General features: G+C 62.3%; 99 protein-coding genes and 2 riboswitches (2 of these 101 cut by a window edge). Of the genes, 55 read left to right on the forward strand and 44 right to left on the reverse strand.

Translation table 11 applies throughout. The features are described from left to right. The 7 genes from cysD to ACFSM5_RS13245 all read left to right on the forward strand — a co-directional run. On the forward strand, window positions 1-574 hold the 3' portion of the coding sequence (gene cysD, locus ACFSM5_RS13215; protein WP_379876899.1) for a sulfate adenylyltransferase subunit CysD. 380 nt of this gene lie to the left of the window's left edge; 574 of the gene's 954 nt are visible here — the last part of the coding sequence; its start codon lies beyond the left edge, outside the window; the stop codon is at window positions 572-574. After that, window positions 574-2394 (forward strand): adenylyl-sulfate kinase, encoded by a 1821-nt coding sequence (gene cysC / locus ACFSM5_RS13220; RefSeq protein WP_379876900.1) that lies wholly within the window; start codon window positions 574-576, stop codon window positions 2392-2394. The genes cysD and cysC overlap by 1 nt, the downstream gene beginning before the upstream one ends. Before the next feature lie 113 nt (window positions 2395-2507). After that, complete coding sequence (locus ACFSM5_RS13225; RefSeq protein ID WP_379876901.1) at window positions 2508-3665, forward strand: DegT/DnrJ/EryC1/StrS family aminotransferase; 1158 nt, start codon at window positions 2508-2510, stop codon at window positions 3663-3665. Then, entirely contained in the window at window positions 3662-4624 is a 963-nt protein-coding gene (locus ACFSM5_RS13230; RefSeq protein ID WP_379876902.1) for a Gfo/Idh/MocA family oxidoreductase, read from the forward strand. The genes ACFSM5_RS13225 and ACFSM5_RS13230 overlap by 4 nt, the downstream gene beginning before the upstream one ends. A 3-nt stretch (window positions 4625-4627) precedes the next feature. Further along, a complete protein-coding gene (locus tag ACFSM5_RS13235; RefSeq protein WP_379876903.1) occupies window positions 4628-4969 on the forward strand; it encodes a tRNA-binding protein in 342 nt (113 codons plus the stop codon). A 99-nt stretch (window positions 4970-5068) separates the two neighbouring features. Beyond that, window positions 5069-5965, forward strand: coding sequence for an aromatic amino acid exporter YddG (gene yddG, locus ACFSM5_RS13240; RefSeq protein ID WP_379876904.1), 897 nt, complete (start codon window positions 5069-5071; stop codon window positions 5963-5965). Between the two features lie 332 nt (window positions 5966-6297). After that, window positions 6298-7008, forward strand: coding sequence for a substrate-binding periplasmic protein (locus tag ACFSM5_RS13245; RefSeq protein ID WP_379876905.1), 711 nt, complete (start codon window positions 6298-6300; stop codon window positions 7006-7008). 106 nt (window positions 7009-7114) lie between these two features. Here the strand turns inward: ACFSM5_RS13245 and ACFSM5_RS13250 are convergent, their stop codons facing one another. Genes ACFSM5_RS13250 through ACFSM5_RS13260 form a run of 3 tightly spaced genes read right to left on the reverse strand, consistent with a single transcriptional unit; the run spans window position 7115 to window position 10102 of the window. Beyond that, complete coding sequence (locus ACFSM5_RS13250; RefSeq protein WP_379876906.1) at window positions 7115-8518, reverse strand: NAD(P)(+) transhydrogenase (Re/Si-specific) subunit beta; 1404 nt, start codon at window positions 8516-8518, stop codon at window positions 7115-7117. A 10-nt stretch (window positions 8519-8528) separates the two neighbouring features. Beyond that, window positions 8529-8942, reverse strand: coding sequence for an NAD(P) transhydrogenase subunit alpha part 2 (locus ACFSM5_RS13255; RefSeq protein WP_379876907.1), 414 nt, complete (start codon window positions 8940-8942; stop codon window positions 8529-8531). A gap of 11 nt (window positions 8943-8953) precedes the next feature. Then, window positions 8954-10102 (reverse strand): Re/Si-specific NAD(P)(+) transhydrogenase subunit alpha, encoded by a 1149-nt coding sequence (locus ACFSM5_RS13260; RefSeq protein ID WP_379876908.1) that lies wholly within the window; start codon window positions 10100-10102, stop codon window positions 8954-8956. A gap of 335 nt (window positions 10103-10437) precedes the next feature. Between ACFSM5_RS13260 and ACFSM5_RS13265 the strand changes: the two genes are divergently transcribed. Next, entirely contained in the window at window positions 10438-10839 is a 402-nt protein-coding gene (locus ACFSM5_RS13265) for a hypothetical protein (RefSeq protein ID WP_379876909.1), read from the forward strand. A 127-nt stretch (window positions 10840-10966) separates the two neighbouring features. Here ACFSM5_RS13265 and ACFSM5_RS13270 read toward each other — a convergent pair whose 3' ends face one another. Beyond that, window positions 10967-12583: a fumarate hydratase gene (locus ACFSM5_RS13270; protein WP_379876910.1), complete on the reverse strand. Its 1617-nt coding sequence runs from the start codon at window positions 12581-12583 to the stop codon at window positions 10967-10969. 115 nt (window positions 12584-12698) lie between these two features. Between ACFSM5_RS13270 and ACFSM5_RS13275 the strand changes: the two genes are divergently transcribed. The 3 genes from ACFSM5_RS13275 to ACFSM5_RS13285 all read left to right on the forward strand — a co-directional run bounded on the left by ACFSM5_RS13275 (window position 12699) and on the right by ACFSM5_RS13285 (window position 16125). Continuing rightward, window positions 12699-13619 carry an exopolyphosphatase gene (locus ACFSM5_RS13275; RefSeq protein WP_379876911.1) on the forward strand — a complete coding sequence of 307 codons (921 nt, stop codon included), beginning with the start codon at window positions 12699-12701 and terminating at the stop codon, window positions 13617-13619. 120 nt (window positions 13620-13739) lie between these two features. Further along, a complete protein-coding gene (locus ACFSM5_RS13280) occupies window positions 13740-14492 on the forward strand; it encodes a substrate-binding periplasmic protein (protein WP_379876912.1) in 753 nt (250 codons plus the stop codon). 364 nt (window positions 14493-14856) lie between these two features. Next, a complete protein-coding gene (locus ACFSM5_RS13285; protein WP_379876913.1) occupies window positions 14857-16125 on the forward strand; it encodes a hypothetical protein in 1269 nt (422 codons plus the stop codon). Window positions 16126-16129: 4 nt separating this feature from the next. Here the strand turns inward: ACFSM5_RS13285 and ACFSM5_RS13290 are convergent, their stop codons facing one another. Both ACFSM5_RS13290 and ACFSM5_RS13295 read right to left on the reverse strand, forming a co-directional pair. Then, window positions 16130-16936: a phosphate/phosphite/phosphonate ABC transporter substrate-binding protein gene (locus ACFSM5_RS13290; RefSeq protein ID WP_379876914.1), complete on the reverse strand. Its 807-nt coding sequence runs from the start codon at window positions 16934-16936 to the stop codon at window positions 16130-16132. Between the two features lie 8 nt (window positions 16937-16944). After that, the gene (locus ACFSM5_RS13295) at window positions 16945-17802 is read right to left on the reverse strand and encodes a helix-turn-helix domain-containing protein (RefSeq protein ID WP_379876915.1); all 858 of its coding nucleotides are present in this window, start codon (window positions 17800-17802) and stop codon (window positions 16945-16947) included. A gap of 161 nt (window positions 17803-17963) precedes the next feature. Here ACFSM5_RS13295 and ACFSM5_RS13300 point away from each other — a divergent pair, with 161 nt between their 5' ends. The 5 genes from ACFSM5_RS13300 (at window position 17964) to ACFSM5_RS13320 (ending at window position 23168) form a co-directional block, all read left to right on the forward strand. Next, entirely contained in the window at window positions 17964-18932 is a 969-nt protein-coding gene (locus ACFSM5_RS13300) for a fatty acid desaturase (RefSeq protein ID WP_379876916.1), read from the forward strand. After that, window positions 18929-20404 carry an aromatic amino acid lyase gene (locus ACFSM5_RS13305; RefSeq protein ID WP_379876917.1) on the forward strand — a complete coding sequence of 492 codons (1476 nt, stop codon included), beginning with the start codon at window positions 18929-18931 and terminating at the stop codon, window positions 20402-20404. The genes ACFSM5_RS13300 and ACFSM5_RS13305 overlap by 4 nt, the downstream gene beginning before the upstream one ends. A 100-nt stretch (window positions 20405-20504) precedes the next feature. Further along, on the forward strand, window positions 20505-21374 hold the full coding sequence (locus ACFSM5_RS13310; protein WP_379876918.1) for an FkbM family methyltransferase: 870 nt from the start codon (window positions 20505-20507) through the stop codon (window positions 21372-21374). A 17-nt stretch (window positions 21375-21391) separates the two neighbouring features. Next, complete coding sequence (locus tag ACFSM5_RS13315) at window positions 21392-22273, forward strand: FkbM family methyltransferase (RefSeq protein WP_379876919.1); 882 nt, start codon at window positions 21392-21394, stop codon at window positions 22271-22273. A 10-nt stretch (window positions 22274-22283) separates the two neighbouring features. After that, on the forward strand, window positions 22284-23168 hold the full coding sequence (locus tag ACFSM5_RS13320) for an FkbM family methyltransferase (protein ID WP_379876920.1): 885 nt from the start codon (window positions 22284-22286) through the stop codon (window positions 23166-23168). Between the two features lie 8 nt (window positions 23169-23176). Here ACFSM5_RS13320 and ACFSM5_RS13325 read toward each other — a convergent pair whose 3' ends face one another. Next, window positions 23177-23758, reverse strand: coding sequence for a HutD/Ves family protein (locus tag ACFSM5_RS13325; RefSeq protein ID WP_379876921.1), 582 nt, complete (start codon window positions 23756-23758; stop codon window positions 23177-23179). Window positions 23759-23863: 105 nt separating this feature from the next. On the opposite strand from ACFSM5_RS13325, the gene hutC reads away from it, so the two are divergent. From hutC to ACFSM5_RS13360, 7 genes are all read left to right on the forward strand, one after another. Continuing rightward, window positions 23864-24616, forward strand: a complete 753-nt coding sequence (gene hutC / locus ACFSM5_RS13330; RefSeq protein WP_379876922.1) for a histidine utilization repressor — start codon at window positions 23864-23866, stop codon at window positions 24614-24616. Between the two features lie 247 nt (window positions 24617-24863). After that, on the forward strand, window positions 24864-26417 hold the full coding sequence (locus ACFSM5_RS13335; RefSeq protein ID WP_379876923.1) for an ABC transporter substrate-binding protein: 1554 nt from the start codon (window positions 24864-24866) through the stop codon (window positions 26415-26417). Window positions 26418-26523: 106 nt separating this feature from the next. Continuing rightward, window positions 26524-27501, forward strand: coding sequence for an ABC transporter permease (locus ACFSM5_RS13340; RefSeq protein ID WP_379876924.1), 978 nt, complete (start codon window positions 26524-26526; stop codon window positions 27499-27501). Then, on the forward strand, window positions 27501-28337 hold the full coding sequence (locus tag ACFSM5_RS13345; RefSeq protein WP_379876925.1) for an ABC transporter permease: 837 nt from the start codon (window positions 27501-27503) through the stop codon (window positions 28335-28337). The genes ACFSM5_RS13340 and ACFSM5_RS13345 overlap by 1 nt, the downstream gene beginning before the upstream one ends. After that, window positions 28337-29308, forward strand: a complete 972-nt coding sequence (locus tag ACFSM5_RS13350; RefSeq protein WP_379876926.1) for an ABC transporter ATP-binding protein — start codon at window positions 28337-28339, stop codon at window positions 29306-29308. The genes ACFSM5_RS13345 and ACFSM5_RS13350 overlap by 1 nt, the downstream gene beginning before the upstream one ends. Further along, window positions 29305-30237, forward strand: a complete 933-nt coding sequence (locus tag ACFSM5_RS13355) for an ABC transporter ATP-binding protein (RefSeq protein WP_379876927.1) — start codon at window positions 29305-29307, stop codon at window positions 30235-30237. Before ACFSM5_RS13350 ends, ACFSM5_RS13355 begins: the two co-directional genes overlap by 4 nt. Continuing rightward, complete coding sequence (locus ACFSM5_RS13360; protein ID WP_379876928.1) at window positions 30234-31712, forward strand: aromatic amino acid lyase; 1479 nt, start codon at window positions 30234-30236, stop codon at window positions 31710-31712. The genes ACFSM5_RS13355 and ACFSM5_RS13360 overlap by 4 nt, the downstream gene beginning before the upstream one ends. Window positions 31713-31769: 57 nt before the next feature. Here ACFSM5_RS13360 and ACFSM5_RS13365 read toward each other — a convergent pair whose 3' ends face one another. The 4 genes from ACFSM5_RS13365 to ACFSM5_RS13380 all read right to left on the reverse strand — a co-directional run bounded on the left by ACFSM5_RS13365 (window position 31770) and on the right by ACFSM5_RS13380 (window position 36117). After that, window positions 31770-32489 (reverse strand): hypothetical protein, encoded by a 720-nt coding sequence (locus ACFSM5_RS13365; protein ID WP_379876929.1) that lies wholly within the window; start codon window positions 32487-32489, stop codon window positions 31770-31772. Window positions 32490-32560: 71 nt separating this feature from the next. Further along, the gene (locus tag ACFSM5_RS13370; RefSeq protein WP_379876930.1) at window positions 32561-33037 is read right to left on the reverse strand and encodes a hypothetical protein; all 477 of its coding nucleotides are present in this window, start codon (window positions 33035-33037) and stop codon (window positions 32561-32563) included. Between the two features lie 398 nt (window positions 33038-33435). Further along, entirely contained in the window at window positions 33436-34200 is a 765-nt protein-coding gene (locus ACFSM5_RS13375) for an SDR family NAD(P)-dependent oxidoreductase (RefSeq protein WP_379876931.1), read from the reverse strand. An 18-nt stretch (window positions 34201-34218) separates the two neighbouring features. Further along, a complete protein-coding gene (locus tag ACFSM5_RS13380; RefSeq protein ID WP_379876932.1) occupies window positions 34219-36117 on the reverse strand; it encodes a propionyl-CoA synthetase in 1899 nt (632 codons plus the stop codon). Between the two features lie 188 nt (window positions 36118-36305). Between ACFSM5_RS13380 and ACFSM5_RS13385 the strand changes: the two genes are divergently transcribed. Further along, window positions 36306-37034 (forward strand): substrate-binding periplasmic protein, encoded by a 729-nt coding sequence (locus ACFSM5_RS13385; RefSeq protein ID WP_379876933.1) that lies wholly within the window; start codon window positions 36306-36308, stop codon window positions 37032-37034. Here the strand turns inward: ACFSM5_RS13385 and ACFSM5_RS13390 are convergent. Next, window positions 37031-38389: a leucyl aminopeptidase family protein gene (locus ACFSM5_RS13390; RefSeq protein ID WP_379876934.1), complete on the reverse strand. Its 1359-nt coding sequence runs from the start codon at window positions 38387-38389 to the stop codon at window positions 37031-37033. The two genes, ACFSM5_RS13385 and ACFSM5_RS13390, sit on opposite strands and share 4 nt — an antisense overlap. A 180-nt stretch (window positions 38390-38569) precedes the next feature. Here ACFSM5_RS13390 and ACFSM5_RS13395 point away from each other — a divergent pair, with 180 nt between their 5' ends. Then, entirely contained in the window at window positions 38570-39217 is a 648-nt protein-coding gene (locus tag ACFSM5_RS13395; RefSeq protein ID WP_379876935.1) for a glutathione S-transferase family protein, read from the forward strand. A 10-nt stretch (window positions 39218-39227) separates the two neighbouring features. On the opposite strand, the gene ACFSM5_RS13400 is transcribed toward ACFSM5_RS13395, so the two are convergent. Next, complete coding sequence (locus ACFSM5_RS13400) at window positions 39228-40244, reverse strand: TAXI family TRAP transporter solute-binding subunit (RefSeq protein WP_379876936.1); 1017 nt, start codon at window positions 40242-40244, stop codon at window positions 39228-39230. Window positions 40245-40535: 291 nt separating this feature from the next. On the opposite strand from ACFSM5_RS13400, the gene irrA reads away from it, so the two are divergent. The 4 genes from irrA to leuA all read left to right on the forward strand — a co-directional run bounded on the left by irrA (window position 40536) and on the right by leuA (window position 45499). Beyond that, window positions 40536-40973, forward strand: a complete 438-nt coding sequence (gene irrA / locus ACFSM5_RS13405; protein ID WP_379876937.1) for an iron response transcriptional regulator IrrA — start codon at window positions 40536-40538, stop codon at window positions 40971-40973. A gap of 111 nt (window positions 40974-41084) precedes the next feature. Next, window positions 41085-41504, forward strand: a complete 420-nt coding sequence (locus ACFSM5_RS13410; RefSeq protein WP_379876938.1) for a rubrerythrin family protein — start codon at window positions 41085-41087, stop codon at window positions 41502-41504. 240 nt (window positions 41505-41744) lie between these two features. Next, the gene (locus ACFSM5_RS13415; protein ID WP_379876939.1) at window positions 41745-43496 is read left to right on the forward strand and encodes a putative bifunctional diguanylate cyclase/phosphodiesterase; all 1752 of its coding nucleotides are present in this window, start codon (window positions 41745-41747) and stop codon (window positions 43494-43496) included. A 323-nt stretch (window positions 43497-43819) separates the two neighbouring features. Beyond that, window positions 43820-45499 (forward strand): 2-isopropylmalate synthase, encoded by a 1680-nt coding sequence (gene leuA, locus ACFSM5_RS13420; protein WP_379876940.1) that lies wholly within the window; start codon window positions 43820-43822, stop codon window positions 45497-45499. A gap of 59 nt (window positions 45500-45558) precedes the next feature. Here leuA and ACFSM5_RS13425 read toward each other — a convergent pair whose 3' ends face one another. Continuing rightward, window positions 45559-46299, reverse strand: coding sequence for a DUF3750 domain-containing protein (locus tag ACFSM5_RS13425; protein WP_379876941.1), 741 nt, complete (start codon window positions 46297-46299; stop codon window positions 45559-45561). Window positions 46300-46455: 156 nt separating this feature from the next. On the opposite strand from ACFSM5_RS13425, the gene ACFSM5_RS13430 reads away from it, so the two are divergent. Beyond that, window positions 46456-46998, forward strand: a complete 543-nt coding sequence (locus tag ACFSM5_RS13430) for a sigma-70 family RNA polymerase sigma factor (protein WP_379876942.1) — start codon at window positions 46456-46458, stop codon at window positions 46996-46998. On the opposite strand, the gene ACFSM5_RS13435 is transcribed toward ACFSM5_RS13430, so the two are convergent. Then, window positions 46982-47140, reverse strand: coding sequence for a YqaE/Pmp3 family membrane protein (locus tag ACFSM5_RS13435; protein WP_379876943.1), 159 nt, complete (start codon window positions 47138-47140; stop codon window positions 46982-46984). The genes ACFSM5_RS13430 and ACFSM5_RS13435 overlap by 17 nt on opposite strands. 151 nt (window positions 47141-47291) lie before the next feature. On the opposite strand from ACFSM5_RS13435, the gene ACFSM5_RS13440 reads away from it, so the two are divergent. Beyond that, entirely contained in the window at window positions 47292-47708 is a 417-nt protein-coding gene (locus ACFSM5_RS13440) for a PRC-barrel domain-containing protein (RefSeq protein WP_379876944.1), read from the forward strand. Window positions 47709-47807: 99 nt separating this feature from the next. Here ACFSM5_RS13440 and ACFSM5_RS13445 read toward each other — a convergent pair whose 3' ends face one another. Genes ACFSM5_RS13445 through cbiE form a run of 7 tightly spaced genes read right to left on the reverse strand, consistent with a single transcriptional unit; the run spans window position 47808 to window position 54218 of the window. Next, a complete protein-coding gene (locus tag ACFSM5_RS13445) occupies window positions 47808-48695 on the reverse strand; it encodes a dienelactone hydrolase family protein (protein WP_379876945.1) in 888 nt (295 codons plus the stop codon). After that, window positions 48692-49723, reverse strand: a complete 1032-nt coding sequence (locus ACFSM5_RS13450; protein ID WP_379876946.1) for an isopenicillin N synthase family dioxygenase — start codon at window positions 49721-49723, stop codon at window positions 48692-48694. The genes ACFSM5_RS13445 and ACFSM5_RS13450 overlap by 4 nt, the downstream gene beginning before the upstream one ends. Before the next feature lie 38 nt (window positions 49724-49761). Then, window positions 49762-51066 carry a cobyrinate a,c-diamide synthase gene (locus ACFSM5_RS13455; protein ID WP_379876947.1) on the reverse strand — a complete coding sequence of 435 codons (1305 nt, stop codon included), beginning with the start codon at window positions 51064-51066 and terminating at the stop codon, window positions 49762-49764. Continuing rightward, window positions 51063-51848, reverse strand: coding sequence for a uroporphyrinogen-III C-methyltransferase (gene cobA / locus ACFSM5_RS13460; RefSeq protein WP_379876948.1), 786 nt, complete (start codon window positions 51846-51848; stop codon window positions 51063-51065). Before cobA ends, ACFSM5_RS13455 begins: the two co-directional genes overlap by 4 nt. Beyond that, window positions 51845-52603, reverse strand: a complete 759-nt coding sequence (gene cobM, locus ACFSM5_RS13465) for a precorrin-4 C(11)-methyltransferase (protein ID WP_379876949.1) — start codon at window positions 52601-52603, stop codon at window positions 51845-51847. Before cobM ends, cobA begins: the two co-directional genes overlap by 4 nt. Next, window positions 52600-52983, reverse strand: a complete 384-nt coding sequence (locus tag ACFSM5_RS13470; protein ID WP_379876950.1) for a cobalamin biosynthesis protein — start codon at window positions 52981-52983, stop codon at window positions 52600-52602. The genes cobM and ACFSM5_RS13470 overlap by 4 nt, the downstream gene beginning before the upstream one ends. Beyond that, on the reverse strand, window positions 52980-54218 hold the full coding sequence (gene cbiE / locus ACFSM5_RS13475; RefSeq protein WP_379876951.1) for a precorrin-6y C5,15-methyltransferase (decarboxylating) subunit CbiE: 1239 nt from the start codon (window positions 54216-54218) through the stop codon (window positions 52980-52982). Before cbiE ends, ACFSM5_RS13470 begins: the two co-directional genes overlap by 4 nt. On the opposite strand from cbiE, the gene ACFSM5_RS13480 reads away from it, so the two are divergent. After that, window positions 54199-54972 carry a cobalt-precorrin-6A reductase gene (locus ACFSM5_RS13480; protein ID WP_379876952.1) on the forward strand — a complete coding sequence of 258 codons (774 nt, stop codon included), beginning with the start codon at window positions 54199-54201 and terminating at the stop codon, window positions 54970-54972. The two genes, cbiE and ACFSM5_RS13480, sit on opposite strands and share 20 nt — an antisense overlap. Here ACFSM5_RS13480 and ACFSM5_RS13485 read toward each other — a convergent pair. The 6 genes from ACFSM5_RS13485 to ACFSM5_RS13515 are packed head-to-tail and all read right to left on the reverse strand — an operon-like array spanning window position 54939 to window position 62993. Further along, window positions 54939-55700, reverse strand: a complete 762-nt coding sequence (locus ACFSM5_RS13485; RefSeq protein ID WP_379876953.1) for a precorrin-3B C(17)-methyltransferase — start codon at window positions 55698-55700, stop codon at window positions 54939-54941. The genes ACFSM5_RS13480 and ACFSM5_RS13485 overlap by 34 nt on opposite strands. Beyond that, window positions 55697-56422 (reverse strand): precorrin-2 C(20)-methyltransferase, encoded by a 726-nt coding sequence (locus ACFSM5_RS13490; protein ID WP_379876954.1) that lies wholly within the window; start codon window positions 56420-56422, stop codon window positions 55697-55699. Before ACFSM5_RS13490 ends, ACFSM5_RS13485 begins: the two co-directional genes overlap by 4 nt. Further along, window positions 56419-58398, reverse strand: a complete 1980-nt coding sequence (locus ACFSM5_RS22225; protein ID WP_465261249.1) for a precorrin-8X methylmutase — start codon at window positions 58396-58398, stop codon at window positions 56419-56421. The genes ACFSM5_RS13490 and ACFSM5_RS22225 overlap by 4 nt, the downstream gene beginning before the upstream one ends. Beyond that, window positions 58395-61532 carry a cobaltochelatase subunit CobN gene (gene cobN / locus ACFSM5_RS13505; RefSeq protein WP_379876955.1) on the reverse strand — a complete coding sequence of 1046 codons (3138 nt, stop codon included), beginning with the start codon at window positions 61530-61532 and terminating at the stop codon, window positions 58395-58397. The genes ACFSM5_RS22225 and cobN overlap by 4 nt, the downstream gene beginning before the upstream one ends. A 1-nt stretch (window position 61533) precedes the next feature. After that, window positions 61534-62571 (reverse strand): cobalamin biosynthesis protein CobW, encoded by a 1038-nt coding sequence (gene cobW, locus ACFSM5_RS13510; RefSeq protein WP_379876956.1) that lies wholly within the window; start codon window positions 62569-62571, stop codon window positions 61534-61536. A gap of 11 nt (window positions 62572-62582) precedes the next feature. Then, complete coding sequence (locus ACFSM5_RS13515; protein WP_379876957.1) at window positions 62583-62993, reverse strand: DUF1636 family protein; 411 nt, start codon at window positions 62991-62993, stop codon at window positions 62583-62585. Window positions 62994-63083: 90 nt separating this feature from the next. After that, a riboswitch (cobalamin riboswitch) is annotated at window positions 63084-63274 on the reverse strand. Between the two features lie 46 nt (window positions 63275-63320). Between ACFSM5_RS13515 and cobO the strand changes: the two genes are divergently transcribed. Both cobO and ACFSM5_RS13525 read left to right on the forward strand, forming a co-directional pair. Further along, window positions 63321-63938 carry a cob(I)yrinic acid a,c-diamide adenosyltransferase gene (cobO, locus tag ACFSM5_RS13520; RefSeq protein WP_379876958.1) on the forward strand — a complete coding sequence of 206 codons (618 nt, stop codon included), beginning with the start codon at window positions 63321-63323 and terminating at the stop codon, window positions 63936-63938. A 3-nt stretch (window positions 63939-63941) separates the two neighbouring features. After that, window positions 63942-65396: a cobyric acid synthase gene (locus ACFSM5_RS13525; RefSeq protein WP_379876959.1), complete on the forward strand. Its 1455-nt coding sequence runs from the start codon at window positions 63942-63944 to the stop codon at window positions 65394-65396. On the opposite strand, the gene cbiB is transcribed toward ACFSM5_RS13525, so the two are convergent. After that, on the reverse strand, window positions 65380-66309 hold the full coding sequence (gene cbiB / locus ACFSM5_RS13530; protein WP_379876960.1) for an adenosylcobinamide-phosphate synthase CbiB: 930 nt from the start codon (window positions 66307-66309) through the stop codon (window positions 65380-65382). The genes ACFSM5_RS13525 and cbiB overlap by 17 nt on opposite strands. Here cbiB and cobD point away from each other — a divergent pair. Beyond that, window positions 66308-67324 carry a threonine-phosphate decarboxylase CobD gene (gene cobD, locus ACFSM5_RS13535; RefSeq protein WP_379876961.1) on the forward strand — a complete coding sequence of 339 codons (1017 nt, stop codon included), beginning with the start codon at window positions 66308-66310 and terminating at the stop codon, window positions 67322-67324. The two genes, cbiB and cobD, sit on opposite strands and share 2 nt — an antisense overlap. Here cobD and ACFSM5_RS13540 read toward each other — a convergent pair. Next, window positions 67311-67769, reverse strand: a complete 459-nt coding sequence (locus ACFSM5_RS13540; RefSeq protein ID WP_379876962.1) for an OsmC family protein — start codon at window positions 67767-67769, stop codon at window positions 67311-67313. The two genes, cobD and ACFSM5_RS13540, sit on opposite strands and share 14 nt — an antisense overlap. After that, complete coding sequence (locus tag ACFSM5_RS13545; RefSeq protein WP_379876963.1) at window positions 67762-68349, reverse strand: GntR family transcriptional regulator; 588 nt, start codon at window positions 68347-68349, stop codon at window positions 67762-67764. The genes ACFSM5_RS13540 and ACFSM5_RS13545 overlap by 8 nt, the downstream gene beginning before the upstream one ends. A 176-nt stretch (window positions 68350-68525) precedes the next feature. On the opposite strand from ACFSM5_RS13545, the gene ACFSM5_RS13550 reads away from it, so the two are divergent. Further along, window positions 68526-68708 (forward strand): hypothetical protein, encoded by a 183-nt coding sequence (locus ACFSM5_RS13550; RefSeq protein WP_379876964.1) that lies wholly within the window; start codon window positions 68526-68528, stop codon window positions 68706-68708. 268 nt (window positions 68709-68976) lie between these two features. Then, window positions 68977-69633: a response regulator gene (locus ACFSM5_RS13555; protein WP_379876965.1), complete on the forward strand. Its 657-nt coding sequence runs from the start codon at window positions 68977-68979 to the stop codon at window positions 69631-69633. A gap of 110 nt (window positions 69634-69743) precedes the next feature. On the opposite strand, the gene ACFSM5_RS13560 is transcribed toward ACFSM5_RS13555, so the two are convergent. Further along, entirely contained in the window at window positions 69744-71471 is a 1728-nt protein-coding gene (locus ACFSM5_RS13560) for a CHASE3 domain-containing protein (protein ID WP_379876966.1), read from the reverse strand. A 118-nt stretch (window positions 71472-71589) separates the two neighbouring features. Next, window positions 71590-71961, reverse strand: coding sequence for a hypothetical protein (locus tag ACFSM5_RS13565; RefSeq protein WP_379876967.1), 372 nt, complete (start codon window positions 71959-71961; stop codon window positions 71590-71592). Between the two features lie 362 nt (window positions 71962-72323). Between ACFSM5_RS13565 and ACFSM5_RS13570 the strand changes: the two genes are divergently transcribed. Beyond that, entirely contained in the window at window positions 72324-72515 is a 192-nt protein-coding gene (locus tag ACFSM5_RS13570) for a hypothetical protein (RefSeq protein ID WP_379876968.1), read from the forward strand. Between the two features lie 5 nt (window positions 72516-72520). On the opposite strand, the gene ACFSM5_RS13575 is transcribed toward ACFSM5_RS13570, so the two are convergent. Beyond that, complete coding sequence (locus ACFSM5_RS13575; protein ID WP_379876969.1) at window positions 72521-72847, reverse strand: hypothetical protein; 327 nt, start codon at window positions 72845-72847, stop codon at window positions 72521-72523. A gap of 112 nt (window positions 72848-72959) precedes the next feature. Between ACFSM5_RS13575 and ACFSM5_RS13580 the strand changes: the two genes are divergently transcribed. From ACFSM5_RS13580 to araD, 8 genes are all read left to right on the forward strand, one after another. After that, window positions 72960-73310 (forward strand): spore coat protein U domain-containing protein, encoded by a 351-nt coding sequence (locus ACFSM5_RS13580; RefSeq protein WP_379876970.1) that lies wholly within the window; start codon window positions 72960-72962, stop codon window positions 73308-73310. Beyond that, window positions 73264-73515, forward strand: a complete 252-nt coding sequence (locus tag ACFSM5_RS13585; RefSeq protein ID WP_379876971.1) for a spore coat protein U domain-containing protein — start codon at window positions 73264-73266, stop codon at window positions 73513-73515. Before ACFSM5_RS13580 ends, ACFSM5_RS13585 begins: the two co-directional genes overlap by 47 nt. A 29-nt stretch (window positions 73516-73544) precedes the next feature. Next, window positions 73545-74303 carry a fimbrial biogenesis chaperone gene (locus tag ACFSM5_RS13590; protein WP_379876972.1) on the forward strand — a complete coding sequence of 253 codons (759 nt, stop codon included), beginning with the start codon at window positions 73545-73547 and terminating at the stop codon, window positions 74301-74303. Between the two features lie 28 nt (window positions 74304-74331). Further along, window positions 74332-76665 (forward strand): fimbria/pilus outer membrane usher protein, encoded by a 2334-nt coding sequence (locus ACFSM5_RS13595; RefSeq protein WP_379876973.1) that lies wholly within the window; start codon window positions 74332-74334, stop codon window positions 76663-76665. Further along, window positions 76662-77141, forward strand: coding sequence for a Csu type fimbrial protein (locus tag ACFSM5_RS13600; protein ID WP_379876974.1), 480 nt, complete (start codon window positions 76662-76664; stop codon window positions 77139-77141). Before ACFSM5_RS13595 ends, ACFSM5_RS13600 begins: the two co-directional genes overlap by 4 nt. 96 nt (window positions 77142-77237) lie before the next feature. Next, window positions 77238-77987 carry a hypothetical protein gene (locus tag ACFSM5_RS13605; RefSeq protein ID WP_379876975.1) on the forward strand — a complete coding sequence of 250 codons (750 nt, stop codon included), beginning with the start codon at window positions 77238-77240 and terminating at the stop codon, window positions 77985-77987. Between the two features lie 4 nt (window positions 77988-77991). Next, on the forward strand, window positions 77992-78594 hold the full coding sequence (locus ACFSM5_RS13610; protein WP_379876976.1) for a hypothetical protein: 603 nt from the start codon (window positions 77992-77994) through the stop codon (window positions 78592-78594). A gap of 127 nt (window positions 78595-78721) precedes the next feature. Beyond that, window positions 78722-80452, forward strand: a complete 1731-nt coding sequence (gene araD, locus ACFSM5_RS13615) for an L-arabinonate dehydratase (RefSeq protein WP_379876977.1) — start codon at window positions 78722-78724, stop codon at window positions 80450-80452. Window positions 80453-80643: 191 nt separating this feature from the next. Here araD and ACFSM5_RS13620 read toward each other — a convergent pair whose 3' ends face one another. Further along, on the reverse strand, window positions 80644-81579 hold the full coding sequence (locus ACFSM5_RS13620) for a LysR family transcriptional regulator (protein ID WP_379876978.1): 936 nt from the start codon (window positions 81577-81579) through the stop codon (window positions 80644-80646). A 371-nt stretch (window positions 81580-81950) separates the two neighbouring features. On the opposite strand from ACFSM5_RS13620, the gene araD1 reads away from it, so the two are divergent. From araD1 to ACFSM5_RS13660, 8 genes are all read left to right on the forward strand, one after another. Next, on the forward strand, window positions 81951-82940 hold the full coding sequence (gene araD1, locus ACFSM5_RS13625) for an AraD1 family protein (protein WP_379876979.1): 990 nt from the start codon (window positions 81951-81953) through the stop codon (window positions 82938-82940). 140 nt (window positions 82941-83080) lie between these two features. Continuing rightward, the gene (locus ACFSM5_RS13630) at window positions 83081-84019 is read left to right on the forward strand and encodes an ABC transporter substrate-binding protein (RefSeq protein WP_379876980.1); all 939 of its coding nucleotides are present in this window, start codon (window positions 83081-83083) and stop codon (window positions 84017-84019) included. A 61-nt stretch (window positions 84020-84080) separates the two neighbouring features. Next, window positions 84081-85574: a sugar ABC transporter ATP-binding protein gene (locus tag ACFSM5_RS13635; protein WP_379876981.1), complete on the forward strand. Its 1494-nt coding sequence runs from the start codon at window positions 84081-84083 to the stop codon at window positions 85572-85574. Then, window positions 85571-86548 (forward strand): ABC transporter permease, encoded by a 978-nt coding sequence (locus ACFSM5_RS13640; RefSeq protein WP_379876982.1) that lies wholly within the window; start codon window positions 85571-85573, stop codon window positions 86546-86548. The genes ACFSM5_RS13635 and ACFSM5_RS13640 overlap by 4 nt, the downstream gene beginning before the upstream one ends. A gap of 10 nt (window positions 86549-86558) precedes the next feature. Then, on the forward strand, window positions 86559-87530 hold the full coding sequence (gene yjfF, locus ACFSM5_RS13645; RefSeq protein WP_379876983.1) for a galactofuranose ABC transporter, permease protein YjfF: 972 nt from the start codon (window positions 86559-86561) through the stop codon (window positions 87528-87530). A 19-nt stretch (window positions 87531-87549) separates the two neighbouring features. Further along, window positions 87550-88560, forward strand: a complete 1011-nt coding sequence (locus ACFSM5_RS13650) for an aldose epimerase family protein (RefSeq protein WP_379876984.1) — start codon at window positions 87550-87552, stop codon at window positions 88558-88560. 83 nt (window positions 88561-88643) lie between these two features. Beyond that, a complete protein-coding gene (locus ACFSM5_RS13655) occupies window positions 88644-89315 on the forward strand; it encodes a hypothetical protein (protein WP_379876985.1) in 672 nt (223 codons plus the stop codon). A 182-nt stretch (window positions 89316-89497) separates the two neighbouring features. Continuing rightward, entirely contained in the window at window positions 89498-90511 is a 1014-nt protein-coding gene (locus ACFSM5_RS13660) for an LLM class flavin-dependent oxidoreductase (protein WP_379876986.1), read from the forward strand. Window positions 90512-90661: 150 nt separating this feature from the next. Here the strand turns inward: ACFSM5_RS13660 and ACFSM5_RS13665 are convergent, their stop codons facing one another. The 3 genes from ACFSM5_RS13665 to ACFSM5_RS13675 all read right to left on the reverse strand — a co-directional run bounded on the left by ACFSM5_RS13665 (window position 90662) and on the right by ACFSM5_RS13675 (window position 92319). Further along, a complete protein-coding gene (locus ACFSM5_RS13665; RefSeq protein WP_379876987.1) occupies window positions 90662-91372 on the reverse strand; it encodes a CbtA family protein in 711 nt (236 codons plus the stop codon). A gap of 191 nt (window positions 91373-91563) precedes the next feature. Continuing rightward, window positions 91564-91758 carry a CbtB domain-containing protein gene (locus tag ACFSM5_RS13670; RefSeq protein ID WP_379876988.1) on the reverse strand — a complete coding sequence of 65 codons (195 nt, stop codon included), beginning with the start codon at window positions 91756-91758 and terminating at the stop codon, window positions 91564-91566. Window positions 91759-91840: 82 nt separating this feature from the next. Next, window positions 91841-92039, reverse strand: a riboswitch (cobalamin riboswitch). Between the two features lie 19 nt (window positions 92040-92058). Further along, a complete protein-coding gene (locus ACFSM5_RS13675) occupies window positions 92059-92319 on the reverse strand; it encodes a hypothetical protein (protein ID WP_379876989.1) in 261 nt (86 codons plus the stop codon). Window positions 92320-92399: 80 nt separating this feature from the next. On the opposite strand from ACFSM5_RS13675, the gene ACFSM5_RS13680 reads away from it, so the two are divergent. Then, on the forward strand, window positions 92400-93902 hold the full coding sequence (locus ACFSM5_RS13680) for a helicase HerA domain-containing protein (RefSeq protein ID WP_379876990.1): 1503 nt from the start codon (window positions 92400-92402) through the stop codon (window positions 93900-93902). On the opposite strand, the gene ACFSM5_RS13685 is transcribed toward ACFSM5_RS13680, so the two are convergent. The 6 genes from ACFSM5_RS13685 to ACFSM5_RS13710 all read right to left on the reverse strand — a co-directional run. After that, window positions 93899-94366, reverse strand: coding sequence for a DUF1203 domain-containing protein (locus tag ACFSM5_RS13685; protein ID WP_379876991.1), 468 nt, complete (start codon window positions 94364-94366; stop codon window positions 93899-93901). The two genes, ACFSM5_RS13680 and ACFSM5_RS13685, sit on opposite strands and share 4 nt — an antisense overlap. Window positions 94367-94653: 287 nt before the next feature. Continuing rightward, window positions 94654-96738, reverse strand: coding sequence for a methyl-accepting chemotaxis protein (locus ACFSM5_RS13690; RefSeq protein WP_379876992.1), 2085 nt, complete (start codon window positions 96736-96738; stop codon window positions 94654-94656). 185 nt (window positions 96739-96923) lie between these two features. Further along, the gene (locus tag ACFSM5_RS13695; RefSeq protein ID WP_379876993.1) at window positions 96924-97241 is read right to left on the reverse strand and encodes an AzlD family protein; all 318 of its coding nucleotides are present in this window, start codon (window positions 97239-97241) and stop codon (window positions 96924-96926) included. Further along, window positions 97228-97974, reverse strand: coding sequence for an AzlC family ABC transporter permease (locus ACFSM5_RS13700; RefSeq protein WP_379876994.1), 747 nt, complete (start codon window positions 97972-97974; stop codon window positions 97228-97230). Before ACFSM5_RS13700 ends, ACFSM5_RS13695 begins: the two co-directional genes overlap by 14 nt. 91 nt (window positions 97975-98065) lie before the next feature. Next, the gene (locus ACFSM5_RS13705) at window positions 98066-114433 is read right to left on the reverse strand and encodes a FecR domain-containing protein (RefSeq protein WP_379876995.1); all 16368 of its coding nucleotides are present in this window, start codon (window positions 114431-114433) and stop codon (window positions 98066-98068) included. Window positions 114434-115118: 685 nt separating this feature from the next. Further along, a protein-coding gene (locus ACFSM5_RS13710) for a hypothetical protein (RefSeq protein ID WP_379876996.1) crosses the window boundary here: on the reverse strand, window positions 115119-115343 show its 3' portion. It continues 15 nt past the right edge of the window; only the last 225 of its 240 coding nucleotides appear in the window; the start codon falls outside the window, past its right edge — the gene reads right to left on this strand; its stop codon occupies window positions 115119-115121.

Here is a 115343-nt window from a genome sequence, read left to right on the forward strand (position 1 = left end):
CATGATGAAGACCCGGGCGCTGCGGCAGGCGCTCGACATGTTAAAGACCGACGCCGCTATCGGCGGGGCGCGGCGGGACGAGGAGCGGTCGCGTGCCAAGGAACGCATCTTCTCTGTCCGCTCCAGAGGGCATCGCTGGGACCCCAAGGCCCAGCGCCCCGAACCCTGGGGTGTCGCCAATACCCGCCTGTCGCCGGGTGAAACCATGCGCGTCTTCCCGCTGTCGAATTGGACCGAGCGCGACGTCTGGGCCTATATCCAGCATGAGCGCATTCCGGTGGTGCCGCTCTATTTCGCCGCCCCGCGTCCGGTCGTGCAGCGGGCAGGCACCTGGATCATGGCCGATGACGAGCGTCTTGTCCTGCAACCCGGCGAGCAGATCGAAACCCGCACCGTGCGCTTCCGCACCCTGGGCTGCTATCCGCTGACCGGCGCTATCGAAAGTACGGCAACCGATCTAGACGCCGTCATTCACGAGCTTGAAACCACCCGCTGGTCCGAACGCCAGGGCCGCCTGATCGATGGCGAGCGTGCGGACTCGATGGAGCGCAAGAAGTCCGAGGGGTATTTCTGATGGCCGAGTTTCTGCGTCCGCCCTTGCGGCTGCTCACCTGCGGATCGGTCGATGACGGAAAATCGACCCTGATCGGCCGCCTGCTCCATGACACCCGCAATATCGCCGAGGATCAGCGGGCCGGGCTGATCGGCGCCGATGGCGTGGTCGATTACTCCCGCCTTGTCGATGGGCTGGAAGCCGAGCGCGAACAGGGCATCACCATCGATGTCGCCTATCGCGCCATGCAGACGCCGACGCGGCGCTTCATCATCGCCGATACGCCGGGACACGAGCAGTTCACCCGCAATATGGCGACCGCCGCCGCCGACGCGGACCTCGCCATCCTGCTGGTGGATGCTCGCAAGGGGTTGCGCGATCAGACCCGACGCCACGCCGGGATCGCGGCCATCATGGGCGTCCGCCACGTGGTGCTGGCCATCAATAAGATGGATCTGGTCGATTATTCGGCCGAGGTTTTCCGTGCCATCGTCGATGATTTCGCGGGGCATGCTCAGCGGTTGGGGTTCGCGGAAGTCCAGGCGATCCCATTGGCCGCCAAGCCCGGCGCTACCATCGCGACCCGTGCGCCCGAGTTGGATTGGTATCAAGGGCCGACGCTGCTGGACTATCTCAACGATGTCGACGTCACCCGCCACGCCCCGACCTCCTTCCGGCTGCCGGTCCAGCGTGTGACCCGTGTCGGCGACTTCCGGGGTTTTGCCGGAACCGTGCGCGGCGGCATGCTGGCGGTTGGCGACACCGTGGCCGTGCTCCCCGGCGGCAAGACAACCACGGTCGAGCGTATCGTGACTTTCGACGGCGACCTGCCCGAAGCAGGTCCCGAGGAAGCCGTCACCCTGGTCTTTTCCGACGAGATCGAAGCGGCGCGCGGTAGCATCATTGCCGACCCTGCCCGCCTGCCGGTCCTGGCCGAACGCACCACCGCCCGCCTGGTCTGGTTCGGGGAACATAAGGCCGCCCTGGGCCGCCCCCTGCTGCTGCGCACCCCCACCGATCTGGTGCCTGCGCGCCTGTCGAAAATCCTGGGCCGCCTCGATCTCGCCAACCTGATCGAAGGCACGGCGGACACTCTGTCGGTCAATGATCTCGGCACCGTCGAGGTGCGGTTGGAGCGCCCGGTGCCGCTCGATGCCTATGGCGAAAATCGCGCGACCGGCGCTTTCCTGCTGATCGATCGCGCCACCAACGAAACCCTGGCCGCAGGCATGGCGCTTGCCCCCGAAGGACAGGCGGAGGTAACTCCGGCCAGCTTCGTGCTGGATCGACAGCATCGCGCGCGCCTCAAGGGGCAAAGCCCAGCTATCGTCTGGCTGACCGGGCTTTCGGGGTCAGGCAAATCGACGCTCGCCGGTCTGGCTGAAGCCGCCATCGCCTTGCGCGGCCAGCATTGCTATGTGCTGGATGGCGATAATGTACGCACGGGCCTGAACCGCGATCTCGGGTTTTCAACCGATGATCGGGCGGAGAACGTCCGGCGCCTGGGCGAGGTTGCCAAACTGATGGCCGATGCGGGCTTGATCGTCTTTGTCGCCGCCATCTCTCCCCGTCAAAGTGATCGGGACGAGGCGCGCCGCATCGCAGGTGACGTGCCTTTCTTCGAGGTCTTCATCGACACGCCGCTGGATATCTGCGAGGCACGCGACCCCAAGGGGCTTTATGCCAAGGCCCGTTCCGGTTCGATCCGCAACTTCACCGGAATCAGCGCCGGTTACGAGCGCCCCGAAGCCGCCGACCTGGTGCTGACAGCCGGAGCGGAGGCACCGGAGGTGCTCGTCGAACGGTTGGTGGCGAAACTAGCCGAGGCGGGGGTGGTATAAGGACTTCGTCACCTTTCGATAACAATCCGTAACAATGAGTTACTGGCGTCGAGCGCAGAGGGCGTTTAGACAACAGCATCTCAATGCTTACGTTCTCGTTTTCGAGGTGTCAGATGACCAGCCTACCCGCCCGCCCTGCCGAACCCATTGCCTTCGTCGACCTGAAGGCGCAGCGCCGCCGTCTGGGCAGCGCGGTGGATCAAGCCATCCTGGCGGTCGTCGATCACGGCGGTTACATCTCGGGTCCGGAAGTCACGCAGCTCGAGTCCGAACTGGCCCGCTGGGGCGACAGCAAACACGTCATCTCCTGCGCGTCGGGCACCGATGCCCTGATCATGGTGCTGATGGCTAAGGGCGTTAAGGCGGGCGATGCCGTCTTCTGCCCGTCCTTCACCTTCGCCGCCACCACCGAGGCGATTGCCCTGGTCGGCGCGACCCCGGTTTATTGCGAAGTGTCGGCCGACGATTTCAACATGACGGTCGAAAGCCTGAAGGCCGCCATCCCGGTCGCCAAGGCAGCGGGCCTTAATCCGGTCGGCATCATCCCGGTCGATCTTTTTGGTCAGGCCGCAGACTATCCCGCGATCAATGCGATTGCCGCCGAAAACGGCATGTGGGTCATGGCCGATGCCGCCCAGAGCTTCGGCGCCCGCCTCGACAACCGTCCCATCGGCGCCCTGGCCGATGTCACCACCACCTCCTTCTTCCCGGCAAAGCCCCTGGGGTGTTATGGCGATGGCGGCGCGATCTTCTGCGACGACGACGAATTGGCCCTGCTGCTGAAGTCGATCCGCGTGCATGGCCAGAGCCCGGCCGACAAGTACGAGAATGTCCGCCTGGGCCTGACCGCCCGTCTCGACACCATGCAGGCTGCCGTTCTGATCGAAAAGCTGCGGATCTTCGAAAGCGAGATCGAAGCCCGCGACGCGGTGGCCGAACGCTATCACGCCGCCCTTGCCGACCTGACCCAGGTGCCGCGCCTCGTCCAGGGCCGCACTTCGGTCTGGGCGCAGTACACGATCCAGGTCAAAAACCGCGACGCCGTGCAGGCCGCCCTGAAGGATGTGGGCGTGCCGACCATGGTCTATTACTCCCGCCCGCAGCACACCCAGCCGCCCTATCAGTACGGGCTTGTCTCCACGACCGGTCTGGCCGTGACCGAGCGGCTGTCCAAGGAATGCCTCTCGCTGCCGATGCATCCCTATCTGGCAACCGACGTTCAGGACTACATCATCGCGGCAACCCGTCAGGCGATCCTGGCCAACCGATGAGCGCGGCGCTTTCCGTCGCGGTTGTCGGCGCGGGCGCCATGGGCGCCAACCATGCCCGCACACTGGCGGGCATGGAGGGGGTCGAGCTCGGCTATATCGTCGATGCCGACCTAACCCGCGCAAAGACTCTGGCGGAAACCTACGGCGCCCAGGCGTTGGGCAGCATTGGTGAGTTACCGAGCGGTGTCGATGGGGCTGTCATCGCCACGACGTCGGTTACGCACGCGGTACTGGGGCAGGCTCTCCTGTCCCGTGGGATACCGTGCCTGATTGAAAAGCCGCTGGCCGTCACGCGTGAGGAATGCGTGCTGCTGATCGAAGCCGCCGACAAGGCCGGCGTGCCGGTCGCCGTCGGTCATGTCGAGCGCTTCAACCCGGCGATCCGCAAGGCCGCCGAGCTGCTGAAGGATCAAACGATCCTGATGATGGAGGCGCGACGCCTCAACCCCGGTTCCGCGCGGATTCTCGATACTGACGTCATCATCGATCTGATGGTCCATGATCTCGATGTGATCCAATTTCTCGCCGTAGCCGATCCCACTGCGCTCTCGGCCCATGGCATCGCACGCAACAAGCCTGGGGTCGCCGACCACGCAAGTGCGCTCTTGGATTTCGACGGTAAGGTCATGGCAACGGTCACCGCCAGCCGAATGACCCAGACCCGAATCCGGGAGCTGCTGATCCAGACCGCAAGCGGTCTGCTGGCCGTGAATTATCTGACCCAGGAAGTACGGGCTAGCCGAGCCCTAATTGACGGATCGGACGCCAATGGATCGGATCTTGCTCTGGAGCCGGTGATGGTCGTGCAGGGGCAATCGCTGGCGACCGAGCTTGCAGTCTTCTGCGCCGCCATACGCAAGGGCCGGGCCGAGGCTGCCGGGGTTACCCCGCGCGAAGCCTTGCGGTCTTTGCGCAGCGTATGGGAAATTCAGCGTCAGCTAGCAGAAACCTGGGCCTAACCCATGAGCGATACGATCACCTATTCCGATTTCGAGCGCGTCGATATCCGCGTCGGCACCATCACGCAAGCGATGGATTTTCCGGAGGCGCGCAAACCCGCCTATCGCCTGATCGTGGATTTCGGACCCGAGATCGGCCTCAAGAAGACCTCCGCCCAGATCACGGTGCACTACAAGCTCGACGAACTGGTGGGCCGTCAGGTGGCCGGTGTCGTCAATTTCCCCGCCAAGCAGATCGGCAAATGGATGTCCGAGGTGCTGGTCCTGGGCTTTCCGGACGAAAAGGGCGCCGTCGTGCTTGTCCAGCCGTCAACGGGCGTCCCGAATGGTGGAAAGCTTTTCTAGCCCGGCTGTCGCTGCACAAAGATCGGCATAGACTGCACAAACCTTGCACTTGATCCGACCTGCAAACTCGGGCAAGCACGAGCCTCGACTTTGCAAAGGATGAAAGCTGTGACGGATAAGGCAGTGGCGGCCTCCAACAAGGCTACCTTGATCGGCGGTCTCGCCCTGGTCATCTGGCCCGCGCTGGCCTTGCTGGCCACACTCGCCGGCCCTATCCCGCCGTTTTTGCTGACCGGTCTCGCCTTTGCAGTCTCTGCGATCATCGGCATCATCTGGTGGCTGGCGAAGGGCAATGGCCTCGGCCGGTTGCTGAACCGCCCCTTCAAGGATTGGGCAATCGGCATCGCCGGGCTATTCGGCTATCACCTGCTACTGTTCATCGCCCTGCAGAATGCGCCGCCGGTCGAAGCCAATCTGCTGAATTACCTCTGGCCGCTGCTGATCGTGCTCTTCTCTTCCTTCCTGCCGGGGGAGCGGCCCTATTGGTATCATTGGGCCGGTGCTGCCCTGGGGCTGGCCGGGACCGCAATGCTGGTGGCTGGGCCGGGCCTTGCCCCGAAGCTTGAATATCTGCCGGGGTATCTGGCCGGCATCGGCTGCGCGGTCTGCTGGGCAGGCTATTCGGTGGCCTCCCGCCGCTGGTGCGCCGCGGTTCCGACAGAGTTCGTGATCGCCCTGTGCGGCGGCACAGCTGCCCTGGCCCTGCTGATGCATCTCGCGTTCGAGCCTGCCTATACAATTTCCTTGCGCGAAGGGCTGGTTCTGCTGGCCATTGGCCTTGGCCCGCTGGGGGCTGCCTTCTTCTTCTGGGACGTGGGGATCAAGCGCGGAAACATCCGCGCATTAGGAGCCGTGAGCTACACCACCCCGCTGTTCTCCACCCTGCTGCTGATCCTGTTCGGCAAGGGTGAAGCAACGGCCGCCGCCGGCCTGGCCGCTATCCTTATCGTCGGCGGCGCCATCCTGGCGACACGCGAACTCTGGTCGCGCCGCTAAAGGCCTTAAGATAACTGTCACTCGCCCGTTCGGACCCTAGGGGTGGGTGGGATGGCGCCATCGAACAGATGCGCGCCTCCCACGGCGCAGACTTCTAAAAGCCTTTAGGAAGGATCATATCTCCATATTCGAAGGGAAAAACGAACTATAACCGACTAGAAGAACTATTTGCGGCTAACACAGCGACGTCGAAAGACGCAATTCCTTGGCCGATTCACGGCAGGCACCGGTTTCACTTGTATCGACCGCAGCTGAATGCGCTATCATCCCGCATGGGTTGCGTTAAACTCCTTTTATTGCTTACCACAAGCCTTTTGGTAGGCAATCAGGCTTTGGCGGCGGACGATAAGCGTCCGGTCCGTATTTTTGGCTCGGATCAGACGCCACCCAAATATTATCTCGAAGATGGCAAGGCCCGAGGCTATGCCTTCGATATCGCGCTGGAAGCTTTACGCCGGATCGGGCGACAGGGCTCTCCCGAGGCAATACCCTGGGCGCGCGCCTTACAGAATTCTCGGGACGGGCTAGGGATCATCGTCGGCTTTTCCCGCACCGCCCAGCGAGAGGTGGATTACCTCTATACCAACTATCCGATGTTCATCGATCCGGTGCTGCTGGTCTATCGCAGCGGGGATCCGCAGTTCGCGAACTGGTTTCCGACCCTGCCTAAACAACGGGTCGCCGTCAGCCGGGGCGCGCGATATTGCCCGACCTATAATCGCGATATCGCCGAAGCATCCACAGTGCTCGAAACGCCCGACGGCGCACACCGCCTTAATCTTCTGGTCCGCCAGCGGGTCGATATAGCGGTCTTCTCCGGGGGCAAGACTACTGTCGAAACTGCTGCCGCCAGGGCTGGCATCGCTCTTCAGGAAATTACGATATCGCCCCAACCGATCTGCCTGGATCCCAACTACATCGGCATCGGCCGCAGCATGCCCGGCGGCGAAGCCTTGCGCGACGCCCTGGATATCGCGCTGGAAGAGATGGAGCGGGACGGCAGCATCGACAAAATAAAAGCCCCCTACCTGGATGACAGGTAAGGGGCGGGGTCTTTGCGTTGGCCTACTTGAGGCCAGCAGGAACATCTCCTCGCCTCAAGTAGCGCAAAGCGCGATAGGCCACGCACAAGAGCATTGATCCGAAGGATCAATGCTCCATCGCCTTGACGATGTCTTCAGTCACTTTCTTGGCATCGCCGAACAGCATCATGGTGTTGTCGCGGAAGAACAGCTCGTTATCGACACCCGCATAGCCGGTGGCCATCGAGCGTTTGATGAACAGCACGGTCTTGGCCTTTTCGACGTCCAGGATCGGCATGCCGTAGATGGGCGATGCCGGATCGGTCTTGGCCGCCGGATTGGTCACGTCGTTGGCGCCGATCACATAGGCGACATCGGCGGTGCCGAAATCACGGTTGATCTCTTCCAGCTCCAGCACCTCGTCATAAGGCACATTGGCTTCGGCCAGCAGCACGTTCATGTGACCCGGCATACGCCCCGCCACCGGATGGATGGCATAGCGCACCGAGACGCCTTCCTTTTTGAGGATATCGGCCATTTCGCGCAGGGCATGCTGGGCCTGAGCCACCGCCATGCCGTAACCCGGCACGATGATGACGGAGGATGCATTCTTCATGATGAAAGCCGCGTCGTCAGCCGAACCCGGCTTCACGGACTTGTCGCCCGAGCTGCCGCCCGCCACCGCTGCCGCGCCGCCATCGGTGCCGAAGCCGCCGAGGATGACGTTGAAGATCGAACGGTTCATGCCCTTGCACATGATGTAGGACAGGATCGCGCCCGAGGAGCCGACCAGCGCGCCGGTCACGATCAGCAGGTTGTTCTGCAGGGTGAAACCGATGCCCGAGGCCGCCCAGCCGGAATAGCTGTTCAGCATCGAGATGACGACCGGCATATCGGCACCGCCGATGGGCAGGATCAGCAGGAAGCCGAGCGCCAGCGCCAGGATGGTGACCAGCAGGAAGGCCGTCCAGCTGGGGTTGATGGTGAACCAGACGATGCCCAGAACGATGCCGACACCCAGCGCCAGATTGAAGAAATGCTGGCCGGGGAACATCAGCGGCTTGCCCGAGATCAGGGCCTGCAGCTTACCAAACGCGATGATGGAGCCAGTGAAGGTGATGGCACCAATGGCGATGCCGAGGCTCATCTCGATGCGGCTTGCGACCTTCAGAACGCCATTGGCATTCAGCAGATGGAAGGAGGCCGGATCGGAAAAGGCGCCCAGGGCAACAAAGACCGCCGCCAGACCGACAAGGCTGTGAAAGGCCGCGACCAGCTGCGGCAGGGCCGTCATCTGGATCTTGCGGGCGATCACCGTGCCGATGGCACCGCCGATGACGATACCGGCAAGAATGACCGGATAGCCCATGACACCGGGCATGGCGAGCGTCGTGACGATCGCGATACCCATGCCGAGCATGCCGTAGAAGTTACCCTTGCGCGCGGTTTCCGGGCTGGAGAGCCCCCGCAGCGACAGGATGAAGAGGATGGACGCCGCGAGGTAGGCGAGCGCCGAAAGATTGGCTGACATGCGGCGCTCCCTACTTCGTCTTTTTCTTGAACATCGACAGCATACGCTGGGTCACGATGAAACCGCCGAAGATATTGACCGAAGCCAAGACGATGGCGAGGAACCCCATGACCTGGGCCAGACCGAAATCGGCAGGCCCGGCGGCGATGATCGCACCGACGATGATGACGGACGAAATCGCGTTGGTGACACCCATCAGCGGCGAATGCAGCGCGGGCGTCACTTTCCAGACGACGTAATAGCCAACGAAGCAGGCGAGCGCGAAAACGGTCAGCCCCCCGATGGAAGGGTCGACCCCGGCATCGGCAGCGGCCTGACTGGCGAGCGTCTGCGCATTGAGGGCCAGCGCCTGGATCTCGTCACCCAGGCGATGGGCATTGTCGGCCAGCGACTGGGCCGATTGGCGGAATTCTTCAGGAGACATTCTGTTCCTCCTCAGCCCTTGGGCAGCAGATTCGGGTGAACGACCGCGCCGCCCTTGGCGATCAGGGACGCTTTGACGATCTCGTCGGCCTCGTCGATCTTCAGGGACTTGGTCTCCTTGTCGATCAGCGGGGTCAGGAACGCCAGGAGGTTACGGGCATAAAGCGCGGAAGCATCGGCCGAAACCTTGCTCGGCAGATTGAGCGTACCGATGATGGTGACGCCGTGCTTCTCGATCACCTTGCCGGGCTTGGTCAGCTCGCAATTACCGCCCTGCTCGGCCGCCAGATCGACGATGATCGAGCCGGGACGCATGCTCTGCACCATCGCCGCCGTCACCAGGGTCGGGGCCTTGCGACCGGGGATCAGCGCCGTGGTGATGACGATGTCCTGCTTGGCGATATGCTCGGCGACCAGCGCCGCCTGTTTGGCCTTATAGCCGTCCGACATTTCCTTGGCATAGCCGCCCGAGGTCTGGGCCTGGGCAAATTCCTCGTCCTTCACGGCGATGAATTTGGCGCCAAGGCTTGCCACCTGTTCTTCGGTCGCCGGACGCACGTCGGTCGCGGAGACCACACCGCCCAGGCGACGGGCGGTCGCGATGGCCTGCAGCCCCGCGACACCGACACCCATAATGAAGGTCTTGGCAGGCGCTACCGTACCTGCCGCCGTCATCATCATCGGGAAGACGCGGGCATAGGCGGCAGCCGCCTCGATCACCGCGCGATACCCGGCAAGGTTCGCTTGGCTGGACAGCACATCCATGACTTGCGCACGGGTGATGCGCGGCACGAATTCCATGGCAAAGGCCGTGACGCCGCTGGCGGCAAGGGCAGGCACATGGTCGCCGAAGGGCGCCAGGGCGCCGATCACGACCTGTCCTGATTTCAGCAGGGCCAGTTCGTCCACCGCGCCCTCGCCCGCACCCAGCGGACGCTGAACCTTGAGGATGATATCGGCGCCATCGACAGTCGCAGCGGCGTCCTTGGCGATGGTGGCGCCAGCGGCGGTGAAGGCATCGTCGGTCACGCTGGCCGATACACCGGCCCCGGCTTCGACAGTAACGTCGGCCCCCAGTGCGATCAGCTTTTTGACGGTTTCCGGCGAGGCCGCGACACGCGCTTCATTGGGTGCGCGCTCTTTCAACACGGCGATTTTCATTGGGTCTCCCTAAACTTCGGGCACAGCAGAAGATGTGAGCCTTCGGACTGGCAAACCTTGCCGCATGGATCTGTCTTTGTGAAGCACGAACCGGCAGTTTTCTTACCCAATCGTCGCGGTTTTTCGAACAGAATGCCGGAAAACATCTGCCTCGACGCAGATCGAAATACCGCGATATCAAAATCAAATGAATGCTTACGACCTGTTACAATTCACGCTCTGATTAACGATAATTTGCAATTGAGTAAGGATCGCTGACACAATAGAGCGAGTAACCCAAGAAGCATGGGAGAGATCCCACACCTCTACAACTTATAAGATCGAGCGATACATTCATGCCGAGTCTGATTTTAAGCCGCGAGACAGCATATCAGGCTGGCGAGGACAGTCTCTCGACGGCCAAGCTCCTGGCTTTCGCCTTGTCACGGGCGGATATTCTGGTGGAGATCGACCAGGAGGTGACTATCGTATCGCTCCACGGATCACTGCGTCAGATCCTGGGCGAGGAGGTGGAGAATTTCATCGGCCAACCCCTGCGCGCGATCCTGCGCCCCGGTTCGGATGCGGATTGTGCCGAGATCGCCATTGCCTGCAAAGGCGGGCGGCGACTATCGGAGCGTCTGATCACCCTGCAATCCGGTCGCCCCGCCACCTGGGCAGGAACCTGCATTCCGGAGGCACCGGGCCGGATGTATCTGAGCATGGCCCTGGTCGAACGGCGGAAACACCCGCGGTAGAGCGGGTGCCGCGTTCCAAAAAGAGGACCGTCACCCCGCACTTGATGCAGGGCCTATCCGAGGCGGAACAGCCCGGACGAGATCCCGCATCAAGTGCGGGATGACGGTCCTAGTGTGAAAATAACAACTACCCGGTCATGCCCGCGAAGAAGTCATTGCCCTTGTCGTCGGTGACGATGAAGGCCGGGAAATTCTCCACTTCGATCTTCCAGACCGCTTCCATGCCAAGTTCGGGATACTCGTGCACCTCGACCTTTTTGATGCAGTCCTGGGCCAGACGGGCAGCCGGACCGCCGATGGAGCCGAGGTAGAAGCCGCCGTATTTCTTGCAGGCATCCAGCACCGCCTTGGAGCGGTTGCCCTTGGCAAGGCTGACGAAGCTGCCGCCCGCCGCCATGAAGGCATCGATATAGCTATCCATGCGGCCTGCCGTGGTCGGGCCGAAGGAACCGGACGGCATGCCTTCGGGGGTCTTGGCCGGACCGGCGTAATAGATAACGCGATCCTTGACGTAATCCGGCAGACCCTCGCCACGATCCAGACGTTCCTTGATCTTGGCATGGGCGATATCGCGGGCAACGATCACCGGACCCGACAGCGACAGGCGAGTCTTGATCGGATAACGCGACAGGATCTCGCGGATTTCCGACATCGGCTTGTTGAGGTCGATCTGCACCACATCGCCACCCAGGCTGGCTTCGTCCACTTCGGGCAGATATTTCGCCGGATTGGCTTCCAGCTGCTCCAGGAAGATGCCGTCCTTGGTGATTTTCCCGGCGATCTGGCGGTCGGCCGAACAGGAGACGCCAAGGCCGATCGGGCAGCTTGCGCCGTGGCGCGGCAGACGGATCACACGCACGTCATGGCAGAAATACTTGCCGCCGAACTGGGCGCCGATGCCCATCTGGCGGGTAAGTTCCAGCACCTGCTTTTCCAGCTCGATGTCACGGAAAGCCTGGCCGAACTTATTCCCCTCGGTCGGCAAATTGTCGAGATACCGGGCAGAGGCCAGCTTGGTCGTCTTCAGCGTCATTTCGGCCGAGGTGCCGCCGATGACAATCGCCAGATGGTAGGGCGGGCAGGCCGAAGTGCCGAGCGTGCGGATCTGAGTGTCCAGGAACTTCATGAGGTTCGTCGGATTCAGCACCGCGCGGGTCTGCTGATACAGGAACGTCTTGTTCGCCGAACCGCCACCTTTGGCCATGAACAGGAACTTATAGGCATCGCCCTCGGTCGCGTAGAGGTCGATCTGGGCCGGCAGATTATCGCCCGTATTGACCTCGTCATACATATTCAGCGGGGCGACCTGGCTGTAGCGCAGGTTCGTCTCGGTATAGGTCCGGCGCACCCCTTCGGACAGGGCAGCTTCGTCATCATAGCCGGTCCAGACCTTCTGGCCCTTCTTGCCCATGATGATCGCGGTGCCGGTATCCTGGCACATCGGCAACACGCCGCCCGCCGCGATATTGGCGTTCTTCAAGAGGTCATAGGCGACGTAATGGTCGTTCGGGCTGGCCTCTTTGTCGTCGAGGATCGCGCGCAGCTGGGCCAGATGTCCTGGGCGCAGCAGATGGCTCATGTCGCGGAAAGCAGCGGCGGTCAGCAGGGCTAACGCCTCGCGCTCCACCTTGAGCACTTCCTGCCCATCGATACTAATCGTGGATACAAAGTCGCCGCTTAGCTTACGATAAGGTGTAGTGTCCTCCAGATGCGGTATCATCGGGTGGAAATCGAAGGTGCTCATGGTCGGACCCTTCCGTTGCCCGTCGTTGCGGGACATTTGTTGTTCTAGCGTTGCGTTTTAAGATCGTCCGGCCGCGGGAGCAACCCGAGAGGCTCACCTGGGGAGGGAAAAGGACATGGTCGGTACGTATCGGTTGCTGACGCGTGGAGATATCGACGGTTTGGCTTCGGCCGCGCTTTTGACCGAGCTTGGGCTGATCAACGAGGTGAAGTTCATCCATGCCGATGACCTGCTGACCAACCGGATCGCCGTCACCGCCCGCGACATTTTGACCGACCTTCCCTACGCCGACGGATGCCATCTGGCGTTCGATCACCATGGCGCGGAGATCGAGCGGGCTCCGGTTGTCTCCAATCTGGTCCTCGATGCAGAATCGCCGTCGAGCGCCCGGCTGGTCTTTCAGCATTTTGGCGGCCCGTGGGTTTTTCCTGCTCGCCTCGACCCCATGCTGGCCGCAGCCGACCGTGCGGCCCAGGCGGGCTGGACGGCCGCCGATGTGCTGGAGCCGCGCGGCTGGGCGCTGCTCGCCTTCCTGTTGGATCCCCGCACGGGCGTCGAGCGGCGCGGCGGCTTCAAGGCGGCAGAAACCATGGGTTTCCTGGAAGGGCTCATCGAGCCGATGCGCCATGACAGCATCGAAAGCATCCTGGCCCGGCCAGAGGTTGCGGCTCGATCCGAGATCTATCGCCAGGAAGCCCCGCGCTTTGAAGAACAGATCGGTTCGACGGCCCGCATGGAGGGCGAGGTGGTGATGATCGACTTCCGCCATGCCGAGCATATACCGGCAGGCAACCGCTTCATCGCCTATGCGCTATTTCCGGCGGCCCGCCTGTCGATCCGCGTCGGACCAACGCCCGATGGCCGCGTGATGATCGCCTGTGGCCGCTCCATCTTCGACCGCACGGCGACCATCGATATCGGCGCGGCCATGGTGCATTTCGGCGGTACAGGCCATGGGCGTTCCGGGTCCTGCATCGTCGCAGCCGATGACGCCGACAGGATTGTCGCCGAACTGCTGAACCACTTCAGAGCTTGAACCTTTCGTCAGCACCACCCCTGTAAGCTTTACCGTCACCTGTCTTACTTCGTCGCGCGCCCCCATGCACCATGGTAAGATTTTGCAGCTTATTGCCGCAATCGGTTGGGGGAACACGAGATGCGGAAACTCGGCTTGCCGAGGGTGTTCTGTTTGGTCGGTCTGGCTCTTTTCTGGGCTGGAAACGCGGTTGCCGCGAAACTGTCTGTTGCCGCCCTGGTCGATTACCCGCCGTTTTCCGATGTCGCCAGCCCGCAGCAGGGCTTTGCCAACGAGCTGCTGACTGCCGCCTTGCGCCGTGCGGGCCATGAGGTCGAGGTAGAAATGCTGCCCTGGAGCCGCGCGCTGGCCGGGGTGCAGGACGGAACCTATGACATCCTGACCTGCGTCTGGAGAACGCCAGATCGTGAAAAGACTATGCTGTTCACTGAGCCGTTTGCCGTGAATCGCCTCGTCTTCGCCAAACGAACCAACGAGCCGTTTGCCTATCGGGATCTGCGCGACCTGAACGGCAAGACCATCGGCACGATCCCCGGCTATGCCTATGATGAGGACTTTCTGAAAGCCGCCAGCTTCAAGCGCGAGGAAGCCGCCAGCGTCGTCACCAATTTGCGCAAGCTATCCGCCGGGCGAATCGATCTGACGGTCGAGGATGAACTGATCCTGCGGTACGTCCTCAATACCCAGTTATCCGACCTGAGGATGATGCTGGAACTGGCACCGGGCGCTCTTAGCGAAAACCCGCTGCATTACGCGATTTCGCGCGAGCATCCCGAGGCCGAGGCAATCGCCCGCGATTTCAATAAGGCCCTAGCCGAAATGAAAGGCGATGGGTCATACGATCACCTGCTTGAAAAGCACGGGATGCGCTGACAGGAAACCTGCCTGGACAACTCAACCGTGCGCATACGATATTTCTCCCGCACACGACCAACTGGTTCAGGGAGAAGCCGGTGTCTGAAGACCTGATTTCCAAAAAGCCGCAGAAAAAAGCACCGTCCCGCTTACAGATCAAACCCCTTAAACCCATGCCCGTCGAAATGAACGGGAAGGACGACATTAAGCTCCGCCTTACCTCCTTCTTCCGGAATAGCGGTAACGGAGGCATCTCTTCCTCCGATCTCCTCGATTACGTCAATTTCCTCGACTTACTGAACGACCGGGAAAAGTCCCCATCGCCCTCGAACTCCTCTCGAAAGCGATCTGGCTGGCCTATAACGAAGACGATCTCATTGAGATGCCGAATCGCTATACCCGTGCCATATCGCGTGTCGGATTTAGTCTTGGGTTCGAAAATATCGACCTGATCGTCCTGACCGCAGGCGCCCAGCCCGCAGATTTTGGACAACTTCTCGGCGATCGGCGTCTTTGGAAGGATTCATTCGCCTTAGGTCATGGGGAGTTTCCACACTCTTACCAATGGCTGGCAGCCGGCCTTTTTCTGAAGTGGGGCAAGCAGACGGCTACGCTTTACAAGAATACCAAGGGCCGCTTTTCCCATATGCCTTTCTGGGTGAAGGGCGACAAACCGGGTCTTGAACTACGCCCGGCGCTTCTTTGGGAGTATATGGTCGACTGCACGCTCTATCGAGACGCATTTCAGCCGAAGGTGGAAATCGCCCGTAAATGGGTGGACGATTCGTTCGTTACGATCTGCAACGGCCCGGCAAAGGGATTCGAGACCGGTCATTTCTGGTTCCTGAATTTCTTAACCGGCAAGATCGGCTTTGAACCTCTTATGATGAAGCCTGATGAACATATTCCACCGGAGGAAATCGAGGAGATCCGTAAACAACCCCCTCTCCGCGAAGAGCTCATATTGAAATATGACAAGGCCCTTCAGATAGTCTCCGAGAAGATCGTGGCCTTTTTCCCCCTGTGCAATGCCTTGGCGGCCAAGGGAGTGCCCTATCGGAACGCCAATAATGTGACGGATCTCGCGCGTTCGCAGGGCAAATGGTTCATCTGCGCCTATGAGACTCGGCGCACCGGGAAGCTGCTGAAAGGTCAAAACGACCTCTATATCGACGGTATAAAAAAATACCTGATGGGGTCGAATTTCAGCCATCTATCGACCGTGGTCTACACGATAAAAGACCTAAATGGGAGCGACCTGGAACTTAAGTTCTCCGGCAAAGCCGTCCTTAATTTCTGGCTAAAATTAGAAGCGAAGTATGGCAAAAGCTTATCTCAAGATGGCACGACGAGGGGCCTTCTGGACGATTTTTGGGAGTTCATGCTGAGCGGTGGGCAGAACTTGAATACTAAACAGCTCAAGGACCTACCCGGCAAAAACCCTCGGCTGTTCCCGTCTCCGATGGATGCCTTGAGCTCCAGCCGCAACAGCAACTACACCAATAATACCAAAAAACTGGCGGGCTGGGATGTCCGTGCGCAGGGTATCTTCAAGATCGACATCAAGGGAATAAAAGCCACCAAGAAACAGATCAAGATTACCTTCCACGATGAACCCGGCCTGATAAACGAGTTCACCCCCCTCGACTGAAGGGTCAGACCAGAACAGGATAGCCAGCCGCCTCCGCCCCCTGTTCCAGGGCGACGACACGCTTATAGGCTTCAACCGGCAGTACCTCGAACTTATCGATGAACAGCGCCTCGCGCAGGACCGCCAGTTCAGGATCTGCGGCAGCAGCCATCAAGGCGGCGCGCAGGGCATCGACCGTGCCGTGGGGCGTCCGCGCGGCGGTTACCAGGGGCAGTGCTGGCGTCGACGGCGTTTCCGCCAGCACCCGCACGCGCGCCGCCTTTTCCGGCCGATAGCGCTGCATCATCGCAAAAGTCACGCAGTCGAGAGAGGCGACATCGGCCCGCCCCTCACCCACATCCTCCATGCTCTTGGCATGGCCACCGCTTTCGATCACGGCGCCGAAGAAAGGCCGTCCCTCCGCATAGGGGGCTATAGAGGCCCGCAGCAGGTTCATGCCGGTATTGCTGCCACGTTCATTGATCACCGCCGTCTTGCCGCGCAGATCGGCAAGGGATTTCACCGGCGAATCGGCTGCCACCACGATGACGCTGCAATGCCAGGCCCCGACACACCCCGGTGCGGTATAGTGAGGGGTCGCGACCACCTGGACCGCATCAGTCAGGTGGCGGGTCAGGGGATAACCGCAGGTCTGCCCCAGCAGCAGATCGGGCGAGCGCCAGAAGCCCATCAGATCAGCCGGGCGCGTCAAGTTTGCCGGGGCCTCTATCCCGGCGGCCTTCAGATGAGCCTGAATGGCACTCCACAGCCCGTCAGTCAGTAGGCGCACCTCGGGGAAGTCATACATCGGAAGGCCGGCGATCAGGCTCATGGGACGCTCTATCGGATATGGGAGCGGAGACGCTCGAGATAGCGGGGGATATCTGTCGGCTGCACGACGGCGGCGCGGATCAGACTATCGAAATGCTGCGCCAGAGTGCGGATGTGATCGGTAGAATGGAAGACAAAATACATCTGCCCGATATAAATGACCGCCCGCTGCGGTCCGAAGATCGTGATCGGCACGGAAAAAACCTGCCGGACATCGAACAGGAACCAGCGGAACGACGGGTAGAGTTCGTTGCAGAGATCGATGATGTGATCGATCTGCTCCCGCCGATCCTTTGGCGATAACTCCGACCAGCCGTTCTCCCCACGCGCGAAGCCTTCGATAGCCTGCAAAGACGTACAGACCTCCATGTCGGTTTCGGGCTGGCGCAGATAGGCGAGACGCGCCTGGGTCGTCTCGATCCGCTGCTTGGGCGAGCGGGCGAAATAGTCGGAATATTCGACATTGATGACCGCTTCGGTCTTCAGCACATCCGGGAAAGAGGTCGGCACATGGCGGATCTTGTAGCCCGCCGCCTCCGCATGCCAGCGCAACAGCCGTTCGTCCAACGGCGAAGGGGCATTCCGCTCCACCTGGAACGTCTCCGGCACCACGTCCGCGCCCAGACTATCCTGTTGCGTGAGGCCGAACAGCCAGTCGAGCGAAACCTGGGCGTAATGGGCAACGCCGATGATCGAGTCGATGCGCGGCAAACGCTCGTTGGTCGGTGACAGAAGCTGGGAGAGGGTCGAGCGGTCGATCCCAACGGCCTCGGCAAAGGCCGTCTGGCTGAGGCCCGTCCGGCGGATCACCTCCAGCAGACGCTCCCGGAAAATACGGACCGTATCGTGGCGCTCACCGCTGCGCATCTGATGATATCCAGCATCTATTGATGATGATTCGCATCAATCTACTCGATTTCGCCGCATCAACAATCTTTTGTGCGCAGATACCTTATATTGTGCGCATTCCCGCGTTGTCACAAAACGGCCCCATGCGGTTTCCTGACCCAAGAAAGGAGACCGCAACTATGGCTCGCCAACGGAAAAATCGAGGGATCGTCCGCCAGTGGGAATTGCCCACCTGGGGGTTGATCGTCGCGATCTATGGCGGCTGGGGTCTTCTCACCTTCTTTTGGAACCAGTTGCCCTGGCCGGTGCTGCTGGCGGCGGGCGCTTGGCTCGTCGCCTGGCATATGTCGCTTCAGCACGAGGTACTGCACGGCCATCCGACCAAAAACCAATGGATCAACGATGCCATCGGCTATCCGCCTTTGAGCTTCTGGCTGCCCTATCGCCTCTATCGCGACAGCCACCTCGCCCACCACAATGACACGCGACTGACCGATCCACTCGACGATCCGGAAAGCCAATATGTGACGGCGGAAGCTTATGAGCGCCTTGGCCCGCTGGGCCGTATCCTGCGCGACGTCTACAACACGCTGCCGGGACGTCTTCTCATCGGTCCGGGTTGGAGCATTGGCCGCTTCCTGATCGCCGAAGCCCGGCTGGTGCTGGCGGGCTGGACCGGGCGGCGCGGCATCTGGCTGCGGCACATGCTGGGCGTGATCGCCGTCGGCGCCTGGCTGGTTCTGGTCTGCGACGTCCCGCTTTGGCAGTATCTGATGCTGGCGGTTTATCCCGGCTATGCGCTGGCGCTGATCCGCTCCTTTGCCGAACATCGCGCCGCCGACGAGCCTGACCATCGCACCGCCATTGTGGAGAACACCCCTGTCTTCGGGCTGCTATTCCTGCACAATAACCTGCATGTGGTTCACCACGACCGGCCATGCCTGCCCTGGTACGCTATCCCCGCCGCCTATCGCGAAAGCCGTGAAGCGGTGCTGATCAAGAACCAGGGTCTGGTCTATGATGGCTATACAGATGTGGCGCGGCGCTATTTCCTGACCCGTCATCATCATCCGTTGCACCCGGCCTACCGCCCGCTGCCCCAGCACGGCGGAGCCTCTGAAGCCGAAGCCTTGAGGACCAGCCTATGACCACCGCTGCCGCCGTCGTTCTGGATGGCGAGAGTCTGACCCTTGCGACCCTGGCCCGCATTGCAGGCGGCGGCGTCACAGTTTCCCTCGCCCCCACCGCCCAGGCCCGTATTCAGGCAGGCCGCGCCGTGGTCGAGGACATGGTTGCCCGCAAGGTCCCGGCCTATGGCATCACCACCGGCTTCGGATCCCAAAAGGATTATGCGCTGGCAGAACATGAACTGATCGAGTTCAACCGCCGCGTCATCGTCGGTCATTCGACCTTCGCCCCCGGCGATGCCGTCACGCCCGAGGCGGTGCGCGCCGCCCTTGCCATCCAGCTCAATCTCTTTGCCACCGGCCGCTCGGGCGTGCGCCCTGAACTGGTGGAGGTTCTGCTGCTGCGCCTCAATGCCGGGCTTACCCCCGATGTGCAGTCGGGCAGCTCGGTCGGCGCCTCGGACATCGTATCCCTCTCGCAGATGGCCCTGCCGCTGCTAGGCCTGCCGGGCCCGGGCGGGGAGAGCGACGGGCCGACGGTCGCGGGAGGCCTCGCCGCCAAGGAAGCCATGTCGCTGATGAACAGCAACACGCTGACCCTGGCCGAGGCTGCGGTTGCCGTGCATGACGCCCGCCGGCTGCTGAAGGCGCTGGACCGGGCAGCGGCACTGTCACTGGAAGGCTTCCGCGGCAACCCTCACGCCTGGGGCGAAGCGGTCGAACGTGCTCATCCGCAGCCCGGGCAGATCGAGGCTGGCAGCCATCTGCGCGCCCTCCTTTCCGGCAGCCGCCTCTGGACTGGTGGGGAGCAGCGCTTCCTGCAGGATCCCTTGAGCTTCCGCTGCACCCCGCAGATCCATGGCGCCGCCTATGCAACCCTGGCCTGGACGCAGGGCATTCTGGAGACCGAACTCAACGCTTCGGTCGACAACCCCACCGTCGATATCGCAGCGGGTGTTACCGTGTCCCACGGCAATATGGAAAACACCCTGCTGGCGGTTGCGCTCGATGCTTTGCGCCTCGCTCTCGCCAAGGCCCTGCAGGCCTGCGGGGAGCGGATCCACAAGCTGCAATGGCCAAGCTTCAGCAGCTTGCCGACCGGGCTGGCCGCCACGCCGGGCGCCATCGGCGGGGTGCAGTTCCTGAATCTCGGTCATATTGCCGCCGCCAAGGTCGCGTCGGCCACCCACCATGCGGCCCCGGCCAGCCTGCTCTATCACGGTCAGGTCTGCGATGGGGTGGAGGATGTGGGCGGGCTGGCGCCGCAATCGGTCCATGCCACCCGTCGCCTGTTGGAGGATGCCTGGGTGCTGGTGACGCTGGAAAGCGCCATCGCCGCCTGGGCCATCGATCTGCGCGGCATCGCTACCGACGTGCTGGGTGAAGGGTTGCGGGGGATTCAAACCGGACTACGCCCACAACTGCCGATCGGTGTCGAGGGTATCACACCCTTCGATCTGAGGCCGCTGGTCGATTACATCCGATCCTTTTGACCAATATCTTCACCCGTCATACCATTGAATCTCTGGTAGATTCCGCTTGTCCATTCTATGGGTAGAAGGAGATTCCATGAATTGACAGTCGGAGATGGCGATGAAGGAAGCAGATCTTTTTCTTGTGAGAGAACTGCTCTTCAATATCGACGCTTACGATAACAAGCATGTCGACAAAGCGGCCGCTTGGCTAAAAGAGCGCTTAGACGACCCTTCCCATAAGGGCGCGGCCCGATCCTATCTGGCGCTCCTGATGCGAGAAATGGGTCTGCGCCCCGGCAAGAACATGTTCGACATTGTCCGGGGCAATTATTACCACGTGCCCTACAACAGTCAGATAGCGAACTACGCCGAAATTTGTGAACAGCTATTCAGCTGCAAGAACAACGGCATTTTCTTTGAGACAGGCGCCTTTGATGGCGAAAGTTTCAGCAACACCTGCTTCCTTGCCGATATCGGCTGGCGCGGCGTTTATCTGGAACCAATCCAGGAGTTTTATGACCTTTGCCGTATCCGGCACAGGGTCAACCCCAATGTGTCTGTGCTGCAAGGAGCGGCGGGCGCGGACTTTGGCTCGATAGATATCCAGCTCGCCATGATGTCCTCTACAGCCAACCCGGCCATGTTCGCCGAAGTGGAAAAGATGGAATATGCTCGCCCTTACTTAAGCAATTCTGTTCGCAAGGCCTGGACATTCCCGCTGAATTTCATCTTCGAACAGGCCAAGCTGCCACAGCGGTTTGACCTTATGGTTCTTGATGTCGAAGGGTTTGAATATGAGGCCCTTGCCGGGCTGGACCTCAATTATTGGCAGCCCGACGTCGTTATTATCGAGCTTCTGGACCAGGAAGAAGGTTTCAGCGGTAACCCGGTCTTGCAGGAAAGCTGCGACCGGTGCCGAGAGAAACTGAACCCCTTCTACGAGGAATATATCTCCGACAAAGGCAACACCATCTACGTGCGCCGCTGATTTGGAAAGTTGAGGAAATGGGCAAAGGCTCGAACCAAAGCGATCTGTTCCTGCAGGAGGTCATTAACCTCATCGGCCTTTCGAAAGGCGATCTCAGGAACATCGCGGAATATTGGCTGACAGCTGCTATCGAGAAATTCCCAGAGGCGCTGGAAAAGCAGCCCGCGACCACTCTGCTTGCCCGCGAGCTGGGCCTTTGGGACACCAAGCATCTCGCCCCGACCATCGGCGATGGTTTCTATCAGCCACCCGCCAGTTGCCAGATCCCACCGCTGCCAGCGTTGCTGGAAAAGCATTTCGGCCGCAAGACCGATGGCATCTTCTTCGAAACGGGCGCCTTCGATGGTGAAACTTTTAGCAACACGTCCTTTCTGGCCGATCTGGGATGGCGAGGCGTCTATCTGGAGCCGATCCGCACCTATTTCGATTTCTGCCGCCTGCGCCATGCGGTCAACCCGAACGTCACCGTCCTACAAGGGGCTGCAGCCGCCGATTTCGGCACCCTGACGCTCGATATGGCCGCCATGTCGACAACGGCCGTGCCGGAGTTCCTGGCCGAGGCGCGCGACATGGACTACGTCAGCGACTATGTATCAGGTGAAAAACAGCAGGCTTGGTGCTTTCCGCTGAATTTTGTGCTCGAACAGCAGAAATTTCCCCAGGCTTTCGATCTGATGGTGCTCGACGTTGAAGGCTTTGAGTATGAAGCCTTAAAGGGCCTCGACCTCGACCATTGGCAACCGAAGATGATCATCATCGAGTTGTGCGATCGCCATCCGGAGTTCTCCAAGAACGCCACCCTGATGGAAACCGCCATGCGTTGCCGCGAGATCCTGTCGAAACATTACGTCGTGGACCATATCGACGAATCGAACACTGTTTACATCCGACGCACGTAAGATCACGCCGATGCTGGAGCTTTCAGCCGACAATTATAGCCTTACCCATATTCGCCGGTTGATCGCCGTCATGAAGCTGCGGGACGGAGGGGATCTCAAAAGCGCCCGCGAGGCAATGGATAGGCTGGTAACCGAAACGCCGGACCTTTTTAACGGGCTGCGTGCCGCGCGGGATCTGGCGCGTGAGTTGGGCTGGGTGATTGAGGAGCATTATCAGCCGGCAACAGAAGGGCGCTTCTATCGGCCGCCCTATAACTGTCAAATCCCCAATCTGTCGGTGATCTACGAACATCTCTTCGGTCAGAAGCGGGACGGCATCTTCTTTGAAACCGGGGCCTATGACGGCGATAGTTTCTCCAACACCAGCTTCCTGGCCGATCTGGGCTGGAGAGGTGTCTATCTGGAGCCGGTGCGGGAGTTCTTCGAGCTATGCCGCAACCGCCATCGGCATAACGCTGGCGTCACGGTGCTCCAGGGTGCAGCAGGCAAGGACTTCGGGCAACTGACCCTTGACCTGGCCATGATGTCGACAACCTCGGTGCCAGAGCTGCTGGAAGAAATTCGCATGCTCTATTACGCCCAGTCCCTCTTCGCAAACGAACGCCAGAGCGCCTGGCAGTTTCCGCTGAACTTTGTGCTGGAGCAGCAAAAATTCCCGCAGGTTTTCGACCTCCTCGTCCTTGATGTGGAGGGTAGCGAATATGACGCTTTGCTCGGTCTCGACCTCGACCGCTGGCAGCCCGGCGTCATTGTGATCGAGCTGCTGGACCGCCATCCCGACTTCGCCCGCAACGCCGCCCTGGTGGAGGTCGGCGTCAAGTGTCGCGAGTTGCTGGAGCAGCGCTATACCGAGATCTATTTCGATCCCGGCAATTCAATCTTCGTCCGAAGCTGAGACCGGCTCTAAACCAGCTCCTCGCGGATGATCTCGATCAGCGCAACGATACCGGCAGTGACCGAGAGCGCTGCCCCAGCGGACTGCACGGTATCGAGCATGGCAAGATCGTAAGCCCGGCCTGAGGCTGCAACCACTGTCCCATCCACAAGCGCCACGGCAAGATAGGTTGCATCGGCGGCCGGTGCGGCGTCGCCCGCCCGCAGCAGCCGCATCTCATGACGGGTCAGCCGCCGGTCGCAGATGATGTTGAGATCCTCGACCGGCCCAGCCATCGGACGCCCCTGGGTCGGCACGTCTCCGGGAAATGCCAAGGCTTCGTGAAGCGCCAGCACGGTCGGCACGCCCGCGACCGTCAGCTCCAGCCCCTCCCCCGACAGGACCAGCAGCGTGCGGTCGCTATGGGGAAATTCCGAGAAAGCCCCCGGCTCAGAGACAGTCGCTTGGCTGAGGCGCCAGGCGTATCCCAGCGCCCCGCGTTCGTCCGGTGCCAGGGCGATTTCCCGCGTCACGCCACCGCCATTGCGCCAAGGAACCAGCTTATGGTCATCGCGGCGGATCACACGGATATCGGCAGACGGGGCGCTCATGTTTTGTATCCTCTGATCGGGCTGCGGCATCGCGTGGCTGTAAAGACATGCCTAATCGGTTATAGAATGTCGGGGACGGTATCACCAGACAGCAGGTAGATGGGCGTGCAGGCATCCGAACGGACGAAGCCCCTGATCCTCGCGGAGGGCTCCTCGCCGATCTACAAGCGGCTGAAGGACGTCATCCAGGAGAATATCCGCAGCGGTCGCTGGGTTGCGGACGAGCAGATCCCGTCGGAAAACACCCTGGTCCGTGACCTCGGCATCAGCCGCATGACCATTCATCGCGCCCTGCGGGAACTGACTCAGGAAGGCGTACTGGTGCGCGTCCATGGCGTCGGCACCTTTGTTGCGGGCGCCAAGCGTCAGGCACCGATGATGGAAGTCCGCTCGATTGCCGAGGAGATTGGCGAGCGCGGCCATCGCCACTCTTGCGAAGTGATTCTTCATACCGAGGAAACCGCCAGCGAGGAGGTCGCCCTGCATTTCGGCGAACCGCTGGCGACCGTCTTCCACACCATCCTCGCCCATAGCGAAAACGGCGTGCCGGTGCAGATCGAGGATCGCTACGTCAATCCCAAGATCCTGCCCAATTATCTTGAGATCAACTTCAACCGCGAAACACCGCACCATTACCTGATGCGGCAGGCCCCCCTGTCCGAAGGCGAGCATATCGTCGAGGCGGTGCTGGCCAATACAGCGGAACGCAAACTACTGGATATAGAGCGGGGAGAACCCTGCCTGCGCGTCAACCGCCGCACCTGGTCGAACGGCAAAGTCGTCAGCACCGCGCGCCTGCTCTACCCAGGGTCGCGGTATCAGATCGGCGGCCGCTTCCTGCAGGGCGGCGGGGTCTAAGGTCGCCTATTTCCGCGTCCCATGCGGGAACATAAGAGTAACTTTATTACCCAAAATGACGATGGGTTTTATCGTCGTTGCGTAGCTTGTCTAAGCATGTATAGTTGGAACCACAAGAGGCTGGCGTTAAGCCACCCAGATGAATTCGGGCCCTTTCCGGCATCCTGATGCGCAGAAAAGAGCCCGTGGGGAATCAGGCGTTTATCGGCTTTAACATCGGCCCTGGGGGCCGAATGGGGGATTTCCAATGGCATTTCCGGTTACCCGTCGCGCGTTCCTGAAGACCAGCGGCCTATTGGCTGGTGCGGCTGCCCTGCCGTTCGGGGCAATGAATCCCGCCTTTGCTGCCCGCGAACGCATCACCCTGCGCATCGCCCGCGATTTCCAGAGCCTCGACCCGGCCAATCGCGTCAGCTACATCGAAGAAACCATCATCCGCGCCTGCACCCAGAAGCTGATCTCCTTCAAGAAGGGTCAGTTCGAATGGGAGCTTGATGCCGCAAAATCGATCGAGAAGGTTTCGCCGACCGAAATCACCTTCGAACTGAAGCCCGGCCAGAACTTCACCGGCGGCTATGGCGAAATGACCGCCGAAGACGTGAAATTCTCGTTCGAGCGTTTCCAGACCGCAGGCCCCAACGGCACCAAGTCCGAATATGCCTCCGACTGGGCTGCCCTGGATAAGGTCGAGGTTACCGGCAAATATACCGGCAAGATCCTGCTGAAGAACCCGGCCCCGTCGCTGTGGCTGACCACGCTGCCGGACGGTTCGGGCACCATCATCTCCAAGAAGGCTTTCGAGGCCCTGGGCGACAAGGTGAAGACCACCTTGATCGGCTCCGGTCCCTATCAGATCGCCGAATGGGTGCCGAACCAGAAGGTCGTGCTGCGCCTCAATCCGGAGTGGAAGGGTGCGAAGCCCAGCTTCAATGAAGTCGTGCTGCGTCCCATCGCCGACCCGAAGACCGCCGAACTGGCCTTCCGCTCGAACGAACTGGACTTCACGGTCATCGAACCGGCGTCGGCCAAGGAATTCGAGAAGATCCCCGGCACCAAGGTGATCAACCTCGATTCGATCAACTTCGTCTGGATCGGCCTCAACGTCGAAAAAGCCCCGCTGAACGACATCAAGGTCCGCGAGGCTATCCGCAAGGCCATCGATGTGGACGAGGTTGTGCTGGCCGCCTTCAACGGCGCGGTCAAGCCTGCCCGCTCCATCATTGCACCGGGCCTGCTGGGCTACTGGAAGGACGCGCCGGTCTATAAGCGCGACGTTGCCGGCGCCAAGAAGCTGCTGGCCGAAGCAGGCGTGAAGCCCGGCACCAAACTGAAGCTGACCTTGCTGAACCGTCCGGCCTATCAGACTGCCGGTGTCGTCATCCAGGCGATGCTGCAGGAAGTCGGCATCGATCTGCAGCTCGAAGTTCTGGACGGCGGCGCCTTCTGGTCCGTCGGCAAGGGCGAGAGCGGCAAGAACCTGGAACTCTCGCTCCAGCGTTTCGGCGGTAAGGCCGATCCGGCGTTCCACACCCAGTGGTTCGTCAAGGAACAGATCGGCGTCTGGAACTGGCAGCGCTGGGACAGCCCGACCTTCGACAAGATCTACACCGAAGCGGCCTCGACCGACGATACGGCAAAGCGCAACCAGCTCTACATCGACCTGCAGAAGGAAATGGACAAGTCGGCAGCCTATATCTGGCTGACCCACGAAGCCAACGTCTTCGCAACCAAGCAGTGGCTGGATCCGGCCATACTGCCAAACGGCGACGATCTGCAGTACGCACTCTACAAAGAAGTCTGATCCAAAGACGGTGGCCCGGCCTTCAAAGGCCGGGTCTAGAACACCGCAAGGGCTCCCCCGCGATTCATTGACATAATCGCGGGGGCTGGTCCGATCAGGAGGGTTCATGTCCGGTTTCTCGCCGGTGCTCCGACAATTCGTTGTTCGCCTAGGTGGCGGCGCGATGGTCGTGGCCGCCGCTATCGTTCTGCTATTTGCGCTGACCTTGCTGGTGCCGGGCAATCCTGCCGAGGTGCTGCTGGGGCCGCGTGCCTCTGCCGAAACGATTGCCGCTTTTTCTCAGCGCCTTGGCCTGGATCTGCCGCTGCATGAGCGCCTGCTGCGCTTCTTCGGTCAGATCCTGCGGGGCGACCTTGGCACCGATATCATCAGTGGCCGCCCGATCCTGGGCATGGTGCTGGATGTGCTGCCCTATACCATCGTCTTGACCTTCAGCTCGATGGGCGTTGCCATTCTGATTGGCCTGCCGCTCGGTTGTTACGCCGCGACCCATCCGGGCAGCCTGGGCGACAAGATCGGCGCCGTGGTGTCAGTCAGCTTCATCGCGATGCCGAATTTCGTCATTGCGATCTATCTGCTGCTGATCTTCTCCATCTGGCTCGACTGGCTGCCGGTGCTTGGCATCGGTAACAATCCCACCATCGGCGATCAGCTGCTGCGCCTCATCCTGCCGACGCTTTCGCTGGCCCTGACCTGGGTCGGCTATATCGCGCGTCTCGTGCGCTCCTCCCTGCTGGAAGTGCTCGGCGAGCCCTATATCCGGACCGCCCGCGCCTATGGCCAGCCAAGCCGCCGGATCATCTATAAATACGCCCTGAAGAACGCCGCGATCCCCACCGTGTCGATCCTCGGCATGGGCATCGGCCGGTTGCTGGGTGGCGCCATCTTCGCCGAGATCATCTTCGCGCGCCCCGGCCTCGGCACCCTGGTCTATGACGCGATCCAGTCGCGCAATTACCCCATCGTGCAGGCGGGCGTGCTGGTCGTGGTCGCGTTGTTCGTTCTGACGAATATCCTGGTCGATATGTCCTATGCCTGGATCGATCCCCGTATGCGCGGCGCCAAAAAGTCGGGCGGTGCATAATGGGAGAAATTCTAAAGAACGTCTGGCACCATCCCACCGGCCGTATCGGCCTGATCCTGGTGGTCCTGATCCTGATCATGGGGATCGCGCCGCAGTGGTTGGCGCCCTATTCCCCGACCAAACTGAGCGTCATGGAGCGCTTCGCCGCCCCGAGCTGGACCCATATCATGGGAACCGATCAGCTGGGCCGCGATCTCTTCTCACGCCTGCTCTATGGCACCCAGATCGCGCTCGTCGTCGCCCTGTCCACCATCGGCATCGCCCTCATCGCGGGTATCCTGCTGGGGGTGGCCGCCGCCTATGCGCCAGCCTGGATCGCCAAGATCATCCTGATGGCGTTCGATATCATCAACTCCTTCCCCAGCCTGATCTTCGCCCTCGCCATCGTCGCGCTGCTGGGGCCGGGGCTGGAGAAGGTGGTGCTGATCGTCGCCATCACCCTGATTCCCCATTTCGGCCGGGTGGCGCGGGCACAGACGTTATCCTTGAAGAATGCACCGTTCCTGGAAGCCGAGCGGGTGCTGGGGGCCGGGCGGATCCGTATCCTCTTCCATCACATCATCCCCAATATCATGGGGCCTCTGGTGGTGCTGGCGAGCATGGATATCCCGGTCGTCATCACCATCGAAGCCGGTCTGTCCTTCCTGGGTGTGGGCGTCCCACCGCCTGCCGCCAGTTGGGGAACTCTACTCAACGATGGCTATGTGAACCTCAGCCAGTCGGTCTGGCCGGTCGTGTTCTCCGGCCTGTTCCTCACCATCGCGACCCTGGCTTTCACCCTGTTCGGTGAAGCCTTGCGCGATGCCATCGACCCCAAGCTCAAAGGTCGTCACTGATGAGCGAAGCACCCCTTCTGTCCATCCGGTCGCTCGACGTCGATTTCCACACCCGCAGCGGCATCGCCCAGGTGTTGCGCGGGGTCGACCTCGATATTCCGCGCGGCGCCATCATGGGTGTCGTCGGCGAAAGCGGCAGCGGCAAGTCGACCCTGGCCTCCGCCATCATGCGTCTGCTGCCCGGTAACCTTGCGGCTTTGCGCGGCGAGATCCGCCTGGGCGACACCGATCTTCTGAAGCTGTCGGATGCCGAGATGGCGCGGGTGCGCGGGCAGCGGATCGCAATGATCTTCCAGGACCCGATGACCGCGCTCAATCCGGTCTTCACCATCGGGACCCAGCTTGCCGACGCCCAGCGCGGCCGCTGGCCAAAAGCCTCCAAGCGGGAACTGCTGGAGCGTGCGGTCGACATGATGGCCAAGGTCGGCATCCCCGACCCCAAGCGACGCCTGACGCAATATCCGCACGAGTTTTCGGGCGGCATGCGTCAGCGCATCATGATCGCGATGGCCTTGCTGACCGAACCCGAATTGCTGATCGCGGACGAGCCCACCACGGCCCTGGACGTCACCATCGAAGCCCAGATCGTGAAGCTGTTCGAGGAAGTGCGGGAGATCTTCTCCGGCTCCATGCTCTTCATCTCCCATTCGCTGGCCGTCGTCTCATCCCTTTGCGACAGCGTTGCCGTCATGTACGCGGGCCGCCCGGCGGAGGTTGCGCCGAGCACGCGCCTGTTCGAGCATCCAGCCCATCCCTATACCGCCGCCCTGCTGGCCTGCGAGGTTGGGTCCGAGGCCGAACGCCACGCCCCCCTGCGCTCGATCCCCGGACAGGTGCCGAGCGTGATCAACGTTCCCAACGCCTGCATCTATGCCGACCGCTGCGAGCGGGCCATCGAGACCTGCCGGTCTGGCGTGCCACTGTTCCGTGAAATCGAACCCGGCCATCGTGCCGCCTGTGTGCTGGCATGAGCGCGCTGATCGAGATCCGCGATCTCGACGTTACCTTTGGCTCGGTCCGGGCCGTCGAAGGGGTCAGCTTCAATGTCCGTGCCGGGACTACCTTGGGCCTTGTGGGCGAAAGCGGGTCCGGCAAGACCACGATCAGCAAGGTCGTGCTGGGCCTGCAGGAACCCAGCGCCGGGTCCGTCCTCTATGACGGACGCGATGTGCAGAAGCTGCAACGCGCCGACAAGGGCTGGTTCCGCCGTCAGACCCAGATGATTTTCCAGGACCCCGCCTCCTCCCTGTCGCCGCGCATGACGATCCGCAAGGCGCTGGAGGAACCGCTGAAGATCCATGACCTGCCGCTGAAGCAACATTGGCCCAGGGTCGAGGAACTGATGCGCGCCATCGGCCTGCGTCCCGATCATCTGGAGAAATATCCCCACCAGCTCTCAGGCGGTCAGGCCCGGCGTGTCGGCATCGCCCGCGCCCTGATCCTGGAGCCCAAACTGGTGGTGGCGGACGAGCCGACTGCGGGTCTCGACGTCTCGATCCAGGGTGATCTGCTGAACCTGATGGACGAGTTGCAGACACGCCTGTCGCTCACCTATCTGATGGTCAGCCATAATCTCAATGTCGTGCGCACCGTGACAGACGATGTGGCGGTGCTGTACCTTGGCCGTCTTGTCGAAACGGGTTCGACAAAATCGATCTTCGCGGCCCCGGCCCATCCCTATACGCGGGCTTTGCTGGCCGCCAATCCGGAGATCGATCCGCACCGGACCCGCAAACATGAAGTTCTGGAAGGCGACGTGCCCAGCCCCTACAACCGCCCCTCCGGCTGCCAGTTCCGCACCCGCTGCCCGATGGTGCAGGAGCGCTGCAAGACCGATAATCCGGCGCTCGCCGCTTTAAGCGATGGGCGCACGGTCGCCTGCCATTTCCCGCTGGCATGAGCGTTACCCTCCATGGCCCAGAAAGCCTGACGCCGGAAGTCTATGAGGCGGTCGTCTATGGCGGCGCCCAGGTCGAGATCACCGAAGATGCCCTCGCTCGCGTCACCCTGCACCGGGTGCGCTTCATGTCGCATCTGGCGACCGGCGTCGTCTGTTATGGCGTGAATACGGGTCTTGGCGCCCTCTCCAAGACCGATCTGTCGGACGAAGATATAGCCGCCCTGCCCCGCCAGATCCTGCTGGGGCGCGCGGTCGCCTTCGGGCCACCGATGCCGGGGGAAGTCGCACGCGGCGCGATGCTGATCAAGCTCTCCCAGTTCCTGTCCGGTGCCACCGCCGTCACCCCCGCGCTCTGCGGGCGGCTGGTGTTGGCTCTCAACGACGGCATGACCCCTTATATCCCGGCCGAAGGGCATGGCATGGCGGGCGAGATCGTGCCGCTGACCCATCTGGCCCAGACGCTGCTGGGTGAAGGCCGCATTTTAGAGGGTGGAGTTGCAGTCTCCGCCGCCAGCTGGCTGCGCGCCAAGGGCCATCCCCTCTATGATCCGCGCCCCAAAGAAGGCATCGCGCTGATCAATGGGATCGCGGTCGCCCCTGCCCTCGCCTACCACCATCTGCGCGGCCTACGCCGTCTGTGGGACCGCCTGACTCTGGTGGCCAGCGCCGCTATCGAAGGGCTTGCCGCGCCGCTGGAGCCCTATGATCCCGCCGTCGCCCTGCTGCGCCCCGAGCCCGGCATGGAGGAGGTGGCAGCCGCCATTCTTGCCGCCGTCAAAGGCTCTGCCATCACGCGGCAGAAGCGGCAGGCGCCGGTCTCCTTCCGCGTCATCCCTCAGATCCATGGCAGCCTGCTTCTGGCACTCGATACGCTGGAAGCGGCGATCCTGACCGAGATGCAGGCGGTGGGTGATAATCCGGCGTTTGTGCTGGGGCGCATCCCGTCCGAGGATCGCTTGCTCCACTGCGGGAACTTCCATGGCGCCGCCATGACCGCCGCTATCGAAGCCACAGCTTTGGCTCTGGCCCAGGCGGCCCTGCTGTCGGAACGGCGGCTGCAACGGCTGCTCGATGCCCGCTATACAGGGCTTTCGCCGCAACTGGCCCTGAAGCCGGGGCTGGATGCCGGGATGGTCGCGATCCATAAGGCCGCCCTCGCCTTCGCCGCCCAGGTCAAGGCGCAGAGCGTGCCGCCCAGCCTGATGCATGCCGATAGTTCGTTCGGGCAGGAAGATGCCATGACGATGGCCATCCCGGCCCTGGACCGGCTGGTGTCGCTGATGGGCCTGACCGACAGGCTGCTGGCCTGCGAGCTCTATACCGCCCTCGCCGCCATCGACCAGCGGGGGGAGACGCCGGGCGCCCAGGTCGAGGCTTTACGGGCAGAGGTGCGGAAGTTCATCCCGGCCTATGCGGGTGATCGCAGCTATGGCACCGAGATCGAAGCGCTGATGGAGTTTCTGGGGCGGGCGTGACTCTAACTGCCGTCATCCTCGGACTTGATCCGAGGATGACAAGTTTTATGGGACCCCCTACCCCCCTCCCGCCGCCAGATTAGTCTCAACCGTCACCACAATGGTCGGCGCCAGATCGCGCAGATCGGCAGGCAGGCGCACCTGCACCTGGATGAGGTTCATATTCTCGTTCGGCAGCAGCACCGCCGCACCCAGGATCGGATCGGCGGATTTGACAATGCGCCCGGCGGTGCCCTGGCCGACCTCATTTCCCGGCGTGATGAATTCGACAATCGTATCGCTGCGCCGGTTCAGCCTGTCCTTGGGATAGGGGCCGGTCGGCAGCGTCACCTTCAGACCCTCGGCCTCCGAGGCTGCCGCCGCCGACTTCACAAAATCTGCCGCCACCGGAAAAAGCCGCGCCGCGACCTCGGCCACATCGATCCGCCCGGCGGCGGTGCCAGGAGTGCGCGACACCTGCACCACCGGCCCAGACACTTGCGTGCCGAAAGGATCTTTGATGGGCGTCGGCGTCACCAGCAGGATCGCCCCGTTCGACCCATTCAGTCCAAAGCAGGACCAGCCACGCGGCGCCAGCACCCCGACGTTGGTGGTGGCGTAATAAGCGAGCTTCTCCACCATCTCGGCCGGGACGTCAGGCAGGTTTGCCATGGCCGATGGCCCATCGATGGGTCCCGTCTGCCCATCGGCCGGGCATCCGACGAAGGGGAGTTTGGACTGTGCTGCAGCCGGCAGGGCCAGCAAGGCAGAGGCGAGGATAAGGGGAGGCAGTTTCATGACACCGGTTCCTGCGTTTCCTACCCTTCAGAGGATTCCGCATCACTGCGGCAGCTATAAGACGATACTGCCTAGTCCACGCCACCGGCAGCGAGATTATTCTCAACCCCAGCGAGGATTGCACCGGCAAGGTCTCTCAATTTTGCTGGCAGGCGCATATGCACCATCAGCAAATCCATATCTTGATCGGGAAGGATGATCGCGACGCCCTGGATAGGGTCGGCATTCATCTGCAACGGGCTTGCACCAGTTGTCCCCATGCCCTGGACGTTAGGAGGGGTTATAAATTCAACCACCGTCTCGCTTCGCCTGATGGTCTTATCTTTTGGAAAAGGCGCCGAAGGAAAATCCTCCTTTGGATAGATCCCTTCATCGATGACCTCCTCGACGTAACCTTCCGCCAGCGGAAAATACCTCGCGGCAATCTTTGCAATCTCGAACCGGCTAGGCGCTCCAAAGGACCGGCGCACTTGGATTGCAGCCCCTGTGATTGGCTTATCTGTGGTCCAATCGGCAGGCAAGGCTTCCGGAGTGACGACAACCCTCACACCCGTTATTCCGTGAACACCCCTACAAAACCATCCGACCGGGGCCAACACACCGATTTCTGTCGACCCGTAGTAAGCCAAGCGACCCGCGATATTTCCGGATACGTGGGGCAGATCCGTCGCCCGGATCGGGGGCGCCAGAGTCTCCCGCCCATCTGACTCACACCCGACAAACGGCACCTTCGACTGCGCGAAAGCCGGGGATGCGAGCAGGCAAAGGGCAAGGGCTATGGACAGGTGTCTCATTCGATCATCCCAAAAAACTCGTCACCCCGGACTTGGATCCAAAGTCTCGCGTAGCCGGATCAAGTCGAAACACCTCTACGGAGCCCGGCCACACAAGATCCCGCATCAAGTGCGGGATGACAGTGCTTTTTTGAGGCGACTTAGGTTGCTGCCTACTCCGAAACCGGCACCGTATAGTTCAGCGCCATCCGGCCACCATCGGCATAGATGATCTGACCGGTGACATAGCTCGATGCCGCTGCTGCCAGGAACACCGCGATGGAGGCGATTTCCTCCACCTCGCCGCAGCGGCCCAGCGGGGTGCGGCCCAGGATGCGCTGGCGCACTTCTTCGGAATCCATCACCACCTTCAGCAGGTCGGTCATGATCGAGCCGGGGCCGATGGCATTCACGCGGATATTATGGGGGGCCAGGGCCAGCGCCATATTGCGGGTCAGCTGGTTGATCGCGCCTTTGGAGACATTGTAGGGCGTCTGATTGGGGATCGCCATGAGGCCGTTGACCGAGCTCATGTTGATGATATTGCCGCCCTCACCCTGTTTCACCATCTGGCGGGCGGCGGCCTGCCCCATCAGGAACGAACCCTTGGTGTTCACCCGCAGCACCCGGTCGAAATCCTCTTCCTTGAGGTCGAGGAAGTCGGCGGTATGGATGATGGCGGCATTATTCACAAGGATATCGACCCGACCAAAGGCTTCGACCGCCGCTTCCACAAGGGCAGTACAATCGGCAGCAGCGCCGACATCGGCCTTCACGAACAGGGCGTTTTCGCCAAGCGCGGCGGCGGTATCGGCCCCCTTGGGATCGATATCGGCCAGTACGACCTGCGCACCTTCCTTCAGGAAAGCTTCGGCGATGGCGCGACCGATACCCTGCGCGGCCCCCGTGACGATGGCGACGTTACCCTGCAACTGCATGTCTTCTTCTCTCCGGCTTTAAGTCCGGTTGGCATAACCGATCATGCGCAGGCTGTCAGTGATTTCCTCCAGGATCGCCGGATCGTCGATGGTGGCGGGCATCTTCCAGTCCTGCGCATCCGCGATCTTCTGCATGGTGCCGCGCAGGATCTTGCCCGACCGCGTCTTGGGCAGGCGCTTCACCACGATGGCCGTCTTGAAGGCCGCAACCGGGCCGATCTTCTCGCGGATCAGCGCCACCGCTTCCCTGGCAATCTCCGCCGGATCGCGCGACACCCCGGCCTTCAGCACCATCAACCCCAGGGGCACCTGCCCCTTGATAGTATCGGCAACCCCCATGACCGCGCATTCGGCGACATCGGGATGGCCCGCCAGCACCTCCTCCATCTGTCCTGTCGACAGGCGATGACCGGCGACATTGATCAGATCGTCGGTGCGGCTCATCACGAAGACATAGCCATCTTCGTCGATAAACCCGGCGTCACCCGTCTTGTAGTAACCGGGATAGTCGGCAAGGTAGGAGCGCTGATAGCCCTCGTCGTTCTGCCAGAGGGTCGGCAAGGCGCCGGGCGGCAGCGGCAGCTTGATCACCAGCGCGCCGATCTCGCCCGGTTTGGCGGGTTGCCGGTTCTCGTCCAGCACCTGCACATCCCAGCCCGGCACCGCCGTGGTCGGCGATCCCGGCTTGACGGGCAGCGGATCGAGGCCGACGCAGTTGGCACAGATCGGCCAGCCGGTTTCGGTCTGCCACCAATGGTCGACCACCGGCACCTTCAGCAGCTTTTCCGCCCAATGGAGCGTATCGGGGTCGCAGCGCTCTCCCGCCAGGAACAGCGTCTTGAAGTGGGAAAGATCGTAGTTCTTTAGCAGCGATCCTGTCGGATCTTCCTTCTTGATCGCACGGAAGGCGGTCGGCGCGGTGAAGAGGGCTTTCACCTTATGCTGCTGGATCGCCCGCCAGAAAGCCCCCGCATCGGGTGTCCCCACCGGCTTGCCCTCGTAGAGGACCGAGGTGCAACCCGCCAGCAGCGGGGCATAGACGATATAGGAATGGCCCACGACCCAGCCGACGTCGGAGGCGGTGAACATCACCTCCCCCGCCTCAATGCCATAGATGTTCTTCATGCTCCAGACCAGCGCGACCATATAGCCGCCCGCATCGCGCACCACGCCCTTGGGGATGCCGGTGGTGCCGGAGGTATAGAGGATATAGAGCGGGTCGGTCGCCTTGACCGGCACGCAAGCAGCTGGCGAAGCGCCAGCAACCAGCTTTGCCCAGTCGTGATCTTTTGGTCCGAGGTCGGCCAAGGCTTCGGGGCGCTGGAGGATCAGGCAGGCATCGGGCTTGTGGGTCGCCATCGCCAGCGCGGCATCGAGCAATGGCTTGTAGGGGACAATCCGTCCCGGCTCCAACCCGCAGGAGGCGGCCAGGATGACCTTGGGTTTGGCAGCCTCGATCCGCGTCTTCAGCTCGGTCGCGGCGAACCCGCCAAAGACGACAGAGTGCACTGCACCCAAACGCGCGCAGGCCAGCATCGCCATCGCCGCTTCGGCTACCATCGGCATATAGATCAGCACCCGGTCGCCCTTTTCGACCCCCAGCTGCGCGAGGGCTCCGGCAAGTCGGGCAACCGCATCGGTCAGTTCGGCATAGGTGTAGCTGCGGACCTTGCCGGTCATGGCGCTATCGTAGATCAGGGCCGCCTGATCGCCCCGACCCGCCGCCACATGGCGGTCGAGGGCATTGTGGCAGACATTGGTTTCGGCACCCACAAACCAGCGGTAGAAGGGCGGATTGCTTGTATCGAGGATTTCCTCAGCGGGCTTGAACCAGTCGATGGCGCGCGCCGCTTCCCCCCAATAGCCCTTCGGATCGCTCAAGGCACGCTCACGCGCTCCCGCCAGACGCTCGGCCATATCTCTCTCCCTTGGTATGGGCTCTAACGGCCCTTTGAAAGGAGTGTGCGGGATTTGGTGATGCAAAAAAACCCCATGCGGCAGCTGGTCGCGCGCCATGTCGTTTTTGCAGGTGCGAAATAAAACGTTTTTCTGTAAAGAAAGCGTAAATTTTGAAACCTTCAGCCTGACCGAACAATCAAGCCGCAATGACCATGTTTGGAAAATTCCTGCGCATCGCCATTCTGGCGCCGGTTTTCTTGATCGGCTCCGGCAGCTCGACCCAGGCCCTACAGTTTTTGACTGAAGAGTTTCCGCCCTATAATTACACGAAGAACGGCATAGTCATTGGATCAGCCACTGCGGTGGTCCGTGCCCTGGCCGCTAGTCTGGGCGAGACTGTATCGATTGAGGTGCTGCCCTGGCACCGCGCACTGGAGGAAACCGCCGCAGGTCCGGACACGATGTTATTTGTCGGCGCCCGGACGGCGGACCGCGAACATCGCTTCAAATGGATCGGCCCGATCCTGAAGACCAAGCTGGTCCTGCTGGGCCGCAAGGGGCCCGAGGCGTCCTGGTCGGAAATCCTGGATCACGCCAATATTTTGGTGCAGGCCAAGGGTCCCTGCCACGAGCTGCTGACAGGCCTGCAGGCCCACAATCTCGAAACCGCGATGGACGAACTGACGAACGCCCGCAAGTTCGTCGGTGGGCGCTCCCCGCTCTGGTGCAGCAGCCCGGATGTCCTGAGTGCCATGCTGGCACGTACCGGCAATCGCTTCGATGCGTTCGAGGTCAAGCATGTCGTCGGGTCGATCGACGGCTATATTCTCGCCTCGCCCGATATTCCCGATGCGGAGATCCAGCGTTGGCAGGATGCCTTGGATAAGATGGCCGCCAACGGAACGCTGGCGACCATCTCTAATATAGGGCGTTAGGCGACTTCGCCTTCGATCATTGCGAGCAGCGCACGCACCACCATCACCTCGCCGCCTTCCGGGCGGCCAGGACGGGTGCGGGCATTCCAGCCATACATGTCGATATGCGCCCAACGGGTCGTGGGCTCGACAAATTCGGCCAGATAGATCGCCGCGTTGATCGCACCGCCGAAGGCACCTTCACCGGTCGAGGATAGATCCGCGACCTTGCTGTCCATCTGGCGGCGATAACCGGGCCAGAGCGGCAGACGCCATAGCGGGTCGGCAACCTTGGTCCCGGCGGCCAGGATCTTTTCCGCCAGATCGTCATGGCGGGTGAAGAGAGCCGGCAGCTCAGTTCCCAGGGCGACGCGGGCAGCGCCGGTCAGGGTCGCACAATTGATCATCAGATCGGGCTTTTCCGAATCGCCCTCGGCCAAAGCGTCGCACAGGATCAGGCGGCCTTCGGCATCGGTATTGCCAACCTCGACCGTCAGGCCTTTGCGGGTCTGCAGCACGTCCCAGGGACGGAAGGCATTACCGGAGATCGCATTCTCGACCGCAGGAACCAGAACACGCAGGCGCACCGGCAGGCCCAGGGCCATGATGATCTGACCGAGCGTCAGGACGGCGGCCCCACCCCCCATGTCCTTCTTCATGTTGATCATGCCGGAGGCCGGCTTGATATCCAGACCGCCGCTATCGAAGCAGACGCCCTTGCCGACCAGCGTGATCTTCTTGTGGTCGGGATTGCCCCAGCGGATATCGATCAGGCGCGGCGCATTGGCAGCAGCCCGGCCCACGGCATGGACGGCGGGATAGCCACGGTCCAGCAACTCGTCGCCGACGATCACCGAAAACTCGGCGCCGAATCGGGCAGCGATGCCGCGGGCGACTTCCGCCAGTTCCTTCGGACCCAGATCGCCCGCCGGGGTGTTGATGAGGTCCCGACCCTGGTGGATCGCCTCGGCAATCGCGGTGACACGCTTCTGATCGGCCTTGGCAGGCCAGAGCAGACGGGCGGCTTCTTTCTTGCGCTTCTTGTAACGGGTGAAGCCATAGGCACCCAGTGCCCAGGACAGCGCATAGGCGGATGCGGCATCGCTATCCGGTTCGACCGCCAGGCGATAGTCACCGGCAGGCAGGGCATCGGGCAGACCGCCAAGGGCAAAGACCAGCGCCTCGCTGGTGTCGCCTTCCGCAACCCCGGCCAGGAAGCCACCACCGGGCAAGGCCAGGACCGTACCGGCATCGCCGGTGAAGCCCGCCAGATCGGCATGGGCTTTCCAAGCCGGATCAAGGGAAGAAAGGCCGGATTTGGTGACGAGATGCAGCTGGGCAGCCTTATCGGCGGCCGTCAGAAGCGCAAGTTCCATGATGCTGTCAAACCTGTTTGCTGACCGATGAACAAGACACGCCAGTTGCAGGCGCGGTCCAGAACCGTAGAATGGCGCAACCCGACCCGGTCGCCAAGACCGGCCGTATGCTTAAATGCCTCAAGCAGGGCTCTTCTGCCCTGATCAGCCAATCCTAACCTTGAAGGAGCGATCCACTCCGTGACCGCCCTAACGCTCTTCATCGGCAATAAAAATTATTCGTCCTGGTCGCTACGCCCCTGGCTGGCGCTGAAGGTCGCAGGCATCGCGTTCGAGGAAGTCCTCATTCCCCTGCGCGAACCGACGACCAAGCAGGACATCCTGCGCCACACCCCGTCGGGCAAGCTGCCCGGCCTGAAGATCGGCGACACCGCGATCTGGGACAGTCTGGCGATCTGCGAATGGGTGGCCGAGCAGGCGCCTGACGCCGGTCTGTGGCCGACCGACCCGCTGACGCGCGCCGTCGCCCGCTCGCTCGCGGCCGAGATGCATTCGGGTTTTGTCGCCCTGCGCCAGAATATGCCCATGGATGTGCGCGAGCGTTACGCTGGCCAGGGGCTGACCACCGAGGTCCAGGCCGATATCAACCGCATCACGGCCGCCTGGCGCGATGCCCGCGGCCGGTTCGGGGAAGCGGGTCCGTTCCTCTTCGGCAAATTCACGATCGCCGATGCGATGTTCGCTCCGGTCGCCTTCCGCTTCCAGACCTATCAGCCGGATCTACCCGACGACGCCCAGGCCTATGTTGCGGCCATGGTCGAACATCCGGCGATGAAGGAGTGGGCAGACGCCGCCAAGCGCGAGCCCTGGTTCTTCGAAAACAAATAGAGGCAACGCCTCAGTTCGCGATCAGGCCTTTTTCGCGATAGTAACGTTCAGCCCCTGGGTGCAGGGGCTGAACGATGGCCTGCAAGGCCGTTTCCGGCAGAATATCGGCATAGGGCAGCCCAGCCCCGGCCATCGCCTTCACCGTCTGGGGATGCCAGAGCGCACCGGTCAGGGCATAGACGAAATCATCCGACAGATCGGCCCGCACCACCAGTTGACGTGGCACCACCAGGACACTCGCTTCGCCGACGCCGGAATAGGTGCCGCCGGGGATCAGATGTAGGTCGCTTACGGATTTAAGATCGGGCGGAATATCCTGCTCCGTCATCGAAATCATCGAGAGCGGCAGGCTTTTCGCGCGTTCAGCCAACAACGGCGCCGGGGGCGTCAGCATCGCAAAAAATGCGTCGATCTCGCCTTCCGCCAGCGCCTCCAGCCCATAGCGGATCTGCATGACATCAGCCCGTTGGCCGGCGCCCAGCAGCTTGGCATGGCGAATGATCGACCGGGGAACCTGGGTTTCGATATCCGCACCGATGCCAATCGCGATCCGGCTGCGGCGCAGGTCGACGATGGAATCGATCTCCGCATCCTGTCGGACGAGGATGTGCATATCGCGGCTATGCAGGCTGGCGACAGTTCGTACGGACTTCGCCTGCGCGCCGGTCAGATAGAAGGCTGAGATCACGGCGGCTTCAGCCTGACCGCTCATGACCATGGAAAGAACTTCATTGGCACTTTCGGCCGCCAGCGCCACTGCGATCAGGCCTTGGACGCCACAACTGCCGCCCCGTTCACACGGGCGACCGCCAGGAGGACTGGAGAGAAGATTGCCGAGCATACCAGCGACGCCATAGGCCGCGCTGTCAAAGGGACCCGCGCAGATCCGAAAGAAATTCGGCATCGCCGACTGCGCCACTCCGGCCCGAGGAAGCCCTACTGCTCCCAAAGCACCACCCCCAGCCACCCCCCCGACCAGGGCCAGCATCTTGCGCCGGGAAATAGTAGAGGACCTGGCCGCGCTCACGCAGCAATACTCCATCTCGTCACCGAAGTTCAGACCAACAGGCCCGTTTTCGGATTATTGAAAAAACCTCAAACCACCGAACTCCCATTAACAATAGCGCTCAAGGAAAGCCCTTGCCAGCATTGAGAGCCATCGGCGCCCGATTTTCAGTCACAATAAAAGAGGAACTCCAGGCGTTTTTATGGCCGGATTTGTCATGACATGATAATTTGCAGTCATCCATTGCGTGCAGTTCATAACGGTTCTAATTGCGCATTGGTCGCAATAAGGTATTATGGCCCTATGGATCAGATGAACGAGACTACCGAAGAACTGCTCGAAGACGGCTTTGGCGCCGTGATGGATCGCCTCAAGAACGTTGGCCTGCGCCCCACGCGCCAGCGCCTGGCTCTGGGCGAGCTGCTGTTCAACGGTTGCGACCGCCATGTGACCGCCGAGCAATTGCACGGCGAAGCTCTTGGCGCGAACATCCGCGTCTCGCTGGCCACGGTCTATAACACGCTTCATCAGTTCACCGGTGTCGGCCTGCTGCGCGAAGTCGTGGTGGAGGCTGGACGGTCGTATTTCGACACCAATACCGCCGATCACCACCATTTCTTCGTCGAAGATGGCGGCCAGCTGATGGATATCGCCGGTCACGAGGTTGCGCTCGCGGGCCTGCCCACGCCGCCGGAAGGTGTCGAGATCGACCGTGTCGATATCATTATCCGCCTGAAGCGCACCCACTAAAAAAGTCAGATTTGCCAGCTATATCCATTAGACCCGGCGTGATAACGCATGGCGGGTCTAATGGTGTCTGGATTCACCGGGCATCATCCTCGCCGTCAAGGAGAGCGATGCATGAGCGATCTGAAGGGCTCTAAGACAGAAGCCAATCTCAAGGCAGCCTTCGCCAACGAAGCGCAAGCCAATCGTCGCTACGTCTATTTCGCCCAGAAGGCCGATATCGAAGGCTACAACGATGTCGCAGCCGTCTTCCGCTCCACCGCGGAAGGGGAAAGTGGCCACGCCAACGGACATCTGGAATTTCTCGAGGCCATCGGAGACCCGGCATCGGGCCTGCCGATCGGGACGACCGAAGAGAATCTGAAAGCCGCCATCGCGGGTGAAATTCGCGAATATTCCGAAATGTACCCGACCATGGCCAAGATCGCCCGGGATGAGGGATTCACTGAAATCGCCGACTGGTTCGAGACTCTCGCCAAGGCCGAGAAATCCCACGCCGGTCGCTTTCAGAAAGCCCTGGAAACTATGTCCTGACCCATACCGCCGCCACTTAACAAGCAGATATGTGCAATTTTAAATAAATTTGCAGCGACTGCGGCGATGCACAACAATAGAACTCTGTATGACAACCTTTAGACTAATAATACAAAACAGTTAGCCGCCTTATTTTCACTGAGATTAAAAAGCAAGAAAAAAAGATTTAGCTGCGCCGCAGCAAAATATAATCGCGTTAACGAGTGGGTCACTTATTCATGATCAAATGAGGATATGGCAGTGACCGAGTTCAAGCGCCCCCTGGGCCAGTCATCCTCCGAACCGCAGCATACGTTGCGGGAGGTGATTTCAGTTGTGCTCGATTCGCTCACCGATGCGGTTCTGCTGGTCAACGATCAGGGCGTCATCGAAGCCGCCAATCAATCCGCCGACAAGACTCTCTCCGGTGGCGATGGGCAGCTGAAGGGCAAGCGCATCAATCCCTATCTGGGCGGGTTGTGCGCCATCGATGCCATCGATCCCCTGCGATCGCTGATGTCGATCCTGCCGGAGAGCACCATCGGCACCGGCCGTGCCACAGCGCTGGCCCGGGGCGACGGCTTTGCTTTCCCGGCCGAATTATCTGTCGGCGAAATTCTGGACAATGGTCAGGCCCTGTATCTGCTGACCATCCGCGATATCACCGACCGCCGACGGATCGAGAATCGGCTGGAGCGCATGGCGCTCTACGACACGCTGACGGGCTTGCCCAATCGCCTGAAGATGCAGACCCACCTGGAGCTGAGCATCCAGGAGGCCAAGGCGGCCGGGAAGTCGGTCGTCGTTGCCGGGATCGACGTCGATAATTTCAAGAATGTGAATGATTTCTTCGGCCATCAGCTGGGCGACCGCCTGTTGCAGGCCGCCGCCGGACGTCTGCGGGCGGATCTGGAGCCCGGCGATATTCTGGGTCGCGTTGGCGGCGATGATTTTCTGATCTGTGTGCCGACGGAAAATGTCGAAGCCACCATGGAGCGCCTGCGCGCCCGCGTTCAGGAGGCCTTCGACCGCACGTTCATCATCGATGATTTCGAGCTGTACGCCACCGCCTCTGTCGGCTTCACCAGCTTCCCCGAGCATGGCAGCGACGTCAGCACCCTGCTGAAGAATGCCGAAGCTGCCACCTATTTTGCCAAAGAAGCGGGCCGCAATACCTACGCGATCTATTCGGCGCGCGTCACCGACCGCCGCAGCCATCGCGTCTCGTTGGAGACGGACCTGCGCCGCGGGTTGGAGCGCAACGAATTCCTCGTCCATTACCAGCCGCGCCTGGAAGCATCGACCGGCCGCCTGCGCGGCATGGAAGCGCTGATCCGCTGGGAGCATCCGGAAAGCGGTCTGGTGCCGCCGAGCCAGTTTATTCCGATTGCCGAGGAAAGCGGACTGATCGTCCCCATCGGCCTCTGGGTTCTGGAAGCCGCCTGCCGTCAGACGCGCCGCTGGCTCGACGCCGGGTTCGGCGATCTGAAGTTGGCCGTCAACCTGTCCGTCCGGCAGTTCAAGGACGCGGGTCTGGTGCAGAAGATCCAGAATGTGCTGATCCGCACCGGCCTGCCCGCCGATCATCTGGAGCTGGAGATCACCGAAAGCGGCCTGATGAACGATATCGAGCGCGGCATGGAAGTGCTGGCCGAGCTGAAAAACCTTGGCTGCACCATGGCCATCGACGATTTCGGCACCGGCTATTCCTCGCTCTCCTATCTGAAGCGTCTGCCCATCGACGTGCTGAAGATCGACCGCAGCTTCGTCATGGGATTACCGCAGGAGCGCTCCGATCTTTCTATCGTCAATGCCGTGGTCGGCATGGCGCGCAGCCTGGGACTCGTAACCGTGGCCGAGGGCGTCGAAAGCAACGATCAGCTGTCGACCCTGGTCAGTATCGGCTGCGACGAAGTGCAGGGGTATCTGCTGAGCCGTCCGCTCACGGTACCGGAGTTCCATAGCTATCTGACCGGCATGAAAGAGCGCGACCTGATTTCCGGCGCGCATTAAGGGCGCCGACGTCTTTTTTGCCGAGCTTCGTATCACGCCCTTTTTCGTTGACGGCGCAATCCGCGCCCGCCTATCGTTTGGCCCACGCGATTTGGCGCGCAACTTTAGCTAGGGACTGGCTGGTACATCACTGATGTCTTCGCTGACTGCCAGCACCCGTTTTGCGCTCCCCCTCCTTCTTAGCATTCGACTTATCAGCGGCTGCCGGGCCTAACGCACGTCTGCGGCCACCGGTAGCTGTATAAGCGCCGCCTCCCCCCCGATAAGTCGCCCCTAAAAGAAGCATCCTGCCGCACAGCGCGGAGGGTGAAGAGGACACTGCCATGACCACCAAAATCGATCCGACCGTTAAATATCGTGCCTTCCCGCGCATCGACCTGCCGGACCGCACCTGGCCGTCGAAGATCATCGACAAGGCGCCGATCTGGTGCTCGGTCGATCTGCGCGACGGCAACCAGGCGCTGATCGAGCCGATGGGGCCGGAGCGCAAGCGCCGCATGTTCGATACCCTGGTCAAGATGGGCTACAAGGAAATCGAGATCGGTTTCCCCGCCGCCAGCCAGACCGATTTCGATTTCTGCCGCGAGCTGATCGACCAGAATCTGATCCCCGACGACGTCACCATCCAGGTCTTGACCCAGAGCCGCGAACCGCTGATCCAGCGCACGTTCGAGGCGATTGCCGGTGCCCGCCGCGCCATCGTCCATCTCTATAACTCGACCTCGACCCTGCAGCGCCGAGTGGTGTTCAACCAGGATCGCGCGGGCATCATCGATATCGCCGTCACCGGCACCAAGATCGTCAAGGATCTGGTGAAGACCGTGCCGCAGACCGAGGTTGTCTTCCAATATTCCCCGGAAAGCTTTACCGGCACCGAGCTGGATTTCGCGGTCGAGATCTGCGACGCCGTGCTGGATGTCTGGCAGCCGACCCCGGAGAAAAAGGCGATCATCAATCTGCCTGCCACCGTCGAAATGGCGACCCCGAACATCTATGCCGACCAGATCGAATGGTATGGCCGCAACACCCGTTGGCGCGAGAGCACCGTCCTGTCGGTCCATCCGCATAATGACCGCGGCACCGGCGTTGCCGCCGCCGAACTGGCTGTGATGGCGGGCGCAGATCGTGTGGAAGGTACCTTGTTCGGCAATGGCGAGCGCACCGGCAACGTCGATCTGGTGACCCTGGGCGTCAATCTCTTCACGCAAGGCGTCGACCCGGAGATCGATTTCTCCGACATCAACGAACTGGTCCGGGTCGCTGAATATTGCAATCAGCTGCCCGTCCACCCGCGCCATCCTTACGCGGGCGATCTGGTTTTCACCGCCTTCTCCGGCTCGCATCAGGATGCGATCAAGAAGGGCTTCGATGCCTTGAAGGCCTCCAACTCCGGCCTGTGGGAAGTCCCCTATCTGCCCATCGATCCGTCGGACCTGGGCCGCTCGTACGAAGGCATCATCCGCGTCAATTCGCAGTCGGGTAAGGGCGGCATCGCCTATCTTCTCGAAAGCGACTATGGCGTGATCCTGCCGCGCCGCCTGCAGATCGAATTCAGCCAGGTCGTCCAGCGCGTCACCGACGCCACGGGCAAGGAACTGGGCTCGAAGAACATCTGGGACGTGCTGGAGGGCGAATATCTCAAGGCAACCTCGCCGGTCGAATTCGTCTCGCACACCACCCTGCCCGACACCCATGCCAGCGAGATGCGCAATCTCAAGGCCAAGGTGATCCGCGATGGCGTCGAGAAAATCCTGGAAGCCAGCGGCAATGGCCCCATCGATGCCTATTGCAACGCGCTGCAGGCTGAACTGGGCGTCACCGTCGACGTGCTCTCCTACTCCGAACAATCGACAGGTCGCGGCCATGACGCCAAGGCCATGGCCTATGTCGAGGTCAAGACCGCCGAAGGCTCGCTGCATGGTATCGGCACCGATACCAACATCGTGGCCGCCGCCCTTAAAGCCGTGACCAGCGCGGTCAACCGGCTGGTGAAGGCGTCGTAATCGTCTGAGTTCATGGCATCGCCGGGCGATTCTGTCCGGCGATGCCCAGGCTCCTGCTCCTATACCCCGATCCGGCCGATCCCCGGCAGCTTGATGCCGGGGTTACGGATATCGAGTCCGATCACACCGCCGAACAGGTTCAGTTCGATCCCCTCGACCCACCCCAGCGTAATTCCGACATATCCACCCAGCGTCGCATAGACGCCGGTGCGCGACCCCGTCAGCCCAACCCATTTTCCATTCGCCGGAAAATCCTTGCCGATAGCGACCGGCGGTAGAGTCGCCTGTATCTCCGGTACCGCCGCCATCACTGACGCCACGAAGGTATTGGAATTCGGCCCCGGCCAGACCTGATAATCCCCGGCATTGCGATAGGCATAACCGGCAATGGCGCGCTTGATCTGTGGGATCAGCCGCTCTGCCTCGGCCCCATCGGCAGCGAAGACCACCTCCGGGTCATGGCCGAACCAGCGCCCATCGGGGACATAGCCGTTGCGGCGGATCGGCTCGCCACCCCAGCCTACTTTGTCGAAGCGCTCATAGCTCGTGCCGCCCTTCTCCTTGACGACGATCCAACTATGAACCGCGAAGATCGACCGCCAGCGCACGGTCCGGGCGGCATAGATGCGCACGATGGCGTCGCTTTCCGGGGTGATCGCAGGCAGGAACCCCATGGAGGAGCGGTCGGCGCTGTACCAGTTGCCCTCGCTTTCCGCGTACCAATAGCGCGCGGCCTGTAGCCCCAAAGGCGCCGCCAACAACAGACCGATCAGGCAAAAACCCCACAAGACCACGCGCATCCCTGCAACTCCGCCGCAACAACCCTGGAACAGTGTGCCTGCAACTGTGACCAGACTGTGAGCAAAGGCACCAGAAGCCTGTTTCGTGTCTTACACGTCCTTATCTCTTGGGGAGCGGCACCTTATCCCGTGCCGTGGTTAGACCAGGAGTTTTCCATGGCGACCATGAAGCCGACCCGCGCCGATATCGAGGTGCGCCAGACCATCGTCGATCAGATGCCCCGCCTGCGGGCTATCGCCTATCGGCTGACCCGCAATCATGCCCAGGCCGAGGATGTTCTCCATAACGCCTTCGTGCTGGCAATGGCCCGATCCCACCAGTTCGCGCCCGGCACCAACTGCCGCGCCTGGGTGAGCCGCATCCTGGTCAACAGCTTCTATAATGACGTGCGCCGCTCCAAGCTGCATGGCGAGATCCTGTCGCAGATGCCCCAGGATCAGACAGCAGATGCCAATCAGATGGCCCATGTGGAATTCAACGAATGTCGCTCGGCCATCCGGGAATTGCCCGCCCCCCAGCGCCAGATGCTGCAGATGGCGATCCTGGAAGGCAACCGATACGAAAAGGTCGCCCAACGCAGCGGCATCGCCATCGGCACCGTGAAAAGCCGCCTGTTCCGCGCCCGCGCCAAGCTGCGCGATCTGCTCGCCGACCCACGCCGGAACATGCGCGCACCGCTGCTTAGCGGCGCGCGATAATCCAGACGGCGTGGATGATGCCCGGCAGATAGCCGAACAGCGTCAGCAGGATGTTCAGCCAGAAATGCCCACCAAAACCGACCTGGAGAAACACACCCAGCGGCGGCAAGAGAATAGCTGCGATAAGCCTGATGAGATCCATGTCAAACCGTCTCCCTATAAGATGACGCGGGAAGAACGCTCTAGCTTAACCTTATGTTCCCTAACAAAAATTTCATCCATCGACGCGGAACTCATGGGAAGGCTATAGCGTTGTCTCGGCACAGGCATGGTCAATACAGAGGAGATATTCCATGTATAAGAATCTGATGATTGCTGCCACCGGCGTCACCCTGATGTTGGCGCCTGCCCTGGCGACGGCCCAGACGGCTCCGGCCCCGTCGACCACTCCGGCTCCGGCAACCCCGGGCACCACCGTGACCCCGGCTCCGGCGCCCAGCATGTCGGCCCCGAGCGCAGCCACCCCGGCTGATCCGCTTGAAGGCAAGGACGTCGTCAATGCCGCCGGTGAAAAGATCGGTGAAGTCGAAAAGAGCTCGACGGCCACTCTGATCGTGTCGGTCGGCGGCTTCCTGGGCATCGGCGACCGTCAGGTCGAGGTTCCCCGTGATCGCGTGTCGATCAGCGGGACTGGCGACGACACCAAGGTCATGACCTCCATGACCGAGGACGAGCTGAAGGCTCTGCCGGAATACAAGAACCCGAGCTAAAGCTCGAACCCCCACGGCTTACTACCGTTCATTCCCGCCCATGGAACTTGGGGGCCGCAGTCCCGTACTGCGGCCCTTCTTTTTATGCCGACCTCGTCGCTACTTAAGGCGGGTTAGAAACTCGATCACCCGCTCCCGCATCACCTCGGTTTCCCGATGGCCGACGCCCTCTTCCCCATGGAAAACCAACGCTTGCGAGGTGCCGTAAGCATCGCCGGTTTCCCTCAAGGCCTTCTCCACCGCCCCGCGCGGTGTCAGCGGATCGTCGTAGCCGATGCAGATCAATTGCGGACGCGGCGCGACCAGCCCCGCGATAGCACCTGTAGAGGTCAAAGCCAGCAATCCCGGCACCGTCATATAATGCCCGTGGAGATCATGGGCGCCCGTCGCGACCAGACTAGCCAGATCGGTATAACAGCAAAGATGAGCGGCCGCCGCGATCCGCTCGTCCAGCGCTGCCAGCCAAAAAGCCTGGGTCGCCCCCATGGACAGGCCGAAGGTCGCAATGCGGGCCGCATCCACATCTGGCCGGGCGACCAGATAATCGACCCCGCCCGCCAGTTCCCGCAACATCAGCCCGAACAGCGTCTCGCCGCGCCATAGCAGCGCCTTCGACAACGGCCCCTCGGCCGGTTCCTGACGTGCACCGAAGGTCGGCATTTCGACGCAGAGGCTCACGAACCCCATTTCGGCCAACAACGGCCCATAGGGCGACAGCAGGCTTGGGCGCCCTTCCAGCAACTCGCGCAGACCGATGGCGTAACGGGCACCATGGGCGTGGCAATAAAGGACCGCGGGATGGGGGCCTGGTGTCGTCGGGCGCGTCAGGACCGCCGGGACAGGTTCACCTGTGCCGAGGTCCAGCAGCAGGTGTTCCACCGCCATCGCGCCGCGTGTCTCTTCACGCCGGGACAGGACTCGCGGCGCGGGCCGCTCGTCCGACCAGGATCGCAGCAGGGACTTCAGTGCCGCCCGCAGTTCACTCACAGCACTTCCTTCGACAGATCCGGGAAAACCTTGGAGACCTTGCCCAGCAGATAGTCGCCGTAGGTGCCGCTGAAACTATGGACGCTCGCCTTGTCCCAGCGCTCGCGCCGGTCCTGGTCAATCAGCGTCGCATCGATGCGCGAGGTCGGCAGCGGCAGGATGCGGGCATCGAAATCGGGATCGAAGAACAGCGGGAAGGAGAGACGGTCTTTGCCGCTGACATTCATGACCCGATGCGGGGTGGAGCGGTACCAGCCGCCCGTCATCCGATCCAGCATATCGCCGATATTGCAGACCAGCGTGCCGGGAATGGGCGGCGCCTCGATCCAGCCTGCCTTGCTTTTCACCTGCAGGCCGCCATTGTCGTCCTGGGCCAGCAGGGTCAGCAGGCCGTAGTCCGTATGCTCCCCAACGCCCCAGGCCTCCTGCCATTCCGGGCCCTGCGGCTTGCTTGCGGGATAGTGGAAAATGCGGAACAGCACCGTAGGATCGGCGGTATAGTTCGCCGCGAAATAGCTACCGTCGAGCCCCAGGCTCAGGGCGATACCCCGCATCAGGGCATGGCCAGCGCGGGTGGTTGCCGCCATATAGTCGCTGACGATCTGCCGCAGATCGCTCGGCGCCTCGGGCCAGAGGTTCGCGCCATGCAGCGGCACCCCTGCCTTTACACGCGGATGATCGGCAGCAAGCTCGGTGCCGAGGTACAGCCCTTCCTTGATGTCGGGACGGCCGGAGGTCAATTCACCGCCGACCGGGAAGAAGCCACGCCAGGCGGGACCGCCGCGCGTCATATCGATGCGCATCTTCTGTTCGTGCGGCAGGGCGAAGAACGCCCGGCTCACCCGGTCGAGATCTTTCAGCAGATCCGGCGCGATACCATGGCCCGCGATATAGAAAAAGCCGGTGTCGCGGCAGGCTGTTTCGATGGCACGGGCAACGGGCGCGCAGGTGGAATCCGTCTCACTGAACAACGGCGTGATATCGATAACCGGTAGTGTCTCCATCACCTTCCCTCGCGTTTTGCTCATCCTGCGCTCAAGGCTGGGGGACTGTCGAGAGGCGGCGCTCAGGCCCTGGCTATCGCGTGGAAGAAAGTCCCGGACACCGACCCGCGTCGGCTGCCCGCCAGCCCCAGATCTTTGCCCGCCGCGTCCGACAGACGGCAGAAAGCCTCGTCCCCGCCCCGGCTTTCAACGGTCGCATAGTGAAACTCATGACCGGTGATGCGGGAGCCGGAGGCGCCAAACGGGCTATCGACTAGCACTTCAGCCAATCGATACCCTAAATTCAGTTTACGCGTCTTGAAGCTGGTTTTATGCCCCAGCAAGCCCAGCATCGGGTGCCACGTCCCATCCGCATCCTGCAAGGCCTCACCCAGGGCCATATAGCCCCCGCATTCGCCATGAACCGGCTTGGTCTGAGCGAACTTCAGCAAGCCATCGCGGAATTTATCCGCCGCCGCCAAGCGACCGGCATGGAGTTCCGGATAACCACCCGGCAGCCAGCAAACATCGGCGGAGGGATCGGGAGCCTGATCGGCAAGGGGCGAGAAGGGCAGAATCTCCGCGCCCGACTGCCGCCACGTCAGATCGTGATGGGCATAAAAAAAGCTGAAGGCGGTATCGAGCGCCACCGCAATCCGCTGCCCTGGCGGCGGCAGGAAACTCGTATCGGCGCCATTGGTGTCCGGGATCCCCGCCAACGCCTGCACTGCGTCGAGATCCACCCCGGCTTCGATATGATCGGCCAACCGATCTAATAGTCCCGGCAGATCGCCTTGTTCCTGGGCCTGGACCAGCCCGAGGTGGCGTTCCGGGACCGTGATCTCATTGTTTCGGCGCACGGCACCCACGACCGGCATGCCGATACGAGCCATGGCTTCGCTCACTTGTGCCAAGTGCCGATCACTGGCAACTCGATTCAAGATAACACCCGCGACGCGAACTGCCGGATCGAACTTCGCCAAGCCAAGCGCCACCGCCGCCGCCGTCGTCGACTGGCCAGAGACATCCAGGACCAGCAGTACCGGCAGCCCCAGGATCTTCGCCAGATCTGCCCCCGATCCGCTGCGCCCGTCTGGCGAGGTCACCCCATCGAACAATCCCATGGAGGCTTCGATCAGGAGGATGTCGGTCTTGTCCACACTCTCCCGCGCCAGACTCTTCAGCAGACCGGGCGCCATGGCCCAGCAGTCGAGGTTCAAACTTGGAAGGCCGGTTGCTGCCTGATGAAACGCGGGATCGATATAGTCCGGCCCTGACTTTGCGCCGCGCACCTTGAAGCCGCGCCGCATCAAAGCCGCCATCAGCCCCAGGGTGACGATGGTCTTGCCTGAGCCTGAGCGTGGCGCCGCGATCAGCAGGGCACTCACGGCAGCAACTTATCCCGCAGGGCGACGATCCCGCCGATGACAGCGATGGCCGGGGCCTGCAAACCTTCCCGCTTGGCCGTTGCCGCGATATCAGCCAGCGATGCCGTCACCGTGCGTTCATCCACCGAGGCTGTCGAAGCAATAACAGCGGCAGGCGTATCGGCAGGTAACCCACCGGCGATCAGGGCATCGGCAATCGCCTCCAGCCCCTTCATCGCCATATAGATCACCAGCGGCTGTCCCAGCTTGGCGAGCGCCGCCCAATCGGGGGCCTCCTCCCCATCCGCGCCATGGCCGGTCGCCAGGATCAGGATCTGATTGATGCCGCGCATGGTGGCCGGAATGCGCGCCGCCGCCATGGCCGCGAGGCCCGAAGTGACGCCGGGTATGATACGGAACGGAATGGCTTTACCGGCCAGAGCCAGCACTTCCTCGCCTCCGCGTCCGAAAATGAAAGGATCGCCGCCCTTGAGGCGCAGCACCCGCAGGCCTTGCCCGGCCAGCTCGATCAGCCGCGCGGTGATATCGGCCTGGAGGGCAGAGGGGCGCCCGCCGCGCTTGCCCGCGAACTCCAACCGGGCCGAGGACTGGGCCAATGCCAGCACCCGCTCGTCCACCAGAGCGTCATAGACAATGACATCGGCCTGGGCGAGGCCCGCGATGGCATCCAGCGTGAGTAGTCCCGGATCGCCCGGCCCGGCCCCGGTCAGCCAAACTTCCCCTGCCGGAAACTCCGGCACCGGGCCGCGCAGACGGATCAGGGCATCAAGAACAGACGTCATTCGGCGCCCCGATAGCGGCGGCGATAGTCGGGATGATAGAGCGCACTATCGCGGAAGCCTTCAGCCGCCAGCGCCGGTCCGACCAGCACCAAGGCCGTGCGTTCCATGGGGTCTTCCGCAAGCTGGGCCTCAATGGTGGCCAACGTGCCGACAACCCGCCGCTCGTCGGGCCAACTGGCGCGCATCACGATGGCGACAGGGCAGTCGGCGCCATAAAACGGGGTCAGCTCGGCGACGATCCGGTCCAGAGCATGCACCGCCAGATGGATCGCCAGCGTGGCGCCTGTCTGGGCGAAAGTCGCGAGCTTTTCCTTTTCCGGCATGCGCGAGGCACGGCCGCTCATCCGGGTCAGCACCAGGCTCTGGGCGACTTCCGGCACCGTCAGCTCCCGCCCCAGCGAGGCTGCGACGGCTGCAAAGGCAGGGACGCCCGGCGTCATCGTATAAGGGATACCCAACTTCTCCAGACGGCGGATCTGTTCGGCGAGAGCGCTATAGATCGACAGGTCGCCCGAATGCAGACGAGCGATATCCTGGCCCGCCGCATGGGCCGCGACATATTCCGCCTCGATCTGATCGAGATCCATCGGGCCGGTATCGACGAGTTTGGTACCGGGTCCGCAATAGGCCAGCACCTCGGTCGGCATGATCGACCCGGCGTAAAGGCATACCGGGCAGGCAGCCAGCAGATCGCGCCCACGCACCGTGATCAGATCGGCGGCGCCCGGCCCGGCCCCGATGAAATGCACCGTCATTCGTCTTCCTTCCAGGCCAGCGCACAGGCGGCCTGATCATTCATGAAACGCGCGGTCAGCAGCTGCCCATGCTGGCCAACTGCCGCCAAAGCCGCTGCTTCCGCGATGCTGCCGATGCCATAGCGCGCCAGGGTAATGGGCGAGCGGGTCACGACGCGCCGGTCTTCGGCCCGCAGAACCGCCAGATCGAAGGCATGCAGCGGCAACCGCAGTCGCTTAGCGGCCTCGATCATGCCTGCCTCGCCGACCTTATCGTCCATAGTCACCAGCAGAACGACGTCCTTGATCTGGGTGCGCGAGGCTTCAGCCGCTGCCTCGATGGCATCGAGAATGGATTCGGTCGTGGCGCCCTTGCGGCATCCAATCCCGGCAACGATCATGGCTTGCTCCACCGCCATTGCGTGACCGGCATCGCGCTGCGCCAGCCCCGTAGATTTCCAAGCGCCTCACCATGGGCAAGGGACAGCCGGACCAGATCGCCACCTTCCTGCCCGTGGTGGGCAATCAGCAGCGCTTCTGTTTCCAGCGCTACCGCATTGATGACCAGACGCCCGCCCGGACGCAAGGCCGCCTGCGCCTGCGCTATCGTCTCCTCGCTGACGCCACCGCCGATGAAGACAACATCCGGTGTCGGCAGATCCGCCAGCGCGTCGGGCGCACGGCCTTCCACCACCTGCAACCCCGGCACTCCCAAAGCCTGGGCATTGAGGCGGATGCGGCCAGCCCGCTCGGTATTGCCTTCCACCGCGACAGCCCGCAAGGACGGATCGCGCAGCAGCCATTCGATCCCGATGGATCCCGACCCGGCCCCGATGTCCCACAGCAGCTCGCCGCGATGGGGATTGAGGGCCGACAGGGTCAGTGCACGGATATCGCGCTTGGTGATCTGCCCGTCGTGTTCGAACCAATCGTCGGGCAGACCGGGGGCAAGGCTGGGCAGACGCGTCCCTGGTGTCGCCGCGACCTCGAGCGCCAGCAGATTGAGCGGATCGACATCACCCAGATCGAAACTGTCGGCCGTCGCGAAGCGAACCTTCTCGCGCGGGCCGCCCAGGGCCTCCAGCACGGTCAGTCGGGTCGGCCCAAAACCATCGGCCTTCAGCAAGGCGGCGATCTTGGCGGGTGCCTCGCCATCACTGGTCAGGATCAGGATCCGCGAGCCGGGATAAAGATGCGGTCGGACCAGCTCTATCGGACGGCCATGCAGCGACAGGATCGTCGCCTCCGCCAGCGCCCAGCCCAGATGCCCGCCTGCCAGCGCAACCGAGGAAGGCGCGACAAACGCCCGCCATTCACCAGGATTCAGCGCCCCAGCCAATTGATTGCCGACGCCGAAGAAAAACGGATCGCCCGACGCTAGCACACAGACCCGCCGCCCGCGCGCTTCGATCACCGGATCGATGGAGAAGGGCGACGGCCAGCGCCGCATCTCGCCCGTGATCCGGCCCCCAGCGAGATCCAGATGACGCTTGCCACCAAAGACGATCTCCGCCGTCGCGATGGCTTCACGCGCACCGGTCGAAAGGCCCGCCAGACCGTCTTCGCCGATACCAACGATGGACAGCCAGGGCTTGCCTGCCGCAGGATCGCGGCCCATGAGATCAGGCGTTCCCATCAAAAAGATCCTTATTCTGGGCGGCACGACCGAGGCACGCGCGCTGGCGGCGCTGCTGGCGTCCGAACCGGGTATCAAAGCCACCCTGTCGCTGGCGGGTCGGACGGCCAATCCGCTGGCCCAGCCCGTGCCGGTGCGCACTGGCGGCTTCGGCGGCATCGAAGGACTGGCCGACTATCTGAAGGCCGAGGCTATCGACCGGCTGATCGATGCTACCCATCCTTACGCGGCACGCATTTCGGCCAATGCGGTTGCGGCGGCGCGGCGCGTTGGCATTCCGCTGCTGTCCCTGCATCGGCCCGGCTGGCAAGCGGAGCCAGGAGATCGCTGGATCGAAACCCCTGATGGCGAGGCTGCCGTGCGCTCCCTGGGAGAGGCGCCGCTGACCGTCTTCGTCGCCTTCGGGCGGCAGGAGGTCGAACCCCTGCGGCTGGCGCCCCAGCATCGCTATATCGTGCGCTCCGTCGATCCGGTGGACCTGGCCTTGCCGGGAGCGCGCTACATCCTGGCGCGCGGCCCCTTCCCGGAGAAGGAGGAGCGCGCGCTGTTCGAAGCTGAGGGCGTGCAGGCGATCCTGTGCAAAAACAGCGGCGGCGCGGCTACCTACGGCAAGATCCTGGCGGCGCGCGCCCTGAAGATCCCCGTGTTTATGATCGCGCGACCGGACAAGCACGCTGGCGAGCGGGTCGAAACCATCGAGGCCGCGCTGGACTGGTGCCGTCATCCGGTCCCTCCCACGCTGCGCGGGGAATAGACCAACGGGGCAAGACCCGGCCTTTCGATCACCCGCGTTTCGGGCGACCCTATGATGACGCAGGTCGCCATATCGGCAATCTCCGCATCCGCCTGGGCGAGATCCACAATGACCATCGCCTGATCCGCCCGGCCCGCCGCCCGCCCGAAGATGACCGGCACGGTCGGCGGCAATTCTGCGCGCAGAACCTCAAACGCGGCTCCCAACTGCCAGGGCCGCGCCTTGGAGCGCACGTTGTAGAGCGCGATCACAAACCCCGCCTGCGCCGCCATCGTCAGGCGCTTCAGCACCAGATCCCAGGGCTTCAGGTTATCCGACAGCGAAATGGCGCAGAAATCATGACCCAAAGGCGCCCCGACCTTGGCCGCCACCGCCAACATCGCGGTGATGCCGGGGATGAAACTGACCTCCAGCGCGCGCCACGCCTCGGGGCCCTGCTCGATTTCCTCGCAGACCGCTGCCGCCATGGCAAAGACGCCGGGATCGCCGCCGGTCACCATTGCAACCGACGCACCAGATGCCGCCAGTTCCAAGGCCGCGCGCGCCCGCTCCCCCTCGACCCGATTGTCGGAAGCATGGGCGCGCTGATCGGCCCGCAGGCTTACCCGGTCCAGATAGGGGCCATAGCCGAAGAGATCGCTGGCCGCCGCCAATGCCGCCTCCGCCTCCGGCGTGCGCATATCCGCGCCCGCAGGCCCCAGGCCGATAACACTGAGGCGACCGCTCATGGCCGCGCCTGCCATCCCGGGATCAGGACGATGGAGAAATAGGGCGCCACATCGTCGCTCTTGTCGGCCAGCGGCATGATCGTCTGGTTGGCCATCGTCGCCCGTTCGACATAGAAAGCGCCCGCTTCGCGACCGGCGGCGATCAGGGCACGGCGGATCTTCGGCAGGTTCCGCCCGACCTTCATCACCACCATCGCATCAGCATTGCGGAATTGCTCAACCAGCGCCGCCTCCGGCAGGGTACCGGGCAGGATCGATAGGATATCGTCGCCCTGGGCAATCGGCGCCCCCAGGGCCGACCAGCCACCCGACATGCCGGTCACACCTGGCACCACCTCGACCTCGTAGCGTCCGGCAAACCGCACATGCAGATGCATGTAGGAGCCATAGAACATCGGGTCGCCTTCCGACAGGATCGCCACCGTCCGCCCCGCGTCGAGATGGCGGGCGATGCGGCCAGCCGCTTCCTCGTAAAAAGCCGTGATCGGCTCCTTATAGGCAGGCAGATCCTTGTCGACCTCGGTCGTCACCGGATAATGCAGCGGCTCCAGGATCACGCCCGGCCGCAGGTGGCTTTCCACCGTCGCATAGGCATTGCCGTTGCGTCCGGCCTTGGCGAAATGGGCGATGACATCCGCCTGCGCCAGGATGCGCACGGCCTTGACCGTCAGCAGTTCAGGATCGCCCGGACCGACCCCCAGACCATAAAGCCGCCCGCTCATAGGGTGTGTCCCTGGGGAATACGCTCCTGGGCCAGACCCGCCAGGGCATTGATCGCCGACGCCGTCATGGCGCTGCCGCCCATGCGGCCGCGTACGGTGAGCCAGGGAATAGCAGGCGCAAAAGCCTCCAGCGCTTCCTTGGATTCCCGCGCGCCAACGAACCCGACCGGGCAGCCGATGATCGCAGCGGGGCGCGGACCACCCGCAGCGATTTTCTCCAGCAGATAAAACAGCGCGGTCGGTGCATTGCCGATGGCGACCATCGCCCCCGCCAGCCGCTCGCCCCACAGGTCGATAGCAGCGGCGGAGCGGGTATTGCCGATCCTGGCCGCCAGATCCGGTGTCGTGGGATCGCGCAGGGTGCAGATCACTTCGTTCCCGGCAGGCAAGCGCGCGCGGGTGACGCCATGGGCCACCATCTCGGCATCGCACAGGATCGGCGCGCCCTGTTGCAAGGCGGCGATCGCGGAATCCACCAGATCGGGCGAGAAGGCAATATGGGCCGCCGCCTCCACCAGACCGCAGCCATGGATCATCCGCACCGCCACCTCCGCCTCGCCGGGGGTGAAGCGCGACAGATCGGCCTCGGCCCGGATGATGGCGAAGGACTGGCGATAGATGGCATCGCCATTTTTCTCGTAGGCAAAGGCGGACAAAGCGGCGGCAACTCCCTCTGCGCCCAGGTGGGCAATCGTCTTGGCCGCCGTATCTTGATCACGGCGGTTCGCGAGGATGGATAAACCATTCGCCAGCCCATCGGAAGGGATCGTCGCAATCGCAGGTGAAGCAGCTTTGCCCGCTACCACCACGCCCCAGCCGTTCTCCTGCCCGACCAGGGTCAGATCGGCAGGCGCCGGATGGGCGCAGCCTTTGGCGCAACCGCTGACATGCAGGGTCAGGCTGCCGTCCAAAAGTGAAGCCGCCGCCTCGGCCAATTCCGCCGCCTGGGTCCGGGTGGGTTGCAGGGCCGACGCACAGACCGGAGCGCCCGCGCAGGCGACGAGATGGCGGCGCGGATCGGCGGCGGAGGTGATGAAGGTGTCTCGAAGAACGCTATTTTTAGTATCCGTCATGCCCCGGTTCATCCGGGGCATCTCCTCCGAGGGCGTGTCCACGAAGGCTCGGTCACGGTCGGATAGGCTCCCGGAGGAGATCCCCCGATCAAGTCGGGGGATGACGACTGAACTGACCACATAAATCATCCGCCCCGGCCCCGGTCTCAGACCGGTCACCCCCGGCAGCCCCGCCAGATACTCGAGATCATCCGCCGAGAATGCCCCGAAAGCAGGGGAAACTCCGATCGCCTCGCCTTCCGTCAGCTCATGCCGACCGAAGAGCTCCGGCATCGCCACCCGGCGAGGCTCCCCGCCCATATAGAGGCCGAAGTCCGGCGTGCCGAGGATATCCTTGCCCCGCCCCTCCGGCCCCAATTGGGCAATCGCCTGCATCAGTGCCAGGGCGGTTTCGACGATCAGGCCAGGGCTGCCACGCCCCAGCCAGCAGCCGGGGGCCAATGCCAGCCAGATCTGGCCATCGGCATCGGCTTCGATATGCAGATCGCCCATCGTATCGCGCAGGAAACCAACCCCGCTGCCATCGATGGTGACCGAGAATTTGGGCGCCAGCGGTCCGTTACCCGCAACGCTCCAATGCTGTTTCAAGGATGCCGCCAGCGCGGCGCTGTCAAACACCGCTCCCGGCCAAAGCGCGCCGAAGGGATCAATCAAGGTCAGGGGCGGCGCCTGATCGCCCAGGCCAAGGGCAGCGACCGCGTCGGCAAACCCCTCGATAACGCCCCGCACCTGCAAGGCGCCCTTGGCCGTCACCTCCAGCGTGCCATTGCCAAAACGCCGGGCAGCATCGGCCAGCCCGCGCGCCACCTCCGGCGTGAAAGCGACCAGCGGCGTGATGCGGGCCAGCAGCCCGTCGCCGGTCAGCATGGGCTCCCGCACGCTGGGGCAGGCTCCCCTTTTCATCGCAGCATCTCCAGGGGTGACAGATCATTGCGCCGGGGCTGCCACAGCCCCGCCTGCCGAGCCCAGGCCAGCCGATCGGCAATCGCGCGGGCAGCATCCGGGTTCTGATCCTTCAGGAAGTCGCGCACCTTGGGATCGGCCACATAGGCATCGAACAGCAGATCAAACAATCGACTGTCGACCGCACCCGACAGCCGGGCAAAATCGGCCAACCGGTCCACCGCTTCGGCCATTTCCGCCGCCCCGCGCGGGCCATGGCGCATCAGCCCGTCGATATGCCGGGGATGGGTTGCCCGGCCACGGATGATACGGGCGAGCGCCGCCTCCAGCAGGCGCGGACGCGGGCGAGCGGGGTCGCTGGTATCCAGCACGACGACCCGCCCGGCCAGCCCTTCGACCCGCTGGGCCGCCGCGAAGCCCCCCACATGGGCGGCGTCGCCCGTTCCCTGCAGCAGATCGCGATAGGGATCGTCGGCGCCATGGAGCAGCAGATCCGCCCCCGCCACCTGGATCGCGAATTCGCCGGGTCGATGGTCAGCCTGCCCTTCGGCCCCGCCATAGGCATAGGACGCTGTCTCAAGATAGGCATCCGCCACCTCAGCCAGGGGCGCATCCCATTCATTCAGCAGATCCTCGATCCCCGCACCATAGCGGCCGGGTGCCGCTCCAAAGACTCGGGCGAGGCTGCCGCCCCTGGCGCGTACCTCGGCCAGCGGATTGTCGGCCGCGCTTTCATCTCGCGCCGCCACTGCCTTCACCGCTGCATCCAGCAAAGCGATCTGCGAGGGGAACAAGTCGCGGAATAGACCAGAGATACGGAAAGTCACATCAACACGCGGAAACTCCAACACGGCAGGCGGCAATACCTCCACCCCCGTCACCCGCCCCGTCGCGGCATCCCAGAGCGGACGGCAGCCCAGCAGCGCCAGGCCTTGGGCGATCTCTTCGCCACCCGTGCGCAGGGTGGCGCTACCCCAGAGATCGATCACCATCGAGCGGGGAGCCTCACCCTGTTCCTGGATATGCAGGCGGATCACCTCGCTCACTGCTTTCTTCGCCAGATCCATCGCGGTCTGGGTCGGCAGTTGGCGGGGATCGGCCGTATAGAGGTTGCGGCCGGTCGGGAAGACGTCCCGGCGCCCCCGCGCCGGTGCCCCTGCCGGACCTGCCGGGACGAAGCGGCCGGACAGCGCATCGCTCAGCGACCGTCGCTCGCTCGCAGCGCTTTCGGGATGCTCGGTGGAACGGCCATAGACATGCAGCCCCTCCTGCAAGGCCATATCCTTGATATCGCACAGCCAGGCATCGATCTTGGCCAGTGCCTGCCCACTGTCGGTCTCTGCATCGACCCCGGCTTCAGCCGCCAGCCCGGCATCGCGCGCCGCCTCCAGGATCAGGCTTGCCAGCCGGTCCCGACGGCGCGGGTCCAGCCCATCGGCCTGGGCATATTCATCAACCAGCCGCTCCAGCGCCGCCGCCGGTCCTGTCAGGCTGCCGTCGGAGAGCTGCGGGGGCAGATGCCCCAGCGTCACCGCCGCGATGCGTCGTTTCGCCTGCGCCGCTTCGCCCGGATTGGTAACGATAAAGGGATAAACGACCGGCAGGCTGCCCGTGATCAGGGTCGGGAAACAGTCGGGTGTCAGCGCGACCGCCTTGCCCGGCAGCCATTCGAAGGTGCCATGGGCGCCCAGATGCACCAGGGCATGGGGATCGAAGCGCCGCATCCAGGCTGAAAAAGCCAGAAGCGCGTGGCTCGGCGGCAAGGCCGGATCGTGATAGGCGGCGCGGCGATCCCGGCTGTCTCCCCGATCCGGCGGCAGCGCGATCCAGCAGGTCCCGCAGCGGATGGCACGGAAGCGGAAATCGCCTCCCGGCACCTCTCCCCAGGCGCCCGTCACGGCATCACGTACCGCCTGCGGAAGAGTGTCGAACCAGACCCGATACTCGGCGACAGGGAAGTCGGCCTCGCCAAGTTTCAGCCGCTCCATAAGTTCCCGTGCATCGCCGGGTGCTGGAACGCCAAGATCCGAGAGGATGGCCAGAACACTACCCGGCACATCCAGCCCGACGGCATAGGCCTCGCGTCCAACCGCCCCCGGATAGTCCGGCAGCACCAGCAGCATCCGCCGGTCGGCAGCCGGGGTTCGGCGCAGCCGGATCAGGGCCGCGATCCGGTCGGCAGCCATCGCGACCTGACCCGACATACTGCGACTGGCGCCCTCTTCCTTGAAGGAAATCACGCCCCCCAGAACCCGCCCATCGATTTCCGGCAGCACCACATGCATGGCAAGGTCCGACGCCGCCAACCCACGCGCGTTCGTCGCCCAGGCATCCAGGCGTGTCGTGGCGTTGACGATCTGCATCAGCGCCGCCCCCTTGGGCAGCCAGTCGAGGTCCCCCGCGCCAAAGGCCGTCAAGGTCAACACGATCTCTGGCGCGCCCAGCTCAGCCTTGAGAAACGCCAGAGCCTCCGGATCTTTCAGCGAGGGTACATAGGCAGCGGCCAGCACGATTCCCCGCGTTGCCAAGGCAGCTTCCAAGGCTTCCAGCGGCTCGACATCCCCTGCCAGCAGGGTCGATCGATAGAAGATCGCGACCGCCTGCGCGCCCTCCGGTCGCCGATGCCAGCCAAAGGACGGCAAAGGTTGCGGATCGGGGGGCACCAAATCGGACAGCCCGGCAAGTCGGGCCATCTCCTGCACCAGCGCCGCCATATTGGCCGCTCCACCTGCTCGGAAATAACCGAGCAGCCGCGCCGTCTCGGCAGTCGAAAACTCCGCAAGGTTTGGATCGTCGCGATCCTCGCCCGGCAGCACCGCCAAGGCAAAGCCTGCCCGGCGCGCCTCGTCGCGCAGGCGCTCCAGCCCATAGCGCCACCACTCTACCCCGCCCAGCAGCCGCACCACGATCAGCCGGGCATGGCAGGCGGTCTTGTCGATCCAGAGGTCGACCGACATCGGATGGCGCAGCTCGCGCAGATTGAGCAATCCCAGGCGCGGCTCCCCGACCGCCGCCAGCGCCTGCAGATCGCTGCCCGAGAAGGACAGCACGATCAGGTCGGTTGGCGGCAGATCCAGATCGACCGGTTCCGCCGCCTCATCCAGGCTCGCCGAACTGGTCGCGAGCAGATGCATGTCAGCCTGCCAGGGCTTTTATCACCGCGTCGCGATCGAACCCCTTGAGGCCGATGGCAACCAGACGGCCCTGGCGGGCCTCCTCCGGCTTCCAGGCGCGGTCGAACTGCTGATTGACGCGCGCGCCCACCGCCTGGACCAGCAGGCGCATCGGCTTGCCTGCCACCGGCACAAAGCCCTTCACGCGCAGGATGCCATGGTCGGCCGCAACCACCTTCACCCGTTCGGCAAGCACACCCGCGTCGGTCAGTTCGGAGAGATCGACCACCACGCTGTCGAAATCATCGTGGTCGTGATCCAGCTCGTCGTCATGGTGGGTCTTGCGGTTCTCGATATCATCTTCGGTCCCGACACCCAGGCCCAGCAGCAGACGGACATCCACCGCGCCATGGGCGCCCGCGACAACCTTGACCGCCCGGGGCAAGGCTTCCTGGATCGCGGCATCGGCACGGGCGCGGCCCGCGGCATCCAGCAGATCGGTCTTGGTCATCACCACCAGATCGGCGCAGGCGATCTGATCCTCAAACACTTCTTCCACCGGATCATCGTGATCCAGCGACGGATCCTCGGCCCGCTGTTTTGCCAGCGCATCGAGATCGCCCGCCACCTGACCGTCCGCCAGGGCCGCGCCATCGACCAGGGTCACGACGCCATCGACCGTCACCCGGCCCTTGATCGCGGGCCACTGGAAGGCCTGAACCAGGGGCTTGGGCAGGGCGAGGCCACTGGTTTCGATCAGGATGTGATCGATCGCCGGAACGCGTGACAGCAAGGTTTCGATGGTCGGAACGAAGTCGTCGGCGACGGTGCAGCAGATGCAGCCGTTCGCCAGTTCGACGATATTTTCCGCCGGGCAGGTCTCATCGCCGCAGCCATCCAGAATCTCGCCATCAACACCGACATCGCCGAACTCATTGACGATCACCGCCAGGCGCTTGCCACCCGCATTGGCCAGCAGATGGCGCACGAGGGTGGTTTTGCCCGCACCGAGGAAACCGGTGAGGATCGTGCAGGGAACGCGGGTCAGGGACTGGCTCACGGGGTCAAATCCTATTTGGTGTCGAGGGGAGGCACGCGGGCTATCAACCCGCGTTTCAGGGAGGCTGGACGCCCCTGCCAGGGCAGCAGGCCGTCGGCACTGTCTTTGAGCATGCGGGCCGCCTGCATCAACTCGGGTCCGGCGACCGTGGGGTCGATCTCGCCGAAGATATAGGTCCAGCGGCCAGGATGCTGCAGCACCGCCGTCGGTCCGCGATTGCAATTGCCAAGGCAGGAGACTTCGCGCACCTCGACGCTGCCGTCCTCTGCCGCATGCAACGCCTCGGTCAGGCCAGCGCCGGTCGCGCTCGACCGCCCATCCTCCCCCACCGTCTTGGAGCGGCAGGAGGTGCAAACGGTCACGGTCGGGCGGGTTGCCGCGTCCGACATCGCATCATTTGGCAGCATGTCCTTGTCGGCCATGGCGTCATCAAATCTCGTCGGGGGCGTGAATGGCGAACGATGGCGAACGGTGCCGCCTGCTGAGTATCGAGGCACCCCGCCCGACCCTCTCGTCCTTGGACAGCATCGGCAGGTCTCCTGGCTCGCGGGTCGCTGTCCCAAACCGCCTTCCCGATGGTTGCCATCAGTGGCCTTTTTGCCTGGAACTCGCCGCTTACAGTTGCGGGGGCAGCCGCCGATTTGAAGATCCGGCGTTCCCTTTTAACAGGCCTTTCGGCCCGACCGTTGCTGCAGAGCAATAGACAAGGGCGCCCTTCGCTTGTCAATCTCCCCGCCCAAGGAGTGCCCATGACCCAGCCGATCGATCCCGAAGTCGCCCGCCGCCACGCCGAAAAAATGGCCCGCCGTAAGGAGGTTCAGGATGCCGAAGTGGCAGAGAAGACCCTGCAGAAGGGGCTGCTGATGGTCCATACCGGCCCCGGCAAGGGCAAGTCGACGGCGGCTTTTGGTCTGGCCCTTCGTACCCTGGGACGCGGCGGGCGGGTCGGCGTCGTGCAATTCATCAAGGGCGCCTGGTCCACTGGCGAGCAGGAAGCCTTGAGCGCCTTCGGGGATCGCGTCTCCTGGCACTCCATGGGCGAGGGCTTCACCTGGGAGACCCAGGACCTTGCCCGCGATATCGCCGCCGCGACAAAGGCCTGGGAGAAGGCCTGCGCGCTGATGGCCGACCCTTCGTTCGGCCTCGTGATCCTGGACGAGCTGAACATCGCCTTGCGGTACGAGTATCTGCCCTTGTCGGAGGTTGTTGAAACACTCGCGGGCCGCCGGGCGGCCCTGCATGTGGTGGTCACGGGGCGCAACGCAAAGCCCGAGCTGATCGAGGCAGCAGACCTCGTGACCGAGATGACGCTGGTCAAACATCATTTCAAAGCCGGGGTCAAAGCCCAGGAAGGCATCGAGTTCTAAGCCATGGCCAAGGCGATCATGTTCCAGGGGACAGGCTCTGACGTCGGCAAATCGCTGTTGGTGGCAGGGATTGCCAGGGCGCTGACCTTGCGCGGCCTGAAGGTCCGTCCCTTCAAGCCGCAGAACATGTCGAACAATGCCGGTGTCACGGCGGACGGCGGGGAGATCGGGCGCGCCCAGATGCTTCAGGCCAAGGCCGCCATGGTGCCGCCCAGCGTCCATATGAACCCGGTGCTGCTGAAACCCCAGAGCGAGATCGGCTCGCAGATCATCGTGCAGGGCAAGCTCTGGGGCAGCGCCAGGGCCGCCGAGTATCAGCAGGTAAAACCCCAGATGCTGCCCTTTGTGCTGGAGAGTTTCGAGCGCTTAAAAAGCGATGCCGATATCGTCCTGGTCGAAGGCGCGGGCAGCGCATCGGAGGTCAACCTTCGGACCAACGATATCGCCAATATGGGCTTTGCCCAGGCCGCAGATATTCCGGTCGTGCTGATCGGCGATATCGAGCGCGGTGGCGTGATCGCCAGCCTGGTCGGCACCAAAGCCGTGCTCCCTTCTGAAGACGCCGCCCTGATCGCGGGCTTCATCGTGAATAAGTTCCGGGGCGATCCGCGCCTGTTCGACAGCGGCATGGAGATCGTGCGGCAGGCAACCGGCTGGGGCGCCCTGGGGCTGGTGCCACATTTCGACGGTGCCGACCGCTTGCCCGCCGAAGATGCCCTGGCACTCGATCAGCCCCTGCGGGCCAGCGACGGCACCCTGGTGATCGCGGTGCCGATCCTGCCGCGCATCGCCAATTTCGACGATCTTGATCCGCTGGCCGCCGAACCCGGCGTGCGGCTTGTCCGCGTCAAGCCCGGACAGGCCCTACCAGGCAACGCCGCCCTGGTGCTGCTGCCGGGATCGAAATCCACCATCGCCGATCTGCAAGCCCTGCGCGACGCAGGCTTCGACATCGATATCCAGGCCCATGTCCGGCGCGGCGGTCATGTTCTGGGCCTGTGTGCCGGCTATCAGATGCTGGGCCGGACGATTGCAGATCCCGACGGGATTGAGGGGGCACCAGGAACGGTCAATGGCCTCGGTTTTTTGGCCATAGACACCGTGTTAACTGGAAAAAAGCAAACAACCCTCGCGAATGGTCGGGACTTCGGTGGAGCCCCGATCAACGGCTATGAAATTCACGTCGGCGAGACAAGCGGCCCCGATTGCGAACGCCCCTTCCTGATCCATGGCGACGGTCGCCCCGACGGCGCCCGCAGCGCGGATGGCAGGATCGTCGGCACCTATGTCCACGGCCTCTTTACCGATGATGCCCAGCGTGCGGCCTGGATCGGACGCCTGGGCGGAACAGCCGGTGGATTTTCCTACGATGCGACGGTGGAGGCAGTGCTCGACGGCCTCGCCGCTCACCTGGAACGCCACCTCGACATCGACGGGCTGCTTAGACTTGCACGGTAAGCGCCAACAGGGCGAGCAGGGCGATCAACAGCCCGTCTGCGACTTTATAGAGCTTCAGCGCATCGTGGATATCCTGGGCGGTCGCCGTGCGGCGACCATCACCCATGATCGCATCCTCCACCATCACCCCGCCGTAAGCCCTGGGACCGGCCAGCGCCAGACCCAGCGCCCCCGCCATCGCCGCCTCGGGATATCCGGCATTGGGCGAACGGTGCCGATGGGCGTCCCGGAACACAGCCCGCAGGGCGCCGCGCCAATCCTTGCGCAGGATCACCGCCGCCAGAACCAGCAATATGCCGGCCAAACGGGAGGCAGGAAGATTGATCAGATCGTCAAACCGCGCCGCCGCCCAGCCGAATTTCAGGTGCCGTTCAGTCTTATGTCCGATCATGCTATCGGCAGTGTTAGCTGCTTTATAGAGAACACCCCCCGGAAACCCCAGCATGGCGAGCCAAAAGACCGGCGCCACGATGCCATCGGAGAAGTTTTCCGACAGGCTTTCGATGGCCGCCCGCGCCACCCCGGCCTCGTCCAGCGCTTCGGGGTCACGGCCGACAATCATCGAGACCGCCTTGCGACCCGCGACGACATCCTCCTCCAACCCGGTCGCGACAGCCTGCACATGCTCATAGAGACTGCGCTGGGCCAGCAACGCGCTCGCCGGGATCGCCAGCAGCCACCAGGGCAGCCAGCTCAGGCCCCAGGCGATACTGCCGCAGATGCCCAGCAAGATGACAAGCGCCGCAATCCCCTTGGCCCGTCGATGCGCCCCCTCGTTCAACCAGCGATCCAGCCTTGCGATCAGGGCGCCGATCCACATGATGGGATGGCCGACGGTGCGGATGATCCATTGCGGATAGCCGCAGATCGCCTCGATAAGCATCGCCGCCAGGGCAAGAAGGAAAAACGACATGACTGCCTTTGCTAGTTCTGGCGCCGAGCTTCCCCATGGCGGCAATCTCGGAAATGCCCGCCGCCAATTTCCAGACGCGCCCGAACCATGGGTCGATCTGTCGACCGGGATCAACCCTTTTGCCTATCCGGTGCCGCCCTTGGAGCCGGAGGTCTTTCAGCGCTTGCCCGAACCGGACGCCCTATTGGCCTTGCAGGAAGCAGCGGGCCACACCTATGGCGGCATCGCACCCACCCGCGTTGTCGCGGCTCCCGGCACTCAGATCCTGCTGCCACACCTTGCCCGCCTAATCTCCCCCGGCCGCGCCGCAATCCTGGCGCCCACCTATGCCGAACATGCCCGCGCCGCCGCGCTGGCAGGCCATAAGGTCGAGGCAGTCGCCACGCTTGCGGATCTTGCGTCGGCGGATCTGGCCGTGCTGGTCAATCCCAACAACCCCGACGGCCGCTTATTGCCCCGGACCGATCTGCTGGAATTGGCCGACCGTATCGGCACCCATGGCGGCTTGCTGATCGTCGACGAGGCCTTCATGGATGTCGGGCCGGAAGGCGCAAGCCTCGCTGCCGATATCATCGACCGCCGCCTCGTCGTCCTGCGGTCGTTTGGCAAATTCCATGGGTTAGCAGGCATCCGCTTGGGTTTTGCCCTGGCCAATCCGGAGATCGCGTCGAACCTGCGCAGCCAGCTCGGTCCCTGGATCGTCAGCGGCCCCGCGCTCGCCATTGGCATCGCAGCCCTGGGCGATAGCGCCTGGGCCTATTATATGCGCGCCAAACTGATCGAGACCGCCCAACGACTCGACGCCCTGTTGCAAGCAGTCGGGCTGGAGATCGTTGGCGGCACCAGCCTGTTCCGCCTGATCCGCGCGGAAAAATCCGACGCTCTCTGGGAGCATCTGGCGCGCCAGGGCATCCTGACGCGCCGCTTCGACCAACTTCCCAGCCATCTGCGCTTTGGCCTGCCGGGGAACGAGGCCGCCTGGGGCCGGTTGGAGACTGCGCTTAGAGGCGCGTGACAATCTCCGTCTTCACCGAATTGGCAATGAAGCACTGCTCGTGCGCGGCATGGTGCAGGGCTTCTTCCATCGCGCGGTCGGGCGCCTGTCCGCCATAAGTGACCTTGGGATTCAAAGTGACCCGCGACACCCAGAGATGCCCACCCGGCCCCGGTGTCATCACTCCAACAGCCTCATCGCGATAGCTGTCGATGATGACTCCGCGCTTTGCCGCCACCCACAGGAAGGTGAGCAGATGGCAGCTGGAGATGGCAGCCACAAACGCCTCCTCAGGATCGACATTCGCTTCGACCGAATAGGGCAGCGGCACATTATGGGGCGAAGCCGAGGCAGCAACCTCCACACCGCCATCGAACTGCCAGAGGTGCGCGCGGCTATAGCGGCTGTCGGTGAAAGCTTCGGTCGGCTGACGCTGCCACGTAATAGTGGCGATATGGCTACCCATTCTTGTCTCCCATAAGGTGCCGTTGCAGGGCGGCGACTGCCGCCGCGATATCCCGTTCCTTGCAGGCATCGATCAGCGCCAGATGCTGGTGCGCGTAGTCGATGCGTTCGCTCGATCCCATCGGCTGCCGGGCATAGGATCTGCGGCCCTCCCGCCTAAGCCCGTCGATCATTGTCAGCAGACGGCCATTGCCGCAGGCGCCGTAGAGCAAGGCGTGAAAAGCGACGTCGAGTTCCTCGATCATCGCGATTTCCTCTTCCTCGATCAGATCCAGGGCCAGCCGCTCGGCCTTGCGGATCTGGGCATCTGTCAGATTAGGCAGGGAGAGGCGTAGAGCTTCGACCTCCAGCAGACAGCGGATCGCCCGCACCTCGCGGGTTGCCTCCAGGTTGGGCTCCGCCACAGCAAGGCTGCGGTCGGATCGCTGCACCAGCAGCCCTTCGGCCACCAGATGCCCGAGCGCCTGACGCACCGGCTGACGACTAACCCTAAACCGCGCCGCCAGGTCTTCCTGCTTCAGGACGGTCCCCGGCGGCAATGACCGATCATCAATTTCCTGGCGGAGCGCCGCCGCGATCATCTTTGGATCCATGGATCCAAAGATGATCGTAAACCGGCTTCGGCGTCAAGCGTCGGCATCTCCCCCACCCGCTAAGCGTGTTTTTCTGCTGACCCCATGGAACGCAAGCGGGGCCATCGGCTTTTATCGATCAAGCCCACGACGGGCAGTCTTTTTTGCGAAAAGGGAGCAGCATCATGAGCCGGACCATTAAACGCAATGCCCCCAAGTTCCGTGATGATCTCAGCCACGACGACGACTTCATGGAGCGCGACAGCTATTGGGACCGGGCGATCGCAATCGCCGAACGGGAAGCCACCTACGGCGCCGCCTCGCGCACCTCGCATCGCCTCCATCAAACGCCCGATCCGCGCAGTTAAGAGGTTATTTACCACATCAAAGCAAAAGACATCCCGCCAAGCCTTTGCTTCCAAATGAAACTTCAGGAAAAAAGTCACTCTTTCCTGCCCCAAAGCGCTGACATCTGTTTGCCATCGGCCGGTCCGTCTTGAAGTAAGCGGATATTTACGGCATCCTTAGGTTACAGACGCCATGAAAAGAGCGTCCTGTAACTTGAAGACTCACACTCCTCTCCAACCGGAGCTGCGGAGTCTTTCGAGGGCATGGAAACAGCGCGGAGGAAGAGCCATGAAGGTTCTGATAGCCGACGACCACGCCATGATCCGGGCAGGTCTCGCCTTCCTGTTCAGCGACGGTTTTGGGGCCGAAGTTGCCCAAGCCGAAACGCTGGACGGAGCATTAGAATATCTAAACGGCCCAGGGCCAAGTTACGATCTTGCCCTGATGGATCTCGACATGCCGGGCATGGCTGGGGGCGTTACGTTGCGCAACCTAAGGGAGAAATTCCCTGGGCTGAAGCTGGCCGTTGTCTCGGGTTCTGACAAACGCTCCGATATGCTGAGCGCCCTGTCGGCGGGGGTTCACGGCTATTTCCTAAAAACCATGACGACCGAAGACATGGCGTCCGGCTTTAAGATCATTATGGCAGGTGGCATGTATGTGCCCCCGGCCCTGTCCCAGGTGCCGAGCGGACCGGATGCCCCTAGCGCCGCACCGGCCATGCCGGAACCTAGCGCAACACCGGGACTTGCCGTTGAAAACCTAACCCCGCGCCAGCGCGACGTATTGGGCCATCTTGCCCATGGCAAGGGTACCAAGGAAATTGCCCGCGCCCTCGATCTGGCGGAAGGGACGGTCAAGGTCCATGTGGCTGCGCTTTACCGGGCCCTGGGTGCCCGCTCCCGCTCTGAAGCCATCGCGCTAGCGGCCCGACTTATCCGTTAGGCTGCCACATCTCTCTCTGTGTTTCGTCATGCCCCGGTTTATCCGGGGATTTTTTGGGATGAGATGCAAGAGTTCATCATCTCCCTAATGAAGGGAAGGATGACGACCTCTCAGCCTTCGACGATAACCGCCAGCAGTTCCTGCAACTCCGCCGGATCAACCGGCTTGGTCAGCCAGGGCACGCCCGAATCATCCAGCCGGCTGATCGCTTCGGGTTCGGTCGCGCCGCTGATGATGACCACAGCGGCCGGGCGGGCCAAACGGGCATTGATGGCCTCGGCCACCTCGATCCCGTCGTCATCCCCCAGATTGAGGTCCATCAGGATCAGGTCAGGCGGTGGATCCAGGCTGGCCAACGCCTCCTCGGCCGTGGAAGCCGATTTCACACGGAAGCCTTGATCGGCAATCTCGCGCGACAATGCTGCCAGCGCAGGCGCATCGTCGTCCACCACCAGCACCTGCCGGTTATCGCCGACCACGCGGCTTGCGACCGGCGCCTCAACGACAGCGGGCTTCACTCCAGCAACCAATGGGAAGGGAACCGAGAAATTCGTACCGACCCCAACGCGCGAGCGCACGGTAATATCGCTGCCCAGCAGCCAGGCCATGCGCCGCCCGATGGACAGGCCAAGCCCCAGACCATCGGAATTCTGCCGTCGAGAACGTCCCAGGCGTTCGAACTCTTCGAAGATCAGCGGCAGCTTTTCCGGCGCGATACCGGGACCCGTATCGAAGATCTGAATGGCAACCGAACGACCCTGACGGCGGCACCCCAGCAGGATACGCCCGCTTTCCGTGAATTTGACCGCGTTGGACAAGATGTTCCGCACGATACTGCCCAGCATCTCGCGGTCGGTGCGGATATAGGCGCGGCAAGGGACATAGATAAGCTTGATGCCCTTTTCCGCAGCGGTCAGCCGATATTCATCGGCCAGCTTCGACAGCATCTCGTGCAGATCGATGATCACCGGCGCCGGATCCATCACCCCGGCATCGATGCGGCTGATATCGAGCAGCGCATTGAACATCGTGTTCATCGACCGCCCGACCACCTTCAGGTCACCAACGATGGGGGCGGCATCCGGATCGGTTACCCGCCGCTCCAGCGCGCTGATAAAAAGAGTCAACGCGTGCAGAGGTTGACGCAGGTCATGGCTGGCAGCCGCCAGGAAGCGGGATTTGGCCTTGGTCGCAGCCAGGGCAGCATCGCGCGCCTCGGTCAGTTCCGCCGTCAGTTCTTGCAGCTCACGATTCTGCTCAACCGCCATCCGCCGCTGAGCGCTGATCAGAATCACCACCAGCACGCCGATGATCATGGTCGCCAAGGCAAACCCGATAACGATCCAGGTGACAGTCTGACGATTTTCGATATCGCTAACGCGCGCTTCACTCAAATACTGGAATTCGGCCTTATTCATCCCAGCCGCCAGGACACGGATATCCCGCATCAGGACTTGCCCACGATTGGACGCCATGATCGACAGCGCCTCGTCGCGCCGCCCTTGCAGGGTCATCGTGACAGTCTCTTTTAACTCGCGCATCTTTTCGATGCCCGCCGCTTTCAGCTTCTGAAAGCTTTCATAATGCGGGGAAGATTCGGGAACAACTGCCTCAAGCTCCTGCACAAGATCGGGAAAGCGCACGATCGAGCGTCGGTAAGGGCCAAGATAATTCTCGTTATTGGTCAGCAGATAACCCCGCTGACTGGTTTCAGCGTCGGTTACAACCGCCTGAAACTCCATAATGTCGCTGATGAGTTCGAAACCGCGGTATTCACGATCAGCAGCAGTCGCCTTCTCGTGCAGCGAATCCTGGGCCTGCCAGGCAAGGGCAGCCACAATGATCGCAAGGGCAAAAGCCGTTACTGCTATCGAAACGCGCGATTTTGAAAGAGCATATGTGGTTTGTCTCTTTAATGTCGCCCAGCTCATGGCTCCCCCTGCCATGTCGCACACTCTACCTCTTCTTAATACATCCAGAAATTGCAGCTAACAATACCGGAATATCGACAGGGGTAAAGATCGCCACAGCATCCGGTATCATCGTAAGCAGGATCGGCAGGGCATACATGCGGGCGGCAAGAAGTAGAATAGGGACATCCCAGCCCGCTGCAGCCCGGACGACCAGGGCTTCCTCAAGCCCGTTCCGGCCACCGCCGGGGTTCTGCTCGGCGATGATGAGTTGCAGGTCAGCCGGCGTGCCCATGGCGGACAAGATGGCCCCGGCGTTGCCGCCGATGATGGCACGGCAACCGATATCTTCGAGCAGCAAGCCCAGCCCGCGAGCCGCGTAGGTATTGCTGTCGATAAGGGCGACGGGTTTGTTCATGGGACTCAGCATCGTCTCAAATGAAACCAGCGGCCATTCGGCATGGCGGTTAAGCGCTGGGATTAGTCCAGAGGTTTAGGGGTATCGGCGATGCGGCAGGGGTTGCAATTTCCAAGGTTTGCACCGGCTCCACCCCAGGGGCGGAAGCGTTTCTCTCCACCCGGAAACCCTGTCAGGCCCAAGCAGCCTAATCCGCTGGATTAAGCCGCAGGTGTAGATCCTTAGACCGCGACTGGCTAGGCATCGCGCCGAATTGAGAGGAAGTCGGTTCTGCTGGAAATTAGGGCCATCGAACGACGGCACGAGGCCGGGATCGACAATTTCAATCGGGATAAGGCGTCCCAAAAGGCGGAGCAACGGCAATGGTCCCCTACAGCGCGCAAGATCAGGCTCCCGGCTTCGACGCCTATCTGCTCACCATCGCTAATGCGCTGCTGTCAGACAGCGACCCTAAGATCAAGATGCGGGGCGAGGGGATTTTGCAGTCCATGCGCGGCAACAGCAGCAGCACAACTACCGGGGCAGTGTTCGCCCGGTCGACAGCATTCGGTTGATGCAATCAGCGCGATGCTGTTTCCAGAAGGACCTTTTCGCCATCGCATGAAGCGAGGCGGGGCTGCGGTGAGGCATAGCGCAAAGCCGAGACGAGACGCTGGACCGCCGTGCAGAGATCCTGGGCCTTTACGGAAACCTGACCGACCTGCAGGCCGACCAGTTCGGGGGGCAGGGAAACGTCCGACACGCCTGCGGTTTCCGACCATTTGGTCAGCACGGAGCCGAGGTCGGCAGACTGGGGGCTTACCCAAGTCGCGGTCGACGGATGGGAAACTGGCGAAACGACCGATACCGAAACAGCCACAACGGCCGACGCAACCAAACCTGCCATATCAATTCCACCCGATCGCTACCGGGCGCCTTCTATCCAGTTTATCTCGGTCACTGAACTTGACCGAAACCGGGCGAAGTCAAGCATAAGCCCCCCTGCATTAAATGCAACGGTGCCGCACCGCAAACGCTCAGGAAATAGTCTGGCCGATGCACAAAAAACACGGTTTCGACAATACCAGGTAGATCGATACATCGGCTGCACAATCAATCAGATCATCCAGACGCCGGCGGCGATCAATAATACCCAAATATCGACCGTAACCTGCTTGACGGTTGCCACGCCGCTTCTAGCGGCCATCAGGATCCTGACGGCCGACCCACTCGCGTTTGGCCCATACGATCCTACGTCCGAGGCACCTTCAGATGGAAGCAGCACAATTTCAGTGACTTGCATTCGCCGGACACCCTATACTGTTGGTCTATCTGCTGGCACTCGCGCTGGTGCCACACCAACAGTTTGAAGAAGAACATCCAGCAGTTAACGCTGGAGTACGGCCTCTAACAGACAGCCGCAACGTCGAGGGCATCGCCGTCAGCATCGACACCCTGGCAAGCACGGCAAACGGCCTTGTGACCAACCATACGGTCTACGGCCGGATCGCACCTCACCAGTCCATTCCGGTGGGTGCCTATACCGATACGGTTTCGGTGGTCGTCACCTACTAGGGCCACCGACTTTTCGCTGGGGAGGAGCGATGAGGTCGAAACGGGGGTATGTCAGGATTCGCCTGCCCATCTGGGGCTTTCTTCTCTTCCTGGGCGCCGTTCTAGCGCTCGGCGACCCCGCCATGGCCGGCCAGCTCAAACTCTCCACCGTCCGCATCGACCTGAGCGACCGCCAGCCCAGTGCGGTCCTGACTTTGACCAATACCGGCCCCAGCCGGTCCCTGGTGCATCTGCGCCTGATGGCCTGGAGCCAGGTGAGTGGCGCCGATCGGCTGGAGCCGACCGATGCCGTTCTGGTCAACCCTCCGATCGCCGATATTCTTCCCGGCGCGCAGCAGGTCGTCCGCATCGGCTATGCAGGGGCTCTACAAACGCCCAACGAGCGCACCTTCAGACTCTTCATCGAAGAGGTGCCGTTGCAGGATTCCACCGGCGCCCAGGCAGTCGAGACCATTCTCAAGATCAGTCTGCCGGTTTTTCTGCCCCCACAATCTCCTCCCACCAAGGTCCTGGCAGCCGCCCCGCCGGAACGGGGCATCCCGACCGTCTTCATGTTGAATCGGGGAACGCGACACGCGCGCTTTACCGAATATCAGTTGATTGGGCGTGGTGGCGTGGCAGGCTCCCTCCATAAGACTTCTGGCTATGTCCTAGCCAGCACCTGGATGGGCTATCCGCTGGACGACAAGGATCTAGCGGTGCCGGGCCCAGAAAAACTGCGATTGACCACAGAGGATGGGCCAGTCGAGATACCGTTAGACCCGGCGGTCAGGCAGGAGATGCGCTAGGCACCGGGGTCGCAAGCCGATGCGGACGTTGAGAAGAAGCTTTCTGCATGCCTGCTTTGCCCTGACTTTCGTCGGGCCAACGGTTGCGCTTGCACAAACCCCCGGCCTGCCTGGTCTGATGCCGGGCACAGGTGCCGACGATCAGCGTTTTATCGTTTCCCTGCGGGTGAATGGCAAAGTGATCGACGATGCGGTCCTGGCCGTGCGTCGGGGCGGTGAATTCTATGTCCCCCGCCCCGCCCTGATGGCCGCCCGCATGAGCGCGCCGCCAGGAATCAAGGCATTCCCTCTGAACGGCGTTGAATATGTGGCCCTTGGCGCCATACCCGGCGTGATAGCCCGTTTCGACCCAGGAGCCCAGGAATTGGTTGTCAATGCAGGATCGGGAGCTGTCGCCGCCCAATCCCTTGATGTTTCGCCGGACAGTGTCTCCGGCACCCGGGCGCCGCCCGCGGGCGGCTTCTTCAATTACGACGTGATTGCCCAGACGGGGGACGATCCCAGTTATGTCGCCGGGCTGGTGGAGGGCGGCATGGCCATCGGCCAGGGAACCCTGGTCACGACCGGCCTTTTCCGGGCGGTCGGAGGCGGACAGGGCTTCACACGCCTCGATACATCTTATGTCCAGGATATGCCTGATGAGTTGATGCGGATCCGTCTGGGCGACGGGGTAGCGCGCGGCGGCGACTGGGGGCGGCCTTTCCGCTTCGGCGGCATTCAGATCGGCACGAATTTCGATATTCAGCCCGGCTTCGTCCCCTTCGCGGTCCCCAGCTTCGCAGGTCAGGCGGAGCTACCCTCGACCGTCGATGTCTATCTCGACAATGTGCTGCGCTATCGCGGCGAGGTCGATCAGGGGCCTTTCCAACTGAACCAACTGCCGGTCATCCGGGGTAGTGGTGAGGCGCGGGTGATCTTCACCGATCCTCTGGGACGGCAGCAGAGCACCGCCCTGCCCTTCTATGTCAGCCCGCAGATCCTGCGCGAAGGCCTGTCGGATTTTTCCTACGAGGCAGGTTTCCGCCGCCGCAATTATCAGCTCGAAAGCATGGGCTATGACGATTGGGTGCTGTCCGGCACCCATCGCTACGGCCTGACCAACGAGATCACGGTAGAGGGCCACAGCGAGATAATGGGCAGGCGTCAGGTCGCCGGCTTTTCGGTAGCCACAACGCTGCTGGGGATTGGCGAATTGCAGGGCGAGGCAGCAGGAGGGCGGGTCAAGGGCGATGCCACATGGCTGGGTGGCGTCGGCTATTCCTACACCGCGCGCTCTTGGAATGTCGGGCTGCGGCAGCGCTGGCAAGATGCAGACTTCAACAATACGGACGAGGTCTTCGTCTTTGGCAACGGCCTGACATCAGAGCTGGTGGCCAGTGCCGGTCTCGCGCTCGACGATTACGGCTCCGGCCTGCTTTCCTTTGCCAAACAGCGTTATCGGGGACGGGACAATGTCTCGATCCTTACCGCCAGTTGGACGCTGCCTGTCGGGCAATCGGCCTTCGCCAGCCTCTATGGCCTCAATACCCGTCAAGGCGACTTCAACGACACCAGCGTCGGCTTGACCGTCACCTTCCTGTTCGGCGGCACCAACAATGCGACCCTGGATGTGCTGCGGCGCGGCGCGGATACCGCCATAACCGCCCAGGCCCGCCATAGCGGCAATGCGGTCGATGGGCTGGACCTGGGGGCAATCACGGCCCTCGACACCATCAACCGCTATGGCGCCGACGCCCTGAAACGGACAAAGCACGGGGATATCGGCCTTGCCCTCGACCGCTTCGACAATCGGGATAACGCCCGCCTTTCCTTACGCGGCGGCGTAGCAGCCGCCGATGGAAAGATGTTCATGACTCGCCGGGTCGACGATGCTTTCGGCGTGGTCTCCGTACCCGGCTTCCCCGGCGTGCCGATCACCCAGGACAATCGTCCGGCTGGCGTGACGGACGAGGATGGCGATCTGTTCATTCCGCAAATGATCTCGAACTATCCCTCTAAGATCGGCGTCGATACCAGCGGCCTGCCGATCACGGCCGATATCGAAGCGCTGGAACAGCAGATCATTCCCGCCAATCGCAGCGCGGCCGTAGTCAGCTTCAACGCCAGATACAGCGGCGCGCGGCGCGTCGTCATTCAGCGCGCCGACCAGCAGCCGATCTCTCCCGGCGCGAAGATCCTGCGGGTCGCAGATAGCCGAGAATTCCGCACAGCTTATGATGGCGAGGCTTATCTCGAGCCGATAGCCGCCGGGAAAGAAACAGCCTTCATAGTCGAAACCGCCCAGGGACGTTGCCAGGTGGTTCTCCCTAAACCTGGCCCAGATAATAGCCGCCTTACCCTTACCTGCGGGGATGCGCCATGAGACCGAACCGTATTGCCGCGGCCCTGGCTGCGCTTCTGAGCCTGCAACCCGCCGCCGCCAATGCCCTGGCCGCCTGCACCGCCAGCGCCACCGGCGTCAGTTTCGGTTCCTACGATCCGCTATCGCCGACACCCCGCATCTCAACAGGATCGGTAACGGTCTCCTGCGATCTGCTGCTCGGGATTTCGTTGCTGGTCGCCTATTCCATCAGCCTGTCCCAGGGGAACGGCACCTTCTCCACCCGGCAGCTCAGCGCCGGACCGGGCAAGACGATGAATTACAACCTCTTCACCAGCGGCACCTATGGCTCGGTCTGGGGGAATGGCAGTGGCGGTTCGGTCATGGTTTACGACGGCTACCTGCTTGGACTGGCCATGGCAACCACGAGCTATCCAATCTATGGCCGCATCCCTGCCTTGCAGAATGTTCCAGCAGGCAATTATACCGACACGATATTAGTGACTGTGACTTATTAGAGATCATTTGAGAGCAATTTAGTTGATCCACGGCTGATCGACAGGCATTTTGCCACCATCTTTGGTGGTAAAATCTCACCCATTAGGTTTTTTTTGATGAATATCCTGAGTCGTATCCTCCTGTTAGTCGCCACCTCCTGTTTACTGGCGGCCTGCACCACTCCCCCAGTCCCCTTTGATGCCTCGGCGGAGAAAATACAGACCATTGGTGTCCTGCCGCCCCGTATCTCAAATACGGCCAGCGTGCAGCTCGCGACATCGGTCGGGCAGAGCTTCGGGCTGATCGGCGCATTGGTGGATGCCGGGATGCAGGCAGACAGGGATTCAAAATTCAAGCAGATCGCCGACGCCAATAACATCCAGGTCCAGACTATTTTCCTGACTGCCTTGTCCGATCGCCTGCAGCAGTTGGGGTATAAAACGGCGCCGATCGCCTTTAACCGCGACGCACAAACCAGCACCCAGGCATCGAATGCAGCAGGCACTGAATTCATTGCCGTCTATCCGAAGACCTCCGATCCGGCGGTCGATGCCTATCTGGACCTCGTTGTGCTGGGGTATGGCTATCGGGCGGCAGGCATCCGCGATGAGACCCCCTACCGCCCGATGTTCGAAGCCAAAGTGCGCCTCGTCGATGCCAAGACCTCGGCTGTTCTGATGCAGGATCACCTCAGCTACAATCCGATTATCCAGGATAAAAATATCGTCTCGATCGCCCCGGATCCGGCCTACGCCTTCACGACCTTCGACATCCTGATGGCCAATCCGGAGAAGGCCGTAACCGGGCTCAAATCCGCGACCGAACAGACGGCCAGCACCATCGCCAACCTTTTGAAGAAGCAGTAGGATCGTGCGTCTTTTTGCGCTACTTGGCGCCGCCGCCGCATTCAGCCTTTCCGCCTGTGTTGCCGGGCCGCCGCCCGAGGCGGCAGTCCTGAACCTCGACTTCAGCAAATGCGTGGCGAAGCCGGATATCGCTTCTGCGCGCCCGCTTGCGGCCGAACAGGAACTCGTTCCCGTGGCTGTCGACAAGAACAGTGCCTGCCTGGAAACCCCCGCCGGCCGCGCGACCTATGTGGCTTTTAAACTGCCCGCTTCGCCCGCTCTGCTCGATATCTTCAGCCTGCCAAACGGGACCGGTAATTTCCTCTCGCCACGGGCAATGTTATTGGATGCGGACGGGGTGCAGCTGCGAGAGATTGCCCGCGACAATTTTCTCTTCCGGGCAAATCGTCTGCATGCCGCCGTGCGCCAACGTCCGGGCGAGGCTTATCTGGTCGTGACGTCGGACCCCGCCTCCATCGGACAGACCAGCGACCGCGTCAGCAGCCATGCCGTCTATACCCATACCGGATATGCGATGGTCACCAGCGGCTATGACGTCAAAAATCTGGTCCTGTTTGCCCACAATGGCTCCGTCGGGGTGGCGACGCGTCCCCTGCCCAAACCGTAACCATAACTGAATTCATATATCAAACTCGCATAACCGCATTAGACGGTTATGAAAACCCATTGATACTCTGCCCGCAAAACAGGCGAGCGGCCCCCATCCAAGGGGACGCCTTTAGGGAGCGGGCGCCATGAGCGACAAGACTAAAAAACCCCTGCGCAGCCAGGGCTGGTTCGGCCGCGAAGATCGCGACGGCTTCATGCATCGCAGCTGGATGAAAAATCAGGGCTACCCGCATGATCTGTTCGACGGGCGCCCGATCATCGGCATCTGCAACACCTGGTCTGAACTCACCCCCTGCAACGGGCATTTCCGCGAGATCGCCGAATGGGTGAAGCGCGGCGTCTATGAAGCAGGCGGCTTTCCGCTGGAATTCCCGGTCATGTCGCTGGGCGAAACCCAGCTGCGCCCCACCGCCATGCTGTTCCGTAACCTCGCCTCCATGGATGTCGAGGAATCGATCCGCGGCAATCCGATGGACGGCGTCGTCCTGCTGATGGGCTGCGACAAGACCACGCCGTCGCTGCTGATGGGGGCCGCATCCTGCGATCTGCCGACCATCGGCATTTCGGGCGGCCCGATGCTGAACGGCAAATATCGCGGCCAGGATCTCGGCTCGGGCACCGGCGTCTGGCAGATGTCCGAGGAAGTGCGCGCCGGCCGCATGAGCAACGCCGACTTCATCGCCGCCGAAGCCCATATGCATCGCTCCAAGGGCAGCTGCATGACCATGGGCACCGCCTCCACCATGGCTTCGATGGTCGAAAGCTTAGGGATGAGCCTGCCGGGTAACGCCGCCATTCCCGCCGTCGACGCCCGCCGACTGACGCTGGCCCAACTGTCCGGCCGCCGCATCGTCGAGATGGTCAAACAGGATCTGAAGATGTCGCAGATCCTGACCCGGCAGGCCTTCGAGAATGCAGTGAAGGTCAATGCCGGTATCGGCGGTTCGACCAATGCCGTGATCCATCTGCTGGCACTGGCCCGCCGCATCGGTGTCGATCTGGCGCTGGAGGATTGGGACAAGCTCGGCTCCTCCGTCCCTTGCCTCGTCAATCTGCAGCCGTCGGGCAAATATCTGATGGAGGATTTCTTCTGTGCGGGCGGCGTTCCGGCCGTGATCCGCGAGCTGGGCGATGCGGGCCTGCTGAACAATGACGCGCTGACCGTCAACGGCAAGAGCCTGTGGGAGAACAACCAGGAAGCCCCCTGCTATAACCGTGACGTGATCCATGCCTTCGCCGATCCCTTCAAGGACAAGGCAGGCATCGCGGTCATCACCGGCAACCTCGCCCCCGATGGCGCGGTGATCAAGCCGTCGGCCGCCACCCCGAGCCTACTGAAACATCGCGGCCGGGCGGTCGTCTTCTCCTCCATCGAGGACTTCCACGAACGCATCAATGACGAGAACCTGGATATCGACGAGACCTGCGTGATGGTGCTGCAGAACTGCGGGCCGAAGGGTTATCCCGGCATGGCGGAGGTCGGCAATATGCCGCTGCCGCCCAAGGTTTTGCGCAAGGGCATCACCGACATGGTCCGCATTTCCGACGCCCGTATGAGCGGCACCGCCTATGGCACCGTCGTCCTCCACACTTCGCCCGAAGCTGCCGCTGGGGGTCCGCTAGCGCTGGTGAAGGACGGCGATATGATCGAGTTGGACGTGCCGAATCGCCGCCTGCATCTGGAGGTTTCGGACGAAGAACTGATCCGCCGTCGCGCCTCCTGGGTGCCGCCGGAAAAGCCCCAGCGCGGCTGGGCCAAGCTCTATGTGGAGCATGTGCTGCAAGCCAACCAGGGCGCCGACCTGGACTTCCTGGTCGGCGGCTCAGGGGCAGGCGTGCCGAGAGATTCGCATTAGCAGTTAACGATAGACCGTCATCCCGGCCCCCGAGCCGGGATCCGGCCGCTAGTCATTGCAGACATCAGGCAGTGCAGAGCACCAAACAACGGCCGGATCCCGGATCAAGTCAGGGATGACAAGGTCTTGTTTATTTGCAACGCCCCGGAGGAGACCCCGGGGTCAAGTCCCGGGGTGACGAAAAGATAGAATCACCCCGGCAGCAGCGTCCCACGCACCTTCTTGAACAAAGCAGCAGCGCCCGGCGACAAGGGCTTATCGCGCAGGCGGATCAACCCGAAGGGCTGCACGGAGAACCGTTCGAAATCCAGGATGCGGAAGCGCCCCGGCGCAGCAAACAGCTGGGCCACCGTCTTGGCCATCACCGTGATCGCCTCGGTCTTCGCCACCGTGGCCAGCGCCATGAAGACCGACGGCGTATTCGTTACCTTGGCCGGGATCGGCAGGCCCGCCGACTGGAACATGCCGTCCACCCGCCGCCGCAGGATCGAGGTGCGCGGCTGGATCACCCAGGATCGGTCGATAAGATCCACCAACCGAATCCCCGCCTTCTCCGCCAAGGGGTGCTGATCGGAGACGACGAAGCAGATCTCCTCGTCGCTCACTTCCTCGTAGATGAAGGGATTAGGGTCGACGTCCTGGGGAATACGCGCGACCACGAAATCGAGCTTCGAATCCACAAGGCGCGGCACCAGCACATCGCTGGTTTCCACCTGCACGGTGATATGCAGGCGCGGCAGATCCCGGCGCACCGCCTCCACCGCATCCACCACCGCATCGACCGCAGGGGCCATCACGGTGCCGATACTGGCCGAGCCGCCATCGCCGGTCTTGAGCGCCATCAGCTCGTCGCCCGCCTGCCCCAGATTGGCCAGGACCGTGCGCGCATGGCGGATCATCACCTCACCATACCAATTGGGCTCAACCCCGCGTGGTTGACGCTCGAACAGCTCGATCCCCAGCATCTCCTCCAGCTCGCCGAGCAGCTTGCTGGCGGCTGGCTGTGACATATTCAGGCTGCCTGCCGCGCGGTTGAGATTGCGATAATCATCCAAGGCGACGAAGAGCTGCAGATGGCGCAGCTTCAGCCGTACCCGCAGATACCAGTCGGGGGCCAGTGTCTTCATGTTTCCTCCCGCAGAGTTTCTTTTCGTTGACCTACCGCGCTTCGCGCTACTTGAGGGTAGAGCTTGTTTGTTCGCCTACCGCGCTTCGCGCTACTTGAGGCTGGTTAGCTTCTTATAATTATAAGTATATCGGAAGCCCGAAAAAAGTCATTGGACGGTTATCGATTTCTACTCCTAAGGTTTGCGCACCAATAAGACACTGTCCGACCCGAAAGCGGGCGAGACGGGCACCTTGGGAGGATATCGGCGATGCGTGTTTCACGCGGCTTTCTGCTGACCTAATCAGAGTTTTCCACGTTTGGTCGACCCCACGACCGGCGATGACGCCGCATGTTCGTCGCCCTTCTTGATGCAACCGGAGTGAGATGACGATGAGGTTGGTACAGTTTCGCAGCGTATCGGGAGATCGGGCCGTGGCCGCCACCGGCAAGGATGGCGCCGCCCGTATCGTCCAAGGTCTCGCCACGGTGCGCGACCTTGCGCTGTCTGCGATCACGGCAGGCCATGGGCTTGAGGCGGAAGTGGCCTCCAAGGGCTTTGGCGAGACTGTCGATCTGAAGGCGATTGCCAGCGAAGGCCGTCTGCTCGCCCCGCTCGACCATCCCGATGCCGCCCATTGCTACGTCACCGGCACCGGCCTGACGCACCTTGGCAGCGCCGAAGGCCGCGACAAGATGCACAGGGATCTGGCCGATCCCAGCAAACAGACCGACAGCATGAAGATGTTCAAGCTGGGCGTCGACGGCGGCAAGCCGAAGAACGGTGAAGCGGGCGTTCAGCCGGAATGGTTCTACAAGGGCGACGGATCGGTCGTGGTGGCTCCCGGCGCCGCCCTGCCCTCGCCGTCCTTCGCGCTCGACGGATCGGAAGAGCCGGAGATCGTCGGCCTCTATGTCATCGGTCCGGACGGTCAGCCCTATCGGCTGGGCTTTGCCATCGGTAACGAGTTCTCCGACCATGTGACGGAGCGGCAGAACTACCTCTATCTCGCCCATTCCAAGCTGCGGCACTGCGCGGTTGGGCCGGAGCTGCTGGTGGGCGCCCTGCCCGATAGCGTGTCGGGCACCTCCCGCATCCATCGCGGGGCCGAGGTTCTGTGGGAAAAGCCCTTCTTGTCGGGCGAAGCGAACATGTCCCACAGCATCGCGAACCTCGAAGCTCACCACTTCAAATATGGCCTCTTCCGCCGCCCCGGCGACGTGCATCTGCATTATTTCGGCACCGCCACCTTGAGCTTTTCGGACGGCATCAAGACGCAAGCGGGCGACACCTTCGAGATCAGCGTGCCGGAGTTCGGCCTGCCGCTGCGCAATACCCTGGCCATCGTTCCGGCCCCCAAGGGCGGCGTGAAGCCGCTCTGAACAGCGGATCAGGCAACGGCCTCAAGTAGCGCGAAGCGCGGTAGGCCAACACAAAGACTCAACCCAATTCGGCGACGGCGAGCGCGGACCGTCGAACCGGAACACACATAATCCGCGCAATCCCAAGGGGAGTGAGACGCATGAAAAGCATTACAGTCGGCAGCCTGCTGCTGGGTATGTCGCTGATCGCGGCCGGTGCCAACGCCCAGACCATCGGCTTCTCGCAGATCGGTTCGGAAAGCGGCTGGCGTACCTCTGAAACCGAATCCATCAAAGCCGAAGCCAAGAAGCGCGGCATCGATCTGAAATTCTCCGACGCTCAGCAGAAGCAGGAAAACCAGATCAAAGCCGTGCGCACCTTCATCGCCCAGGGCGTTGACGGCATCCTGCTGGCACCGGTCGTCGAAACCGGCTGGGATCAGGTCCTGAAAGAAGCCAAGGACGCCAAGATCCCGGTCGTTCTGGTCGACCGCGGCATAAAAGGCGATGAGTCGCTCTATCTGACCAAGGTCTCGTCGGACTTCGTGGAAGAAGGCCGTCTGGCCGCCTCCTGGCTCGCGGCCCGCACCAACGGCAAATGCCGCGTGGTCGAGTTGCAGGGCACCGTCGGCTCCAGCGCTGCCATCGACCGCAAGAAGGGCTTCGAGGATGTCGTGAAGCTGTTCCCGCGCATGGAAATCGCCCGCTCGCAAAGCGGCGACTTCACCCGTTCGGGTGGCAAGGAAGTCATGGAGAGCTTCCTCAAGGCCGAAGGCGGCGGCAAGAACATCTGCGCGATGTATGCCCATAACGACGACATGGCCCTGGGCGCGATCCAGGCCATCAAGGAAGCAGGCCTGAAGCCCGGCAAGGATATCACCGTCGTCTCCATCGACGCCGTGCCGGATATCTTCAAGGCCATGGCTGACGGCGATGCCAATGCCACGATCGAACTGAACCCGCATCTGGGCGGCCCGTCCTTCGATGCCATCGCTGCGGCGAAGGCCGGCAAGGAAGTGCCGAAGTGGATCAAGGCGCAAGGTCCGCTCTATCTGCCGGACACCGCTGCCGAAGAATACAAGAAGCGCAGCGCGAAGTAGCAGGGTGCGGCGGGCCGGGGGGAGAGCCTCGGTCCGCCGCTCCTTTTATAAGGGAGAGCCCATGAGCGCGCCCATCCTGACTCTGTCGGGCATCACCAAAAGCTTTCCCGGCGTCCGCGCCCTCGATGGTGTCGATTTCCAGCTTTTCCCCGGCGAGGTGCATGCGCTGCTGGGGGAGAACGGGGCCGGTAAATCCACCCTGATCAAGGTGCTGACGGGCATCTATCGGCGCGACGGCGGCGAGATGCAGCTCGCCGGGCGGACCATCGACCCCAAAAGCGGCCGCGAGGCCCAGGACCTCGGTATCAGCACGGTCTATCAGGAAGTGAACCTGGTGCCGACACTGACCGTGACCGAAAACCTGACCCTGGAGCGCCAGCCGCGCCGCTTCGGCTTCATCAACTGGGGCGCCGCGAGACGCCATGCGCAGGAGATGCTGAAGCCGCTGGGCCTCGACATCGATGTGTCGCGCCCGCTGGGAAGCTATTCCATCGCGATCCAGCAGTTGGTCGCCATCGCCCGCGCCCTGGATGGCGAGGTGAAGGTGCTGATCTTGGACGAACCGACCGCCAGCCTGGATGCCCGTGAAGTCGCCGTGCTGTTCGATGTGCTGCGCGGCCTGAAGGCGCGCGGCATCGCCATCGTCTTCGTCACCCATTTCCTCGATCAGGTTTACGCGATTTCCGACCGCATCACGGTCCTGCGCAACGGCAAACAGGTCGGCAGCCATCTGGCGGCGAACCTGCCGCGCCTCGACCTCGTCTCCCTGATGCTGGGCAAGGCCGCCGAGGCTCTGCCCCATATCGCCCGCGACGAGAAGGCCCCCGGCGCCCGTGAACCGGTCATCGAGGCCGATAATATCGGCAAGAAGCATATGCTGGAGGACGTGTCCTTGAGCGCAGCTCGGGGCGAGATCGTCGGGCTGGCAGGGCTTCTGGGATCGGGACGCTCGGAAACCATCAAACTGATCTTCGGCGCCGATAGCGCGGATCGCGGCAGCATCAAGCTCCATGGTGTGCCGATGGCGATCAGAAACCCGCGCCAGGGCATCCGGCTGGGCATGGCCTTCTGCCCGGAGGATCGCAAACACGAAGGCATCGTGGCCGAACTGTCGGTGCGGGAGAATATCATCCTCGCCCTCCAGGCCAAACGCGGCTGGCGCAAGCGCATCCGCCGCGCCGAACAGGATCGCTTCGCATCGGAGATGATCCTGGCCTTGGGGATCCGCACGCCCGATGCCGAAAAGCCGGTCGGGCAACTGTCGGGCGGCAATCAGCAGAAGGTGATCCTGGCCCGCTGGCTGATCACCCAGCCGCAGCTGCTGTTGCTGGATGAACCCACACGCGGCATCGATGTCGGCGCCCATGCCGAGATCATGGGGCTGATCCGGCGGCTGTGCGACGACGGCATGGCGATGGTCATGGTGTCCTCGGAGCTGGAGGAAATCACCGCCGTGGCAGACCGGGTAGTCGTGCTGCGCGACCGCCACAAGGTGGCCGAACTGACCCGAACCGAAGTCAGCCAGCCCGCCATCATCGAGGCTATCGCCCAATGAGTTTCTTGAAGATCCCCGGCCGCCGCTGGCTGTGGCCGTCCCTGGCGCTTGCAGCGATCCTGCTGGCCAACCTCTTCCTGTCGCCCAATTTCTTTTCGATCCGCATCGTCGACGGTCATCTGTTCGGCAGCCTGATCGATATCCTGCATCGCGGCACGCCCCTGGCCTTCGTCGCCCTGGGCATGGCGGTCGTGATTGCAACCGGCGGTATCGATCTGTCGGTCGGCGCCATCATTGCCATCTGCGGCGCGACGATGGCCGTGCTGCTGAAGACCTCCGGCCTGCCGCCCGTGCTGGTGCTGCTGGCCGTGGTGGCGGTAGGCATCCTCTGCGGACTATGGAACGGGCTGCTGGTCGCTTTCCTGGATATCCAGCCCATCGTCGCGACCTTGATCCTGATGGTCGCCGGACGTGGTATCGCCCAGATGATCACGGACGGCCAGATCGTCACCTTCCATAGCGATTTCTTCCAGGTGATCGGCGGCGGCTTCTTCTTGGGCCTGCCGGTGCGCGTGCTGGTGGTGCTGGGATTTGCGATCCTGCTGGCACTGGTCCTGCGCCGTACGGCGATGGGACTGTTCCTGGAGGCCGTCGGCGGCAATGCCGCCGCCAGCCGGTTGGCCGGGATCGAAGCCCGCTGGATCCGCCTCTCCGCCTATGCCATCTCCGGCCTCTGCTCGGCGCTGGCAGGTATCGTGCTGACCGCCGACATCAAGGGGGCGGACGCCAATAACGCCGGTCTTTGGCTGGAGCTTGATGCGATCCTGGCCGTGGTGATCGGCGGGGCGGCCCTGAAGGGCGGACGCTTCGCCCTGGGCCTAACCTTGATCGGCGTGCTGGTGATCCAGAGTCTGACCACCACCATCCTCGTCAGCGGTCTGCCCTCGCAATATACCCTGGTGGTCAAAGCCTGCGTGGTGTTGGCCGTGCTTTTCCTCCAGTCGCCGCGCCTCCAGCGGCTGCGCGCGCAGTAGGCCCGCCGTCATGCTCAAGAACGAACGCCTGCTTCCGCTGCTTGCAACCCTGGTGGTGCTGATCCTGCTCTATGGCCTGGGCATGAGCCAGTATCGCAACTTCGCCTCGACCCTGGTGCTCGGCAATCTGCTGACCGACAATGCCTTCCTGATCACCGCCGCCATCGGCATGACCTTTGTAATCCTATCTGGCGGCATCGATCTGTCCGTTGGCTCCATGATCGCCTTCGTCGGCATGCTGTTCGCGATCCTGGTACGGGACGCCGGGATGCATCCGCTGGGCGCCGCTGCGGTCGCGCTGATTTTCGGCGTGCTGTTCGGCGCCGCCATGGGCTGGCTGATCGATACTTTCGATATCCAACCCTTCATCGTGACGCTGGCGGGCATGTTCCTGCTGCGCGGTCTCGCCTTTGTCCTCAGCCTCGAATCCCTGTCGATCCAGCATCCGGCGATGGAAGCCTTCGCGGGTTTCCGTATTCCGCTGCCGGGGCGCGGCGGGCTGTCGGCATCGGCGCTGGTGATGCTGGGGGCGCTGGCCCTGGGGATCATCCTGGCTCACCGCACGCGCTTTGGCACCAACGTCTATGCCATCGGCGGTGACCGGGTCTCGGCGGCCCTGCTGGGCGTGCCGATCCGCCGCACCACCATCGCCATCTATGCGGTGAGCGGTTTCTACTCCAGCCTCGCGGGGGTGCTCTATACCCTCTATACCGCGTCGGGCTATCCGCTGGCGGCAGTCGGGGTGGAGCTTGATGCCATCGCGGCCGTGGTCATCGGCGGCACACTGCTCACCGGCGGGATCGGCTATGTGGTCGGCACACTGTTCGGCGGATTGATCCAGGGCGTCATTCAAACTCTCATCGCTTTTGACGGCAGCTTGAACAGTTGGTGGACCAAAATCGCAATCGGTGGTTTGTTGTTCGCCTTCATTGTGCTGCAGCGGCTGATCACCCGGTCGTTCGGCAGCCTCCGCAAGGGCTAACACGGACTGAATACCGACGATGAGTCTGCATGATTTCGGCAAGGTCAACGGCCAGGACGTGACCGAGATTCGCCTCGCCAACCGCGATGGCATGGCCGCCTCCGTCCTGAACTTCGGGGCGGTCATCCGCGATCTCGTCGTCCCCTCCACCACCGGCCATCGCCATGTGGTGCTGGGCTATCAGGCGCTGGACGGCTATCTCTCCAACCCCTCCTATCTGGGGGTGACGGCGGGGCGCTATGCCAACCGCATCGCGGGCGGCAAATTCTCGCTGAACGGCAATGATCACGACCTGACCGCGAACGAGAAGGGCAAGACCCATCTGCATGGCGGACACCAGGGCATCTCGCGCCGTCTCTGGACCATCATCGAAGACGGCATGGACCATGTGACGCTGGAGTTCCAGTCAGCTAATGGCGAGGAAGGCTATCCCGGCGACTGCACGATCCGCTGCCGCTATCGCCTGATGGGACCGGCGACACTTGCCATCGAATATAGCGCCACCTGCAATGCGCCGACGTTGGTGAACATCGCGCATCACTCCTACTTCACGCTGCAGGAAAATACCGACATCCGCGAACATGAACTCCAGATCAACGCGGATCTCTATACCCCGGTGGATGCCGATCTGATCACCACCGGCGAAGTGCTGAAGGTCCAGGGCACCCCCTTCGATTTCCGCGAACCGCGCGCCATCGGCAAGCCGCCCAGCGGCAAGCTGCTGCCCTATGACATCAACTACGTGCTGCGCGGCCAGGGTATGCGGACCATCGCCCAGGTCCTCAGCCCCGACAAGAAACTGTCGATGGAAGTCATCTCCACCGAACCCGGCCTGCAGTTCTATGACGGCGCAGGCCTGTCCGAGACGGCCCCGCCGCTGTCCGGCCAGGAACATAAGCCCTATTTCGGCTTCGCGCTGGAGCCACAGAAGTTCCCCGACAGCCCGAACAAGCCGCATTTCCCCTCGGCCGTGCTGAAACCCGGCGAAACCTATCGCCAGATGACGGCTTATCGGTTCAAGAGCGCCTGACGGTTGCTGATGGACGTTCCTTTGCGCGCGTCCTTTCGCTATCCTGCGGCGATGAGACTGTTTTACACCAGACGGGATATCAGATGTTGAACCGCCATGCCCTGATAGCCCTTCCGATCCTGGCTTTGCTCGGCGGATGTGTGCAGGGTCCGCAACCGGTGCTGTCGCTTGCGGATCAGACCTGCCCACCCGGCACCAATCGATCCCAGCCCTTGGTTCCGACAGAATATAACAAGCCCGGCGGCGGCAACCCTTCGGGTGTGACGATCGCCGAAATCCGGGCAGACACCTCTTGCGCCGAGATCGACGGTCGCAAGACGACAATCGCCCTGGTCAGCCTGCCGGAATACGTTGCTCCCTACAGGCTGACCCTCAGCAGCGTGGTGAGCGCCTCTGGCGCTGTCTGGCCACCCAATATCCAGGTCCAGGATGTGAACCGCGTCCCCCTGCGCACAATTCCGTTCGATATGTTCAAGCTCGACAATCAGCGGTTCCTGATCGAATTCTTCCCGAAGGCGAACGAGCGCTTTCTGCTCCTCAGCACCGATATGACCAAACTCGGCACGACGGGCTCCTACATGGCGAACATAGAGGGGACGGCGTCTGGTGGCATGATGATCGGATCGACCTTTGTTGCCATCCCCGGCACCCCTTCAAGGCAGGAAACGCGGACCTATCAGTTCTCCCATAACGGGACCCTGCGGACAGTCATCCAATACATGGAGCACAAAAATTTACCGGCGAACGCCCCGTAGGCTGAACGGGAAGCAATCGCTACCCGCATAGATCGTACAGCCGCGCGCATGCCCATGGAACATATCGCCGAGAAAGATGCCCTGCCGGTCTGGTCATGACCAACAAACAACCGTAACAATGACGCTTGCAGATCGTCGCTGTCTGCCCCATCTGTTGATCGACACATCAGATGGACCCGGCGATGATCCCCTTTTCCGTACTCGACCTCTCCCCCATCGGCCAGGGCTTCACCGCCTCTGACGCTTTCCGGAATTCGGCCGATCTGGCGCAGCATGCCGAGCGTCTGGGCTATCATCGCTATTGGATGGCCGAGCATCACAATATGCCCGGCATCGCCTCCGCCGCGACCTCGGTCGTGATCGGCCATGTGGCGGCGGCAACCAAGACCATCCGGGTTGGCGCGGGTGGCATCATGCTGCCCAACCATTCGCCGCTGGTGATCGCCGAACAGTTCGGCACGCTGGAAGCCCTGTTCCCCGGTCGTATCGACCTGGGTCTTGGCCGGGCGCCGGGATCGGACATGCGGACGGCCCATGCGCTGCGCAAAGGCATGAGCGATGCCGATACCTTCCCGCAGGATGTGCGCGAGCTTCAGGCCTATTTCGCCGAACCCGTGCCGGGTCAGGCCGTACAGGCGGTGCCGGGCGGCGGCCTGAATGTGCCGATCTGGATCCTGGGGTCGAGCCTCTTTGGTGCGCAGCTGGCCGCCGCCTATGGGCTGCCCTATGCCTTCGCCTCGCATTTCGCCCCTCAGCAGCTGGCCAGCGCCCTGCGGCTCTATCGCCAGAACTATATGGCGTCGGAGGAGAACCCGAAGCCTTACGCCATGGTCGGCGTGAACATCACCGCCGCCGATACGGACGCGGAAGCCAAACGGCTTTTCACCTCGGTCCAGCAGCAGTTCATCAATCTGCGGCGCGGCACTCCGGGCAAGCTGCCACCGCCTGTCGACAACATGGGCGACCTCTGGTCACCGATGGAGGAAGCGCAGGTCGATCATGCCCTGGGCAAGGCCATCGTCGGCACCAAGGAAACCGTCAAGAAGGGCCTCGCCGCCCTGCTGCTCGAAACCCAGGCCGATGAATTGATCGTGACCGCCCAGGTCTATGACCATGCGGCGCGGGTGCGGTCGTTCGAGATCCTGGCCGAAGCCAAGGCAGAACTGGCCGCCGAGATGGGTGTCCTGGCGGTTTAAGGTTCGATCCTTCCAATATCTCGTCACCCCGGGACTTGATCCCGGGGTCTCCTCCGGGGGCGTTTCCACTCTGACTGAAACAGAATTGGCCCGGCTCTCGGAGGAGATCCCGTGGTCAAGCCACGGGATGACGACAGATATTTGAGACGATCAAGCGGTCGCCGAGAAGCGGCGGTAGAACAGGCCGGTCAGACCGCCGAGCAGCGACCAGGACAGCAGCGTGGTGAGCGTAACGGCCACCACGAACTCGTGATGCAACCCATGTGGCACGGCGCTGTCGTGGCTTTCGGGCTGCGGCGCGCCGATCACATGCGGCAAGGCGATCAGCACGATGGCGGCCACGGCAGCCAGGGGTGAGCGCTGGAGCGCGATCAGGTAAAGGCCGACAGCCGTTGCGGCAACGGTGCCGATCCACCAGACCTGACGGGCCACCAGATCGCCCGCGGGCATGCCCGGCAGTTCGGGCGGCAGCCCCAGGGTCGGCGCCAGGATGAAGGCGGCAAAACCGCCAAGGCCCCACAGGAAGCCTTCACGCCAGGTGATATCCCGGCGCGACAGCACAAAGACACCGGCCATCAGCATGCCAAAGCCAATCCAGCTGACCACATTGATCAGCGCGGTATAGGCATTGCGCTCGAAGCCATCTTCTGGCCCCCAGGCTTCTTCGTCATGGGAATGGGCGGCGGTGCCGGGCGCATGGCTGTGACCGGCATCGGCCGGAGCGGCAGGCTCAGCCACTTCGAAGACTTCAGCCTTCAGGATCAGCGGCACGGTGCTGACCATCTGCGCGCCCGTGACAACGATACCGGTAATGAGACCCGCCAGGACGGCGGAAAAAATGATCGAACGGAAGACGTTCATAGGGGTTCCCCTGGGATTGGATTGGGGCGACCTTCTCGAAGATCACATCAAACAAAAACCGTCATCCCGGACTTGATCCGGGATCTCGTGTTGCCACGCCGTGACGGTCCTCTCCTGACGGAGATCCCGGATCAGGTCCGGGATGACGTAACCTATTAAAAAGGCGCTAGCTTACGATGCGGCCGGGCCGCTTAGTGGCAGGGGAACGCGTTCGAATGGCGCGTGTCGTGACCCGCATTATGCAGGATCTCGCTATGCGAGAAACCGGCCATCCCGACGATCAGCAGGCCAAAAGCCATTGCAAGCAGGGCCTGGAAGGTCGTCGAAGAAGAACGGCTGACTGCGGCGGATTTGCCCGCGGTCGAAACATTGGAAGAAATCGGCATGTCGATCCTCATGAAACTAGATGGATCCGCCGGGGAATTCGCGAGCCAGCTGTCGCTGACCACATCGGGACACCCCGCCCGGTCGTTACGCTTGCCGCTGGCAGGTCTCCTGGCTCGCGGGTCTTTGCCTGTCTTCACCTTCCCAGGTTTCCCCAGTGGTCTAATCGAAGACAGACTCGCCGCTTACAGTTGCGGGGGCAGCCGCTGCCTAAGTCTCGTAAAAGACCGCACAGCGTTCCCTTTTGATCCCCTTGCGGGGAACCATCGACAGGCCGACGCTATGCAGCGGACCCTGCAACGTCAAGGGGAAGCTGCGACATCGCGGCTGGTCAGGTGGAAATTGGCCTCAAACGCCAGCCCTGCCCGGAGAATCTTTGCACGGGCGGCAACCTCGAAAGCGGCGCGCCGGTTCTCGAAGAAATCCAAGGCTTCCTGGGGTTCCGGCAGATGCCCGATCAGGGTGCGCAGGGCTCGGCGATGGATGACGCAGATGCCGCCATGCCCCTCAATCGAAAAGGCCAGACTGTCGATATCGTCCCGCCAGAAAACCGCTGCGTCCATGGGCTGAATTTTTAGCAAGAGATCGCGGCGCCCGCTTGCGCTATATGAGGGGCTTAAATCGAATTTCAAAAAAGGCAGGCATGACGGTCGCCATCGACATGGGCGTCACCAAGGCGGGTATTCCGGCAAACCTCGATCTGGAGGAACTGCTGGCCACCCGTCTGCTGGTGCAGGGCAATTCCGGGTCGGGCAAGTCCTACCTGCTGCGCCGCCTGCTCGAACAGAGCGCGCCCTGGGTCCAGCAGACCATCCTGGATCCCGAAGGCGATTTCGTGACCCTGGCCGAGGTCTATGGCCATGTGGTGATCGACGCCGCTGCCCATACCGAAGCCTCCCTGCAGCAGATCGCCGCCCGCGCCCGCCAGCACCGGGTGTCGGCGGTACTGAACCTCGAAAACCTCGACGCCGATCTGCAGATGCGCCGCGCCGCCGCCTTCTTAGGGGGGCTGTTCGATGTCGACCGCGAATATTGGTTCCCGATGCTGGTGGTGGTCGACGAGGCGCAGCTTTTTGCCCCCGCCGCCGCCGGTGAGGTCTCGGACGAGGCCCGCAAGGCATCGCTTGGCGCCATGACCAACTTGATGTGCCGGGGACGCAAACGCGGTCTGGCCGGGATCATCGCGACCCAGCGCCTTGCCAAGCTCGCCAAGAATGTGGCCGCCGAAGCCTCCAACTTCCTGATGGGCCGCACCTTCCTCGATATCGATATGGCGCGTGCCGCCGATCTGCTGGGCATGGACCGCAAACAGGCAGAGATGTTCCGCGATCTCGACCGGGGCAATTTCGTAGCTTTGGGACCGGCCATGTCGCGTCGCCCCCTGCCCATCAAGATTGGCGATGTGAAGACCCTGGCCCGGGCGCCGGGCGCTCGCCTCATGCCTTTGCCCACCACCGCGCCCGAAGATGCCCGCGATCTGCTGATGACCCCGACCGAGGCCGAAACGCCGCGTTATGTCGTCCGCCGGCCGACCCCGGCCGCCACGGCAGAAGTGCTGGAGCAATTGGCCCGCACCACGCCCGCCGCCATCACTGCCTCGCTGGAAGCCGCTGTGCCTGCGCCGCCGGTGCAAACCAAGTCGCTTGATGAGATTCTGGGCGAACTGGTGGTGGAACAGGAAAGCGGCCGATCCATCGCCGTGCTCTATCAGGATTTCCTGGTGCGCTGCCGGGCCAACAGAATCAATGGTCGCCAGTTGGACCTCAATAGCTTCCGCAAGCGCCTCGCCTCCATCCGCGCCAGCCTGCATGCGCCGGAGGAAGCCGGGTCGGACTGGGAGCGTGCGACCGCGATTACGGTGACCTTGACCGAGGATATCCAGCCGGTCTTCCTGCTGATCGCGCGCGCAGCGGCGGCAGGCGAACCCTGCCCCTCGGATCACGAGATCGCCCGCGCCCGCGGCTCCAGCTCGCCCCGCCGCGCCCGGGGCCTGATCACCCATCTGGAAAGCCAGGGCCTGATCGCGACCAAGGAAGAAGGCGACGGCAGCCGCATCTTCATCCTGCCCGACCTCGGCTGGCAGACCGCCCCCGGCGACCCCAACGCCCTGCCGATGGAAGCCGCCCCGCCGGAAGGGGACGCCTAGGCTCGCTCGATCAGCGCAGCGTAACAGCCCTGCTTGGCCCAATGGGCATGGATGTAGGCCACATCAGGATTGGCAAACAGCGCCTCGATCACCGGCTCCACCGCGCCATCGAGCGCCAGATCGGCCGCCAGCATCATCCCATCCGCGCGAAATCCCCGCAGCGACAGGTGCCGCAGGCGCATGAGCGACGGCACCTCGCCAACGCTCAAGTCCACCGGAACCGAATTCTTGGCGACATAGATCGCATGGCGCGAACGAAACGGCGTGTCGGCGGGTTGATGTTCATAGTTCAGGAGGATCACTTCCTCCCCCACCTCCGCATCGCGCAGGCCGATACGGCAGGGATAACCGGGATTGCTGTCAGCGACCTGACGGACGGCGCTCTGGGCAGACAGTTCCGTGTCGGATAGGGCGAAGAGAGCGGTGAAGGGGCTGGCTGGAAGGCCGGAAATGCGGAACGACATGGAAAAACTCCTTCAGGGCTGATGCCTGAAGGATGCCGGCGCGACGCGCTGGCGCCCACCCGATCCTTGCCGGTGGACAGGGCAGACGACGCAGTTCGGCCGCACAAGATCCTCGGGTCAAGCCCGAGGATGACGAGGTTTTGTTTGTTGTTTCTTTGAGCTTTAGAAGCGACGGCGGGAGGGGTCAGATACTAGGCGCTTCCCAGCACAGGCGCGGAGCGTACATCAAGTACGTGAGCACCGAGCACGGGAAGCAACGACGCAGATGCCCCTCCCGCCGAGCGTCGCTACGCGGCTTGGACGGCGGCGATGAAGCTATGCACTTCGCCCGCCAGATCGCCCGACTGCTTGGCGACCGCACCTGCTGCGCCCAGCACCTGTTCGGCTGCCGCCCCAGTTTCGCCCGAGGCCTGACGGATCTCGATCATCGAGGCTGCGACATCCCGGCTGCCGGTCGCCGCCTGCTGGATATTGCCCGCGATCTCGCGGGTCGCAGCATCCTGTTCTTCGACCGCCACCGCGATATCCTGGGTGATCTTGTGGATCTGTCCGATGGTTTCGCCGATACCCCGGATCGAGGTCACGGCATCGCTGGTGGCCGCCTGGATGCTGCCGATCTGCGCCACGATCTCCTCGGTCGCCTTGGCGGTCTGTCCGGCGAGGTTCTTGACCTCCGACGCGACGACGGCAAAGCCCTTACCCGCCTCACCGGCACGTGCGGCCTCAATCGTGGCATTCAGCGCCAGCAGGTTGGTCTGGGCGGCGATGTCGCTGATGAGGCCGATCACCTCGCCGATCCGCTCGGCACTCTGGGTCAGAGTTTCCACCGTGTGATCGGTGCGGCGGGTATCCTCCACCGCGCTTTCGGCGATGCGGGCCGAATGCTCCACCTGTCGGCGGATCTCATTGACCGACGCGGTCAGTTCCTCGGTCGCTGCCGCCACCATCTGCACATTGGCCGTGGATTGTTCGGCACTGACGGCGACCGTTGCCGCCTGGGCATTGGTGCGGTCGGCGATATTTGTCAGCGCCTTGGCCGTCGCCTCCAACTGACCGGCAGAGGAGGCGAGGATGCCGACAAGCTGCCCCGCCTTGCCGTCGAAGCCGGTCTGTAGGCCGGTCAGCGTCGCGGTGCGCGCCTCCTTCAGCTCCCACTCCCGGCGCTGCTCCTCGTCGAGTTCGCGGGCATGGATCATCGACTGCTGAAAGACAGCGACCGCGCGGGCCATGGCACCCAGTTCGTCCTGCTGACCCTTGGCCGGAATGGCGATGTTCAACTCACCTTCCGCCAGATGGGCCATCGCACCCGTCATCTCCGTCACCGGCTGGGCAATGCCCTTGCCCACCCGCCAGGCGATCAGCGCGCCAAGCCCCAGGCAGATCGCACCGACGACAAGGCAGAGCAGCGTCAGTTGGTTCGCGTCGGCCATGATGCTGGCCAGCGGCACCGCCACCACCAGGGTCCAGGTGCCATTGGCATCGCCGAACATCACCGGCTCCAACCGCACATAATGCGTGTTGCCGCCGAAATCGACATTGCCAATGAAGCCCTTGCCCGCAGCCGCCGCCTTGCGCGCCTCGGCCGGAAGATCGTCATTCGGCTTGGACAGCCGGGCGGCGTCCGGATGGGCGATATAGGATCCGCTCTGCGAAATCAGCGCCACGAAACCGTTCTTGTACGGGCGCTGGGCATTCAGGGATTTGGTCAGATTAGCGAGCGAGATATCGATGCCCGCAACGCCCCGGATCTTGCCATCCTTCATCACCGGCATGACCGCGCTGGTCATCAGTTCCTTGGTGAAATCATCGAGGTAGGGCTCGCTGACCGCCGCCCGACCGCCAGCTGCCGTGGCAGCCTTGTAATATTCTTTTTCCTGCACTTCAGAGAAAGGATAGCCCTCGCTGTCGTCAGCTTTAACCTTGCCATCCTCGCCCGGCAGCCACAGCAGGCTCATGCGGCCCGTCTTCGGCAGTCCCAGGATTTCGCCGTCGCGGGTACCTGCTTCCTGATCCTTGCCTTCAAAACCGTTGTCGGCCATGTCGATCCAGGCCCCGGCATAATCCGGGTTGGCCTCCATCACCTGCCGCAAGTTGCGGTTCACGGCGGAACGGCGGGGCGCATCGAAGCTCAATTCCGTCGTGGCGACACGGGCAATTGCCTTGGCATCTTCGAGGGCGGAGCCGATTTCCTCGCGCACCCGGCCTTGCTGACCGGACGCAATCTCCTGCACCAGTTCAATCGCAATCGCCTCCGCCGAAGGACGCGCCAGCGCGATCAGCGTCGCGGCGATGGCCCCGGCACAGATGGCCAGCACCATGACGGTGCTCAGGATGATCATCGCCTTCAGGCTGGCCTGGCGCCACAACCGCATTTCCTGACCCTTTTCTTCCTCGCCACTTAAGCGGGCGGGCACCCTAGATACATAAAAAATGGCGTTTCTGAAAGCGCTTGAAGGTCAAAAAAGTGAATATGCGAATTAGTCGCGTCTTCACCAATGTGACGCTTCGCTAGTCGATATCAAAAAGCGGCCGGGAAGAATCTCGCTCTTTTCCTCTTTCAGGTGAGCCACCAGACGGCGGTCGCAGCACCGGTCCCGAGCAGGATCCCCGCGATGAGATTGCGGGTCGTGAACATCACCACCACCGTGACAAGCGCCCCGACCCATTCCTTGGGTCCGCTCTGCACCAAAGCTGGCACCACATAGGCGACGAACAGCGCGCCCGGCAGATAGGCGAGGGCCGAGCGCAGGCGAGGGCCGGGATCCATCTGGCGGAACAGCGCATAACCGCCTGCCCGGCACAGATAGGTCACCCCGGCCATCAGCAAGATGGCGAGCAGAGTTTCCGGATCGACGCTCCAATCAATCGGTGGCATCGGGGGTCTCCTCGGCCTTGATCTTGGCAGGCGGGGGCTTGCGGTTGTCGCGCAGGATGGCGATGGCACAGCCGGAAATGGCGCCAATCACGATATGCCAGCTTGTCCCCGGCAACAGCTTGGAAACGATGATCGCCACGATGCCGGAAGTGACCCAGGGCAGCAGATCGCCCAGGCCCCGCCACATGGTGACCAGCATCGCGCAGAAGACCGCCAGCGCGGCGAAGAAAGCAGGGTGCCCCGCCTCCGGTTTCAGCACCGCGCCCAGCTGATAGCCAAGGCCGGTAACCACCACCCAGGTCGTCCAAAGGATGATGCCGCTGCCCAGCATGAAGCCTGCATCGCGTCCCCCCTTGCGCAGTTCGGCCACGCTCAAGGCCCAGTTCTGATCCGCGAGCACAAACAGACTGCCCCAGAGGCGCCAACCGGAAATCTTGTCGAACCAGGGCGCCAGCACCGGACCCATCAGGGCGAACCGCAGATTGACAGAAAAGGTGGAGATGGTGAGCGCCAGAAACGGCAGCGGATGCACCCAGATCGACAGGGCCAACACCTGGGCCGAGCCTGCGAACATCAGCGCGCTCATCAGCATCGCTTCGGCAAAGCTTAGCCCATTGGCCTGCGCCAGCACGCCGATGGTGCCGCCCCAGGGGATATAGGCCAGCACCATCTGCAGGGCCGTCTTGGCACCCCGCCAGCCGCCCTTCAGAGTGAATTCGACAGTTTCGCTCATCTCGCCTTCAGATCCGCGTCAGCATTCCTGTCGGATCATGCCGCAGAATACGTGCCAGGACGCGCCATGCTTGCGCAGGGCATCCATGCGCTTAAGCGATGACGATATCCGTATTCTTGACGGTCCCGGCGCCCAGATCGGCGACGATATAGCCCACCCCCGCCCCGTTGCCGTCGTTGTCGAGCCACAGGTAGGTCTTGCCCGCATCATAGGCGGTGCCGTTCCAATGCGAGGTGATAAAGGTCGGATCCAGGGTGCCACCGGCGCTACCGGTGAAGCTGTTGCCGACATCTTCCAGGAAATGCCCGGCATCCAGGGTGCCGCTCGCAAGGCCCCCGACCACGACGCTGATCTTATCCTGACCGGTCATGAAGCCGGTGATCGTATCGATATCGATGCCGAGATCGCCTGCCTCGTAATGGATCGTGTCATTGCCAACCCCGACCGTGATGTTGTCGGCACCGACGCCGCCACGCAGCCAGTCGTTGCCCGAGCCATCGACCATCGTGTCGTTGCCGTTCCCACCTAGCAGGCTGTCGTCATCGGCACCACCGTCGAGGCTATCATTGCCGTCGCCGCCCACCAACGTGTCGCTTCCGGCATCGCCCGAGAGCGTATCGTGGCCCAGATCGCCCGACAGGACGTTATTCCCGCTATTGCCCACCAGACGGTTGTCGTCGCTGTTGCCGGTGCCGTCGATATTGCCGACGCCCGTCAGGCTCAGCACTTCCACATTGTTCGACAGGGTGAAGCTGATCCCCGCATTCACGGTATCGGTGCCCTCGCCCGCCGCTTCGAAGACGGTGTCGCCCGCATCCTCGACCGTATAGACGTCATTGCCAAGGCCACCCGAGAGAACGTCGCTGCCGGTACCGCCCACCAGCGTATCGTTTCCGGCGCCACCGATCAGAGTGTCGTTGCCCGCGTCGCCCGACAGGACGTTGTTGCCGCTGTTGCCGACCAGACGGTTGTCGTCGGCATTGCCGCCGCCATTGATATCGCTCGCCCCGGTCAGGCTCAGCACTTCGATATTCGCGGACAGCGTATAGGAGACGCTGGCATTGATAGTGTCGATGCCTTCGGCCGCTCCTTCGATGACAGTGTCCCCGGCATCCTCGACCGTATAGGCGTCGTCGCCCAGGCCACCGGACAGGACATCGGTCCCGACCCCGCCAACCAACGTGTCGTCGCCATCGCCGCCGATCAGCGTGTCGTTGCCCGCATCGCCCGAGAGGACATTGTTACCGCTGTTGCCGACCAGACGATTGTCGCTGGCGTTACCGGTGCCGTTGAAATTGCCCGCGCCCGTGAGGCTTAGCACTTCAACATTGGAAGACAGGGTATAGGAGATACCGGCCTGAACGGTGTCGATCCCCTCGCCGGACGCTTCGAAGACCGCATCGGTCGCGATATCGACCAGATAAAAATCGTCGCCGATTCCGCCGCTCATCGTGTCCTGACCGGCCCCACCATCGAGCGTATCATTGCCCGCGCCGCCGACCAGCAGATCCATCCCGGCATCGCCCGAGAGCAGGTTTTTGCCGCTGTTGCCGTAGATCGAATCGTTGCCGCTGCCGCCCGCGCCATCGATATCGGCACTGCCGGTCAGGCTTAAGGCTTCGACATTGGCGGCACTCAAGGTGTAGCTGATGGCGCTGGCAATCGTGTCGTTACCGCCGCCGCCCAGCTCGACGATGATGTCGCCCATGCTGTCGATGATATAGAGGTCGTCGCCCGCGCCGCCGATCATGCTGTCGTTGCCGGTGCCGCCATCCAGCGTGTCGTTGCCCGCGCCACCGCTCAAGGTATCGGCGCCCACATCGCCCGACAGGAGATTATCGCTGCCGTTCCCGGTGATGAGATTGTCGAGGGCATTACCCGTTCCGGCCACCGCCGTGCCACCCAGCACCAGCGCTTCCAGTTCTGCGCCCAGGGTGTAGGAAGCGGTTGCGGTAACGGTATCAGTGCCCTCGCCCGCCAGCTCGGTGATCACATCGCCTGCCGCATCGACCGTATAGGAGTCGTTGCCAGCACCGCCGACCAGCGTGTCATTCCCGGTGCCGCCCACCAGCGTGTCGTCGCCATCGCCGCCCGACAGCACATCGTCGCCTGCATCGCCGGACAAGACATTGTTGCCGCTATTGCCATAGATCGTATTGGCAACGGCATTGCCGGTGCCGGTGAAATTGCCGCTGCCCGTCAGGCTCAATACTTCGACATCGGCAGTCAGGACATAGGAGAAACCGGCAACGACGGTATCGATACCCTCGCCCGCATTCTCCTTCACGATATCGCCGGTCTCAATCAGATAGAGATCATCGCCGGTACCGCCGAGCAGCGAGTCTGTGCCGAGCCCGCCGACCAGCGTATCGTTGCCAGCCCCGCCCGACAGCGTGTCGTTCCCGGCGTCGCCCGACAGAAGATTATTGCCGCTGTTGCCGATGATCGTATTGGCAAGCCCATCGCCCGTGCCATCGATATTGCTGCTGCCGGTCAGGCTCAGCACTTCGACATTGGCCAGGATCGTATAGCTCAACGACGCCGCGACCGTATCGGTGCCGCTACCAGCGCCGCCTAATTCGACCACCACATCGCCCATGCTGTCGACATAGAACAGGTCGTTACCAAGACCGCCAGTCATGGTGTCGTCACCGGTGCCGCCATCCAGCGTGTCATTGCCGGAGCCACCGTCCAGGACGTCAGCACCATCACCGCCAGACAGGATATTGGCACCTGTATTGCCGATCAGCGTATCGGCATCGGCGGTGCCGGTGCCGTTGATGTTCGCGACGCCGGTGAGGCTCAGGACTTCGACCTCGGCCCCCAGCGTGTAGCTGGCTGCCGCCTGCACCGTGTCTTTCCCGCCTGCCGCCGCCTCGGTCACGACGTCGCCCGCGGCATCAACAACATAAAGATCGTCGCCATCCCCGCCGACCATCACATCGTTACCGGTGCCGCCATCCAGCGTGTCGTTGCCGATGCCGCCGCTCAGGGTATCCGCGCCAGCCATACCCCAGAGCGCGTTATTCCCGTCACTGCCGATAATCGTGTTGTTGTCGACGCTGCCGGTGCCATTGATATTGGCGCTGCCGGTCAGACTCAGCACTTCGATATTGGCCGTCAGAGTTGCCGAGACGTCTGATTCCACCGTATCGATACCGGCAGAGGCGCCTTCAACCAGAACATCCGCGCCGTCGTAGACATAATAGTCGTCGCCCGCACCGCCGCTCAAAGTATCGACACCCGTGCCGCCGATCAGGGTGTCATTGCCAGTGCCGCCGGACAGCACATCCTTGCCATCGCCGCCGGACAGGATGTTGTTGCCGCTATTGCCGATAATGGTGTTGTCGGTGGCATCGCCCGTGCCGTTGATGTCGCTGGTCCCGCCAAGACTCAGCACCTCGATATTGGCCGTGTTCATGGTGAAGGAAACCGAAGCGATGATGGTATCGGTGCCACCGGCTGCAGCCTCGACCACCACATCCGCGGCACTATCGACAAGGAACTGATCGTTGCCGAGGCCGCCGGTCATCGTATCGTCACCGATGCCGCCATCCAGCGTGTCGTTACCATCGCCGCCGTCCAGGACATCGTTCCCGGCGAGGCCCGAGAGCGCATTATTGCCGGTATTGCCGATCAGCGTGTCAGCATCGGCGGTGCCGGTGCCATTGACGTTCGCCGCGCCCGTCAGGCTCAGCACTTCGACATTGGCACCCAGGGTATAGCTGGCAGCCGCCCGAACCGTGTCGATGCCTTCCCCGGCGAGTTCGGTCACCACATCACCTGCTGCATCGACGACATAGAGATCGTCGCCGACACCGCCGACCATCACGTCGTTGCCGGCGCCGCCATCCAACGTGTCGCTGCCGATACCACCGCTTAAGGTGTCGGTACCCGCCGCACCCGACAGCACGTTGTTGCCGTCGTTACCGATGATGGTGTTGTTGCCCGCATCACCCGTGCCGTTGGCATTGGCACTGCCGGTCAGGCTCAGCATTTCGACATTGGCCGTTAGTGTCGCAGACACCGCCGACACCATCGTATCGGAACCGCCGCCTGCGGCTTCGACCACGACATCCAGGCCGTCATAGACATAATAATCGTCGCCCGCGCCGCCGCTCAACGTGTCGGTGCCCGCGCCGCCGATCAGCGTGTCGTTGCCATTGCCGCCCTGTAGCAGATCGTCACCTCCACCGCCCGACAGCACGTTATTGCCGGTATTGCCGACGATCGTGTTGTTGCCGCCGTCACCGGCACCGTCGATAGCACTCGAACCAGACAGGCTCAGCGCCTCAATATTCGCGCCGTTCAGGGTATAGGAGGTGCTTGCGACGATTGTATCGTTGCCGCCGCCCGCATCCTCGACCACCACGTCGCCCGCGCTGTCGATGATGAACTGATCGTTGCCCAGGCCGCCGGACATGGTGTCGTCGCCCGTGCCGCCGTCGAGCGTATCGTTCCCATCCCCGCCATCCAGCACGTCGTTACCGGCAGCACCCGAGAGCGAGTTGTTACCTGTATTACCGATCAGCGTATCGGCATTTGCAGTGCCGGTGCCATGAATGTTGCCCGCGCCGGTTAGGCTCAGGACTTCGACATTTCCACTCAGGGTGTAGGTGATGGAGGCTTTAATCGTATCGATGCCAGCCGCTGCCGCTTCGGTCACATTGTCAGTGGCGGAATCGACGATATAGACATCGTCGCCCACGCCGCCTTCCATCGAATCGTTCCCGACACCGCCATCAAGCGTATCGTTCCCATCGCCACCGCTCAGCGTGTCGTTTCCTGCCGCACCCGACAGGATATTGTCACCACTGTTGCCGATGACCGTGTTGTTATCGGTGCTGCCGGTGCCATTGACATTTCCGCTGCCGGTCAGACTCAACACTTCGAAACCGGTCTGGAGCGTGACCGTAAAGGCAGACTCGACCGTGTCCGTCCCAGCCGAATCGACCAGAACATCGACACCGTCATAGATGTAATAATCGTTGCCCGCGCCGCCGCTCAAGGTGTCGGTGCCAAGACCGCCCTCTAGGGTATCGTTACCATTACCACCCGACAGCACATCGTCGCCATCGCCGCCTGACAGTTTGTTATGCCCGGCATTGCCGATGATCAGATTGCTGGTGGCGTCGCCGGTCGCATCGATATTGCCCGAGCCGCCGAGGCTCAGGACTTCGATATTGGCAGCGGTCAGCGTATAGGAAACCGAGGCGATGATTGTATCCGTGCCGCCGCCCGCGCCCTCGACCACCACGTCGGTCATGCTGTCGACCAGGAACTGATCATTCCCGGCGCCGCCGATCAGGCTATCGTCACCGGCGCCACCGTCAAGCGTGTCATCCCCCCCACCGCCAGACAAAGTATCATTGCCTGCCGCACCGGAGAGCTTGTTGTTACCGCTATTGCCAACAATCTCGTTGTTGTCGATCCCGCCGGTACCATTGATATTGCCGGTGCCGGTCAGGCTCAGCACTTCGACATTGTTGGTCAGGACATAGGAGACGCTGGCGACAACGGTATCGATGCCTTCGCTGGCCAATTCCGTGACGACATCTGCGGTCGCATCCACATAGAAGATATCGTCGCCCGCACCGCCGAGCATGCTGTCGGTCCCGGCACCGCCGATGATCGTATCGTTGCCCGTACCGCCCGAAAGCGTATCGGCACCGGCGCCGCCATCAATGCTGTCATCGTCCGCGCCGCCATCGACCACGTCATTGCCGTTGTCTGCACTGATCGTATCGTTACCCGCACCGCCGGAGATCGTATTCGCCCCGGTGCTGCCGACGATGGTGTTGGCACCGGCATTACCGACACCGACCGTATTCCCCGCACCGGTCAGCGTTAGATGCTCCAGCTCAGCACTCAAGGTGAACGACACACTGGACTTCACGCTGTCAATGCCTTCGGCAGCCAGCTCGGTCACCACATCGCCTAGATCGTCCACGGTGTAGAGGTCGTCGCCAACACCACCGATCAGCGTATCCGCCCCGGTACCGCCATTGATGGTGTCATTGCCAATGCCACCCGACAGCAGGTTCTTGCCGGTATTGCCGGTAATCGAGTTGTTGGCGTCATTGCCTGTGCCATTGATGTTGCCAGTCCCGGTCAGCGACAGATGCTCCAGCACCGGGGCGAGTGTATAGGCAATCGCAGATTGGACGCTGTCCGTCCCCTCGCCCGCCAGCTCTGTGATCACATCACCGACATTATCGATCACGTAGGTATCGTTGCCGAGGCCGCCCTCCAGCGTGTCGATGCCCGTGCCGCCGTTCAGGCTGTCGTTGCCGTCACCGCCCCAGAGGTAATTCTTTCCGGTGTTGCCGCGGATGGTGTTGTTGTCGCTATTGCCATAGCCGTCGATGTTGCCGGTGCCGGTCAGGCTCAACTGCTCGAAGTTGGCGCCGAGCGTGTAGGTGAAGCCGATATGGATGCTGTCAGTGCCTTCGCCCGGATTCTCGATGACGATGTCGCTGAGGCTGTCCATGACGAAGGTATCGTTGCCAAGGCCGCCGATCATGCGGTCGATGCCTGCCGCGCCGTCGAGGGAGTCGTCGCCCGCCAGCCCATCCAGGGTGTCGTTGCCCGCCGCGCCCGACAGCGTGTTGTTGCCTGACGTGCCAACCGCCGAGAAGCTGGCGCCACCGCTCAGGATCAGAACCTCGATATTCGCAGGTAGTTCATAGTCGAAATTGGCATAGACGGTATCGATGCCTCCGACCGTGGTATTGAGCTCCACCACCACATCGGTCGGATCGTCGATGTAGTATTTATCGTTGCCGTTCCCACCGATCAGGCTGTCGGTCCCAGCGCCACCGGTCAGCGTGTCATTACCGTCGCCACCCGACAGGGTGTCATTGCCGTCTGCACCGGACAGGATATTGTTGCCGGCATTGCCGATGATCAGATTATCGAGCTCGTTGCCCGTGCCGTTCAGGTTGGCAGCCCCAGTCAGGCTCAGCCCTTCGATGTTGGCGCCCAGGGTATAGGAAAGAGAGGTCTGGATCGTGTCGATCCCCTCGCCCGCCGTCTCGATCACGCCGTCGGTCAACCCATCGACGACATAAAGATCGTTACCCTTGCCGCCGCTCATGACATCGACACCAACACCGCCGTCAAGCGTGTCGTTACCGTCGCCGCCGGTCAGCGTGTCATTACCCGCATCGCCCGCGATGGCGTTGTTACCGCTATTGCCGATGATGATGTTGTCGAGCGTATTGCCGGTACCCGCGATATCTCCAGCCCCGGTCAGGCTCAGCAGTTCAAGGTTGCCCGACAGCGTATAATTCGCCGACGCCCAGACGACGTCATAGCCCTCGGACCCCAGTTCGACGATGAGGTCGCCGCTGTCGTCGACGATATAGAGATCGTCGCCCGTGCCGCCGCTCATCTCATCGACGCCTGCGCCGCCATTCAGCGTATCCATGCCCGCAGCGCCGATCAGCGTATCGTCGCCCTGTTCGCCCAGCAGGTGGTTGTTGCCACTATTGCCATAGATCTTATTGGCATCGAGGCTGCCGGTGCCCTTGAAGTCGCCCGAGCCCGTCAAGCTCAACACTTCGACATTGGCGCCGATGGTATAATCGAAGCCGACGATGACTGTGTCATTGCCTTCGCCACTGGCTTCGACCGCCGTATCGCCTGCGTCGTCGATATAATAGAGATCGTCGCCCGCGCCGCCGCTCAAGACATCGGTCCCGGCACCACCGGTCAGCGTATCCTTACCGTCGCCGCCCGAGATCGTGTCGTTGCCGTCGCCGCCCGACAGGAGATTATCGCCACTGTTTCCGATCAGACGGTTGTCGAGCAGATTGCCGGTGCCGTTGATATTGGCCGAACCGGTCAGGCTCAGCACCTCGACCTCGGCTCCCAACGTGTAGGACAGCGCAGTCTGGACTGTATCAATCCCCTCGCCCGCCGCCTCGACCACCACATCGGTGAGCGCATCGACGATATAGAGGTCATTGCCGGTGCCACCGCTCAGGGTGTCGTTGCCGGTCCCGCCGTCCAGCGTGTCGGTGCCGTCGCCGCCGGTCAGCTGATCATCGCCTGCAGCACCCGACAGCAGATTGTTGCCAGAGTTGCCGATGATCGTATCGGCGTCGCCATCGCCGGTCCCATTGAGATTGGCAGAACCGGACAGGCTCAAAACTTCGACATTCGCACCCAGAGTGTAGGAGGCAGAGGCGATGACGGTGTCGATACCTTCCGACGCATTCTCCGCCGCCACATCAGCCGAATCATCGACGTAATAGAGATCGTCGCCCGTGCCGCCGCTCATCGTGTCGACGCTGGTGCCGCCATCCAGCGTGTCATTGCCTGCGCCACCAGACAGGACGTCGGCGCCCGCAAGCCCCAGGATTTCGTTATTGCCGCTGTTGCCGATGATCGTATCGGCATCGAGATCGCCGGTACCCTTGAGATCCGCGGTCCCGACCAGGCTCAGCACCTCGACGTTCAGGCCCAGCGTATAGTCGGCCGACGACACCACGGTGTCGATCCCTTCAGCGGCGCTTTCAAGGGCCGTATCGTCGGATTGATCGACATAATAGAGGTCGTCGCCGGTGCCGCCGGTCATAGCGTCCTTGCCGTTACCGCCATCCAGCGTGTCATTGCCCGCGCCGCCGCTTAGAACGTCGTCGCCAGCAGCACCCGACAGCAGGTTGTGACCGCTGTTGCCGATGATTGTATCGGCATCACCGTCGCCGGTCCCCTTCAGGTCCCCCGCACCACTCAGGCTCAGAACTTCGACGTTGGATCCAAGTGTATAGTCGGCCGAAGAGATGACGGTATCGATACCCTCGGCGGCATTCTCGACAGCCGTGTCGCCAGACTCATCGGCGTAATAGAGATCATTGCCCTGGCCGCCGCTCATGGCGTCGACACCGATACCACCGTCCAGCGTATCCGCCCCGTCACCGCCGATGAGCGTATCGATGCCCGCGCCACCATAAAGCGCGTCATTGCCCAAGCCGCCATCCAGCAGATCGTCACCTGCGGCACCCGACAGGATATTATTCCCGTTATTGCCGACGATGGTGTCTGCGTCGCCGTCACCCGTGCCGTTGATGTTGGCGCCGCCGGACAGGCTCAGGACCTCGACCCCAGCGCTCAGCGTATAGGAGGCGGAGGCGATCACCGTATCGGTGCCCGTCGATCCGTCTTCATAGGCAACATCGTTCGAGTCGTCGGCGTAATAGAGATCGTCACCATCGCCGCCGGTCATGCTGTCGATGCCGGCGCCACCATCCAGCGTGTCGTTGCCAGCGCCACCCGACAGCACGTCCGCACCTGCCATACCCGAGAGTGCGTTATTGCCGCTATTGCCGATGATGGTATCGGCGTCACCGTCGCCGACGCCTCTAAGATCGGCGCTGCCCGTCAGGCTCAGGACCTCGACATTGGATTTAAGCGTATAATCGGCCGTGGAAATGACCGTATCGGTCCCGCCGCCGACACCTTCAACGGCATCATCGCCGGAGTCATCGATATAATAGACGTCGTTGCCTGCGCCGCCGCTCATGACATCGGCCCCGGCGCCGCCGTCCAGCGTGTCGGCCCCATCGCCAGCGATCAATGTGTCGGTGCCCGTCCCGCCATGAAGCGCATCATCGCCTTGGCCGCCATCCAGCAGATCGTCGCCGGCATCACCAGAGAGGGTATTGTTGCCGCTGTTGCCGACGATGGTGTCGGCATCGCCGTCACCGGTCCCCTTCAGGTCTGCTGTCCCAGCCAGGGAGAGCACTTCGACATTCGCACCCAGCGTATAGTCGGCCAGGGAGACAACGGTATCCGTGCCTTCGCCGACCTCTTCCACGGCTTTATCGCCGGAGTCGTCGACGTAATAGAGATCATTGCCCTTGCCGCCGCTCATAGCGTCAGCACCGATACTGCCATCCAGCGTATCGGCCCCATCGCCGCCGATCAGCGTATCGATCCCCGTGCCGCCATAGAGCGCGTCATTGCCCTGACCGCCGTCGAGCAGATCATCGCCCGCATCGCCCGACAGAGTGTTATTGCCGCTGTTGCCGACGATGGTGTCGGCATCGCCGTCGCCCATGCCGTTGATATTGGCAGAGCCGGAAAGACTCAGGACTTCGACATTGGCACTGAGAGTATAGGAGACGGAGGAGATGACCGTATCGGTTCCATCGGATACATCCTCGACCGCGACATCGCCTGCAGCATCGACGATATAAAGATCATCGCCCGTACCGCCGCTCATGCTGTCGGTACCGACACCGCCGTCCAGTGTATCGTTGCCCGCCCCGCCCTTTAAGACGTCGTTGCCCGCCATACCGGAGAGGAGGTTATGGCCGCCGTTACCGATGATCGTATCAGCATCGCCGTCGCCGGTGCCCTTCAGGTCGGCAGTCCCCGCCAGGGAGAGCACTTCGACATTGGCACCAAGCGTATAATCCGCCAGGGAAACGACGGTATCGGTGCCCTCACCAGCAGTTTCAACGGCCGTATCGCCGGAGTCGTCAACGTAATAGAGATCATCACCTTTGCCGCCGGTCATGGCGTCGACACCGGAACCGCCGTCCAGCGTATCGGCACCATCGCCCGCGATCAGCCGGTCGATGCCCGACCCGCCATAGAGCGCGTCATCGCCCAGGCCACCATCGAGCAGATCGTCACCGGCATCGCCGGACAGGGTGTTGTTGCCGCTGTTGCCGACAATAGTGTCGGCATCGCCATCGCCGGTCCCCTTCAGGTCCGCTGTCCCGGCCAGGGAGAGCACTTCGACATTGGCGCCCAGCGTATAGTCGGCCACGGAAATAACGGTATCCGTGCCCTCGCCAACGCCCTCGACAACGGTGTCGCTGGAGTCGTCGACGTAATAGAGATCGTTGCCCTTGCCGCCGCTCATAGCGTCAGCACCGACACCACCATCCAGCGTATCGGTCCCATCGCCGCCGATCAGCGTATCGGTCCCGGTACCGCCATAGAGCGCGTCATTGCCTAAGCCGCCGTCGAGCAGATCGTCGCCCGCCGCACCGGACAGGGTGTTATTGCCGGAGTTGCCGATGATCGTGTCAGCATCGCCATCGCCCGTGCCGTTGATATTCGAGGCACCCGTAAGGCTCAGAACCTCGACCCCGGCGCCCAGCGTATAGGAGACGGAGGCGGCCACCGTGTCGGTGCCGGTCGAACCGTCTTCGTAGGCCACATCGTTTGAATCGTCGGCGTAATAGAGATCGTCGCCATCGCCGCCGGTCATGCTGTCGACGCCAGTACCGCCATCCAGCGTGTCGTTGCCATCACCGCCACTCAGGACGTCCGCACCCGCCAGACCCGAGAGCGCATTGTTCCCGCTATTCCCGACGAGGGTGTCGGCATCGCCGTCGCCCACACCTTTGAGATCCGCCGTCCCCGCCAGGGAAAGAACCTCGACGTTGGATCCAAGCGTGTAATCGACCAGCGAAACGATGGTGTCTTTACCGCCGCCGGCCAGTTCGACCGCAGTGTCGTCCGACTGATCGACGTAATAGAGATCATCGCCGGTGCCACCGGTCATGGCGTCCTTGCCGGTGCCGCCATCCAGCGTGTCATTGCCCGCGCCGCCGCTTAGGACGTCATCGCCCGCAGCACCCGACAACAGGTTATTGCCGCTGTTGCCGATGATCGTATCCGCATCGCCGTCGCCCGTGCCTTTGAGGTCGCCGGTCCCCGACAGCGAAAGCACCTCGACGTTGGATCCGAGCGTGTAATCGGCCGAAGAGATAACCGTATCGGTCCCCTCGCCCATGCCTTCCACGGCAGCGTCGCTGGAGTCATCGACGTAATAGAGATCGTTACCCTTGCCGCCACTCAGGACATCGGCACCGCTGCCGCCATCCAGCGTATCAACCCCATCGCCGCCGATCAGCGTATCGATACCCGTGCCGCCATAGAGCGCGTCATTGCCCTGGCTGCCATCCAACAGATCGTCGCCCGCATCGCCCGACAGGGTGTTATTGCCGATATTGCCGACGATGGTATCGGCATCGCCGTCGCCCGTGCCGTTGATGTTGGCGGAGCCGGAGAGGCTCAACACTTCGACACCGGCCCCGAGCGTATAGGAGGTGGAGGCGACCACCGTATCGGTGCCCGTCGAGCCGCTTTCATAGGCAACATCACCCGAGGCATCGACGATATAAAGATCGTCACCATCCCCGCCTGTCATGCTGTCGGTGCCACTGCCACCATCCAGCGTATCATTGCCGTCGCCACCGCTCAGAACATCGGTACCGGCCAGACCAGAGAGAGCATTATTTCCGCTGGTACCGATGAGGGTGTTATTGTCGGTATTCCCGGTGCCGCTGAGGTCACCAGTGCCGGTCAGGGACAGCACGTCCAGGTTGGATCCCAGCGTATAGCTGAAGCCGACATGGACGGTATCGATGCCTTCGCCAAGGGCTTCGGACAACACATCGGACGCATCATCCACATCATAGTGATCATTGCCCGCACCGCCGCTCATCGTGTCGGCGCCCGTACCGCCCGATAGCGTATCGTCCCCGGCGCCGCCCTTCAGCAGATCGTTCCCGGCATCGCCGAAAAGTAGATTGTCGCCGCTGTTGCCCAGCAGCGTATCCGCATCGCCATCGCCGCTGCCGTTCAGATCGGCGGTGCCGGTCAGCGATAAAACTTCGACATTGGCGCCCAGCGTATAGTCAAAGCTGGCAGCAATCGTATCGGTGCCCTGGCCGACCAGTTCGTCCACCAGATCGGCGACATCGTCGACGACATAAAAATCGTCGCCCAGGCCCCCGCTCATCTGATCGATGCCGGTACCGCCGTCTAGTGTATCGTTACCGTCGCCGCCGATCAGCGTATCGATGTCCGCACCACCATAGAGCGCATCATTACCCGACCCGCCATCCAACAGATCGTCGCCCGCAGCGCCGGACAGAGTGTTATTGCCGGAGTTGCCGATGATCGTGTCGGCATCGCCATCGCCGGTGCCGTTAATGTTGGCGGATCCTGAAAGGCTTAGGACTTCGACATTAGCGCCAAGCGTGTAGGAAGCGGAGGCAATGACTGTATCCTGCCCCTCGCCCGCACTTTCCAGGGCGACATCACCGGCGGCATCGACATGATAGAGGTCATCGCCAAAGCCGCCCGTCATCTCGTCGGCGCCTGCGCCACCGTCCAGGGTGTCGTTACCATTACCGCCCGACAGGACGTCAACGCCGCCCGCGCCAGACAGAAGGTTGTTATTGGCGTTGCCGATGATCGTATCGGCGTCGCCATCGCCCACTCCGACGAGTGCCGCGCCAGTCAGGCTTAAAACTTCGACGTTGGCGCCAAGCGTATAATCGACCGAGGAAACAACGGTGTCGGTGCCTTCGCCCGCGATTTCGACCAGACGATCTAGGCTGTTGTCGACGATATAGAGATCGTCACCCTTGCCGCCGCTCATGGCGTCCTTGCCGGAGCCGCCGTCCAAGCTATCGTTGCCAGCCCCACCCCGTAGCACGTCGTCGCCCGCCGCACCCGACAGCAGATTGTCACCCGCATTACCGATCAGGGTATCCGCGTCGCCATCACCTGTGCCGGTGAGATTTGCCGAGCCCGTCAGGCTCAGAACCTCGACATTGGCGCCAAGGGTATAATTGAAGCCCACGGCAATCGTATCAGTGCCCTGGCCCGTCAGTTCGACCACCAGGTCGCCCGCATCATCGACGACATAGAGATCGTCGCCGATACCACCACTCATCTGATCGGCACCGGTGCCGCCATTCAGGGTATCGTTGCCAGCACCGCCCCGCAGCACGTCATTCCCTGCGGCGCCCGAGAGCAGATTATCCCCGCCATTGCCGACGATCGTATCGGCGTCGCCGTCACCCGTTCCGTCGATATCGGCAGAACCGATCAGGCTCAGCATTTCCACGTTGGCGCCAAGCGTATAAGAGACGGAGGCACGGACCGTATCGCCGCCTTCGCCCGCAGCCTCGGTCACCACATCGCCCGCAGCATCGACGATATAGAGGTCGTCGCCCTTACCGCCGCGCATCTGGTCGGCACCGGTGCCGCCATCGAGCAGATCGTTGCCCGCACCACCGCTCAGCGTGTCGTTACCAGCGCCGCCCGACAGGGTATTGTTGCCGGAATTACCGATGATCAGATTGGCATCGGCGCTGCCGGTCCCTTTGAGGTTATCGGAGCCCAGCAGGCTTAGAACTTCGACATTGGCGCTTAGGGTGTAGCTGACCGAGGCCAGGATACTGTCCTTGCCCTCCCCCGTCTTTTCGACGATCTGGTCGCCCGACGTGTCGACGTAATAGAGATCGTTACCGTCGCCACCTGCCATGACGTCGGCACCGCTGCCGCCATCGAGCGTGTCCTTGCCCAGGCCAGCGCTTAGCGTATCGGCACCGGCATCACCGAACAGACGATTATTGCCGTTATTGCCGATCAGGGTGTTGGCGAGTTCGTTACCTGTGCCATTGATCGCAGCACTGCCGGTCAGGCTCAGCCCCTCGACGTTGGCGCCCAATGTATAGGAGAAACCGGCGCGGACTGTATCGCTGCCCTGGTCGGCCTTCTCGAAAACCTGGTCGCTTGGAGATTCGAGCACATACAGATCATCGCCCGTACCACCAAACAGCTGATCGGTGCCAGAGCCGCCGATCAGCGTGTCGTTGCCGCCGCCACCGCTCAGGGTGTCTTTACCGGCACCGCCGGACAGGAGATTGTCGCCCCGGTTGCCCGCCAGGATATTATCGAGCTCGTTGCCAGTTCCCGCCAGATCAGCGGAGCCGCCAAGGCTCAGCACCTCCACATTAGCGGCCAGGGTGTGATCGACATAGGCAAGGACCGTATCCGTCCCCCTGTTCGCTTTCTCGACCACACGGTCGCCCGCATCATCGACACCGTAAAGATCGTTGCCATCGCCACCCGACAGCGTATCGGCGCCCAGGCCGCCATCCAAGGTATCCTGACCCGAACCCGTCACGATCCGATCATTGCCCTTGCCCGTAAAGACATAGGCCGTCGCATTCGAGGGCGCTTCAACCAGATCGTTGCCATGCATCCCGGCGCCGACGAGATGGAAACTCGTGAGCCCAGGATCGGCGGCTTTCACCGTCATATTATGGCTGTTCGATCCGCCGAGGATGGTCTCCAGCACGCCTGCATCGGTCAGCGATTTGCCGATGATCAGGGTCTGATTGGCCGCAGCGCTCGACACGTCGAGATTAAGCACCTCGAGATTGGCAACATCAGCTTCGACCCGGCTTGTACCGCCCGTTTTCGTCGGCGCCAGGCTGGCGTATAACGTATCGCGACCGTCGCCACCGTCGATCTTGAAAGCCTGGGGCACATCAACCAGCGCTGCCGCATGGTCCGTCAGGCGGGTCGTGTAGATTTTATCATCGCCCGCCCCGGCAGAGATAATGTCCGGACCGCCGTAGCTTGAAATCGTATCGTTGCCGCCCAGGCCGAAAACCGTATCGCGACCGGGACTGCCAATCAGCAGATCAGGATCTTCTGTTCCGACGATGGCCCCGGCAGGTATAGTATCGCGCGGGGTCAGATCTTCATCGCCCCGACGGATATCGACAACCGGCAACACGACGCTCTTGGTGCCGCCGCCGTCGGTAGTCTCTTCGCGTCCACCGCCGTTATGCGATCCGCTTTCACCGATGGTGAACGGATTGGCACGGCGGATATCGTCGCCGACATCGGTCACCACGATCTTGGAGCTCAGCGCCTCAGCCGACGTGATGACGCCCAACGGGGCCGCGGCTTCGAATGTGGATGCACCCAGGAAGTTCGTCTGAAAATCGAGATAGTCCAGGCGCGCTTCGAACCCCAGCAACCCTTCAATATAGGTGACGACCTCTGCGAGCGCGCCGTCAATCGCCGCCCAGTCGGCCGAGGTTGAGGAGATGGTCGGCACACTAGGCGCGGCGTCGTAGTTCTCGACCCGGACCGTCATGCCCGGCTCGGCCAGGAACTGAGTCCCGGCCCCATTGGCAACCACGGCAGCAGTCGGGCGGTTATCGGGATCGGCCAGCAAGGTCACCGTCAGAGCACCGCTGTCATCGACATCACCGACGACCTTGGTCCCCCGCAGACCCACCAGACCGGCAGGTGTCCGTATGACAAACGCATCCGGCGCCGACGGTGCCAGCTCACCCGTCACAACGGCGAAACCACCTTGAAGAATGGTAACACCGATAAAGCCCTGCTTGGTTGCCGGATCGTAGCGGACCTCGTCCAGCAGCAGACGGGCGTTTTCCGCCAGAACAATGATCGATTTATCGGCCAGGACGATGCTGACCCGGGAGCCGGCACCAGTGACCAGAACATCGCCGGGCTGCAATTCCGCGCCCGGAATAACGGACGCAGACGACTCGTCACCCCGGATCAGGGTGGCGTCCCCTTCGCGCAATGCGATCTTACCCGCTTCGCCGCCGTCCAACGCAATATTAAGCGTGGGCTGATTATCGGTACGCGACGCCACTAAGCTCGGACCTCCAGCGGAAAAAGACAGCAAGCAAACAAACTCGATATCTCAGGTAGATAACTCTAACAGTTAAACCGTTTAAATTCTGCTAAAATACGCATCAATGTAATACAAAACAAACATCGATGAAGAGTAGCCAGGAATCATTTCATGGCAGCCTCAAAAATTAAATCCACAACGCAACTCAAGGTTTATTTGTTTTACTGCATATGGCTTTCGAAGTTTCGTTAATCAAGGCCTTTACTCAGCACAAAACCTCGTCAAGGCCTCCTCGCCAGGAAGCTTCAAATTAATTAAACCATTGATAAATCATGCATATTTTCAATGAAAAATTTTCAGTCATGAATCCGAAACCATAAGAACTCTCCGCAACTCTTTGAGCAAGAGGGCAAAAGTCGATCGCCCCCATAAAAAGAGTCAGCGTAATTCACGCATATTACAGGTTGTTCTCAAGAGACCCCGAACTTGGGGTTGGAGGGCGGCTTCTTGCGTTTTTTCACGCCCTGGCAAGGCTTACAGTCCTGTTAGCCGACCCTCAAGCAACGGGCTTTGACCAGACGCAAAAATGGCGGCAACCGATACCGGAGCCGCCACGGACTAAGACTTCACTTCAAAGAACAAATCGACAGCGAATTACTTGGACCGGACAGTCGACATACAGCTGGTATATCGACTTTTCCGATTAGGCAGCCAGGGCGTAAGTTGCCTCGACAGCAGAAGCGGTCTGGACTTGCAGATGCGCCAGCGCCAGGAGGCAATTATCGCAGCGGCGACCAACGCCGGAGAGGTTGCAGTGCATGCAGCCCAGGATCTTTTTGCCAACCGCCTGATTGACCGGATCGGCATCTTCGGCGAGGTCGTTCGCCAGTTTGATCATGGCCGAGGTATAGAGGGTGACTTCGGTGCG

The sequence above is a fragment of the Lacibacterium aquatile genome (genome assembly GCF_042683105.1).
GTDB classification, from domain to species: Bacteria; Pseudomonadota; Alphaproteobacteria; order Elsterales; family Elsteraceae; genus Lacibacterium; species Lacibacterium aquatile.

Excerpts from the sequence above, each read along its gene's own strand:
- cysC (WP_379876900.1), top strand. The coding sequence starts at position 574 with ATGGCCGAGTTTCTGCGTCCGCCCTTGCGGCTGCTCACCTGCGGATCG.
- ACFSM5_RS13225 (WP_379876901.1), top strand. The coding sequence starts at position 2,508 with ATGACCAGCCTACCCGCCCGCCCTGCCGAACCCATTGCCTTCGTCGAC.
- ACFSM5_RS13230 (WP_379876902.1), top strand. The coding sequence starts at position 3,662 with ATGAGCGCGGCGCTTTCCGTCGCGGTTGTCGGCGCGGGCGCCATGGGC.
- ACFSM5_RS13235 (WP_379876903.1), top strand. The coding sequence starts at position 4,628 with ATGAGCGATACGATCACCTATTCCGATTTCGAGCGCGTCGATATCCGC.
- yddG (WP_379876904.1), top strand. The coding sequence starts at position 5,069 with ATGAAAGCTGTGACGGATAAGGCAGTGGCGGCCTCCAACAAGGCTACC.
- ACFSM5_RS13250 (WP_379876906.1), bottom strand. The coding sequence starts at position 8,518 with ATGTCAGCCAATCTTTCGGCGCTCGCCTACCTCGCGGCGTCCATCCTC.
- ACFSM5_RS13255 (WP_379876907.1), bottom strand. The coding sequence starts at position 8,942 with ATGTCTCCTGAAGAATTCCGCCAATCGGCCCAGTCGCTGGCCGACAAT.
- ACFSM5_RS13260 (WP_379876908.1), bottom strand. The coding sequence starts at position 10,102 with ATGAAAATCGCCGTGTTGAAAGAGCGCGCACCCAATGAAGCGCGTGTC.
- ACFSM5_RS13265 (WP_379876909.1), top strand. The coding sequence starts at position 10,438 with ATGCCGAGTCTGATTTTAAGCCGCGAGACAGCATATCAGGCTGGCGAG.
- ACFSM5_RS13270 (WP_379876910.1), bottom strand. The coding sequence starts at position 12,583 with ATGAGCACCTTCGATTTCCACCCGATGATACCGCATCTGGAGGACACT.
- ACFSM5_RS13275 (WP_379876911.1), top strand. The coding sequence starts at position 12,699 with ATGGTCGGTACGTATCGGTTGCTGACGCGTGGAGATATCGACGGTTTG.
- ACFSM5_RS13280 (WP_379876912.1), top strand. The coding sequence starts at position 13,740 with ATGCGGAAACTCGGCTTGCCGAGGGTGTTCTGTTTGGTCGGTCTGGCT.
- ACFSM5_RS13285 (WP_379876913.1), top strand. The coding sequence starts at position 14,857 with ATGCCGAATCGCTATACCCGTGCCATATCGCGTGTCGGATTTAGTCTT.
- ACFSM5_RS13290 (WP_379876914.1), bottom strand. The coding sequence starts at position 16,936 with ATGAGCCTGATCGCCGGCCTTCCGATGTATGACTTCCCCGAGGTGCGC.
- ACFSM5_RS13295 (WP_379876915.1), bottom strand. The coding sequence starts at position 17,802 with ATGCGCAGCGGTGAGCGCCACGATACGGTCCGTATTTTCCGGGAGCGT.
- ACFSM5_RS13300 (WP_379876916.1), top strand. The coding sequence starts at position 17,964 with ATGGCTCGCCAACGGAAAAATCGAGGGATCGTCCGCCAGTGGGAATTG.
- ACFSM5_RS13305 (WP_379876917.1), top strand. The coding sequence starts at position 18,929 with ATGACCACCGCTGCCGCCGTCGTTCTGGATGGCGAGAGTCTGACCCTT.
- ACFSM5_RS13310 (WP_379876918.1), top strand. The coding sequence starts at position 20,505 with ATGAAGGAAGCAGATCTTTTTCTTGTGAGAGAACTGCTCTTCAATATC.
- ACFSM5_RS13315 (WP_379876919.1), top strand. The coding sequence starts at position 21,392 with ATGGGCAAAGGCTCGAACCAAAGCGATCTGTTCCTGCAGGAGGTCATT.
- ACFSM5_RS13320 (WP_379876920.1), top strand. The coding sequence starts at position 22,284 with ATGCTGGAGCTTTCAGCCGACAATTATAGCCTTACCCATATTCGCCGG.
- ACFSM5_RS13325 (WP_379876921.1), bottom strand. The coding sequence starts at position 23,758 with ATGAGCGCCCCGTCTGCCGATATCCGTGTGATCCGCCGCGATGACCAT.
- ACFSM5_RS13335 (WP_379876923.1), top strand. The coding sequence starts at position 24,864 with ATGGCATTTCCGGTTACCCGTCGCGCGTTCCTGAAGACCAGCGGCCTA.
- ACFSM5_RS13340 (WP_379876924.1), top strand. The coding sequence starts at position 26,524 with ATGTCCGGTTTCTCGCCGGTGCTCCGACAATTCGTTGTTCGCCTAGGT.
- ACFSM5_RS13345 (WP_379876925.1), top strand. The coding sequence starts at position 27,501 with ATGGGAGAAATTCTAAAGAACGTCTGGCACCATCCCACCGGCCGTATC.
- ACFSM5_RS13350 (WP_379876926.1), top strand. The coding sequence starts at position 28,337 with ATGAGCGAAGCACCCCTTCTGTCCATCCGGTCGCTCGACGTCGATTTC.
- ACFSM5_RS13355 (WP_379876927.1), top strand. The coding sequence starts at position 29,305 with ATGAGCGCGCTGATCGAGATCCGCGATCTCGACGTTACCTTTGGCTCG.
- ACFSM5_RS13360 (WP_379876928.1), top strand. The coding sequence starts at position 30,234 with ATGAGCGTTACCCTCCATGGCCCAGAAAGCCTGACGCCGGAAGTCTAT.
- ACFSM5_RS13365 (WP_379876929.1), bottom strand. The coding sequence starts at position 32,489 with ATGAAACTGCCTCCCCTTATCCTCGCCTCTGCCTTGCTGGCCCTGCCG.
- ACFSM5_RS13375 (WP_379876931.1), bottom strand. The coding sequence starts at position 34,200 with ATGCAGTTGCAGGGTAACGTCGCCATCGTCACGGGGGCCGCGCAGGGT.
- ACFSM5_RS13380 (WP_379876932.1), bottom strand. The coding sequence starts at position 36,117 with ATGGCCGAGCGTCTGGCGGGAGCGCGTGAGCGTGCCTTGAGCGATCCG.
- ACFSM5_RS13385 (WP_379876933.1), top strand. The coding sequence starts at position 36,306 with ATGACCATGTTTGGAAAATTCCTGCGCATCGCCATTCTGGCGCCGGTT.
- ACFSM5_RS13390 (WP_379876934.1), bottom strand. The coding sequence starts at position 38,389 with ATGGAACTTGCGCTTCTGACGGCCGCCGATAAGGCTGCCCAGCTGCAT.
- irrA (WP_379876937.1), top strand. The coding sequence starts at position 40,536 with ATGAACGAGACTACCGAAGAACTGCTCGAAGACGGCTTTGGCGCCGTG.
- ACFSM5_RS13410 (WP_379876938.1), top strand. The coding sequence starts at position 41,085 with ATGAGCGATCTGAAGGGCTCTAAGACAGAAGCCAATCTCAAGGCAGCC.
- leuA (WP_379876940.1), top strand. The coding sequence starts at position 43,820 with ATGACCACCAAAATCGATCCGACCGTTAAATATCGTGCCTTCCCGCGC.
- ACFSM5_RS13425 (WP_379876941.1), bottom strand. The coding sequence starts at position 46,299 with ATGCGCGTGGTCTTGTGGGGTTTTTGCCTGATCGGTCTGTTGTTGGCG.
- ACFSM5_RS13430 (WP_379876942.1), top strand. The coding sequence starts at position 46,456 with ATGGCGACCATGAAGCCGACCCGCGCCGATATCGAGGTGCGCCAGACC.
- ACFSM5_RS13435 (WP_379876943.1), bottom strand. The coding sequence starts at position 47,140 with ATGGATCTCATCAGGCTTATCGCAGCTATTCTCTTGCCGCCGCTGGGT.
- ACFSM5_RS13440 (WP_379876944.1), top strand. The coding sequence starts at position 47,292 with ATGTATAAGAATCTGATGATTGCTGCCACCGGCGTCACCCTGATGTTG.
- ACFSM5_RS13450 (WP_379876946.1), bottom strand. The coding sequence starts at position 49,723 with ATGAGCAAAACGCGAGGGAAGGTGATGGAGACACTACCGGTTATCGAT.
- cobA (WP_379876948.1), bottom strand. The coding sequence starts at position 51,848 with ATGACGTCTGTTCTTGATGCCCTGATCCGTCTGCGCGGCCCGGTGCCG.
- cobM (WP_379876949.1), bottom strand. The coding sequence starts at position 52,603 with ATGACGGTGCATTTCATCGGGGCCGGGCCGGGCGCCGCCGATCTGATC.
- ACFSM5_RS13470 (WP_379876950.1), bottom strand. The coding sequence starts at position 52,983 with ATGATCGTTGCCGGGATTGGATGCCGCAAGGGCGCCACGACCGAATCC.
- ACFSM5_RS13480 (WP_379876952.1), top strand. The coding sequence starts at position 54,199 with ATGAGATCAGGCGTTCCCATCAAAAAGATCCTTATTCTGGGCGGCACG.
- cbiE (WP_379876951.1), bottom strand. The coding sequence starts at position 54,218 with ATGGGAACGCCTGATCTCATGGGCCGCGATCCTGCGGCAGGCAAGCCC.
- ACFSM5_RS13485 (WP_379876953.1), bottom strand. The coding sequence starts at position 55,700 with ATGAGCGGTCGCCTCAGTGTTATCGGCCTGGGGCCTGCGGGCGCGGAT.
- ACFSM5_RS13490 (WP_379876954.1), bottom strand. The coding sequence starts at position 56,422 with ATGAGCGGGCGGCTTTATGGTCTGGGGGTCGGTCCGGGCGATCCTGAA.
- ACFSM5_RS22225 (WP_465261249.1), bottom strand. The coding sequence starts at position 58,398 with ATGAAAAGGGGAGCCTGCCCCAGCGTGCGGGAGCCCATGCTGACCGGC.
- cobN (WP_379876955.1), bottom strand. The coding sequence starts at position 61,532 with ATGCATCTGCTCGCGACCAGTTCGGCGAGCCTGGATGAGGCGGCGGAA.
- ACFSM5_RS13515 (WP_379876957.1), bottom strand. The coding sequence starts at position 62,993 with ATGGCCGACAAGGACATGCTGCCAAATGATGCGATGTCGGACGCGGCA.
- cobO (WP_379876958.1), top strand. The coding sequence starts at position 63,321 with ATGACCCAGCCGATCGATCCCGAAGTCGCCCGCCGCCACGCCGAAAAA.
- ACFSM5_RS13525 (WP_379876959.1), top strand. The coding sequence starts at position 63,942 with ATGGCCAAGGCGATCATGTTCCAGGGGACAGGCTCTGACGTCGGCAAA.
- cobD (WP_379876961.1), top strand. The coding sequence starts at position 66,308 with ATGACTGCCTTTGCTAGTTCTGGCGCCGAGCTTCCCCATGGCGGCAAT.
- cbiB (WP_379876960.1), bottom strand. The coding sequence starts at position 66,309 with ATGTCGTTTTTCCTTCTTGCCCTGGCGGCGATGCTTATCGAGGCGATC.
- ACFSM5_RS13540 (WP_379876962.1), bottom strand. The coding sequence starts at position 67,769 with ATGGGTAGCCATATCGCCACTATTACGTGGCAGCGTCAGCCGACCGAA.
- ACFSM5_RS13545 (WP_379876963.1), bottom strand. The coding sequence starts at position 68,349 with ATGATCGCGGCGGCGCTCCGCCAGGAAATTGATGATCGGTCATTGCCG.
- ACFSM5_RS13550 (WP_379876964.1), top strand. The coding sequence starts at position 68,526 with ATGAGCCGGACCATTAAACGCAATGCCCCCAAGTTCCGTGATGATCTC.
- ACFSM5_RS13555 (WP_379876965.1), top strand. The coding sequence starts at position 68,977 with ATGAAGGTTCTGATAGCCGACGACCACGCCATGATCCGGGCAGGTCTC.
- ACFSM5_RS13565 (WP_379876967.1), bottom strand. The coding sequence starts at position 71,961 with ATGAACAAACCCGTCGCCCTTATCGACAGCAATACCTACGCGGCTCGC.
- ACFSM5_RS13570 (WP_379876968.1), top strand. The coding sequence starts at position 72,324 with ATGGTCCCCTACAGCGCGCAAGATCAGGCTCCCGGCTTCGACGCCTAT.
- ACFSM5_RS13575 (WP_379876969.1), bottom strand. The coding sequence starts at position 72,847 with ATGGCAGGTTTGGTTGCGTCGGCCGTTGTGGCTGTTTCGGTATCGGTC.
- ACFSM5_RS13590 (WP_379876972.1), top strand. The coding sequence starts at position 73,545 with ATGAGGTCGAAACGGGGGTATGTCAGGATTCGCCTGCCCATCTGGGGC.
- ACFSM5_RS13600 (WP_379876974.1), top strand. The coding sequence starts at position 76,662 with ATGAGACCGAACCGTATTGCCGCGGCCCTGGCTGCGCTTCTGAGCCTG.
- ACFSM5_RS13605 (WP_379876975.1), top strand. The coding sequence starts at position 77,238 with ATGAATATCCTGAGTCGTATCCTCCTGTTAGTCGCCACCTCCTGTTTA.
- araD (WP_379876977.1), top strand. The coding sequence starts at position 78,722 with ATGAGCGACAAGACTAAAAAACCCCTGCGCAGCCAGGGCTGGTTCGGC.
- ACFSM5_RS13620 (WP_379876978.1), bottom strand. The coding sequence starts at position 81,579 with ATGAAGACACTGGCCCCCGACTGGTATCTGCGGGTACGGCTGAAGCTG.
- araD1 (WP_379876979.1), top strand. The coding sequence starts at position 81,951 with ATGAGGTTGGTACAGTTTCGCAGCGTATCGGGAGATCGGGCCGTGGCC.
- ACFSM5_RS13630 (WP_379876980.1), top strand. The coding sequence starts at position 83,081 with ATGAAAAGCATTACAGTCGGCAGCCTGCTGCTGGGTATGTCGCTGATC.
- ACFSM5_RS13635 (WP_379876981.1), top strand. The coding sequence starts at position 84,081 with ATGAGCGCGCCCATCCTGACTCTGTCGGGCATCACCAAAAGCTTTCCC.
- ACFSM5_RS13640 (WP_379876982.1), top strand. The coding sequence starts at position 85,571 with ATGAGTTTCTTGAAGATCCCCGGCCGCCGCTGGCTGTGGCCGTCCCTG.
- yjfF (WP_379876983.1), top strand. The coding sequence starts at position 86,559 with ATGCTCAAGAACGAACGCCTGCTTCCGCTGCTTGCAACCCTGGTGGTG.
- ACFSM5_RS13650 (WP_379876984.1), top strand. The coding sequence starts at position 87,550 with ATGAGTCTGCATGATTTCGGCAAGGTCAACGGCCAGGACGTGACCGAG.
- ACFSM5_RS13655 (WP_379876985.1), top strand. The coding sequence starts at position 88,644 with ATGTTGAACCGCCATGCCCTGATAGCCCTTCCGATCCTGGCTTTGCTC.
- ACFSM5_RS13660 (WP_379876986.1), top strand. The coding sequence starts at position 89,498 with ATGATCCCCTTTTCCGTACTCGACCTCTCCCCCATCGGCCAGGGCTTC.
- ACFSM5_RS13665 (WP_379876987.1), bottom strand. The coding sequence starts at position 91,372 with ATGAACGTCTTCCGTTCGATCATTTTTTCCGCCGTCCTGGCGGGTCTC.
- ACFSM5_RS13670 (WP_379876988.1), bottom strand. The coding sequence starts at position 91,758 with ATGCCGATTTCTTCCAATGTTTCGACCGCGGGCAAATCCGCCGCAGTC.
- ACFSM5_RS13675 (WP_379876989.1), bottom strand. The coding sequence starts at position 92,319 with ATGGACGCAGCGGTTTTCTGGCGGGACGATATCGACAGTCTGGCCTTT.
- ACFSM5_RS13680 (WP_379876990.1), top strand. The coding sequence starts at position 92,400 with ATGACGGTCGCCATCGACATGGGCGTCACCAAGGCGGGTATTCCGGCA.
- ACFSM5_RS13685 (WP_379876991.1), bottom strand. The coding sequence starts at position 94,366 with ATGTCGTTCCGCATTTCCGGCCTTCCAGCCAGCCCCTTCACCGCTCTC.
- ACFSM5_RS13690 (WP_379876992.1), bottom strand. The coding sequence starts at position 96,738 with ATGCGGTTGTGGCGCCAGGCCAGCCTGAAGGCGATGATCATCCTGAGC.
- ACFSM5_RS13695 (WP_379876993.1), bottom strand. The coding sequence starts at position 97,241 with ATGCCACCGATTGATTGGAGCGTCGATCCGGAAACTCTGCTCGCCATC.
- ACFSM5_RS13700 (WP_379876994.1), bottom strand. The coding sequence starts at position 97,974 with ATGAGCGAAACTGTCGAATTCACTCTGAAGGGCGGCTGGCGGGGTGCC.